Origin of the sequence: Acidovorax sp. Root70, assembly GCF_001428225.1 — a bacterium.
Lineage (GTDB): Bacteria > Pseudomonadota > Gammaproteobacteria > Burkholderiales > Burkholderiaceae_C > Acidovorax.
The window spans coordinates 169,033-280,954 of sequence record NZ_LMHQ01000029.1 but is presented as its reverse complement, the minus strand read 5'-3'; the positions used below and the strand labels follow the sequence as shown (position 1 = coordinate 280,954).

The 111,922-nt window shown below is 63.3% G+C and carries 110 protein-coding genes, 8 tRNA genes and 1 pseudogene (2 of these 119 running past the window's edge); 66 read left to right on the top strand and 53 right to left on the bottom strand.

The window, feature by feature from the left end:
• The 3 genes from typA to ASD94_RS17850 all read left to right on the top strand — a co-directional run.
• Positions 1-1,635 carry the 3' portion of a translational GTPase TypA gene (gene typA, locus ASD94_RS17860; RefSeq protein WP_056645675.1) on the top strand. The gene continues 189 nt to the left of window position 1, outside the view, so only the last 1,635 of its 1,824 coding nucleotides appear in the window; its start codon lies beyond the left edge, outside the window; the stop codon is at positions 1,633-1,635.
• Between the two features lie 68 nt (positions 1,636-1,703).
• On the top strand, positions 1,704-2,579 hold the full coding sequence (locus tag ASD94_RS17855) for a DMT family transporter (RefSeq protein WP_056645666.1): 876 nt from the start codon (positions 1,704-1,706) through the stop codon (positions 2,577-2,579).
• On the top strand, positions 2,576-3,670 hold the full coding sequence (locus tag ASD94_RS17850; protein WP_056645663.1) for an enoyl-CoA hydratase/isomerase family protein: 1,095 nt from the start codon (positions 2,576-2,578) through the stop codon (positions 3,668-3,670). Before ASD94_RS17855 ends, ASD94_RS17850 begins: the two co-directional genes overlap by 4 nt.
• Positions 3,671-3,710: 40 nt before the next feature.
• On the opposite strand, the gene ASD94_RS17845 is transcribed toward ASD94_RS17850, so the two are convergent.
• From ASD94_RS17845 to smpB, 4 genes are all read right to left on the bottom strand, one after another.
• Complete coding sequence (locus ASD94_RS17845; RefSeq protein WP_056645660.1) at positions 3,711-4,604, bottom strand: anti-sigma factor; 894 nt, start codon at positions 4,602-4,604, stop codon at positions 3,711-3,713.
• 26 nt (positions 4,605-4,630) lie between these two features.
• The gene (locus ASD94_RS17840) at positions 4,631-5,182 is read right to left on the bottom strand and encodes a sigma-70 family RNA polymerase sigma factor (RefSeq protein WP_056645657.1); all 552 of its coding nucleotides are present in this window, start codon (positions 5,180-5,182) and stop codon (positions 4,631-4,633) included.
• 34 nt (positions 5,183-5,216) lie between these two features.
• The gene (locus ASD94_RS17835) at positions 5,217-5,582 is read right to left on the bottom strand and encodes a hypothetical protein (protein ID WP_056645654.1); all 366 of its coding nucleotides are present in this window, start codon (positions 5,580-5,582) and stop codon (positions 5,217-5,219) included.
• Between the two features lie 200 nt (positions 5,583-5,782).
• Positions 5,783-6,256, bottom strand: a complete 474-nt coding sequence (gene smpB / locus ASD94_RS17830) for an SsrA-binding protein SmpB (RefSeq protein WP_056645651.1) — start codon at positions 6,254-6,256, stop codon at positions 5,783-5,785.
• Positions 6,257-6,386: 130 nt separating this feature from the next.
• Between smpB and ASD94_RS17825 the strand changes: the two genes are divergently transcribed.
• Positions 6,387-6,827, top strand: coding sequence for a type II toxin-antitoxin system RatA family toxin (locus ASD94_RS17825; RefSeq protein WP_056645647.1), 441 nt, complete (start codon positions 6,387-6,389; stop codon positions 6,825-6,827).
• Positions 6,820-7,185 carry an RnfH family protein gene (locus ASD94_RS17820; protein ID WP_056645645.1) on the top strand — a complete coding sequence of 122 codons (366 nt, stop codon included), beginning with the start codon at positions 6,820-6,822 and terminating at the stop codon, positions 7,183-7,185. The genes ASD94_RS17825 and ASD94_RS17820 overlap by 8 nt, the downstream gene beginning before the upstream one ends.
• Before the next feature lie 42 nt (positions 7,186-7,227).
• On the opposite strand, the gene ASD94_RS17815 is transcribed toward ASD94_RS17820, so the two are convergent.
• Positions 7,228-7,764, bottom strand: a complete 537-nt coding sequence (locus ASD94_RS17815) for a DUF4124 domain-containing protein (RefSeq protein WP_056645641.1) — start codon at positions 7,762-7,764, stop codon at positions 7,228-7,230.
• A 108-nt stretch (positions 7,765-7,872) separates the two neighbouring features.
• On the opposite strand from ASD94_RS17815, the gene guaB reads away from it, so the two are divergent.
• From guaB to ASD94_RS17785, 6 genes are all read left to right on the top strand, one after another.
• Positions 7,873-9,348: an IMP dehydrogenase gene (gene guaB, locus ASD94_RS17810; RefSeq protein WP_056645638.1), complete on the top strand. Its 1,476-nt coding sequence runs from the start codon at positions 7,873-7,875 to the stop codon at positions 9,346-9,348.
• Between the two features lie 109 nt (positions 9,349-9,457).
• Entirely contained in the window at positions 9,458-9,748 is a 291-nt protein-coding gene (locus tag ASD94_RS17805; RefSeq protein WP_056645636.1) for a type II toxin-antitoxin system Phd/YefM family antitoxin, read from the top strand.
• Positions 9,745-10,179: a type II toxin-antitoxin system VapC family toxin gene (locus tag ASD94_RS17800; protein WP_056645632.1), complete on the top strand. Its 435-nt coding sequence runs from the start codon at positions 9,745-9,747 to the stop codon at positions 10,177-10,179. The genes ASD94_RS17805 and ASD94_RS17800 overlap by 4 nt, the downstream gene beginning before the upstream one ends.
• A gap of 12 nt (positions 10,180-10,191) precedes the next feature.
• Entirely contained in the window at positions 10,192-11,811 is a 1,620-nt protein-coding gene (guaA, locus tag ASD94_RS17795) for a glutamine-hydrolyzing GMP synthase (protein ID WP_056645629.1), read from the top strand.
• A 195-nt stretch (positions 11,812-12,006) separates the two neighbouring features.
• The gene (locus ASD94_RS17790; protein WP_056645626.1) at positions 12,007-12,477 is read left to right on the top strand and encodes a 2'-5' RNA ligase family protein; all 471 of its coding nucleotides are present in this window, start codon (positions 12,007-12,009) and stop codon (positions 12,475-12,477) included.
• A 105-nt stretch (positions 12,478-12,582) separates the two neighbouring features.
• Complete coding sequence (locus tag ASD94_RS17785) at positions 12,583-13,653, top strand: DUF6352 family protein (RefSeq protein WP_056645623.1); 1,071 nt, start codon at positions 12,583-12,585, stop codon at positions 13,651-13,653.
• A gap of 106 nt (positions 13,654-13,759) precedes the next feature.
• Here ASD94_RS17785 and putA read toward each other — a convergent pair whose 3' ends face one another.
• The gene (putA, locus tag ASD94_RS17780; protein ID WP_056645620.1) at positions 13,760-17,506 is read right to left on the bottom strand and encodes a trifunctional transcriptional regulator/proline dehydrogenase/L-glutamate gamma-semialdehyde dehydrogenase; all 3,747 of its coding nucleotides are present in this window, start codon (positions 17,504-17,506) and stop codon (positions 13,760-13,762) included.
• 139 nt (positions 17,507-17,645) lie between these two features.
• Between putA and ASD94_RS17775 the strand changes: the two genes are divergently transcribed.
• The 3 genes from ASD94_RS17775 (at position 17,646) to rlmD (ending at position 20,025) form a co-directional block, all read left to right on the top strand.
• Positions 17,646-18,119, top strand: coding sequence for an Lrp/AsnC ligand binding domain-containing protein (locus ASD94_RS17775; RefSeq protein WP_056645619.1), 474 nt, complete (start codon positions 17,646-17,648; stop codon positions 18,117-18,119).
• An 89-nt stretch (positions 18,120-18,208) separates the two neighbouring features.
• Positions 18,209-18,502 carry a hypothetical protein gene (locus ASD94_RS17770; protein WP_199226337.1) on the top strand — a complete coding sequence of 98 codons (294 nt, stop codon included), beginning with the start codon at positions 18,209-18,211 and terminating at the stop codon, positions 18,500-18,502.
• A 59-nt stretch (positions 18,503-18,561) separates the two neighbouring features.
• Positions 18,562-20,025, top strand: a complete 1,464-nt coding sequence (gene rlmD, locus ASD94_RS17765; RefSeq protein WP_056645613.1) for a 23S rRNA (uracil(1939)-C(5))-methyltransferase RlmD — start codon at positions 18,562-18,564, stop codon at positions 20,023-20,025.
• A 58-nt stretch (positions 20,026-20,083) separates the two neighbouring features.
• On the opposite strand, the gene ASD94_RS17760 is transcribed toward rlmD, so the two are convergent.
• Both ASD94_RS17760 and ASD94_RS17755 read right to left on the bottom strand, forming a co-directional pair.
• Positions 20,084-20,458, bottom strand: a complete 375-nt coding sequence (locus ASD94_RS17760; protein WP_056645610.1) for a hypothetical protein — start codon at positions 20,456-20,458, stop codon at positions 20,084-20,086.
• A gap of 113 nt (positions 20,459-20,571) precedes the next feature.
• The gene (locus ASD94_RS17755; protein ID WP_015014565.1) at positions 20,572-21,267 is read right to left on the bottom strand and encodes a Bax inhibitor-1/YccA family protein; all 696 of its coding nucleotides are present in this window, start codon (positions 21,265-21,267) and stop codon (positions 20,572-20,574) included.
• A 222-nt stretch (positions 21,268-21,489) separates the two neighbouring features.
• Here ASD94_RS17755 and ASD94_RS17750 point away from each other — a divergent pair, with 222 nt between their 5' ends.
• Positions 21,490-21,897, top strand: a complete 408-nt coding sequence (locus ASD94_RS17750) for a heme-binding protein (protein WP_056645607.1) — start codon at positions 21,490-21,492, stop codon at positions 21,895-21,897.
• A gap of 251 nt (positions 21,898-22,148) precedes the next feature.
• Here the strand turns inward: ASD94_RS17750 and hemP are convergent, their stop codons facing one another.
• From hemP to ASD94_RS17705, 9 genes are all read right to left on the bottom strand, one after another.
• Positions 22,149-22,373, bottom strand: coding sequence for a hemin uptake protein HemP (gene hemP, locus ASD94_RS17745; RefSeq protein ID WP_056645986.1), 225 nt, complete (start codon positions 22,371-22,373; stop codon positions 22,149-22,151).
• Positions 22,374-22,632: 259 nt separating this feature from the next.
• A complete protein-coding gene (locus ASD94_RS17740) occupies positions 22,633-23,046 on the bottom strand; it encodes a biopolymer transporter ExbD (protein ID WP_015014562.1) in 414 nt (137 codons plus the stop codon).
• Positions 23,047-23,049: 3 nt separating this feature from the next.
• Entirely contained in the window at positions 23,050-23,766 is a 717-nt protein-coding gene (locus tag ASD94_RS17735) for a MotA/TolQ/ExbB proton channel family protein (protein WP_015014561.1), read from the bottom strand.
• Positions 23,767-23,791: 25 nt separating this feature from the next.
• Complete coding sequence (locus tag ASD94_RS17730; protein ID WP_056063828.1) at positions 23,792-24,481, bottom strand: energy transducer TonB; 690 nt, start codon at positions 24,479-24,481, stop codon at positions 23,792-23,794.
• A gap of 104 nt (positions 24,482-24,585) precedes the next feature.
• On the bottom strand, positions 24,586-24,858 hold the full coding sequence (locus ASD94_RS17725; RefSeq protein WP_015014559.1) for a bacterioferritin-associated ferredoxin: 273 nt from the start codon (positions 24,856-24,858) through the stop codon (positions 24,586-24,588).
• 136 nt (positions 24,859-24,994) lie between these two features.
• Positions 24,995-26,137 (bottom strand): alpha-hydroxy acid oxidase, encoded by a 1,143-nt coding sequence (locus ASD94_RS17720; protein WP_056645604.1) that lies wholly within the window; start codon positions 26,135-26,137, stop codon positions 24,995-24,997.
• A gap of 120 nt (positions 26,138-26,257) precedes the next feature.
• Positions 26,258-26,950 (bottom strand): Fe2+-dependent dioxygenase, encoded by a 693-nt coding sequence (locus ASD94_RS17715; protein ID WP_056645601.1) that lies wholly within the window; start codon positions 26,948-26,950, stop codon positions 26,258-26,260.
• Positions 26,951-27,016: 66 nt separating this feature from the next.
• Positions 27,017-29,239, bottom strand: a complete 2,223-nt coding sequence (locus tag ASD94_RS17710) for a TonB-dependent siderophore receptor (RefSeq protein WP_056645598.1) — start codon at positions 29,237-29,239, stop codon at positions 27,017-27,019.
• 270 nt (positions 29,240-29,509) lie between these two features.
• A complete protein-coding gene (locus ASD94_RS17705; RefSeq protein ID WP_015014555.1) occupies positions 29,510-29,830 on the bottom strand; it encodes an SWIB/MDM2 domain-containing protein in 321 nt (106 codons plus the stop codon).
• Positions 29,831-30,273: 443 nt separating this feature from the next.
• Here ASD94_RS17705 and rraA point away from each other — a divergent pair, with 443 nt between their 5' ends.
• Positions 30,274-30,795, top strand: a complete 522-nt coding sequence (rraA, locus tag ASD94_RS17700) for a ribonuclease E activity regulator RraA (protein WP_056645595.1) — start codon at positions 30,274-30,276, stop codon at positions 30,793-30,795.
• Between the two features lie 69 nt (positions 30,796-30,864).
• Here rraA and ASD94_RS17695 read toward each other — a convergent pair whose 3' ends face one another.
• On the bottom strand, positions 30,865-31,776 hold the full coding sequence (locus tag ASD94_RS17695; protein WP_233247317.1) for a DMT family transporter: 912 nt from the start codon (positions 31,774-31,776) through the stop codon (positions 30,865-30,867).
• A gap of 93 nt (positions 31,777-31,869) precedes the next feature.
• Here ASD94_RS17695 and ASD94_RS17690 point away from each other — a divergent pair, with 93 nt between their 5' ends.
• Positions 31,870-32,292 carry a gamma-glutamylcyclotransferase gene (locus tag ASD94_RS17690; RefSeq protein ID WP_056645984.1) on the top strand — a complete coding sequence of 141 codons (423 nt, stop codon included), beginning with the start codon at positions 31,870-31,872 and terminating at the stop codon, positions 32,290-32,292.
• Between the two features lie 252 nt (positions 32,293-32,544).
• Positions 32,545-33,876: an isocitrate lyase gene (aceA, locus tag ASD94_RS17685; protein ID WP_056645589.1), complete on the top strand. Its 1,332-nt coding sequence runs from the start codon at positions 32,545-32,547 to the stop codon at positions 33,874-33,876.
• A 167-nt stretch (positions 33,877-34,043) separates the two neighbouring features.
• Here the strand turns inward: aceA and ASD94_RS17680 are convergent, their stop codons facing one another.
• From ASD94_RS17680 to ASD94_RS17665, 4 genes are all read right to left on the bottom strand, one after another.
• Complete coding sequence (locus tag ASD94_RS17680; protein ID WP_369818073.1) at positions 34,044-35,084, bottom strand: DNA cytosine methyltransferase; 1,041 nt, start codon at positions 35,082-35,084, stop codon at positions 34,044-34,046.
• Between the two features lie 47 nt (positions 35,085-35,131).
• Positions 35,132-35,863 (bottom strand): MAE_28990/MAE_18760 family HEPN-like nuclease, encoded by a 732-nt coding sequence (locus ASD94_RS17675; protein WP_056645586.1) that lies wholly within the window; start codon positions 35,861-35,863, stop codon positions 35,132-35,134.
• A gap of 1 nt (position 35,864) precedes the next feature.
• Positions 35,865-36,947, bottom strand: coding sequence for a DUF262 domain-containing protein (locus ASD94_RS17670; RefSeq protein WP_056645582.1), 1,083 nt, complete (start codon positions 36,945-36,947; stop codon positions 35,865-35,867).
• A gap of 524 nt (positions 36,948-37,471) precedes the next feature.
• Positions 37,472-37,738 (bottom strand): helix-turn-helix domain-containing protein, encoded by a 267-nt coding sequence (locus ASD94_RS17665; RefSeq protein WP_056645578.1) that lies wholly within the window; start codon positions 37,736-37,738, stop codon positions 37,472-37,474.
• A 204-nt stretch (positions 37,739-37,942) separates the two neighbouring features.
• Between ASD94_RS17665 and ASD94_RS17660 the strand changes: the two genes are divergently transcribed.
• From ASD94_RS17660 to ASD94_RS23710, 7 genes are all read left to right on the top strand, one after another.
• Positions 37,943-38,260 carry a hypothetical protein gene (locus ASD94_RS17660; RefSeq protein WP_056645574.1) on the top strand — a complete coding sequence of 106 codons (318 nt, stop codon included), beginning with the start codon at positions 37,943-37,945 and terminating at the stop codon, positions 38,258-38,260.
• Positions 38,261-38,313: 53 nt separating this feature from the next.
• Entirely contained in the window at positions 38,314-38,694 is a 381-nt protein-coding gene (locus ASD94_RS17655) for a DUF4177 domain-containing protein (protein ID WP_056645571.1), read from the top strand.
• A 38-nt stretch (positions 38,695-38,732) separates the two neighbouring features.
• A complete protein-coding gene (locus ASD94_RS17650; protein WP_056645568.1) occupies positions 38,733-39,140 on the top strand; it encodes a hypothetical protein in 408 nt (135 codons plus the stop codon).
• A gap of 181 nt (positions 39,141-39,321) precedes the next feature.
• Positions 39,322-39,726 carry a hypothetical protein gene (locus ASD94_RS17645; RefSeq protein WP_056645565.1) on the top strand — a complete coding sequence of 135 codons (405 nt, stop codon included), beginning with the start codon at positions 39,322-39,324 and terminating at the stop codon, positions 39,724-39,726.
• 155 nt (positions 39,727-39,881) lie between these two features.
• Positions 39,882-40,391, top strand: a complete 510-nt coding sequence (locus ASD94_RS17640) for a hypothetical protein (protein WP_056645562.1) — start codon at positions 39,882-39,884, stop codon at positions 40,389-40,391.
• Positions 40,392-40,497: 106 nt separating this feature from the next.
• Positions 40,498-40,683 carry a hypothetical protein gene (locus ASD94_RS17635; RefSeq protein ID WP_056645559.1) on the top strand — a complete coding sequence of 62 codons (186 nt, stop codon included), beginning with the start codon at positions 40,498-40,500 and terminating at the stop codon, positions 40,681-40,683.
• Between the two features lie 3 nt (positions 40,684-40,686).
• Positions 40,687-40,836 carry a hypothetical protein gene (locus ASD94_RS23710; RefSeq protein ID WP_156391468.1) on the top strand — a complete coding sequence of 50 codons (150 nt, stop codon included), beginning with the start codon at positions 40,687-40,689 and terminating at the stop codon, positions 40,834-40,836.
• A gap of 416 nt (positions 40,837-41,252) precedes the next feature.
• On the opposite strand, the gene ASD94_RS23705 is transcribed toward ASD94_RS23710, so the two are convergent.
• Positions 41,253-41,408: a hypothetical protein gene (locus ASD94_RS23705; protein WP_156391467.1), complete on the bottom strand. Its 156-nt coding sequence runs from the start codon at positions 41,406-41,408 to the stop codon at positions 41,253-41,255.
• Positions 41,409-41,681: 273 nt separating this feature from the next.
• Between ASD94_RS23705 and ASD94_RS17625 the strand changes: the two genes are divergently transcribed.
• From ASD94_RS17625 to ASD94_RS17565, 13 genes and pseudogenes are all read left to right on the top strand, one after another.
• Positions 41,682-43,388, top strand: a complete 1,707-nt coding sequence (locus ASD94_RS17625) for a phage/plasmid primase, P4 family (RefSeq protein WP_162255832.1) — start codon at positions 41,682-41,684, stop codon at positions 43,386-43,388.
• Between the two features lie 424 nt (positions 43,389-43,812).
• Positions 43,813-45,000: a site-specific integrase gene (locus tag ASD94_RS17620; protein WP_056645550.1), complete on the top strand. Its 1,188-nt coding sequence runs from the start codon at positions 43,813-43,815 to the stop codon at positions 44,998-45,000.
• A gap of 212 nt (positions 45,001-45,212) precedes the next feature.
• Positions 45,213-45,455, top strand: a pseudogene (locus ASD94_RS17615) (isocitrate lyase); the annotation flags it as partial.
• A 317-nt stretch (positions 45,456-45,772) separates the two neighbouring features.
• The gene (thrS, locus tag ASD94_RS17610) at positions 45,773-47,692 is read left to right on the top strand and encodes a threonine--tRNA ligase (protein WP_056645545.1); all 1,920 of its coding nucleotides are present in this window, start codon (positions 45,773-45,775) and stop codon (positions 47,690-47,692) included.
• A gap of 81 nt (positions 47,693-47,773) precedes the next feature.
• Positions 47,774-48,382 carry a translation initiation factor IF-3 gene (infC, locus tag ASD94_RS17605; RefSeq protein WP_082576925.1) on the top strand — a complete coding sequence of 203 codons (609 nt, stop codon included), beginning with the start codon at positions 47,774-47,776 and terminating at the stop codon, positions 48,380-48,382.
• A 181-nt stretch (positions 48,383-48,563) separates the two neighbouring features.
• Complete coding sequence (gene rpmI / locus ASD94_RS17600; RefSeq protein ID WP_056645539.1) at positions 48,564-48,767, top strand: 50S ribosomal protein L35; 204 nt, start codon at positions 48,564-48,566, stop codon at positions 48,765-48,767.
• Between the two features lie 25 nt (positions 48,768-48,792).
• Positions 48,793-49,152, top strand: coding sequence for a 50S ribosomal protein L20 (gene rplT, locus ASD94_RS17595; RefSeq protein WP_005795139.1), 360 nt, complete (start codon positions 48,793-48,795; stop codon positions 49,150-49,152).
• Positions 49,153-49,253: 101 nt separating this feature from the next.
• A complete protein-coding gene (pheS, locus tag ASD94_RS17590) occupies positions 49,254-50,306 on the top strand; it encodes a phenylalanine--tRNA ligase subunit alpha (RefSeq protein WP_056645537.1) in 1,053 nt (350 codons plus the stop codon).
• 72 nt (positions 50,307-50,378) lie between these two features.
• Positions 50,379-52,826, top strand: coding sequence for a phenylalanine--tRNA ligase subunit beta (pheT, locus tag ASD94_RS17585; protein ID WP_056645534.1), 2,448 nt, complete (start codon positions 50,379-50,381; stop codon positions 52,824-52,826).
• A gap of 25 nt (positions 52,827-52,851) precedes the next feature.
• Positions 52,852-53,178, top strand: a complete 327-nt coding sequence (locus tag ASD94_RS17580) for an integration host factor subunit alpha (RefSeq protein ID WP_056063789.1) — start codon at positions 52,852-52,854, stop codon at positions 53,176-53,178.
• Between the two features lie 97 nt (positions 53,179-53,275).
• Positions 53,276-53,713 (top strand): MerR family transcriptional regulator, encoded by a 438-nt coding sequence (locus ASD94_RS17575; RefSeq protein WP_056645531.1) that lies wholly within the window; start codon positions 53,276-53,278, stop codon positions 53,711-53,713.
• Between the two features lie 30 nt (positions 53,714-53,743).
• Positions 53,744-53,820, top strand: a tRNA-Pro gene (locus ASD94_RS17570).
• Positions 53,821-54,058: 238 nt separating this feature from the next.
• Positions 54,059-54,364, top strand: a complete 306-nt coding sequence (locus ASD94_RS17565) for a single-stranded DNA-binding protein (RefSeq protein WP_056645529.1) — start codon at positions 54,059-54,061, stop codon at positions 54,362-54,364.
• 80 nt (positions 54,365-54,444) lie between these two features.
• Here the strand turns inward: ASD94_RS17565 and ASD94_RS23360 are convergent, their stop codons facing one another.
• From ASD94_RS23360 to ASD94_RS17535, 7 genes are all read right to left on the bottom strand, one after another.
• Complete coding sequence (locus ASD94_RS23360; RefSeq protein WP_082576924.1) at positions 54,445-54,651, bottom strand: hypothetical protein; 207 nt, start codon at positions 54,649-54,651, stop codon at positions 54,445-54,447.
• Positions 54,652-54,933: 282 nt separating this feature from the next.
• Positions 54,934-55,009: transfer RNA gene (locus ASD94_RS17560), tRNA-Thr, on the bottom strand.
• An 11-nt stretch (positions 55,010-55,020) separates the two neighbouring features.
• Complete coding sequence (locus tag ASD94_RS17555) at positions 55,021-56,028, bottom strand: class 1 fructose-bisphosphatase (protein WP_056063775.1); 1,008 nt, start codon at positions 56,026-56,028, stop codon at positions 55,021-55,023.
• Positions 56,029-56,051: 23 nt separating this feature from the next.
• Complete coding sequence (gene pepN, locus ASD94_RS17550) at positions 56,052-58,808, bottom strand: aminopeptidase N (RefSeq protein WP_056645526.1); 2,757 nt, start codon at positions 58,806-58,808, stop codon at positions 56,052-56,054.
• Complete coding sequence (locus tag ASD94_RS17545; protein WP_043565428.1) at positions 58,792-59,466, bottom strand: HAD family phosphatase; 675 nt, start codon at positions 59,464-59,466, stop codon at positions 58,792-58,794. The genes pepN and ASD94_RS17545 overlap by 17 nt, the downstream gene beginning before the upstream one ends.
• Positions 59,467-59,475: 9 nt before the next feature.
• A protein-coding gene (gene prfB / locus ASD94_RS17540; protein WP_099730502.1) for a peptide chain release factor 2 occupies positions 59,476-60,580 on the bottom strand; the annotation gives its coding sequence in 2 pieces (ribosomal slippage) (positions 59,476-60,498 and positions 60,500-60,580; 1,104 coding nt in all).
• A 201-nt stretch (positions 60,581-60,781) separates the two neighbouring features.
• A complete protein-coding gene (locus tag ASD94_RS17535; RefSeq protein WP_056645524.1) occupies positions 60,782-61,690 on the bottom strand; it encodes an alpha/beta fold hydrolase in 909 nt (302 codons plus the stop codon).
• Positions 61,691-61,847: 157 nt separating this feature from the next.
• Between ASD94_RS17535 and ASD94_RS17530 the strand changes: the two genes are divergently transcribed.
• Positions 61,848-62,909: an aldo/keto reductase gene (locus ASD94_RS17530; RefSeq protein ID WP_056645521.1), complete on the top strand. Its 1,062-nt coding sequence runs from the start codon at positions 61,848-61,850 to the stop codon at positions 62,907-62,909.
• A 90-nt stretch (positions 62,910-62,999) separates the two neighbouring features.
• Here the strand turns inward: ASD94_RS17530 and ASD94_RS17525 are convergent, their stop codons facing one another.
• On the bottom strand, positions 63,000-64,424 hold the full coding sequence (locus ASD94_RS17525) for a M20 family metallopeptidase (RefSeq protein ID WP_056645519.1): 1,425 nt from the start codon (positions 64,422-64,424) through the stop codon (positions 63,000-63,002).
• Positions 64,425-64,449: 25 nt separating this feature from the next.
• The gene (locus ASD94_RS17520; protein ID WP_056645517.1) at positions 64,450-65,448 is read right to left on the bottom strand and encodes a tripartite tricarboxylate transporter substrate binding protein; all 999 of its coding nucleotides are present in this window, start codon (positions 65,446-65,448) and stop codon (positions 64,450-64,452) included.
• A gap of 176 nt (positions 65,449-65,624) precedes the next feature.
• On the opposite strand from ASD94_RS17520, the gene ASD94_RS17515 reads away from it, so the two are divergent.
• The 3 genes from ASD94_RS17515 (at position 65,625) to plsY (ending at position 67,897) form a co-directional block, all read left to right on the top strand.
• Complete coding sequence (locus tag ASD94_RS17515) at positions 65,625-66,584, top strand: LysR family transcriptional regulator (protein WP_056645513.1); 960 nt, start codon at positions 65,625-65,627, stop codon at positions 66,582-66,584.
• A 71-nt stretch (positions 66,585-66,655) separates the two neighbouring features.
• Positions 66,656-67,147 (top strand): aminoacyl-tRNA deacylase, encoded by a 492-nt coding sequence (locus ASD94_RS17510; RefSeq protein ID WP_056063754.1) that lies wholly within the window; start codon positions 66,656-66,658, stop codon positions 67,145-67,147.
• A 57-nt stretch (positions 67,148-67,204) separates the two neighbouring features.
• Positions 67,205-67,897, top strand: coding sequence for a glycerol-3-phosphate 1-O-acyltransferase PlsY (gene plsY, locus ASD94_RS17505; protein WP_015014476.1), 693 nt, complete (start codon positions 67,205-67,207; stop codon positions 67,895-67,897).
• Between the two features lie 39 nt (positions 67,898-67,936).
• On the opposite strand, the gene ASD94_RS17500 is transcribed toward plsY, so the two are convergent.
• The 3 genes from ASD94_RS17500 to ASD94_RS17490 are packed head-to-tail and all read right to left on the bottom strand — an operon-like array spanning position 67,937 to position 70,222.
• Positions 67,937-68,956, bottom strand: a complete 1,020-nt coding sequence (locus ASD94_RS17500) for an HD-GYP domain-containing protein (protein ID WP_056645510.1) — start codon at positions 68,954-68,956, stop codon at positions 67,937-67,939.
• An 8-nt stretch (positions 68,957-68,964) separates the two neighbouring features.
• On the bottom strand, positions 68,965-69,735 hold the full coding sequence (locus ASD94_RS17495) for a TIGR02281 family clan AA aspartic protease (RefSeq protein WP_235510699.1): 771 nt from the start codon (positions 69,733-69,735) through the stop codon (positions 68,965-68,967).
• A 1-nt stretch (position 69,736) separates the two neighbouring features.
• On the bottom strand, positions 69,737-70,222 hold the full coding sequence (locus tag ASD94_RS17490) for a YajQ family cyclic di-GMP-binding protein (protein ID WP_056645506.1): 486 nt from the start codon (positions 70,220-70,222) through the stop codon (positions 69,737-69,739).
• Positions 70,223-70,307: 85 nt separating this feature from the next.
• Between ASD94_RS17490 and murB the strand changes: the two genes are divergently transcribed.
• A complete protein-coding gene (murB, locus tag ASD94_RS17485; protein WP_056645503.1) occupies positions 70,308-71,381 on the top strand; it encodes a UDP-N-acetylmuramate dehydrogenase in 1,074 nt (357 codons plus the stop codon).
• A 222-nt stretch (positions 71,382-71,603) separates the two neighbouring features.
• On the opposite strand, the gene argG is transcribed toward murB, so the two are convergent.
• The 4 genes from argG to ASD94_RS17465 all read right to left on the bottom strand — a co-directional run bounded on the left by argG (position 71,604) and on the right by ASD94_RS17465 (position 74,697).
• A complete protein-coding gene (argG, locus tag ASD94_RS17480; protein ID WP_056645500.1) occupies positions 71,604-72,941 on the bottom strand; it encodes an argininosuccinate synthase in 1,338 nt (445 codons plus the stop codon).
• Positions 72,942-73,026: 85 nt separating this feature from the next.
• Positions 73,027-73,344, bottom strand: coding sequence for a pyrimidine/purine nucleoside phosphorylase (locus tag ASD94_RS17475; protein ID WP_015014470.1), 318 nt, complete (start codon positions 73,342-73,344; stop codon positions 73,027-73,029).
• A 162-nt stretch (positions 73,345-73,506) separates the two neighbouring features.
• On the bottom strand, positions 73,507-74,169 hold the full coding sequence (locus ASD94_RS17470) for a glycine zipper 2TM domain-containing protein (RefSeq protein ID WP_056645497.1): 663 nt from the start codon (positions 74,167-74,169) through the stop codon (positions 73,507-73,509).
• A 135-nt stretch (positions 74,170-74,304) separates the two neighbouring features.
• Entirely contained in the window at positions 74,305-74,697 is a 393-nt protein-coding gene (locus ASD94_RS17465; protein WP_056645975.1) for an arsenate reductase, read from the bottom strand.
• 52 nt (positions 74,698-74,749) lie between these two features.
• Between ASD94_RS17465 and folC the strand changes: the two genes are divergently transcribed.
• From folC to ASD94_RS17405, 12 genes are all read left to right on the top strand, one after another.
• Complete coding sequence (folC, locus tag ASD94_RS17460) at positions 74,750-76,075, top strand: bifunctional tetrahydrofolate synthase/dihydrofolate synthase (RefSeq protein WP_056645494.1); 1,326 nt, start codon at positions 74,750-74,752, stop codon at positions 76,073-76,075.
• A gap of 22 nt (positions 76,076-76,097) precedes the next feature.
• Complete coding sequence (locus tag ASD94_RS17455) at positions 76,098-76,940, top strand: SPOR domain-containing protein (protein WP_056645491.1); 843 nt, start codon at positions 76,098-76,100, stop codon at positions 76,938-76,940.
• A 28-nt stretch (positions 76,941-76,968) separates the two neighbouring features.
• Entirely contained in the window at positions 76,969-77,457 is a 489-nt protein-coding gene (locus ASD94_RS17450; RefSeq protein WP_056645488.1) for a CvpA family protein, read from the top strand.
• A gap of 78 nt (positions 77,458-77,535) precedes the next feature.
• Positions 77,536-79,041, top strand: coding sequence for an amidophosphoribosyltransferase (gene purF / locus ASD94_RS17445; RefSeq protein ID WP_056645485.1), 1,506 nt, complete (start codon positions 77,536-77,538; stop codon positions 79,039-79,041).
• A gap of 146 nt (positions 79,042-79,187) precedes the next feature.
• On the top strand, positions 79,188-80,609 hold the full coding sequence (gene gltX / locus ASD94_RS17440) for a glutamate--tRNA ligase (RefSeq protein WP_056645482.1): 1,422 nt from the start codon (positions 79,188-79,190) through the stop codon (positions 80,607-80,609).
• Between the two features lie 65 nt (positions 80,610-80,674).
• Positions 80,675-80,750, top strand: a tRNA-Ala gene (locus ASD94_RS17435).
• A 32-nt stretch (positions 80,751-80,782) separates the two neighbouring features.
• A tRNA-Glu gene (locus tag ASD94_RS17430) sits at positions 80,783-80,855 on the top strand.
• A 19-nt stretch (positions 80,856-80,874) separates the two neighbouring features.
• A tRNA-Asp gene (locus tag ASD94_RS17425) sits at positions 80,875-80,951 on the top strand.
• A 65-nt stretch (positions 80,952-81,016) separates the two neighbouring features.
• Positions 81,017-81,092: transfer RNA gene (locus tag ASD94_RS17420), tRNA-Ala, on the top strand.
• A gap of 37 nt (positions 81,093-81,129) precedes the next feature.
• Positions 81,130-81,205 (top strand) — tRNA-Glu (locus tag ASD94_RS17415).
• A 26-nt stretch (positions 81,206-81,231) separates the two neighbouring features.
• A tRNA-Asp gene (locus tag ASD94_RS17410) sits at positions 81,232-81,308 on the top strand.
• A gap of 215 nt (positions 81,309-81,523) precedes the next feature.
• The gene (locus ASD94_RS17405) at positions 81,524-84,406 is read left to right on the top strand and encodes an EAL domain-containing protein (RefSeq protein ID WP_082576923.1); all 2,883 of its coding nucleotides are present in this window, start codon (positions 81,524-81,526) and stop codon (positions 84,404-84,406) included.
• A gap of 251 nt (positions 84,407-84,657) precedes the next feature.
• Here the strand turns inward: ASD94_RS17405 and ASD94_RS17400 are convergent, their stop codons facing one another.
• From ASD94_RS17400 to ASD94_RS17390, 3 genes are all read right to left on the bottom strand, one after another.
• Positions 84,658-85,416 carry a 3-hydroxyacyl-CoA dehydrogenase gene (locus ASD94_RS17400; RefSeq protein ID WP_015014461.1) on the bottom strand — a complete coding sequence of 253 codons (759 nt, stop codon included), beginning with the start codon at positions 85,414-85,416 and terminating at the stop codon, positions 84,658-84,660.
• Positions 85,417-85,534: 118 nt separating this feature from the next.
• On the bottom strand, positions 85,535-86,587 hold the full coding sequence (locus ASD94_RS17395) for an extracellular solute-binding protein (protein ID WP_056645480.1): 1,053 nt from the start codon (positions 86,585-86,587) through the stop codon (positions 85,535-85,537).
• 399 nt (positions 86,588-86,986) lie between these two features.
• Positions 86,987-87,535 (bottom strand): phasin family protein, encoded by a 549-nt coding sequence (locus ASD94_RS17390; RefSeq protein WP_056645474.1) that lies wholly within the window; start codon positions 87,533-87,535, stop codon positions 86,987-86,989.
• Positions 87,536-87,735: 200 nt separating this feature from the next.
• Here ASD94_RS17390 and ASD94_RS17385 point away from each other — a divergent pair, with 200 nt between their 5' ends.
• From ASD94_RS17385 to ASD94_RS17345, 9 genes are all read left to right on the top strand, one after another.
• Positions 87,736-88,668, top strand: coding sequence for a histone deacetylase (locus ASD94_RS17385; protein ID WP_056645470.1), 933 nt, complete (start codon positions 87,736-87,738; stop codon positions 88,666-88,668).
• Positions 88,665-89,147: a thioesterase family protein gene (locus ASD94_RS17380; RefSeq protein WP_056645466.1), complete on the top strand. Its 483-nt coding sequence runs from the start codon at positions 88,665-88,667 to the stop codon at positions 89,145-89,147. Before ASD94_RS17385 ends, ASD94_RS17380 begins: the two co-directional genes overlap by 4 nt.
• A gap of 230 nt (positions 89,148-89,377) precedes the next feature.
• On the top strand, positions 89,378-90,598 hold the full coding sequence (pncB, locus tag ASD94_RS17375) for a nicotinate phosphoribosyltransferase (RefSeq protein WP_056645463.1): 1,221 nt from the start codon (positions 89,378-89,380) through the stop codon (positions 90,596-90,598).
• A gap of 67 nt (positions 90,599-90,665) precedes the next feature.
• Positions 90,666-92,078 carry a sodium:proton antiporter gene (locus ASD94_RS17370; RefSeq protein WP_056645460.1) on the top strand — a complete coding sequence of 471 codons (1,413 nt, stop codon included), beginning with the start codon at positions 90,666-90,668 and terminating at the stop codon, positions 92,076-92,078.
• A gap of 17 nt (positions 92,079-92,095) precedes the next feature.
• Positions 92,096-93,079, top strand: coding sequence for a D-glycerate dehydrogenase (locus tag ASD94_RS17365; protein ID WP_056645458.1), 984 nt, complete (start codon positions 92,096-92,098; stop codon positions 93,077-93,079).
• Positions 93,080-93,154: 75 nt separating this feature from the next.
• Complete coding sequence (rmuC, locus tag ASD94_RS17360) at positions 93,155-94,702, top strand: DNA recombination protein RmuC (protein ID WP_056645455.1); 1,548 nt, start codon at positions 93,155-93,157, stop codon at positions 94,700-94,702.
• Positions 94,699-95,889, top strand: a complete 1,191-nt coding sequence (locus tag ASD94_RS17355; RefSeq protein ID WP_056645452.1) for an MFS transporter — start codon at positions 94,699-94,701, stop codon at positions 95,887-95,889. Before rmuC ends, ASD94_RS17355 begins: the two co-directional genes overlap by 4 nt.
• A 50-nt stretch (positions 95,890-95,939) precedes the next feature.
• The gene (locus ASD94_RS17350; RefSeq protein ID WP_056645448.1) at positions 95,940-97,277 is read left to right on the top strand and encodes a surface lipoprotein assembly modifier; all 1,338 of its coding nucleotides are present in this window, start codon (positions 95,940-95,942) and stop codon (positions 97,275-97,277) included.
• A gap of 47 nt (positions 97,278-97,324) precedes the next feature.
• Entirely contained in the window at positions 97,325-98,278 is a 954-nt protein-coding gene (locus ASD94_RS17345) for a FecR domain-containing protein (protein WP_056645446.1), read from the top strand.
• A gap of 49 nt (positions 98,279-98,327) precedes the next feature.
• Here the strand turns inward: ASD94_RS17345 and ASD94_RS17340 are convergent, their stop codons facing one another.
• From ASD94_RS17340 to ASD94_RS17320, 5 genes are all read right to left on the bottom strand, one after another.
• Positions 98,328-99,191, bottom strand: a complete 864-nt coding sequence (locus ASD94_RS17340; RefSeq protein WP_056645443.1) for a TIGR00730 family Rossman fold protein — start codon at positions 99,189-99,191, stop codon at positions 98,328-98,330.
• Between the two features lie 119 nt (positions 99,192-99,310).
• The gene (gene crcB, locus ASD94_RS17335) at positions 99,311-99,694 is read right to left on the bottom strand and encodes a fluoride efflux transporter CrcB (RefSeq protein WP_056645969.1); all 384 of its coding nucleotides are present in this window, start codon (positions 99,692-99,694) and stop codon (positions 99,311-99,313) included.
• Between the two features lie 122 nt (positions 99,695-99,816).
• A complete protein-coding gene (locus ASD94_RS17330) occupies positions 99,817-101,121 on the bottom strand; it encodes a TRAP transporter large permease (RefSeq protein ID WP_056645440.1) in 1,305 nt (434 codons plus the stop codon).
• Positions 101,122-101,141: 20 nt separating this feature from the next.
• The gene (locus ASD94_RS17325; RefSeq protein ID WP_015014448.1) at positions 101,142-101,651 is read right to left on the bottom strand and encodes a TRAP transporter small permease; all 510 of its coding nucleotides are present in this window, start codon (positions 101,649-101,651) and stop codon (positions 101,142-101,144) included.
• Between the two features lie 18 nt (positions 101,652-101,669).
• Complete coding sequence (locus ASD94_RS17320; RefSeq protein WP_056645437.1) at positions 101,670-102,653, bottom strand: TRAP transporter substrate-binding protein; 984 nt, start codon at positions 102,651-102,653, stop codon at positions 101,670-101,672.
• Positions 102,654-102,840: 187 nt separating this feature from the next.
• Here ASD94_RS17320 and ASD94_RS17315 point away from each other — a divergent pair, with 187 nt between their 5' ends.
• Both ASD94_RS17315 and ASD94_RS17310 read left to right on the top strand, forming a co-directional pair.
• Entirely contained in the window at positions 102,841-103,377 is a 537-nt protein-coding gene (locus ASD94_RS17315) for a winged helix DNA-binding protein (RefSeq protein ID WP_056063673.1), read from the top strand.
• Positions 103,378-103,469: 92 nt separating this feature from the next.
• Complete coding sequence (locus ASD94_RS17310) at positions 103,470-107,120, top strand: hydantoinase B/oxoprolinase family protein (protein WP_056645434.1); 3,651 nt, start codon at positions 103,470-103,472, stop codon at positions 107,118-107,120.
• A gap of 78 nt (positions 107,121-107,198) precedes the next feature.
• Here the strand turns inward: ASD94_RS17310 and mnhG are convergent, their stop codons facing one another.
• The 6 genes from mnhG to ASD94_RS17280 form a co-directional block, all read right to left on the bottom strand.
• Positions 107,199-107,597, bottom strand: coding sequence for a monovalent cation/H(+) antiporter subunit G (gene mnhG, locus ASD94_RS17305; RefSeq protein ID WP_056645432.1), 399 nt, complete (start codon positions 107,595-107,597; stop codon positions 107,199-107,201).
• A complete protein-coding gene (locus ASD94_RS17300; protein WP_015014443.1) occupies positions 107,594-107,872 on the bottom strand; it encodes a K+/H+ antiporter subunit F in 279 nt (92 codons plus the stop codon). The genes mnhG and ASD94_RS17300 overlap by 4 nt, the downstream gene beginning before the upstream one ends.
• Entirely contained in the window at positions 107,869-108,360 is a 492-nt protein-coding gene (locus tag ASD94_RS17295; protein ID WP_056645965.1) for a Na+/H+ antiporter subunit E, read from the bottom strand. The genes ASD94_RS17300 and ASD94_RS17295 overlap by 4 nt, the downstream gene beginning before the upstream one ends.
• A 56-nt stretch (positions 108,361-108,416) precedes the next feature.
• On the bottom strand, positions 108,417-110,138 hold the full coding sequence (locus ASD94_RS17290; RefSeq protein WP_056645429.1) for a monovalent cation/H+ antiporter subunit D: 1,722 nt from the start codon (positions 110,136-110,138) through the stop codon (positions 108,417-108,419).
• Between the two features lie 138 nt (positions 110,139-110,276).
• Positions 110,277-110,642 (bottom strand): Na+/H+ antiporter subunit C, encoded by a 366-nt coding sequence (locus tag ASD94_RS17285; RefSeq protein WP_056645428.1) that lies wholly within the window; start codon positions 110,640-110,642, stop codon positions 110,277-110,279.
• Positions 110,633-111,922, bottom strand: the 3' portion of a protein-coding gene (locus tag ASD94_RS17280) for a monovalent cation/H+ antiporter subunit A (RefSeq protein ID WP_056645425.1). The gene runs 1,656 nt beyond the window's last position; the window shows 1,290 of its 2,946 coding nt (coding positions 1,657-2,946); its start codon lies off the right edge, out of view; the stop codon is at positions 110,633-110,635. The genes ASD94_RS17285 and ASD94_RS17280 overlap by 10 nt, the downstream gene beginning before the upstream one ends.

Genomic DNA, 111,922 nt, shown 5'->3' with positions numbered 1-111,922 from the left:
AGCTGGAAGGGTACGCACATCAACATCGTGGACACCCCCGGCCACGCGGACTTCGGCGGCGAAGTGGAACGTGCCCTGTCCATGGTGGACAGCGTGGTGCTGCTGATCGATGCGCAAGAAGGCCCCATGCCCCAGACGCGTTTCGTGACCAAGAAGGCCCTGGCCCTGGGCCTGCGCCCCATCCTGGTGGTGAACAAGGTGGACAAGCCCGGTGCCAACCCCGACAAGGTTGTGAACGCTGCGTTCGACCTGTTCGACAAGCTGGGCGCCACCGACGAGCAACTCGACTTCCCCGTGGTGTACGCCTCGGGCATCAACGGCTGGTCGTCGCTGGAAGAAGGCGCGCCTGGCGAGCAGTGGGGCCCCGACATGTCGGCCCTGTTCGACACCATCCTCTCGCACGTGCCACCGAACACGGGTGACGCCAACGCCCCGCTGCAGCTGCAGATCTCGGCGCTGGATTTCTCCACCTTCGTGGGCCGCATCGGCGTGGGCCGTATCAGCCAAGGCACCCTCAAGCCCATGATGGACGTGGTCGTCATGGAAGGTCCTGATGGCAAGGCCGTCAAGGGCCGCGTGAATCAGGTGCTGACGTTCCAAGGTCTGGATCGCATGCAGACGCCCCTGGCAGGCCCTGGCGACATCGTGCTGATCAACGGCATTGAAGACATCGGCATCGGCGTGACTGTGACCGACCCTGCCAACCCCGCGCCGCTGCCCATGCTCAAGGTGGACGAGCCCACGCTGACCATGAACTTCTGCGTGAACACCTCGCCGCTGGCAGGTCGTGAAGGCAAGTTCGTGACCAGCCGCCAGATCTGGGACCGCCTGCAGAAGGAACTGCAGCACAACGTGGCCCTGCGCGTGAACGAGACCGACGAAGAAGGCATCTTCGAAGTGATGGGCCGTGGTGAACTGCACCTGACCATCCTCTTGGAAAACATGCGCCGCGAAGGCTACGAACTGGCTGTGTCCAAGCCCCGCGTGGTGTTCAAGGACATCGACGGCGTCAAGCACGAGCCTATCGAGCTGGTGACGGCCGACATCGAAGAAGGCCACCAAGGCGGCGTGATGCAGGCCCTGGGCGAGCGCAAGGGCGAGCTGGTGAACATGGAGTCCGACGGCCGTGGCCGCGTGCGCCTGGAATACCGCATCCCGGCCCGTGGCCTGATCGGTTTCACCAACGAGTTCCTGAACTTGACGCGTGGTTCGGGCCTGATCTCCAACATCTTCGACAGCTACGAGCCGCACAAGGGCGACATCGGTGGCCGCAAGAACGGTGTGCTGATCTCCATGGACGACGGTGAAATCTTCACCTACGCCCTGGGCAAGCTGGACGACCGCGGCCGCATGTTCGTGAAGGCGAACGACCCTGTGTACGAAGGCATGATCGTCGGCATCCACAGCCGCGACAACGACCTGGTGGTGAACGCCACGCGCACCAAGCAGCTGACCAACTTCCGCGTGTCCGGCAAGGAAGACGCGATCAAGATCACGCCCCCGATCGACCTCACGCTCGAATACGGCGTGGAATTCATCGAGGACGACGAACTGGTCGAGATCACGCCCAAGTCCGTGCGTCTGCGCAAGCGCCACCTGACCGAAAACGAGCGCAAGCGCGCTTCCCGGTCCTGATGGGCTGAGCGTTCCCGGAAGGGCCACTGCTGCGCAGTGGCCTTTTTTCCGTCTGCAACCCGAAATCAATGTTGAAACTCACGCATTCCCGCGCCGTGCTGCTGATGGTGGCGGTCACCCTGATGTGGTCGATCGCTGGCGTGGTCACGCGCCATCTGGAGCACGCATCGAGCTTTGAGGTGACCTTCTGGCGCAGTTTCTTCACGCTGCTGTCGCTGCTGGTCATCCTGCCCGTGCTGCAGGGCCGTGCGGTGTTTGCCTCCATGCGCCATGGCGGCCGAGCGCTGTGGATTTCCGGCGTGTGCTGGAGCGTGATGTTCACGGCGTTCATGGTGGCGCTGGTGCTCATGCCGGTGGCCAATGTGCTGGTCACCATGGCGGTGGGGCCGCTGCTCACCGCGCTGTTTGCGCGGGTGTTCATTGGCCATCACATTGCCCCGCGCACCTGGGCGGCGATTGGGGTGGCGGGCCTCGGCATTGCGTGGATGTATGGTTCGCAGATGGCAGGCCTGCCGCTGGCGGGCACGCTGGTGGCGCTGTGCGTGCCGGTGGCTGCAGCCGTGAACTGGACGGTGGTGCAGCATTCGCAGCGCCACGGGCATGCGGTGGACCTGGTGCCGGCGGTGCTGGTGGGCGCGGTGATTTCGGTGGTGGCCACACTGCCGTTGGCGCTGCCTTTTCAGGCGTCGGCCCATGACCTGGGTCTGCTGGCGCTGCTGGGCGTGGTGCAATTGGCCATCCCTTGTGTGCTGGCCGTGCGCTGCGGGCGTGTGCTGAAGGCGCCCGAGATGGCGCTGCTCGGTCTGCTGGAGGTGATTTTCGGCATCTTGCTGGCATGGCTGGGCGCGGGCGAAAAGCCCGGTACGGCGGTGCTGACGGGGGGCGCGCTGGTGATCGGTGCGCTGGTTTTCAATGAACTGTTGGGTTGGAAGGAACAAAAATGACGGAGACGGTCGTGTCGGAAGTGTTGAGCGAAGTGCGAGGCCAGGTGGGCTTCATTACCCTGAATCGCCCGCGTGCGCTCAATGCCCTGTCGCTGGGCATGGTGCGTGACCTGATGGGCATCCTGCTGGCCTGGCAGAACAATGCCCAGGTGCTGGCCGTGGCGATTCGCGGCAGCAACAAGGAAGGCCCGTTTGGCGCCTTTTGCGCAGGCGGTGATATCCGCTTTCTGCACCAGGCGGGCAGCCAGGGCAATCCGTTGATCGAGGATTTCTTCACCGAGGAGTACGCGCTCAATCACCTGATCCACAACTATCCCAAGCCCTACATCGCTTTCATGGACGGCATCGTGATGGGCGGCGGCATGGGCATCAGCCAGGGCGCAGCGCTGCGCGTGGTGACCGAACGCACGAAGATGGCCATGCCCGAGACAGCCATTGGCCTCTTCCCGGACGTGGGCGGTGGGTACTTTCTGAGCCGTTGCCCCGGCCGTGTGGGCGAGTGGCTGGCGCTGACGGGCGATACCATCGGCGCCGCCGACGCCATCGCCTACCAGCTGGCCGATGGCTGCCTGCCCTCAGACCGGCAGGGGGCTGTGTGGGAGGCTCTGGCTACACAAAGCTTTGCGGATGGCGCAGCCATCAAGACCTATATTGCTTCTCAATTTGTAGCGGCTCAGGCAAGCGGTTCTAGCGCGTTGGCAGATATTGACCAATATTTTGCGCTAACAACCGTCGGTGACATCGTGCAGGCACTCGAAGCCTCCGACAGCGACTGGGCACGCGCCACGGCGGCCACGCTGCGCAAGCGTTCGCCGCTGATGCTGCATGTGGTGCTGGAGCAGATCCGCCGTGCCCGTGCAATGGGCCTGGCCGACGACCTGCGCATGGAGCGCGACATGGTGCGCCATTGCTTCTTCCTGCGCCCTGGGCAGAGTGAGACGGTGGAGGGCATTCGCGCCCTGGCCGTGGACAAAGACCATGCACCCCAATGGAATCCTGGCCGCATTGAAGACGTGACGCCGGATATGGTCACGCCCTTCTTTGCCAGTCCCTGGCCTGCGCACGCGCACCCTCTGGCCAGCCTGGCCTGATCGGCGAACGTCATCACCGGGCGGAGCCCCTGGCGGCGCGTCAGGGGTTCAACTGTTGGTAGACGACGGTGGCCAGGGTCAGCAGCTCGGGGCGCGACAGCTGCCCGCTCAGCGCATAGCCAAAGCCTGCATCCGTCCAGTAAAAGCCAGGCACCGGGCCTTCCTGGGTGAACTGGAACGCGGTGGTGGGTGCTGCGATGGGTGCTACCGGCTTGGCCTTGTTATCGTTGGCCGGGTGGGTCGGTACGGGCGCCAGGGCGCCCAGGTACAGCGTGATGCGCTGGCCGGTGCTGTTCTGGTACATGAACTGTGCACGCACGCCGGTGTCGCCGGGCAACAACCGGCCGCCCACCAGCTCGTAGCCTTGCGCGCCCAGCGCGGGCACTTTGAGAGGGCGATCCAGCCGCTTGGACAGCCATTGCACTAGGTGGTCTTGCTGGGCGGCTGTGACCTCAACCGGGTGACGCACTTCGGGTTGGTACACCGCGTGGGCGACCGAGGCCTGTTGAGCGAAGCGCTGCGCTGGTCCGGCAACCGCCTGCATGGTGCCTTGGCCTGCCGCGATGGTTTTGCCGGACATCCCTGCGGGCCACTGGCTGCGTCCTGTCCAGCCTAGCACAAAGGCCAGCAGCACCGAAGCGGCCATCCCACCCCAACGCCACCACTGCGTGTGTTGCTCTCGCCGGTCTGTAGCACGCAACGCAGCGGCCAGCATGGCGTCGGGAACAGGGGCGTGGAGCATGTCCTGATGCAGGGCGTGCAGCCGTTGCCGCTGCGCCTGCCAGTGAGACATGGTGGTCTGAGCCGCCTCGTTGTCCCGCAGTTGCTCACGCAGCGCCTGGGCCTGCGCCGGCGGCAACTGGCCGTCCACAAGGGCATGCCAGGCGCTGGTTTCGTCAGCGCGTGGTGGGGGGGCAGGGCGGGTCGGGTCCATGGTGGAGGGGGATCGGGGTCTGGGGACTATTTGAGGCGGCGCAGTGCAGGCGCTGTGCCTGCTGCTGGGCCTGCCGGGGCGCCTTGTGCAGCCTGGGCGGGGCCCTGCGTGGGCTCACGGTCCATCAGTGCGCGCAGGCGCATGCGGGCCCGCGAGAGACGTGACATGACGGTGCCCACCGGAACGCCGAGGATGCGCGCAGTGTCTTCGTAGCTCATGTCCTCCATGGCGACCAGCAGCAGTACGGCCCGCTGGTCTGCTGGCAGGCGCTGCAGGCAGCGCTCAAGGTCCAGCGCATCGTCTGAGGGCTCGCGGGCCCCGGGCAGCTGGTCCTGAACGTCATCGATATCCACTGGCGCCAGCGCAGGCTGCGCGCGGCGCTGGTTGTGGTGCAGGTTGTGCATGAGCGTGAACAGCCATGCGCGCAGGTCAGTGCCGGTGCGCCATAGCAGCCATTTGCTGCAGGCCCGCTCCAGTGTGTCCTGCACCAGGTCGTCGGCGGCCCAGGCGTCCCCTGTCAACACCCGCGCGTAGCGGCGCAGGCCCGGCAGCTGTTCGATGACCTGGGTGCGGTTCATGCAGTGCGGAGCCTGTCCGGCTTTGAACGGGCTCTCAGGGCCGAGCGGTGTGCCAGACCTGGTTCACGCCATCACCCGTTTTGTCGCCTGGCTTGGTGTCCTTGATCCAGTAGTACAGGGGCTTGCCCTTGTAGGCCAGCTGGGTCTTGCCGTCGTCGCGGGTGATGACGCTGTAGTCGCCGCTGGGGGCCTTGCTGGCCATGAGCGGCGGCCAGTTGGTGGCGCAGGGGCCGTTGCACACCGATTTGCCGCTGCCCGTAGCGTCGCGGTCGAACGTGTAAAGCGTCATGCCGCCCGCGCCGACGAGTACGCCGTCCATGGTTTTCACGGGGCTGTCGGCCGCCATGGTGGAGCAGCCGGCAATGGCCAGGAACGCAGCAATGGACAGGATCTTTTTCATGGTTTCTCCAGGTAGAAGAGGGATTGCAGATAACGGCACATACCGCCTTGCACCTCCACAAACACAAGGGCGCGGAGGTTTATTCCACCACGCATGAAAAAAAGTCGCTTGCATCAAAACTGGCGCGGCTCCAACCAGCGCCCCCGCGAAAGGGCCGGAAGCGTCCCTTTTTGGGGGCAGGTGCGTAGCACCTCAGGGGGCTAACGATTCCTGCTCTTCATGGCGCGCTCCACTTCGCGCTTGCCTTCGCGGTCCTTGATGGTGTCGCGTTTGTCATGCTCTGCCTTGCCCTTGGCCAGTGCGATCTCGCATTTCACAAAGCCATTCTTCCAGTGCAGGTTGATGGGCACCAGGGTGTAGCCCTTTTGCTCGACCTTGCCAATCAGGCGCTTGATGTCATCCTTTTTGAGCAGCAGCTTCTTGGTGCGGGCCGATTCCGGGTTGACGTGGGTGGAGGCCGTCTTGAGCGGGAGGATCAGGCAGCCGAGCAGATACAGTTCGCCATCGCGGATCAGCACATAGCCGTCGGTAAGCTGGACTTTCCCCTCGCGCAGCGCCTTGACCTCCCAGCCGTGCAGCACCATGCCCGCCTCGTGGCGCTCTTCGAAGAAGTAGTTGTAGGCCGCCTTTTTGTTGTCGGCAATGCGGGAGGTGGGATCGGGTTTTTTGGCCATGTAGTTCAGATGCGGCGCCCTGCGGGAGATAAAAGATCTCCCTACATACAATTGTGGCCGTTCAGAGACCCGTGATTCTAGTTTCCCCGGCCCGCCTTTCTCGTCTGAAAGCCCCGCGCCTGCTGCCTGCATGAAAACCGTCCACAAGTCCGTCCTCATTTGGTACAGCCCCGAAGAGATGTTTGCCCTGGTCACTGGGGTGGAGCATTACCCCCAGTTCCTGCCCTGGTGCGACCGCGCTGCCGTGCTGGAGCAGACCAGTGACGGCATGACCGCTGAAGTGGGCATTGCGTTCAGCGGAATCCGCCAGACCTTTGTCACGCGCAACACCCATGAAGCGGGCAAGCGCGTACAGATGCATCTGGTGAACGGACCGTTTTCACGGCTGGATGGAGACTGGCACTTTCATGCCGTCGGGGACGGCACCCAGCGTGCGTGCAAGGTGGAGCTGCTGCTGAACTACGGGTTTGACAGTGCCGCATTGGCCACGCTGGTGGGGCCGGTGTTCGACCGCATTGCAGGCAGCATGGTGGACGCTTTCGTCAAGCGCGCGGAGCAGGTCTATGGCTGAGAGTGGGGCGGGTGCCTCAAAGACACTCACGATTACCGTCGTCGTCTGTCTGGGCCCGCGCGAGGTACGTGAGTGGACCCTGGATCTGCCGGTGGGCTCCACGGTGGCGGATGCCCTGCGCGCCAGCTGCGCCATTGCCGGGCCGCCCATGCCGGAGGCCGAGGGCACGCAAGCATTGGGTATTTGGGGTCGCCCCGCCCGGTTGGATGCAGTATTGCAACCGCTGGACCGCGTGGAAATCTACCGATCTTTGAAAGTGGACCCCAAGGTGGCACGCCGGGAGCGTTTTGCCCGCCAGGGGGCGCGCACCACGGGGCTTTTTGCGCGCCGCCGACCGGGGGGCAAGTCCGGCTATTGATGAGGCTGTGCTGATCCGCCCAAGGGCGGAGCGGCATGCCACTTAGCGCACGCAGTCGCTCGCAACGATGTCGTCGATGCGTTTGGCCTCGGCCGCGCGGGCGGGGCCGTCCAGGAAGATTTTTTCGCCTTGCGCATTGGCTTGCGTGATGGGCTTTCCGGCATCAAACGCTGCCTTGGCCGCGCGTGCACGTGTGCAGTTGTCGGCCTTGGCTTTGGCGATCTTTTCGTCCTCGGCCTTTTTCTTGGCGGCCTCGGCGGCCTCTGCCTGGGCCTTCTTCTCTTCCAGCTCCTTGTCCTTGCCGGCCCCCGGGGCGCTGGCTGCGGCCTTGGGGACTGCGGCTACTGCTGGCGTTGCACCCGCAGCCGCGTCGGAGGCAGCTGGCGCAGCAGGGGCTGCCGCACGTGCCGCGCGGTTGCCGCCCGGCTGCTTCAGGATGCTTTTTTCGGGAATATCGGGCGGTGGTGGGCGATCGCTGAAGACTTTGCGTCCGTCTTTGTCCGTCCACTGCCATTGCGCCGCCGCGCCCATGGCCCAGGTGCAGGCAACGGCCAGCAGGAGAAGCTTGTGCATTTTCATGCGGACAAGTTTATCCATGTGATTCCCCCCCCGCCAGTGCGTCGCATAGGGGTGGGCGCGTTTTTGCCACACGCGGCGCGGGTACAATCCGTTTTTTGGAGCTTTCTCATGCGCCTTCTTGGAAAAGCGCTCACCTTCGACGATGTGTTGCTGGTGCCAGCGTACTCCCAGGTCCTGCCCAAGGACACGTCCCTCGCGACGAAACTCTCCCGCAATATCCAGCTGAACCTGCCGCTCGTGTCCGCCGCCATGGACACTGTGACTGAAGCGCGTCTGGCCATCGCCATCGCCCAGGAGGGCGGCATCGGCATCGTGCACAAGAACCTCACCGCGCAAGAGCAGGCCGCCCATGTGGCCAAGGTCAAGCGCTATGAGTCCGGCGTGCTGCGCGACCCCGTGGTCATCACCCCTGAGCACACCGTGCTGCAGGTGTTGCAGCTGTCCGAGCAACTGGGCATTTCGGGCTTCCCCGTGTGCGACGGTGGCAAGGTGGTCGGCATCGTCACGGGCCGCGACCTGCGCTTTGAGACTCGCTACGACGTCAAGGTCCACCAGATCATGACCCCGCGCGAGAAGCTCATCACGGTCAATGAAAAAGAGGGCACGACGCCTGCTCAGGCCAAGGCGCTGCTCAACAAGCACAAGCTCGAACGCATCCTGGTCGTGAACGACGCCTTTGAGCTCAAGGGCCTGATCACGGTGAAGGACATCACCAAGCAAACCAGCTTCCCCAACGCTGCGCGCGATGCCGCAGGCCGCCTGCGCGTGGGTGCAGCGGTGGGTGTGGGCGAGGGGACTGAAGAACGTGTCGAAGCCCTCGTCAAGGCGGGTGTGGATGCCATCGTGGTGGATACGGCCCACGGCCACAGCAAGGGCGTGATCGACCGCGTGCGCTGGGTCAAGCAGAACTACCCGCAGATCGATGTGATCGGCGGCAACATCGCCACCGGCGCAGCCGCACTGGCGCTGGTCGAGGCTGGTGCTGATGCGGTCAAGGTTGGTATCGGCCCCGGCTCCATCTGCACCACCCGCATCGTGGCGGGCGTGGGCGTGCCCCAGATCATGGCGATCGACAGCGTGGCCACGGCCCTCAAGGGCACAGGCGTGCCGCTGATCGCTGACGGCGGCATCCGCTACAGCGGCGACATCGCCAAGGCCCTGGCTGCAGGTGCAGGCACGGTGATGATGGGCGGCATGTTTGCGGGCACCGAAGAAGCTCCCGGCGAGGTCATCCTGTTCCAGGGTCGCAGCTACAAGAGCTACCGCGGCATGGGCAGCATCGGCGCCATGCAACAGGGCAGCGCTGACCGCTACTTCCAGGAGTCCAGCACCGGCAACCCGAATGCCGACAAGCTCGTTCCAGAAGGTATCGAAGGCCGCGTGCCCTACAAGGGCTCGATGGTTTCCATCGTTTACCAGATGGCAGGCGGTGTGCGTGCCTCCATGGGTTATTGCGGCTGCGCCACCATCGAGGACATGAACAACAAGGCCGAGTTCGTCGAGATCACCACCGCCGGTATCCGCGAAAGCCATGTGCACGATGTGCAGATTACCAAGGAAGCGCCTAACTATCGCGCTGACTGATCGTTGTTGATCTAATCTGGCCTGATTGAAAAAATCTGGTCAGACTGATATAGTCTGGTCTGAATTCATTGTTCAGGCCAGACTTTTCTTTTTTGGGGTCCGCGTTTCCATGCAGTCCGTTGGTATCTACGAAGCCAAGAGCCGGTTCTCCGCCCTGATCGAGCTGGTCGAGCAGGGTGAAGAAGTGCGCATCACCCGCCACGGCAAAGAGGTGGTGCGCATGCTGCCCGTGCGTCGCCGGCCCGTGATCACCGACGAGCAGATCGCCCGCGAGCTGGGGCAGATTGACGCGCTGCATGCCACGGTTCGCCCCGCAGTCGGGGCGAACCCTACCGATACTTTGCGCTCCGCAGGCGAGGCCTTGGATGCCTTGCGCCGCAAGGGCCGGAGCACTGCATGACCGCCTTTGTCCTCGACGCCTCCGTCACCGCCGCCTGGCTGCTGCCCGACGCGGCCAGCGAACACACCCGCCGCCTGTACACCCTGATCCGCCGCGACGAGGTCGAACCCCAGGCCCCCAACCTGTGGCACTGGGAGTGCCACAACATCCTTGCCAGTGGCGTGCACAGTGGCCGTATCCCCGCAGCGTCCGTTGAAGGCTTGTGGGGCGTGCTCGAAGCCATCCGACATCGGGTGGAACTGCATGAGCTTGCACCTGCCCAGCACAAGGCCGTGCTGGACGTGGCATTGGAAACGGGCCTGCCTACTTTTGACGCCGCCTACCTGTGGCTCGCGCGCTCGCTGCGCCTTCCGCTGGCTACCTTCGACACTCAGCAGATCGCTGCCGCACGGCGCAGCGGTGTACCCCTTCTCGACCTTTCCAGCCTCTGACGGACCACCACCATGCAACACCAGAAAATCCTCATCCTCGATTTCGGCTCGCAAGTCACCCAGCTCATCGCGCGTCGCGTGCGTGAGGCCAACGTGTACTGCGAAGTGCACCCCTGTGACGTGACGGACGAGTGGGTGCGTGACTACGCCAAGGACGGTTCGCTCAAGGGCATCATTCTTTCGGGCAGCCACGCCAGTGTGTACGAGGACACCACCGACAAGGCCCCTCAGGCCGTGTTTGAACTGGGACTGCCCGTGCTGGGCATCTGCTATGGCATGCAGACCATGGCGCACCAGCTGGGCGGCAAGGTCGAAGGCGGCCACAAGCGCGAGTTCGGCTTTGCCGCCGTGCGCGCACGCGGTCACACAGCCTTGCTCAAGGACATTGCCGACTTCACCACCCCCGAAGGCCACGGCATGCTGAACGTGTGGATGAGCCACGGCGACAAGGTCACTGAGCTGCCCCCGGGCTTCAAGCTCATGGCCAGCACCGAGAGCTGCCCCATCGCCGGCATGGCCGACGAAGACCGCCGCTTCTATGCCGTGCAGTTCCACCCCGAAGTCACGCACACCGTGCAGGGCCGGGCGCTGCTGGATCGTTTTGTGCTCGGCATTTGTGGCACCTCGCCCGACTGGGTCATGCGCGACCACATCGCCGAGGCCGTCGAGCAGATCCGCCAGCAGGTGGGCGATGAGGAAGTGATCCTGGGTCTGTCGGGCGGTGTGGATTCGTCCGTTGCCGCAGCCCTGATCCACCGCGCCATCGGCGACCAGCTCACCTGCGTGTTTGTGGACCACGGCCTGCTGCGCCTGAACGAAGGCGACATGGTCATGGACATGTTCGTGGGCAAGCTGCACGCCAAGGTCATCCGCGTGGACGCCAGCGACCTGTTCTTGGGCAAGCTGGCAGGAGTCAGCGAGCCCGAACAAAAGCGCAAGATCATCGGTGGCCTGTTCGTGGATGTGTTCAAGGCCGAAGCCGCCAAGCTCAAGGCGGCAGGCAATGGCGCCAAGGGAGCCACGTTCCTGGCCCAGGGCACCATCTACCCCGACGTGATCGAATCCGGTGGCGCCAAGAGCAAGAAGGCCGTCACCATCAAGAGTCACCACAATGTGGGCGGCCTGCCCGAGCAGCTGGGCCTCAAGCTGCTGGAGCCGCTGCGCGACCTGTTCAAGGACGAAGTGCGCGAGCTTGGCGTGGCCCTGGGCTTGCCGCCCGAGATGGTCTACCGCCATCCCTTCCCCGGCCCCGGCTTGGGCGTGCGCATCTTGGGTGAAGTGAAGAAGGAATACGCCGACCTGTTGCGCCGCGCCGACGCGATCTTCATCGAAGAGTTGCGCAACTTTGTGGACGAGGCCAGCGGCAAGACTTGGTACGACCTCACCAGCCAGGCCTTCACCGTGTTCCTGCCCGTCAAGAGCGTGGGCGTGATGGGCGACGGCCGCACCTACGACTACGTGGTGGCCCTGCGCGCCGTGCAGACCAGCGATTTCATGACCGCCGACTGGGCCGAGCTGCCGTACGCGCTGCTTAAGAAGGTGTCGGGCCGCATCATCAACGAGGTGCGTGGCATCAACCGCGTGACCTACGACGTGAGCAGCAAGCCGCCAGCGACGATTGAGTGGGAGTGAGCAAGCGCTGATCGAAATACTGGTTATTTAGCCAGTATTGTTGCACAATGCGCCGGATCTTCCGGAGCTTTGTGTGCAATGTCCCAGCGTCACGATCTCTATTATTTTCTCTACCCTCCGCCGCTGGTTGCGGAGACGGCTAGGGAACTACTTCTGCGCGCCCAAGGGCCCCGTTGGCCGGGCAGAGCCGATCCAATGTCTTCGGATCGGCTGCACATCACCCTCCACGCCCTGGGGCGTTTTCTGAATGGCGTCCCTCGAGGGGTCATTGACTTGGCGCTGGCGGCGGGTAGCGCCATGGACTACGAACCGTTTGGGGTTCGCCTCAATGTGTTGCAGTCCCGGGGCGCCTTTGAAGCGGGGCCGATCCGTACCGTCGAGTTGGCGCCGCAAGCGGGCGCCGCGCGTGACTTGCGAGAGTTTCAACATGCGCTCGGCAACACAATGCGCCGCATGGGGTTTGCGGAAACCCAAATCCGCAGCCATTTCCAACCGCACATGACTTTGCACTACAAGCACAAACGCATCGACCGCATGGTTGTTGATCCTGTTGCGTGGACGGTGATGCAGTTTGCCTTGGTAGACAGCCTCTACGGCCTTAGCCGGCATGACGTGCTTGCGCGCTGGTCCTTGAAGGCGCGGCAGCAGGCGTTTCTTGACTGGTGATGTAGCGAAGCATGTGGATGCCCGTGCGCACTCGCTGTGCAGCAGCGTCGTGCGAAAGCTTCCGCGGCTACCATCCCCTTAAGGCATCTGCTTTCTCATTTCTTCATGACGACACCTCACGATTTCTGGCCCCGTAGTGGTTTCCAAACGCTGGACCACGACGCGCGTGGCTGGCTGATTCCCACCGATGAATACCTGCGTTGGCTCCTGGCCCGACCGGAGCTGGCGCTGGTGCCGGAGTCGTGCGCTGCTGAGATCGCGCTGCATGAGTCGCTGAAGGTGTCGCCCGCGCGGGTGGTCACCGCTACGGAGCTGGCTGCTTTGCAGGACGACGACGCCCGTGAGAACTACACCGTGTTCCTGCGCTTCCGTGATGGCCTGCTGGCGGCTGGCACGCTGGAGGCGTATTACCTGCAGCTCATGCGCGGTGGGGCGGTGAACGTGCCAGCCGTGTTCATCGACGCCGTGGTGCAGGCCCTGTTGCGCAATGTGCTGGATGACTGCAACGACGCCTTTGAGGCCCGCGCTGCCGAGATGCTGTTTCGGCCTCAGCGCATCACTTTGCAAGACGGGCAAATGCTGGCAGGCGACCGGGCGACGCTGGACATGCTCAATGAGACGGCGGGCCTGGGCGAGGTGGGGCGCTTGTTGCTGCAAAGCGGCGCACTGCAGCCCACGGCGCAGGTCAAGGTGCTATCGGCCGACAATCCGGCGCAATATTGGCAGGAGAGTGACCGCCACCACTTTCTGCTCGACCTGACCCACGAGCTGACGCAGGACCTGAGCTATGGCCTGACCTTCAAGATGACCCGTGCACGCTCAGGCCTGAAAGCCCTGGCCCGTGTGCTGGAGAGCTGGGTGGCGCATCTGCTGGGCGTGCAGGTGCAGATCGAGCCTGTGCACCAGGTCACCGACAGCGCGTGGCGCTGGCATGTGGGGCTGGATGTGGAGTCCACTGCCATCCTCAACGACCTGTACCAGGACCGCCCGGTGGAGGCCGAGCGCATGCAGCGCCTAGTGAGCCTGTTCACCCTGACCTTTGCCAACCCCGCCGAGATGCGTGCCGATGTGGTGGGCAAGCCGGTGTACCTGGGGCTCGCGACCAACGCGGAGGGCGTGGTGCGCATCAAACCACAGAACCTACTGCTCAATCTGCCGTTGGCATCTGTGTCCTGAATGCTATTGAATCAATAGCTGCTAGCGCTTTATCTGCAAGCGCTAGCGGCTGATTTGATTCAATTTTTCTGTGGTGAGGCCGGTGCTGAGCCCTTTGAACAGGTTCTTACCCAATCGTCATCAGGCTGGCGTTGCCCCCGGCTGCGGCGGTGTTCACGCTCAGGGCCCGTTCAATGAGCAGGCGCTCCAGCGGGATGTCCACCGCGCCGGGCGGCAGCGCTGTCACGCCCACGATAGGGCCGGGGCGCTGTGCCAGGGCGGTGCATACCGTCTGCAAGGCCGAGGCATCGCCGTGGTGCAGCACGGCGTCCAGTGCGACGGCAGCGTTGCCCAGAGCGTTGTCTTGTAGCGTGACCTGGGCCTGCACCTGCGTGGGCAGCTGGGCATGCAGGCTGGCCTGGGCGCTGGGCCACAGGGCGGTGCCCCCACTGGCGAGCACGGCGGCCGTCTGCACCAGCAGGTCGTCCGCGCTGGGGGCCAGGCACAGAACACGGGCGCGGGGGGCCAGGGTGTAGACATTGCGCTCGCCCGTGGGGCCGGGCAGGGTGCGGGCGGTGCCGCTCTGTGTTTCTCGCGCAAAACGCTGGCAGTGGCCCGCCAGGGCCAGGTTGCCCTGGTGGTGCGCCCATTGCTGCAAGGTGCCCAGCGAGGCCAGCTGGCGCTCGCGCCGCTCGGTGTCGGGCGGGCTGGTGCGGTCGGCCTCGGCCAAGCTGCGCGGCAGCGCATCGGCTGGACGCTGCGACAGCAGGCGCAGCAGGTACAGCGGCCCGCCGGCCTTGGGGCCCGTGCCCGACAGGCCTTCGCCACCAAAGGGCTGCACGCCCACCACGGCGCCGACCATGTTGCGGTTCACGTACACGTTGCCCGCATGGGCGCGGTGGACCACGCGGGCAATGGTTTCGTCGATGCGGGTGTGCACGCCTTGTGTGAGGCCGTAGCCGGTGGCATTGATCTGGTCCAGCAGCTGGTCCAGGTCGTTGCGCGCATAGCGCACCAAGTGCAGCACGGGGCCAAAGACTTCGCGCTGCAGCTCGCCGATGTGGTTCAGTTCGATCAGGGTAGGGGGCACAAAGGTGCCCGGTGCGCTGACTACGGAAACGTGATTCGGGTGCTGGAACACGCGATGGCCTTGGGCCTTGAATTTTTCGATGTGATGGGTGATGCCTGCCTGCGCCTCGGCGTCAATGACAGGGCCCACATCCACACGCAGCTCGGCAGGGTTGCCCACGCGCAGCTCACCCATGGCGCCTTGCAGCATCTCGACCACGCGGTCGGCGGCTTCTTCCTGCACGCACAGCACGCGCAGTGCCGAGCAGCGCTGGCCTGCGCTGTCAAAGGCGGACGACACCGCATCGCCCACCACCTGTTCCACCAGCGCGGACGAGTCCACGATCATCGCGTTCTGCCCACCCGTTTCGGCAATCAGCGGGATGGGGCGGCCTGCGGCATCCAGCCGCCCGGCCACCGTGCGCTGCAGGATGCGGGCGACTTCGGTGGAGCCCGTGAACATCACACCCATCACGCGCTCATCGCCAATCAGGCGCGCGCCCACGGTCTCGCCCTGGCCGGGCAGCAGTTGCACTGCTGCGCGGGGCACACCGGCCCGCCACAGCAGGCGCACAGCCTCGGCGGCGATCAGCGGGGTCTGCTCTGCCGGCTTGGCCAGCACGGGGTTGCCTGCGGCCAAAGCTGCGGCCACCTGGCCCATGAAGATGGCGAGAGGGAAGTTCCAGGGGCTGATGCAGGCCACGGGGCCCAGCGGGATGTGGGTGGCGTTGTCGAAGGTGCTTTGCACCTGTGCGGCGTAGTAGCGCAGGAAGTCCACGGCTTCGCGCACTTCCGCCACGGCGTTGCTGGCGCTCTTGCCGGCTTCGCGCATCAGCAGGCCCAGCAGGGGCTGCATGCGGGCTTCCAGCAGATTGGCTGTGCGTAGCAGCACGGCGGCGCGCTCTGCGGGCGGCGTGGCGGCCCAGGGGACTGCGGCGGCCTGGGCGTGGGCCAGGGCTTGGTCTACATCAGTGGTGGTGGCTTCTTGCACCTGGCCCACCACGTCGTTGTGGTTGGCGGGGTTGCGCACGGGTTGGGTGGGGCCTGCGGGCACCTCGGCGGCCAGCAGGGGCGCTGCCGTCCAGGCGTGGCTTGCCGTGGCTTGCAGGGTGGTGGCCAGCTCGGTCAGTGTGTTTTCGTTCGACAAGTCCAGCCCGCGTGAGTTGCTGCGGTAGGCGCCGTACAGCGCTGCTGGCAGCGGAATGCGCGGGTGGGGCAGGGCGGCAGTGCCTTCGGTGGCAGCTTGCTGGTCCACTACCTGCACGGGGCTTTTCACCAACTCATCCAGCGCAATGGTTTCGTCGGCAATGCGGTTCACGAACGAGGTGTTGGCGCCGTTCTCCAGCAGGCGACGAACTAGGTAGGCCAGCAGAGTTTCGTGCGTGCCCACTGGGGCGTAGATGCGGCACGGGCGGCCGAGTTTGCCCGCAGTGATAGCACCCACCACCTGCTCATACAGCGGCTCGCCCATGCCGTGCAGGCACTGAAACTCATACTGCCCCGCGAAGTAGTTGCTGCCTGCCAGTTGGTAGATGGTGGCTACTGTCTCGGCGTTGTGGGTGGCGAACTGGGGGTACACGGCCTCGGGTGCCGCCAGCAGCTTGCGTGCGCAGGCGATGTAAGAAATGTCGGTGTGCACCTTGCGGGTGTAGACGGGGTAGTCCTCCAGGCCATCGACCTGGGCGCGCTTGATTTCGCTGTCCCAGTACGCGCCTTTGACCAGGCGCACCATCAGGCGGCGCTGGGTGCGGCGGGCCAAGTCCACCACATAGTCGATGACGAAGGGGCAGCGCTTTTGGTAGGCCTGGATGACAAAGCCAATGCCGTTCCAGCCCGCCAGCGTGGGCTCGTGGCACAGGCGCTCCAGCAGGTCCAGCGACAGCTCCAACCGGTCGGTTTCTTCGGCGTCGATGTTCAGGCCGATGTCGTATTGCTTGGCCAGCGCCGTGAGGCGCAGCACCAGCGGGTACAGCTCGTCCATCACCCGACCAAACTGCGCGCGGCTGTAGCGCGGGTGCAGGGCCGAGAGCTTGATGGAGATGCCAGGCCCTTCGTAAATGCCGCGCCCGGCAGAGGCCTTGCCAATCGCGTGGATGGCCTGCTCGTAAGAGGCGTAGTAGTGCTTGGCATCTTCGCTGGTCAGCGCGGCCTCACCCAGCATGTCGTACGAATAGCGAAAGCCCTCGGTCTCCATGGTGCGGGCGTTGCGCAGGGCTTCGTCAATGGTTTCGCCGGTCACGAACTGCTCGCCCATCATGCGCATGGCCATGTCCACGCCCTTGCGGATCAGCGGCTCGCCGCCCTTGCCGATCAGGCGGCTGAGCGAGTTGCCCAGGCTGCTCTCGCTGTGGGTGGCCACCAGCTTGCCGGTAATCAGCAGGCCCCAGGTGGCGGCGTTGACGAACAGCGAAGGGCTCTTGCCCAGGTGGGCATCCCACTGGCCGTTGCTGATCTTGTCGCGGATGAGCGCGTCGCGTGTGGCCTTGTCGGGGATGCGCAGCAGGGCCTCGGCCAGGCACATCAGCGCCACGCCTTCTTGCGACGACAGCGAGAACTCCTGCAGCAGCCCCTGCACGATGCCCGCACGCCCAGCGCTGGCCTTTCGTTCGCGCAGTGCCTTGGCAATGCGCAGGGCCAGTTGCTCCGCCGCTGCGGCTTGATCGGCAGGCAGGCGGGCCTGGGCCAGCAGCGGGGCCAGGGCCTCGGGCTCGGGGCGGCGGGTGGCGGCGGTGATCGCGGCGCGCAGCGGGTTGGAGAGCGGTGTACGGGGCGCGAAGTCTGCAAACAGGGCGGAGGGCTGCGTCATGGCGGTGTCTTTCAGGTAGTGGGCGGGGCCCAACACAGGGGAAAGTGTTGGTTGGGCGCGTTATTGGCGATGATCCTTGGGTTGAAGATGAATAAATGGTCGAAAATTGGCATTGAAGCCGAATAAATATCTAAGCAACATGCAAACAGAACCCGATCTGGACCGGATTGACCGCAAGATCCTGTCAATCCTGCAGGAAGACGGCCGCATTGCCAACCTCAAGCTGGCCGAGGCGGTGGCCCTGTCGCCCACCGCCGTGCTGGCGCGCGTGCAGCGCCTCACGCGCGATGGCTTTATCCTGGGCTACGAGGCACGGCTCAATCCGCTCCAGCTGGGCGCGGGCATGCTGGTGTTTGTGGAGGTGCTGCTGGACCGCACCACCCCCAATGTGTTCGACCAGTTCAAGGCCGCTGTGCAGGTGCACCCCGAGATCATGGAATGCCACATGGTGGCGGGCGGGTTCGACTACCTGCTCAAAACCCGCTCGGCCGACATGAACGCCTACCGCGTGTTTGCGGGCAATGTGCTGTGGCAGCTGCCGGGCGTGCGCGAGACGCGCACCTATGCGGTGATGGAGGAGGTCAAGCACACCAACCATCTGTATCTGCGCTGACTGCACACCATGCACTACGCACCGGATTGGCGGTGTCTGCAGAAGCCCGCATAATTCCCAACAGATCTGCTTGCATGAGGAGCCACACCGTGACCGCTTTCCCCTATGCCGCTGCAGCCCTGGTGGCTGCCCTGTTCAACCAGACGGCCTCTGCGTCCTGCTACGTCGTCTATGGCCCCGACAAGGACATCGTGTACCGCGCCCCAGTGCCTCCGGTGGACATGTCGCGCGAGATCCATGAAACGCTGCCGCTGGTGGCGCCGGGCTCCACCCTGGTTTTTTCGCCGAGCAATTTTGGCTGCGAACTCACCATCAACAAGCTGCCGCTCACGGCGGTGTCCGCGCCCGGTGGCATGCGGCCTGCGCGCGCTGACCGGGGCTGAAACGGCCAGTACGCACGGGGCGCGGCCTGTGGGCATGCCGCGCCTGAGACAATCGGGAGATGAGCGAACCGAAAGAACTATCCCCCTCGTTTGAACCCACCGAGCAGAATTCCCAAAGTGACCTGCCCGAAGGCTGGCTGCATGTCCAGTCCATGGACCTTGACGCCCAGGGCGTGGCCCGCAAGCCCGATGGCAAGGTGGTCTTCATCGACGGTGCCCTGCCATTCGAGCTGGTCACCGCCAACACCCACCGCAAGAAGAACAACTGGGAGCAGGCCAGCCTGGTAGCGATCCACCGCGAATCGTCCCAGCGCGTGCGGCCGGACTGCCCCCACTTTGGCCTGCACGCAGGCGCCTGTGGCGGCTGCAAGATGCAGCACTTGCATGTAGGTGCCCAGGTCGCCGTCAAGCAGCGGGTGCTGGAGGACAACCTCTGGCACCTGGGCAAGGTCAAGGCCGAAACCATGCTGCGTCCCATCGAGGGGCCCGCTTGGGGCTACCGCTACCGTGCCCGCCTGGCCGTGCGCCACGTGATCAAGAAAGGCCAGGTGCTGGTGGGCTTTCATGAGCGCAAGAGCCGTTACATCGCCGACATGCAGACCTGCAAGATCCTGCCGCCGCATGTCGACGCGATGCTGATGCCGCTGCGTGCCCTGATTGCCAGCCTGGATGCGCGCGACACCTGCCCGCAGATCGAGCTGGCTTGCGGTGACACCGTGACCGCGCTGGTGCTGCGCCACCTGGAGCCGCTGAGCGCTGGCGACATCGCCCAGCTGCGCGCCTTTGCGGCGGAGCACCACGTGCAATGGTGGCTGCAGCCCAAGGGACCGGACACCGTGAAGCTGCTGGACGAGGGCGGCGAGCGGCTGTCGTACGCACTGCCGGACTTTGGCATCACCATGCCGTTCAAGCCCACGGACTTCACCCAGGTGAACCCGCACATCAACCGTGTGCTGGTGAGCCGGGCGCTGCGCCTGCTGGATGTGCAACCGCACGAGCGCGTGATCGACTGGTTCTGCGGCCTGGGTAACTTTACGCTGCCGCTGGCCACGCAGGCCCGTGAGGTACTGGGCATTGAGGGCAGCGAGGCCCTGGTGGCCCGCTCGCGTGAGAACTATGCATTGAATCAGGCCCAGGCGCCGGACCATAAAGCGCTGGCAGCTACTGATTTTGTAGCGCGCAACCTCTTCGAGATGACGCCCGAGATGCTGGTTGCCGACGGCGCCGCCGACAAGTGGCTGGTGGACCCGCCACGCGAAGGGGCGTTTGCGCTGGCCAAGGCGCTGGCCGACATCGAGCAGGCCCGCATTGGCGCCGAGGGCGCTGGCCCGTTGCCCGCAGGGGCCGAGGGCTGGACACCCCCGAAGCGCATTGTGTACGTGAGCTGCAACCCGGCCACCCTGGCGCGCGACGCGGGGCTGTTGGTCCATCTGGCCGGCTACCGGTGCACGGCGGCAGGCATGATCAACATGTTCCCGCACACGGCCCACGTGGAGAGCATGGCGGTGTTCGAGCGCGTCTGAGAGGCCGTTAGAAAGATGGTGCGCGGAGGGTTCAGTCCTCCGTCCCCCGGGCGTCACGTCAGCTGCGGTTGCGGCTGGCGGCGGGGTCGCGGGGTTCGGTTTCGATGTCGGGCGCGCGTTCACTGCGTTCGGGCTTTTCCACCTTGCCCAGCACCGAGGGCGTGCCCTCGATCTTGTTCTCACGCATGTAGGCGTCCATGTCCTTCCAGCCTGCAAACACCGACGCCTTGGAGGCCTTGGGGTTGAGGGTGTAGCAGTCTTCCAGTCCCCGCAGTGCGTGGCGGCAGGCACCGCCAATGGCCTTGGCCTCGGAGTCGCGTTGCGCCACGCGGGGGTCAGGGCCCAGGCCGGGGATCTTGTCGCAGCCCGCAAGCAGCAGCAGGCCCGCCAGAACCATCAGGCGCAATGCGGTGGAGGGACTTTGTGGATACATGTACTTGCATTATCGGCACACTGGCCGCGCTATTGAGGCCTGATCCAGGGGCGGGGCCCACAAAAAAGGCTCCCGAGGGAGCCTTTTGATGGAGGTCAAGGGACTGGCAGGGCTCAGTCGCGTTCGCCGCCCATGATGCCCAGCAGGGCCAGCAGGCTCTGGAACACGTTGAAGATGTCCAGGTACAGGGCCAGCGTGGCGCTGATGTAGTTGGTTTCGCCGCCGTCCAGGATCTGCTTCAGGTCGTACAGCATATAGGCGCTGAAGATACCGATGGCCAGCATCGAGATCACCATCATGCCCACGCCGGAGCCAACGAACACATTGATGATGCCGCCGACCATGAGCACCAGCGCGCCCACCATCAGCCACTTGCCCATGCCCGACAGGTCACGCTTGATGACGCTGGCCAGGCTGGCCATCACGAAGAACACACCGGCCGTGCCGGCGAAGGCCGTCATGATGAGATCGGTGCCGTTCTTGAAGCCCAGCACCATGCCGATCATGCGTGACAGCATCAGGCCCATGAAGAACGTGAAGGCCAGCAGCACGGGCACGCCAGCGGCCGAGCGCTTGGTCTTTTCGATGGCGAACATGAAGCCGAACGCGCCACCCAAGAACACGATCAGGCCCAGGCCGCCTGTCAGCGAGCGGGTGATGCCGGTGGCCACGCCGATCCAGGCGCCCAGCACCGTGGGGATCATGCTCAGGGCCAGCAGCCAATACGTATTGCGAAGCACCTTGTGGCGCTCTTCCTGCGAGATGCCATAGCCCGCAGAGTGGCCCAGGGTGGTGACTTGGTCATTCATCTTGTGTCTCTCCTTGTTGGCCTGCACGACGCAGACACGACAAATTCTAGATGGTGACGCTTTTTTGCTTTCCAATGACCGCATCCGGTCGCCTACTTTTGGTAAGGATACTTTCACCCTGGCTGGGGGCAACGGCGCGGGGGATGCCGGTATGCTCAGTCCTCTTTGTGTGCCGGGTCGGCCTGTTTGGCCCGGCTTCCTCCCCATCTTTCGGATCTCTCCATGAAAACCAAGCACGAACTCGAACTGGCCGACGTCAAGGCCGTGGCCGCCGCCGCTGAAGCCGAAGCGCTCAAGAATAACTGGGCCGTGACCATTGCCATCGTGGACGATGGCGGCCACCTGCTGTGGCTGCAGCGCCTGGACGGTGCAGCGGCGGTGTCGTCGCACATCGCGCCTTCCAAGGCCCGCACGGCCGCTCTGGGCCGCCGCGAAAGCAAGGTCTATGAGGACATCGTCAATGGTGGCCGCACGGCCTTCCTGAGCGCGCCCACCATTGACGGCCTGCTCGAAGGCGGCGTGCCGATCATGAAGGACGGCCAGTGCCTGGGTGCCGTGGGCGTGAGCGGCGTAAAGTCCACCGAAGATGCGCAGATCGCCCGCGCGGGCATTGCAGCCCTGGGCCTCTGATTCGGGTGCTCCCGGCAGGAATTACAGTTGCTCTCATTTTGATAGCTGTAAGCGCATATTCAACTAGCGCGTGAGGCTGAAAACGCTTCAAAACTCATTGAAAGCATAAAAAAACCGGCCTCTGTGCCGGTTTTTTGTTGGCGGGGTCGGGGGCAGCAAAAAAAGCCTGGCTACGCGGGCGCAAACCCTTTGGCTGGCAAAAACGACCCTTTCGAGCTTGTTGCAAGCCCGGGAGTCGCCCCACGATGAAACTATTTGGTCAGGATGAGCTTGCCCAGCTTGGTGGCCTGCAGGCGGTACACCGAGCCGTTGTGGCTGATGGCGACCGTCTTGTGGCCTTGCAGCAGCACGCTGCTGTCCAGCGCGGCGGAGGCGCCCTGCGCGCCGGACGACGATGCCTCGCCAGATACCGGGGCGCCCGTCGGGTCGGCGGACGCAGTGCGGCGGAGCGGGGCGGAGGTCAGGGAGGCTTGCATGGAGGTTTCCTGGGTCATTGCAGTGCGTTTTGTTAATGATAACGATTCGCAATTACAAGTCAAGCGAACGGTGTGTTTCTTTTTGTTCCTGGGTCTGGCCCGCATCAGGCCCAAGGGCGGGGCTCTGTGCGCTGCGGGCACCGGGTAAGCAGGCGATGAGCCCGCTGCAAAGTTCAACCTCTTTGCCGCCCGCCAGCGCGTCCCTCATGGGTAGGCTGGCAGGACGCGCAGGGGGCTGCAGGTAGCTGTCGCCGTGCCTTTACTGCCCTTGTGGGTCCGTCACAAACCCGATCTTGCGCACCCCCGCGCGCTGCGCGGCGGCCATGGCTTGAGCCACGAATTCGTAGCGCACGTTCTTATCGCCACGGATGTGCAGGTCCGGCTGGGGCTCCTTGGCGGCCTCGGCTTGCAGGCGGGGGAAGAGTTCTTCTTCGGACACCTGCGATTCGTTCCAGAAGAACTTGCCATCGGCCGACACCGACAGGCGCACGGTCTCGGGCTTGACGTTCTCGGGCTGGTTGGTGGCACGGGGCAGGTCCACGTTCACCGCGTGTTTCATCACCGGCACGGTGATGATGAAGATGATGAGCAGCACCAGCATGACGTCCACCAGGGGCGTCATGTTGATCTCGTTCATCACGTCATCGGTGTCGTCTTGGGTTCCAAAGGCCATGGCTTAGCTGCCTTTCTTCATGGGCAGTACCTTGCCCGGCTCGCCAGCGTTCACGCGGGCGCCGGTCACAAAGTAGGCGTGCAGGTCATGGGCAAAGCTGTTCAGGCCGTTCAGGATGGACTTGTTGCCGCGCACCAGCGCGTTGTAGCCCAGCACCGCCGGGATGGCCACGGCCAGGCCCAGGGCGGTCATGATCAGCGCCTCGCCGATGGGGCCGGCCACCTTGTCGATGGTGGATTGGCCCGATGTGCCGATGGCCAGCAGCGCATGGTAGATGCCCCACACGGTGCCAAACAGGCCGATGAACGGGGCGGTGGAGCCCACCGACGCCAGGATGGCCAGTCCCGAGGACAGGCGGGCGGTGAACTCGTCGATGCAGTTGCGCAGGCAGCGGGTCACCCAGTCGCTCACGTCCAGGCTGTCGTGCAGATGGGCCTTGGTATTGCGGTGGTGGGCGGTGGCTTCGCGGCCCTCCAGCGCCAGGTGGCGGAAGGGGTTGGTCGGGTCGGCGCCCAGCTTGGTCAGGCCAGCGGCAAAGTCTTCGCTGTGCCAGAAGTCCTGGGCGGCGCGGGCGTGTTTCTTGAACTTGATGATGTCCAGCGCCTTGATGAGGATGACGATCCACGAGGCCAGCGACATGGCCAGCAGCAGGATGGCGACGGCGCGGGTGACAAAGTCACCCTGGATCCAGACGTTGGCGATGCCGAATTGCGATTCCATGAAAACTCCCTGAGCGGTGATTGGTTTATTCGAGAACAAAGTTGACGGGGACGAGGTTCCACATGGCCTCGGGCACGCCGTTGCGTTTGCCGGGCACAAAGCGCCAGCGCATCACGGCGTCCTGGGCCTGGCGGTCCAGCCGGTCAAAGCCGCTGGACTTGTTGACCTCGACCTTCTGCGGCACGCCGTCGGTGCCGATGAGCACCCGCAGCACCACCTTGCCTTGCTCGCCCATGCGTTTGCTGATGGCGGGGTAGCTGGGCTTGGGGTTGTTGAGATAGGCCGCGTCGCTGGACGGCAGCTCGATCTTGGGCGGTGCAGGGGGTGCCGGTGGCGCAGGCGCGGGGGCCGGGGGCGCCACGGGCGCCTCAATGGGCGGCGCGGGCGGCTGGGGCGTGGTGATGCCCGTGGGGGCATTGGGCGCCGGCGTGGGGTCGGCAATGGCCACCGGCATCGGGGCCGGGCGGGGCGCGGCCTTGGGGGCGGGCTTGGGCGGTGGAGGAGGGGCCGGTGGCGGTGGGGTGACCTTGGGCGGGGCGGGTGGTGCGATGAATTCGCTGAGCAGCTCGGCCGGCACGATCACCTCTGCCGCCTTGCGCACCAGGCCGGATTGCAGGGCCCAGATGCCCGCCACATGCAGCGCCACCACGGAGCCGACGATCACGGCATTGCGGCTCACACCGCCTGGGGGGGCGAAACGATCAGGGTGAGACATAAAAAGAAAGGAAGGGCAACGCCGACCCAAAGCATAGGGCCGACGTTGCCGGGTAAACCCGGATTATTTGCGAAAGATCCACCAAGCCGATCCTGCGACCAGGATCAGGCTGCCTGCGAGGGTTGAGAGGAGTTCCATGACTTGCTTTCCAGGATGGAGCTGGCAAGCTGGATCGCCTGTGGCGCCGCGTCGTTGCGCAAGGCGGCTACCGGTTGCGAAGCACTGCACTGCGCCACCACGTCGCGGGCGCAGCTTTCGCAGCATCCGCATTGGGTGGCCACGCCCAGCTCGAACTGGATCTCATCGAAGCTCATGCCGGCACGGGCATGGCGGGCAATCTCACGGTCCGAAACCCGGCGGCAAACACAGACGATCATGGCGGCAGGCAGTGTGGCTGGCTGTTGAAAGGATGATTGAGATTATAAATACGAATCTATCGCATTTGCAATAAATCATTCCTGCCGACAGGGGGAAGGTGACACCTGCCTCTGGCGGGTTGCCGATACCCCGGGCTCACCCTCTGCCCGATGGGGCCCCGTCCTGCCCCTCCAGCAGCGCAGGTGCGGCCTCTGCCAGCGTGGCGCAGCCGGTCAGCGCCATGGCGACTTCCAGCTCGTCGCGCAGCAGGCGCAGCACGTGGGCCACGCCCGCCGCCCCTGCATTGGCCAGGCCCCACACGGCAGGGCGACCCACCAGCACGGCCGATGCGCCCAGCGCCATGGCCTTGAGCACGTCGGTGCCGCGCCGGATGCCGCCGTCCACCAGCACCGGTACCGCGCCGCCCACGGCCTGCACCACGCGAGGCAGGGCGGTGGCGGTGGCGGGGGCCGAGTCGAGCGTGCGCCCGCCGTGGTTGGACACGATGAGGCCCGCCGCGCCCACCGACACGGCCTGGCGCGCGTCGGCGGGGTGCAGCACGCCCTTGAGCAGCACTGGCAGCCGGGTGATGGACTGCAGCCACGCTATGTCGTCCCACGTGGGCGCATGGTGGAGCAGGCCGTCGAACAATGCGCTCTGGCCGGGGCTCAAGGGGGAAGAGACGGGTGCCTGCAGGCCCGCCAGGTTGACCGGGCCCACGCCGGGCGGCAGCCGAAAGCCCGCGCGCCGCTCCCGGTCGCGCACGCCGCTGGTGGGGGCGTCCACCGTGAGCACCAGGGCCTCGTAGCCGGCCGCTTCGGCGCGCTGCACCAGCGCCTGGGTGAAGCCCCGGTCCGGCTGCAGGTAGAGCTGAAACCACAGCGGGCCGCGCCCCGGGTCCGGCAGCACGGCCTGGGCCACGCTCTCCAGCGACACGCTGGCCTGGGTGCTAAGCACCACGCCCGCGCCCAGCGCCGCTGCGGCGTAGGCCATGGCCAGTTCGCCATCGGGGTGCGCCAGGCGCTGGAAGGCCACGGGGGCGAGCAGGATGGGGTGCGCCAGCGTGCGGCCCAGCAGCGGCACGCGGGTGTGCCCACCCGCCAGCGACCGCAGCACGCGGGGCCACAGGGGCAGGGCGTCCCAGGCGCTGCGGTTGGCGCGCAGGCTGATCTCGTCGGCTGCGCCGCCGCTGAAGTAGGCCCAGGCGTTGTCGTCCAGCTGCGTGCGCGCGTGCTGCTCGTGGTCGGCCAGGGTGACCAGGCCCGGGGGGATGGTGTGGCGTGCAGGAAGTTGGGGCATACAAACAAAAATAGCACCTAGCGCTAGTGGATCATGCGCTGGATGCTATAAAAATAATAGTATTGTGCCGGTCATCTCATACCCAAGGTCGCTGCCGTGGGAGAGGGGGCCTGCGGTGCCTCACACATCGGCCCACATGCGCAGCAGGTTGTGGTACGTGCCCGACAGCGCGATGGCCGACGGGTCGGTGTCGCCGTGCGTCTGGCGCAGCTTGAGCAGGGCCATGTCCATGTCGAACAGCAACTGCCGCTGCTCCAGTCCGCGCACCATGCTTTCCACCCAGAAGAAGCTGCTCACGCGGTGGCCGCGTGTGACCGGCGCGACTTGGTGCACGGTGCTGCTGGGGTACAGGATCATGTCGCCCGCTGGCAGCTTGATGCGCTTCTCGCCCAGGGCTTCCGCAATCACCAGTTCGCCGCCGTCGTAGTCGCCGGGTGGCGTGAGGAACAGCGTGCACGACAGGTCGCTGCGTACCCAGCAGTTGTCGGCGCGCGAGTGCATGACGGCGCTGTCCACATGGTTGCCATAGTAGTTGGCGCCATCACCGTACTTGTTGAACAGCGGGTTGTAGATGCGGCGCGGCAGCGCGGCCGAAAAGAAGAGGGCGTTGCGATTCAACGCGGCCTTGACCAAACCCTGGAGCTGCGCGGACAGCTCGCTGGACTGTGCCAGTTGCAGGTTGTTTTTCTGGTGCACCGCCTGGCCGCCCGCGCTGCGGGCGCCGTCCACCCAGAGGGCGTCGGCTGCCCAGAGCTTTTGCCGGAAGAACGCGACCTCGTCGGCGGTGAGAACGTCTTGGATGTGCAGGAACATGGAGCCATTGTGAACCGGCCCCGGGCAGTGCCGGGGCCGGTTCATTCGAGGGACTTCAGAGGTGCGTCAGAAGCGTGTCTTCAGCGTCAGCTGCACGGCGCGGGGCGCGCCGGGCGTGTAGAAGCCGCGGTACAGGCCTTCGGCATACGTGCGGTCGAACAGATTGCTCACGTTCAGCTTCAGCGAGGTCTTGTCGTCAAACGCGTACTCGGCCATGGCGTCCACCACCGCAAAGCCGCTGGCGTACACGGCGCGCGAGCCCTCGGGGTTCTGCTTGGCGCGGTACGTCAGGCCGGCGCCCACACGCAGCTTGGAGGTGACGGCGTAGGTGCTCCACACGCTGCCGCTGTGCTTGGGCGTGAGGCCGGGGCGGTCACCCTGCACCTGTGCGCCGCCGCCATTGGAGGCCAGCACCACGTTGCTCTTGTCGATCTTGGCTGACGGGATCCAGGTGTGGTTGAAGAACAGTTCCCACTTCGGTGTCAGGCGGCCCGCCAGGTTGAACTCCATGCCGGTGGCATGGCGCTTGCCCGAGAGCAGTTCCTGCGCAGCAGCGGTGTCGGGGTCGGTGTTGCGCTCGTTGTATTTCTGGCTGTAGAAGGCGGCCACACCCAGCAGGGCGCGGCGCTCGAACAGCTCAAACTTGCCACCGACTTCGATGTTGCGGCTCTTTTCTGGGTCGGTGTTGGCGGCGCGCGCCGTGGTGGTGCCAGGGTTGCCAAACTGGTAGGTGTCGCCCGAGGTGTTGTACGAAGTACCGTACGACACGTAGTACGAGGTCAGCTCGTCAGGCTGGAAGATCAGGCCCAGGCGGGGGCTGAACAGGCTGTCGGAGCGGGAGTTGCTCAGGCTGCCAGCGGCGTTGTGGTACGCGGCGCGGAAGTTGTCGTAGCGCAGGCCTCCGACGAGCTTGAGCGTCTCGGTCAGCGACACGGTGTCCTGGAAGTACAGGCCCAGGTTGCGCGATGTGAAGGTGTTCCACTGCACCGGCGCACGGCCGTCGGCCACCCAGGCGCCATCGTTGGGCGTGCCCACGGTGGTGGTGGGGCGTGTGGTGGTGTTGGCGTAGTTCTGGTTGCGCTTGGCGTCGTCGTCGTAATAGTCCACGCCGGTCAGCACGGCGTGCTTGCGGCCACCCCAAGTGTAGGTGTTGTTGTAATCGCTTTGCACCTGCAGCACGTTGCTTTCGCCCACACGGCCCTTGGAGCCACGGGTCAGCACAGTGTTGCTGTTGATCTGGTCCAGCGTGATGGCGCTGTTCTGGAAGCCTATGGTGCTGGCCAACAGGTCGCGTTCGTACTTGCCGTAGCGCAGGCGGGTGGTCAGCTCGCCGTTGTCGTCAAAGCGGTGGATGTGGCCCAGCGTGACGTATTGCGAGGTGGTGTCGTTGTGGTCGCTGGCCAGGCCGTAGTACTTGCCGGCTTCCAGCGGCATGTTGATCTTGCCGTCGGCCGAGAGGCGCCAGGGGTGGTTGTAGAGGGGGCGGCCCTTGGATTCGAGGTAGTACAGGCCGATGGAGAACTCATCGCGCGTGCCGATGCCCCAGGCAAACGTGGGCGCGATGCCGCGCTTGTCCTGCTTGGCGCCGTAGTTGTCGTACTCCTGCACCATCGCGTTCAGGCGGAAGGCCGCGTTTTCGCCCGTCACCCAGTTGAAGTCGCCGGTGGCGCGGTGGTACTTGCCGGTGCCCAGCGTGTAGGCTGCTTCGTGCTGGTCGATCAGCAGCGGGTACTTGTTGACCTGGTTGACCACGCCGCCGGTCGAGCCCTTGCCGAACAGCATGGAGGCCGAGCCCTTGAGCACTTCGATACGGTCGTTGTTGAAGGTGTCGCGCTCGATCAGCGGGGCGTCCTTCATGCCGTCCACATAGATGTCGCCCGCCAGGCCCAGTGAGAAGCCGCGCAGGCGCACATCTTCTTCACCGGTCTCGCCGGACTGGAAGGTCACGCCCGCCGTGGTGCGCAGCACTTCGCGGAAGTCGTCCTGGTTGCGGTCGTTCATCAGCTTTTCGGTGAACACCGTCACGGACTGGGGGATGTCCTTGATGTCCTGCTTGCCCTTGCCCACGGTGGTCTTCTTGATGAGCAGGGTGTCCTTGCCCTGGACTTCGGCGGTTTCCTTCACCGTCACGGTAGACAAGGTGGTTTCTGGCGTGCTGGTCTGTGCCATGGCGCCCATCGAGGCAGCCAGCATCAGCGCGCCCAGCGGCAGCAGGGCCCTGTCGGACTGTGCGGCTTGCGAGGGCACAGCAGTGGGAGAAACAACAAATGCGGGAGAAGAACGCAGCATGCCGCTGCGGCGCTGGGCGCGAGATTTAGCCAAGAGGGCCTCCGTCAATAGGGGTGTGCAGGTGGCGCGCAGGGGCACCAAGAGCAGGCGAGAGGCAGTGGCTAGATCAACATGGCTGTGCGTCGTCGTGCAGCTTTATGTTACATCAAATGCGGGTCATTCTCATTTGCATTGATGCGAGCGCGCCACACTTCGGCAGGGTAGGGGCGTAAAAAAACCGGCAGAGCCGGTTCTTTTAGGGGTGCGACGCGGGTCGCAAAGCGCCAGGGCTTACTTGACGTGCTTGCCGATCAGGCCAGCCAGTTCAAACATGGAGACCTGGGGCTTGCCGAACAGCTCCTTGAGCTTGGCATCGGCGTTGATGTTGCGCTTGTTGGTGGCGTCCTGCAGGTTGTTGGCCTTGATGTAGACCCACAGCTTGCTGATGATCTCCGTGCGCGGCAGAGGTGCCGAGCCCACCACAGCGGCCAGCGCGGGGCTGGGCGTGAGCGCCTTCATGAATGCGGCGTTGGGGGTCCGCTTCTTGGCGGGTGCAGCGGCCTTCTTGGCTGCTGGGGCTGTGGTTGCCGGAGCTTTTTTTGCAGTTGCCATGTTGGGTTGTCCTTGTTGGGAATGAATTTTTACCAGCGAAAACGACGCTTTCCCACTGGCAGGCTGATGCTAATGGGAAAAAAACGCGTTTCCAAGGGAGAAACGGCTTTTTTTGCCTCGATTTGTAGCGGTGGCGCCGCGCAGCGTGCAGCAATGGGCCGCCAAGGCGCGCCAGGCTTGACAAAGGCGCCGTCGATGGACGGGTTTCAGGTGCAATGCGTGGGAGAACGTTCGGGGGGCTGCGATAGCTTCGCGACGGGAGTGACCGTGGCTGCATGACAATCCTTCAAAACCGATTTGCCGCAGAACGAACGCGATGCGCCTGCTGTTGGGTGCACCCATGGGCCGGTCGTTAGGTGTCTGGCGTGCTTGTATGTGCACCTGCCACTGTGGCAGGCTGGACTATGGACCTGTCTGGTTGACTGAAATGAAAGGATCTTGGAATGGCTGCAGCTTCGCTTCCCTCCCTCTCGGCGTTTGCCACCTGCGACTTTTGTGACGTCCACAAGGGCGACATCAGCGGCGCGTTCCGCGTGCTGCCCCCGGTGTTCCAGCACTTCGGTGGCGTTGCCTCGTTCGCTGGCCCCGTCGCCACCGTCAAATGCCACGAGGACAACACCCAGGTGAAGGCGGCCGTCGAGTCTCCCGGCGAGGGTCGGGTGCTGGTGGTGGATGGCGGCGGTTCGCTGCGCCGGGCCCTGGTGGGCGGCAACCTCGCGGCGGCAGCGGCCCGCAATGGTTGGGCCGGTATTGTGGTGGACGGCTGCGTGCGCGACGTGGCCGAGCTGAACGCAGAAGCCGTGGGCATCCGCGCCCTGGCGCTGATGCCCTTGCCCACCGAGCGCCGTGGCGAGGGGCAGCGCGACGTGACTGTGTTGATTCAGGGCGTGCCTGTGCGCCCTGGCGACTGGCTGTATGCCGATGCCGATGGCATCGTGGTCAGTGCGCAGCCCCTGCACGGCTGAACCCGGCCTTCTCTCGCCCCATCGAGTCTCCATGGCGAGCCGCTGAGAGGTGGTTGGCGGGGCGGCAGGTCAGCCGGCGTTGCCACGCCGCCGCCCCACGCGCACTGCCGCGCGCGAGGGCAGGGTGGCCAGCAACACGCTGGCCAGGGCGATGGCAAAGGCAACCAGTTGCATGCCCGTCAATGCCTCGCCCAAAAACAGCACGCCCACCAGCGCTGCACTCACGGGCAGCATGACCGAGAAGACGCCGCCCTGCGCTGCGGGCACGGCCTTGAGTCCGGTCATCCACAACCACACGGTCCACATGCAGGCCGCTAGTGCATAGAACAGCAGCAGGAGCCAGGTGCCCCAGCCCACCGAGGCAAACGGAAAGTCCAGCGCCAGATACAGGCCGAACGGTGTCGTCAGCACAAAGCCCCACAGGTTGATGAGCGAGGTGATGCGCTTGGGCCCCAGGCTACCGGTGAGCTTCTTGCCGATCACCGTGTAGGCGGCCTCACAAATCACCGCCCCCAGCAGCAGAATTTGGCCCCACCAGGCCTGGTTTTCAGTGTTTTTGGCTCCCAGTGCCGGTTCCATATGCGCCGCGTGCTCTGGTTTTGATAGCGAAAACAGGGCGATGCCCACCACTGCGCAAAGCACTGCCATCCAGGTGCGGGGCGCCACCCGCTCCCCTAAAAATGCCCAGCCCATCAACGCCACAGCCGCGGGAATGGCCGCCATGGTGACGCCTGCTGAAACCGCATCGGTCAGGCTCACGCCATAGATCATGCAGATGGTGAACAGAAAGTTGCCCAGAAAGGACTCCAGGAACAGCAGCCGTCGGGTCTGCGGTGTCAGTGGCGGCTCGTTGTCGGGCTTCTTGAGCCAGTGCAGCATGGCGATGCCCCCGATGCCAAAGCGCATCCAGGCGAGCAAGAGAACGGGCAGCACGGCCGCCAGCGGTTTGGACAGCGCCACATAGCTGCCCACCAGCGACATGCTGAGGGCTAGGCACAGATAGGCGAAAGGGCGGCTGGGCGGGGGCGTATTCACTAGACTGGGACGCTGTTCAAACAAAAAAGACTGCGCATCATGCCCGAGCCTTCTTTGCCAGCGGCCGTCCCGCGCCATGTGTTTGTGTACGGCACCTTGCGCCGTGGTGGGTCGAACGACATCACGCGCTTGTTGCCTGCACCGCGCTGGGTGGGGTTTGCGCAAGTTGCAGGGATGCTGTTCCACCTGGGGGCTTACCCCGGCATGACCCTGGGTGGCGACCGGCCGGTGCATGGCGAGGTGTACGCCATCGAGCCTGCGCTGGAGGTGGTGCTGGATGTTATTGAAGGACTGGGCGGGGATCACCCGACCGATGAGTACTGCAAGCGCGAAATTGTGGTGACGGTGGAGGGCCAAGCGCTGTCTTGTCTGGTGTACGAGATCCATCCCCGATATGCGCAGGGCGCACGCCGGATCGAGCACGGTGACTGGCTCAGGGCAGTTGGCGCTACACCCGCCTGAATTCTCACAATACGAAAGTTAAATTTCTTTATGTGGAATGCGATAGATGTTGCATTGCCGCAATTTTTCTCGATATGAGAAATCAATTTCTGTATTGAGAAATCGCGTGCTTAAGTGGTTGTTTTGAAAGAAGAAAATTTATCTCTTCTATAAGACATAAGAGCTTGCGCAAGTCTTATAGAAGACTTAAAGTTGTCTTCAAGGGCGGCACACAGCAGCCCGGCGTTTTCAACCAACCCCTGGAGTGATCTCATGCCCCAATCTCTCAACGAACAACTGAGCCGCGAACAGCAAATTGCCGCCCTGGAAAAAGACTGGGCACAGAACCCCCGCTGGAAGGGTGTGAAGCGCGGCTACTCCGCTGCCGACGTGGTGCGCCTGCGCGGCTCGTTGCCCATCGAGCACACCCTGGCCAAACGCGGCGCTGAAAAGCTGTGGGACAAGATCAACGGCGGCGCCAAGAAGGGCTACGTCAACGCCTTCGGCGCCATCTCTGCCGGTCAGGCCATGCAGCAAGCCAAGGCTGGCCTCGAAGCCGTGTACCTGTCGGGCTGGCAAGTCGCCGCCGACGGCAACACCAGCGAAACCATGTACCCCGACCAGTCGCTGTACGCCTACGACTCGGTGCCCACCATGGTCCGCCGCATCAACAACACCTTCAAGCGCGCTGACGAAATCCAGTGGGGTCGTGGCATCAACCCCGGCGACAAGGAATTCATCGACTACTTTCTGCCTATCGTGGCTGACGCAGAAGCTGGTTTCGGCGGCGTGCTGAACGCGTTCGAGCTGATGAAGAACATGATCGCTTCGGGCGCTGCCGGTGTTCACTTCGAAGACCAACTGGCTGCCGTGAAGAAGTGCGGTCACATGGGTGGCAAGGTGCTGGTGCCTACGCAAGAAGCCTGCGAAAAACTGATCTCCGCACGTTTCGCTGCCGACGTGATGGGCGTGTCCACCATCGTGCTGGCCCGCACCGATGCCGAAGCCGCCAACCTGATCACGTCCGACCACGACGCCAACGACAAGCCTTTCCTGACCGGCGAGCGCACGCAAGAAGGCTTCTACCGCGTGAAGAACGGCCTGGAGCAAGCCATCAGCCGTGGCGTGGCCTACGCTCCTTACGCCGATCTGGTGTGGTGCGAAACCGGCGTGCCAGACATCGGATTTGCTCGTGAATTCGCTCAGGCCGTGCACGCTGCGTGCCCCGGCAAGCTGCTGTCCTACAACTGCTCGCCATCGTTTAACTGGAAGAAGAACCTGAACGACAAGCAGATCGCATCGTTCCAGGAAGACCTGTCCGCTCTGGGCTACAAGTACCAGTTCATCACGCTGGCCGGCATCCACATCAACTGGTTCAACACCTTCCAGTTCGCCCATGCATACGCTCAGGGCGAAGGCATGAAGCACTACACCGAAATGGTGCAAGAGCCAGAATTCGCAGCACGCGAAAAGGGCTACACCTTCGTGTCGCACCAGCAGGAAGTGGGCGCGGGCTACTTCGACGACGTGACCACGGTGATCCAGGGCGGCTCGTCTTCTGTGAAGGCCCTGACGGGTTCGACCGAAGAAGAGCAGTTCCACTGATCTGAGCGGGACCTTGGCGCTCAGTAGGGCGCTGAGGTTGGGTCAGTGAAAAACCACCTGATGCTTCGGTATCACGGTGGTTTTTTGTTTAATAGCTGGATTCCGCCAATTGCTGCTCCTAACAGGCTACTGACTAGTACTTCAGCATCCTGTCAAGCAATCTCGACTTAAAGTCGCCCGGCTCCTGATAAACCGCTACTCGCTTGAACATGGGTGATTAGCGATTTGGCTATTACCTCTCCCAGGCGCACGGGTACGGCATTGCCGATAAGTCGGCCCATGCTGCTGAATTTGATTTTCCCCCCCTCAGGCACGAACGAGTAGTCTGCTGGAAAAGTCTGCAGCATGGCTGCCTCCCTGAGCGAGATGGCACGATGCTGCTCGGGGTGTCCAAAACGGCCATTGCCATACCCGAAGCACTGGGTGGTCATAGTCGGCCCGGGCTGGTCCCATTCCATGCGTCCGTAGACACTGGGATAGGTAGCACCGCTTGCCTTGCGATGACATGCAGCTTGCAGTTGTTCGGGCCAGTCGCGCCATGTACCCCCGGGGCGCGAGGCCTTAATTCGAGCAAAGTTCAGTGAAGTAAGAGAAGCTGAGACGTGGAGCGGATCAGCCGGGTCTTGCTCACCGGCGGCAATCGGACGGAGACCCCCAATGGTCTCTCTCACGCTAACTTTCGCCAAGCCATCTGTGTGCAACCGCAACTCACTGTCTCCCAACCGAGAAGCCAGAAAAACCAGTCGCCTTCTGGTTTGGGGCACGCCGAGTGAAGAGCACTCCACGACGCTCCACCACTTTTTGTATCCACGCAAGCTGCCTACAAAGCGTTCAAAAACGTCGTGCTCGAGAAGTTGAGGAACGTTCTCCATCGTCACAAGCTCTGGCCGAACCTGATTGACAAGGCGACCGAACGCCAAAACCAGTGGCCATTGTTTGTCATAGTCTGCATTCCGACCACTTCGACTGTATTTCGAAAACGGCTGGCAAGGCGCACAGCCTGCGAGTAAACGCAAATCGGCATTCCCGAAAAGTGAACTCAAATCGACCGCCTTAAGACTTGCTACATCCCGTTCAATAAATTTTGCCGCATTATTTGCTTCATACGGGTAACTGCAGGTGTTGTCGATGTCCACCCCTGCCGCGACGTGCACACCGCCACGGACGAGTCCATGAGTGAGCCCACCAACGCCGCAAAACAGGTCCACGCCGACAATGCGAGGTTGGAACTCAGAGAGTTTTCTATACAAGCTAATCACCCTGGGCGCCGCTCGGGCACGAGAAACTCAAACCCGTCAATATAGGCCACGAATCGAGCAACCACTTCTCGCAAGTAGCTCACTGTTTTTTCCTTCAAATCAACTAACTGGTCTACTGAAACATCTTCAGCGCACTGCGCGAACGATATGGAGCCATGCGCAAGGCGGTTTCGCAGGTCTTTCACCAATGCAAGAGCGCCGAGATCGTCCTTAATGCGACGCTTGATACCGCGGTAGGCTTCAGGGCTCACAGTTAGCTGAAACCCGAGTCGAAGGCTGATCGCCTCAATGGCGTCATCATCCCAATTACCGCCACCACCCTTTTCGACAGAAAAACCCGCGAGTGGGAGTGCATTGACAAGACGCCCGCATAGATCCAACGCACTTGCGAGGCGATGGTCAGGCGTCAGTTCTACATGGGTCCGAGCTACAACTCGAACCCACTCTTTTCGCAGTGCATCACACAGATCGCCCGGAACCCAAATGCCAGCGTTCGTGGCAGCCTGTCCCACCGCGTCAATACACCGCGTCATAGTCGACTCGACCAAGTTGTAGAGCTGAAGATAGACACCCGAGTAAAGAATCTTTTGTTGCTGTGCGGTGATTGGATACTCCGCGCCTTCAAGTCGTGGTGGGCCTTCCCTCGCACGCTGTTCCACGACTTTCAGAAAGTCGAGATAGGCCTCAACTTCGGACAATCGCTCTTCAAATGTGTTGATCAACTCCATTTCACTGGCCTAGCAACCTTACTTTGACAAAGTTCATGCGATGCAGAAGTCGTGAGCGAGCATTAGCACCGTCTGACCCAATGACTTGACTGAATTCTTTGCTTGTCAACCAAGCGTTTACATCCGGTACGTCTTTAGCTGACAGAGCGGGAATTGCCTCTAGAGCCAACTTCGAACCAATAGCAATTGCTTCAAAGCGAGTGCGGGGTGTCGCGATTCCCTTCAAATTTCGCCTGAATCCATAGGGGAAAACGGACGCTACAAACGCCATCGTCTTGCTAAAAGACTCGCGGTACGTGGCCGCCAAGGTAGCATCAGCGTTGAATCGCTCGTTCATCGCTTTAACGTAGTTGAAAATAAATTCGGAAGGGCGGTCTTTATATCCTTCTAATCCATCGCCATACGCAAAAAAACGGGCAATCAACTCTTCACGCTCTCGTTCGTTTGCCTCCTTGCGAGATACGGGGGCAAGCTTGGAAAAATCATCATTCTGTGATAGCTCAATAATCAAGTCCATGAAGGCGCCCGCAAGTGCGCCCCTACGGACTTCTGCCTTGTTTGCAATCTTGCTTCCAGTATTTATTCGATCGAACATGTCGAATCTCGCCTGTTCATCGGCGTGTTCGTTCAAAACAATTCCACGTATGGAGCGATTGTTGATCTTGCGCCTACGTGCGTCCGACAAGTCTGAGAATTTGAACTGGGACAAGGCGGTGAGGCCATCGAGTTCGCCTAAGCGAAAGTCGCCAAGAACAAATTCTTCAATAGCCCTTAGTCGCTGAGATCCATCGACGATCTCAAGTTTTCCATCAGGCATCTCCCAAAAGAATAGGAATGGAACAGGAAGGCCGATAATCAAAGACTCAATAAATCGTGATTTTCGGTCGTCCTCCCATGTGTAAGCGCGCTGATAAGACGGCACTACAAACTCGTTCTCGCGCATCTTCTTCGCGAGCATCTCTACTGAGTATTCGGTCAGATAGAACTCAATGCGCTTGGATAGCTCGACAATCTGAGCTTCCGCCGCATCAATCTCCTCTGCAGTCTTGTCAGGAACATCAATTTGCTTGTGTTTGGTTGCCATGTCTCTCGCCGATCGCATTAGCTTTTTTGTCGCTGTGTTGAATGTTCCGCCATGCCAAGTCCCACCAGGCGGCGCACAGCCTCCGGTCTGGTTGGCAAATCTGGCTGCCGCTTCCTCCAGTGATCGACAGCGTCGAGCAAGTCGGCCTGAAACCGTGTACCTACCAGTGTTCCGGTGGTTGTTGCACGCCTTTTTGGCGGGCTTTTCTGCAGATCGGTTTGTGTTTTCACGTTAACACGATACCACGTCGCGAGAGGGCGATCGCTTTAGATGCCTAGACCTGATGTTTAGTTGGTTACGGGCGTTGCTGGCCCGAACTGGCTGTCGGCTTTTGACCCATGGGGCTCACTCGTTCCGGGTTGCCGTAGGTCAGCAACCTGCTCCTAGCTGATCCTAGGCGGACCTAGATGAGTTGCTGCTCTTGGTCGAGGACGGTTCTTCAGTGATCTATGTCAAACCCTACAGCCACCGGGCGGCCAAGTTAGCTTTTGCTGGTTTGCTGACTGAGTGGCGAGTTCCTTAAGCTACAGCGACGGCGATTCAGTACCGGTTGACATGCCGCTGATCTTCATGCGTCGCTCGACTTCCTTGATCAGGTCCGACGGCAATGTATCCAGTGCCTCGCAGAGCTTGAACACCATCCGGACACTGGGACTGTTCTTGCCCAGTTCGATCAACGAGATGTAGTTGCGATCGACATCCGCGCGCAGTGCCAAGTCAGTTTGACTCCACTTGCGTCGTGTTCGCAGGCTCCTGAGTGCCTGTCCAAATGCCTGATCTGGTTCCACCATCTGTGCTCAATAAGTTGAGCAAGGGTGGGGCAGCACGCCATCTGATTTGCTGCATATATACGGCAAAATTCATTGCAAACTTTTTCTCACCGTGCAGATTTCTTTCACTCCTCACTTCTAGGAGGACCCCCAGAGCATCCCAGTCCCTTCCCGCAAAGGCGGCCACAGATCCAACTCATCCCCTAAAACCATCGATTCACACCCATGCAATTCGTGAACCCCATCGTTTCCGTCACCCTCATTGCTGCCTTCTCCCTCACCGGCTGCTCCGGCCCCAGCAGCGAAGAACTCGCTCGCATCAAATCCGAATGCGCCAGCTTCCACAAACAAGAGCGCGCCAAGTTCGGTGCCGTCGTCAAACCCATCGACCACTGGACCAAGGATGGCCACATCGTCGTGGAACTGTCTGAAAAGGCCAGCGAAGACGCGAGCAAGTACACCAGCCACCTGTGCGTGTACGACAAGGACAAGGGAAGCATTGCGTTGCCCAGCGTGTTCGAGCGGTCTCGCTGGAGCAAGTAGTCACCAACCAGTATCCTCAACCAACATCCACCATCAATTTCAGGAGGGAGTCCATGGAATACGAATACAAGGTAATCGACGTGGCCGACGGTGCCATCAGCTCAGCCCTGCTGGGCGAAGGCCGCATCGAAACCGGCGTGCTGGAGGCCTACATCAACGCCATGGCCTCCGAAGGCTGGCGCATGGTGTTCATGACCAAGGTAATGCAGCGCCACCTGCTGGTGTCCGACCGAGAAACCCTCATGGTCACCTTCGAGCGCCGCGTCCCGGAATCCGAGAGAGCCGCCCGTGCCGCCCGCTGCATTGATGACGTCATAGCTGCCGAAGAGCAAGCCAAGCGGGTAGGGCGCAAGGCCGTCGCTGGTGCTGCAGGCGCAGTCCTGGGTGGCGCCGTCCTGCATGCCATCGCCGACCACCTGCAAGAGGGCGAGTAGTCGTCTGGATCGTCAACATCCCATTCATAAGGAGACCTATGGACTTGAACGAACGACTGGCAGCCCGCAGAAAAGAACTCGCCGACGAAGCATATAGAGCCCGCAGGGAGGCAGATAGGTTGCGCCAGGCTGAACTTGAAGCAGCCCGCCAGGCTGCGCAGGCCAAGGCTGCAGCGGAACCACCATTGCCCGACCCCATGACCTTGCAGACACCCGCAAAGAAAGCAGTGGACATAGATGAGGGGGTGGAGTTGCTCAAGGATGCCATCGAACGCACCACCAAGAAGCAAGTTGCCATCTTCTGTGCAATGGCTGTGCTCGCTCTGATCGGGCTGAGCAAAGACATCCTGATGGCGGTCTTCTGGGCTGTGTGTGCACTCGGGTACATCGCATTCACGCTCGGAGCCCACATCGAGGACATCAAAAAGTCCAGCATGCCGGAATAAACGCCAACCCCGCCACAGCTCCCCCTGCAACCGAAAGACCCGGGGACGCTAAAGCAGAGAAATACCCTCTAGGAAATCGACCAACTCAACTCGTGATGTATCGCACCCCACCGGGCGCCCCTGGAGCAATCCTCGGGCGCTTTTTCTTTGTCTGACCACTTCATCAAAAGGAAAGCTGCCTATGCAAACCTACCGAGACCACGATGCCTTGAACCGACTGGCAAGTACCGAGAATGCCCTGGGCCTTCACACCCTGGTGGCGGAACGGCTGGCAGAAGAAGCCTTCACTGAAATAGACGACTGGGCATCGCTGCTGCATGTCGTGGTGATGGACCCGGAAGACACCCTACAGGCTCTGGAGCAGCAACTGGGCTTCACCGTCCTTCACAACCGCTGGAATGGACTGGCGAACGATCACCCCGACTTCACGCCCTCTTGGGATGCCCTGGAGGTGTACGAACACTGGTATGTGCTGACCTTCATCCTGAGCGACGACGGTTTCGGCATTGTGGTGTTCATGCCCCGGGGCATCCCCCATGCACTGGCGGTGCTCTGTGATCGCTATGCCCACGAGGGCCACCCCTGATGACAAAGCAAGCCCCACCGCAACACCTGCTGGAGCCACCTCGCAGCGACCACCAAGCCACCTTCGGGTGGCATTTTTTTGCCCACCCAAAACTGAGAAAAACCGCGTATCTGAAATGAGGAATGTTCCTCGACAACCCATCAAAAGGATCACCAATGACAGATGCCAACCAACCCGATACCACTCCAGAAACCATCACCATCACTACCCTGCGCACCGACCAGTGCCCGTCCTTGTCCGGCCGCTCCACGCTCACCTACGAGCTGGGAAACGACCCCGAAGGCCGTCTGCACCTGCGTGTGACCCACAACACCGGCAAGGGCCACCACAACCCTTCCTGGGTCGCCTATGACGCTGTAGAGCCTTTGTTGATGGCGGCGACCACGCTGTCGGCATCGGCCCTGGCAAAGCTCTTTGCGGGCACCTCGGTGAACACCGCTGGTTTTGTGATGGCGGTTCTCAAGCACCTGGGGGTTCTGCAAGCAGTGACGGACAAGCGGCATGCCTACCAGTACGTGGAAGGAGTCGATTGGAAGGCCCGGCTGCAGGCGCCCAATCCACCCGCCGTTCAGTCCGCCAAAGAGCCCACCACTCAGCCCTCCACCCGTCCTGTGAAGGATGACAAGGCTCGCGGTAAGCGGGCAGGGGCCTCGGCCGCTTTCTAGGCAATCCCTGCGGTACCTGCAGACCCCCTCATTGCAAGCGGTAAGTCCACCGACCGGCGACACCTTCGCCCGGACCTATTACCTCTGCCTTGCTTTAGGAGTCTTCATGGCCGCTCTGCTCGCCGCTTCCCTGACCACCGTGCTCGTTCTTCACCTCATGGCTTCCGGCGCCCGCTGGTTGTGCCTGGTGGGGATGGGCCTGTTGATCTATGTGTTTCCGCTGCACTTCCTCGTGATCACTCTGATCGCTGCGGGGCTTGTGTACTACCTCGACACCTACCGAAAGAAGTAATCCATGACTTTCCATGACTGCGTTCTGACTGCCGCCACTGCCATCCTGGACCGCGACGTTCCGGTCGAACTCCTGCCTCTGACCATCACCAGCCATGCCGCAGGTCTGCTCGGGTGGGAGGCAGAGCGCCTGGGCGGCCCGGCCTGGGACTGATAGCGACCCCATCACCCCGGGGCAACCGGCCCGACTGCGGCCAACCTGGGCACCTCTTGCCTGCCTCTGGACCCGGCCCTCGCGTGCTGGCGCCGGACGTTGGGCAGTGGGTCTGAGAGCATTCGACAACCTCCCGGAGTGGTGCCGCTTGGTGCTACTCCGGGTGGAGCTCTCATTTTTTTGCTACGCCACATTCTGACAACTGGGTTGCAAATAGAACTCTCCGACGCGGACCCGTAATGCTCCCCTGACTCTTGGCGCAAGACCGCTTTTATTGCACCCCTTTTCAGTCCACAAAGCCATCTGCTTTTCAAAGAAATTATTATCCAAACCCACTTTTGGTTCCAAAGCTCACTCTTGCCTCAAAGCCCCACCTCGCTCCAAACCCACTTTTAGTTCCAAAGCCTATTCTCCCCTCAAAGCCTATTTTCTCCTCCAAGCCCACTCTCGTCTCCAAAGCCTACTCTCTCCTCAAAGCCTACTCTCTCCTCAAAGCCTACTCTCTCCTCAAAGCCTACTCTCTCCTCAAAGCCTACTCTCTCCTCAAAGCCCACTCTCTCCTCAAAGCCCACTCTCTCCTCAAAGCTCGTTTATTCATAAAGACATGCATTCCGCAAAGCCGATTTTCGGATTAACCAACCGACTTAGATAGCGAGCATGTTGTGATCGAAAAAAACTGGAAAAATAATACGTGATGGCATTGACTTTAAATTTTGGCAGCATTTAAAATTCATATTCCCGCAGCTGGTGGGAAAAACGTGATGCAGTGTATGTCACGACAACTGATAGGTGAGAGGTCGCGGCGGTCGGCCTCCCACCCGTTGATAACCATTCATAAGGAAATAATGCCGCAAAATTTGAAGTCCCAGTCGAACGAAAAAATCAGTCAACCAACCCTGACCAACTCAGGTGCGACTGACATGAGCGTTGAGGGAGAGGAGCTGCAGATCTGCGAAGGCGCAGATGCAGAGTGTGCTAACGATGACTCGCTGGATTGCAAGACAGTCCTGGCGCAAGTCATCGAGCGTGCAGCGGGGGGCGATTGCGGAGCCCCTTTTAGCCCAGAGGCTTTGACGGTCTTGTTGCATCTGCGCGATACGGACGCTGCTGAGTTCGTGCGCGTGAGGACACAACTCAAGGAAGCCAACAAAAAAATTCCATTGGCCCACCTGGATCGGGAACTTCGGCAGCACGCGAAGGCGGCTAAAGAGGTGTACCCGTCGCATCATGGCTATGCCAAGGATGCCTTGACCCGCCTTGCTGTGCATGGACACATGCCAGTATCGGTAGGGGGTTGTCTATTCGTGCCCAGCCCGTACTCTGCGCTGTGGAGTGACTGCCCAATGGGCACGCTCGCAAGGCTCACTGCCGAACGCCACGACGGCGGGGAGAACTGTTTTCGGCATGAGGACTACAGCAGCATCGTTTTGCATGCGGTATCCATCGCGTCGGATGAAGCGTTTTTTCAGAAAGCGCCGCTGGGCGTGGCTTGCAAGGACAGCTTTTTCAGCGTACAGGACAACCGGATCCACAAAGACACGCTCAGTCTTTCTCACCGTCAATGCGAAGCGCTCGAATACGAGCCAGCTGACGTGCCGACACCGCTGTTCAACGCGTTGCTGCACGACACATTCAAATCTTCTGTAGCGGGGGAGGAAGAAGAGCAGACGCGCGTCCTTCAAGAGGTGGCGGGGGCCATCATCCTTGGCCTCGGGGCTCGGTATCAAAAGGCGGTCTGCTTTTTTGATCGCTATGGCCGTGCTGGCAAAGGAACAATGCAGTCCATCTTCCAAAAGCTGCTGCCCCTGAATCTGGTATCAGCCGTACCACCCACTCACTGGAGTAGGGAGTACTACGCGGCCAAGCTGTGTGGCAAACGCCTGAACGTCGTGGGGGAGATGCCCGACGACATCACCATTCCAGCAGCGGAATTCAAGAGTGTCCTGGGTGGAGACCAGGTGATTGCGCGCAACCCTGCCGGGCAACCGTTCACGTTTCAGAACAGTGCAATGCATCTGTTCAGCACTAACCACCACATCCCCACGCGGGATCACACCGAGGCTTTTTATGCCCGCTGGCTGCTGATCGATTTTCCGAACAGCCTGCTGAAGTCTGGCCGCACGCCGGATCCGCAACTAGCCCAGCGAATCATCTCGCAGGAGATGTCGGGCATCGCTTACTGGGCGCTTGAGGGGGCCAAGAGACTCTTGGAGCAAGGCCGCTTCTCGTCATCCAAGGCCCACGATCGGCTGATGGCGGAGTGGCGGCGCAGTGCCAGTTCGATTGACGAGTTTCTTCACGAGTGCTGTGCTACGGGCTCCACATTGAAGGTTCGTCGGGCGGCGCTCTATGTGTCCTACAAAGAGTGGTGTCTGGAAAACGGCCGAAAGCCTTTCGCCAAGAGTAAGTTCGCGGACTTGCTTTCGCACAACCTGGCGGTAGATGTGCATCTGTCGGTCCTCGATGGCAATGAGATCTGGCGCGGGATCGACATGAAGTCGGCTACGCCAGCGGCAGCCGGTATCGGGCTGGATCCGCTTATTGACTTTTAACCCTCCCGGACGGGCGGGAGTGGGAAAAGTGGCTTTTTCCCCTGCGGACCTTGGGTAGAGCGGCGGGGCAGCGGGTATCTGCCTGTAACCCCTCTCTATCCCTGGTGTCTCGCTAAGCGGGCTTCACCTGAATGCTCCGGGGCGGGTTCGCAGACTCTGCTCTGTATTCGCAGTTCGCGCTGTCTGACTCTCTGGGATTCGTAGTCCCTGTACACACCACCATCCCATGCACCCGCCTCCATGCTGGGTGTGTGGCCTTCCTATTTCCTATGTATCCCAGAAAGGAATCAGCTTTTGAACCCCTGTGCGCATCCATCAAAGGAGTTCACATGCTCTTTGTCTTCCCGCCTTTATGGCTATCCGTCTTGCGGCGAGCTGGCTGCGGACTCCCACAAACCATCAACTATCAACCAAGGAGGGTCGCATGCCCATCGTTCAACTCAGTGCCCAGTTTGTGAAAGAAGCGGTGTGCCCGCCCGACAAAAAGAAGGTGGACTATTACGACAGCGCCATCAAAGGGTTCATCCTGGAGACCCGTCTCTCCGGGGGTAAGACTTTTCATCTTCGCTATCGGGACAACCACAGCAAGCTGCGCCAGTACAAGATTGGTGATGCTTCGGCCATCAGCTTTGACAAGGCCCGCCAGCAAGCTCAACGCTTGAGGTCGCAGACGGTGCTTGGCGAAAGTCCGATGGAAGGCCGCAAGGCGTTGCGTCAGGTGCCTACTGTTGCTGAATTCGTCACCGACATCTATATCCCGCATATCAAACTGCATCGAAGGAACATTCAGTCCACCCTCAGCTTCCTCAAGCATCACTTGCTGCCCCGCTTCGGTGCCAAACACATGGAGGAAATCACGGCAGACATGATCTCCAAGGCGCAGGAGGATTTGCGGGCTAAGGGCTACTCAGCGGCGCAGGCCGACAAGATGCCTGTCCTGTTCAAGATCATTTTCAATCTGGCCAAGAAGAAAAACACACCCGGCGTGCAATCCAATCCAGCAGCCGACGTGAAACTTTTCAACGCCGACAACGCCAGGGAGCGCTATCTATCCACAGAGGAGACCCTTCGTCTTCAGGAAGCCCTTGAGCGTGGTGAGAATGAGCAGATGAAGTACATCGTCAATCTGCTGCTGATGTTTGGTTGCCGTAAACGCGAGCTGCTGGAGGCCAAGTGGGAGGATTTCGATCTGGAGCGACGCAACTGGCACATTCCCATGTCCAAAAGTGGCAAGCCCCGCAACGTTCCTATTTCCATGAAAGCACTGGAGTTGCTGAAGACACTTCCGCGCTGGAAAGGGTGCCCCTATGTGGTGCCCAACCCGGCGACTAAGAAGCCGTTTGGAAATCTGTACTACCCATGGGAGAAGGTTCGCCAAGCAGCAGGTCTGCCGGATGTGCGCATGCATGATCTGAGGCACACGTTTGCGAGCAACTTAGTCAATTCGGGGCAGCCTATCTTCGTGGTCAGCAAGCTGTTGGGACACACCCAGATCAAAACCACGATGCGATATAGCCATCTTGGCGATGACACTTTGTTGTCGGCAGTCGATATGGCGGCACAGTTGGCCAACCCTGCAGAAAAAGCCCTGAAGAGCGCCCAGACTGTCTAAAATTTAAGCAGCGCTGAAACCACTCGTTGCCCGCCCACTCACGTGGGTTGGGTGGACGGTGGGGCGAAAAGGTGCGCAGTGGGCGGCGCAGAGGGTGTAGTTAGTGAGCCGACCGGGTAGGGCTCACTTTGACCGATTGGGTGGGGTGTGGGTGAGGGTGGAAAAACACCTGAAAAGCCCTAAAAAACTTTTTAAAAACAAAGACTTAGTTTATTGGCTGGAGTTTCAACACCTTCCAGTTCGCCCATGCATACGCGCAAGGCGAAGGCATGAAGCACTACACCGAGATGGTGCAAGAGCCAGAATTCGCAGCACGCGAAAAGGGCTACACCTTCGTGTCGCACCAGCAGGAAGTGGGCGCAGGCTACTTCGACGACGTGACCACGGTGATCCAGGGCGGTTCGTCCTCCGTGAAGGCCCTGACGGGTTCGACCGAAGAAGAGCAGTTCCACTGATCTGCGGGGCTCGGCGCCGCTTTGTTGTGGCGCCAAATGCACTCGACGAAAGCCCGAAGCATCTGCTTCGGGCTTTTTTTCTGGGTGCTGGGGTTAAAATCCATAGAAATTCACTGCACAAGAGCGAGAAAGGCAATCTGGTTATGACACCGCGAACTACATCGGAGATGTTGGCCGGCCTCTGAGGCTGGCTGTTCGCGCCTGCACGAGATTGCACACACCTCCAAAAAGCGCGGACCTGTTCCGCGCTTTTTTGTTTCCGGGGCCTGGCGCGTGCCCGTATCCAATGCACTGATTGCAAAGAAAGAGTTACTCCCATGATTCACATCACGCTTCCCGACGGTTCGCAACGCGAGTTTCCAGGCCCTGTCACGGTGGCCGAAGTAGCCGCCTCCATTGGCTCTGGTCTGGCCAAAGCTGCCTTGGCGGGCAAGATCAGTGACAAGGTGGTGGACACCAGCTACCAGATCACGGCCGACAGTCCGCTGTCCATCGTGACGGCCAAGGATGCAGATGGCCTGGACGTGATCCGGCACTCCACTGCCCACTTGCTGGCGTACGCGGTCAAGGAGCTGTTTCCTGACGCGCAGGTCACCATCGGTCCGGTGATCGAAAACGGCTTCTATTACGACTTTGCCTACAAGCGCCCCTTCACGCCTGAGGACCTGGTGGCCATCGAAAAGCGCATGGCCGAATTGGCGGCCAAGGATGAGCCTGTGGTGCGCCGTGTGTTGCCGCGTGATGAGGCGGTGGCGTACTTCAAGGGTCTGGGTGAGCACTACAAGGCAGAAATCATTGCGAGCATTCCCAGCAATGAAGACGTGAGCCTGTACCGCGAAGGCAATTTCGAAGACCTGTGCCGCGGCCCCCACGTGCCCAGCACGGGCAAGCTCAAGTTCTTCAAGCTGATGAAGGTGGCGGGCGCCTATTGGCGTGGCGACCACCGCAATGAGATGCTGCAGCGGGTGTACGGCACGGCCTGGGCGACCAAGGACGAGTTGCAGCAGTACCTCACGATGCTGGAGGAGGCAGAGAAGCGCGATCACCGCAAGCTGGGTCGCGAGCTGGATCTGTTCCATATCGACGAGCATTCGCCTGGCACGGTCTTCTGGCACCCTAAGGGCTGGACGGTGTGGCAGGAAGTGGAGCAGTACATGCGCCGTGTGTACCGCGACAACGGCTACCAAGAGGTCAAGGGGCCGCAAATCCTGGATCAGGGCCTGTGGGAGAAAACCGGCCACTGGGACAAATACCGCGAGAACATGTTTGTCACGGAATCGGAGAAGCGTGACTACGCGCTCAAGCCGATGAACTGCCCCGGGCACATCATCATCTTCAAGCAAGGCATCAAGAGCTATCGCGACCTGCCGCTGCGTTTTGGCGAATTCGGCCAGTGCCATCGCAATGAGCCCACCGGGGGGCTGCACGGCATCATGCGCGTGCGCGCGTTCACGCAGGACGATGGCCATATTTTCTGTACCGAAGACCAGATTCAGTCGGAAGTGGTGGCCTTCACCACGTTACTGCAGAAGGTCTACAAAGACTTTGGATTCACACACATCATCTACAAGCTGTCCACCCGGCCAGAGAAGCGTATTGGCAGTGAGGAAAGCTGGGACCGCGCCGAAAACGCCTTGGCTGAGGGCCTGCGGGCGTCCGGTTGCGAGTTTGAATACCTGCCTGGCGAAGGCGCGTTCTACGGCCCCAAGATCGAGTACACGCTCAAGGACGCGCTGGGTCGCCCATGGCAATGCGGAACGATCCAGGTCGACCCCAACATGCCAGAGCGCCTGGATGCAGAGTTTGTGGGCGAAGATGGCGACCGCCATCGACCCATCATGCTGCACCGTGCCATCGTGGGTAGCCTTGAGCGCTTCATCGGAATTCTGATCGAGCAGCATGCGGGCGCCTTGCCCACCTGGCTTGCTCCCGTACAGGTTTCTGTGCTCAACATCACGGATGCGCAGTCCGATTACTGTCGTGAAATCGCAGCAAAACTGCAAAAAGCGCTGCCCAATCAAGGCCTTAGGGTGGCCCTGGATCTGCGTAACGAGAAGATTACGTATAAAATACGGGAGCATTCGATGCAAAAGCTGCCCTACATCCTCGTCGCAGGCGATAAGGAAAAGGCGGCGGGAGCCGTTGCAGTACGAGCCCGAGGCAATCGTGACCTCGGCGTGATGTCGGTGGATGCGTTCATTGAATTGATCGCTAACGACATCGCTACCAAAGCCTGATTTTGAACACAAAAACTGCTTTGCCGCTCGCGGTCTGTGCGGATGTAGCTACTTTATTTGTAGCAATTTGATTCAAGGAAGATAGCCATCGCTACTGAATTTCGTGATCGTCGCCACCGGGAAGAGCGCAAGCACCGCCTGAACCGTGAAATCATGGCCCCGGAAGTCCGCCTGTCCGGGCCTGACAACGAGCCTCTGGGTGTTGTCAGCCTCATGGAGGCCTTGCGCATGGCTGGTGAGTTGGACGTGGATCTGGTGGAAATCGCCGCCACGGCAAACCCTCCGGTATGCCGTCTCATGGACTACGGCAAGTTCAAGTACCAAGAGCAAAAGCGTGCGGCAGAAGCCAAAGCCAAGCAGACGGTCATTGAGATCAAGGAAGTCAAGTTCCGTCCCGGTACGGACGATGGCGACTACAACATCAAGATGCGCAATATCCGCCGCTTTCTGGCGGATGGCGACAAGTGCAAGATCACGCTGCGGTTCCGCGGTCGCGAAATCACGCACCAGGAACTCGGCTTGGCTTTGCTGAACCGGATTCGCGACGAGTTGGCAGACAGCATCATCATCGAACAGTTTCCAAAGCTGGAAGGCCGCCAGATGATCATGATGATTGCGCCTGGCAAGAAGAAGCCGGCGGCCAAGCCCGCGGCTGAAGGCGCTGCGCCGGCAGCGGGCGCGGCGGCCTGATCTGTCAGGTAGTTGCAGAGTTTGAGCACTGCGCCCGCGAGGGGGGAGTGCTCGAAAAGGTAGTGCTTTCGAGCATTGCCGAGAGAAGGGCGCGAGCCCTTCGATAAAAGTGGCTCGGGGCCAACAAGTTTGCAGATCGGTTTGCAAACGCCTCACGAGCACAACGAAAAGGAGCATTCACATGCCCAAAATGAAGACCAAGAGCAGCGCGAAAAAACGTTTCCGCGTTCGTCCCGGTGGCACCGTCAAGCGCGGTCAAGCCTTCAAGCGTCACATCTTGACCAAGAAGACCACCAAGAACAAGCGCCACCTGCGTGGTGCAGTTGCTGTGCATGAGACCAACATGGGCTCGATCGCACAAATGCTGCCCGGTGCTGGCCTGTAATTAACGACGAACAAGGAGTACATACATGCCTCGCGTCAAACGTGGTGTAACGGCCCGTGCCCGTCACAAGAAAGTTCTCGCCCTTGCCAAGGGTTTCCGTGGTCGCCGCGGTAACGTCTTCCGTATCGCCAAACAGGCGGTAATGAAGGCTGGGCAGTATGCCTACCGTGACCGCCGCACCAAGAAGCGCGTGTTCCGCCAGTTGTGGATCGCCCGTATCAACGCCGCTGCCCGTGAACTGGGCCTGACCTACAGCCAGTTCGCCAACGGCCTGAAGAAGGCATCCATCGAGATCGACCGCAAGATGCTGGCCGACCTCGCAGTGCACGACAAGGCTGCCTTTGGCAGCATCGTGGAGCAAGTCAAGGCCAAGCTGGCTGCTTGAGTTCACGATGAGCGGCTATCGTTCTGATAGCTGCTTGCGCAATAACAGCAAGGGCTAGGGCTTGAAAAGGCACTAGCCCTTGTTCATTTTCAAGAGTCGATATGAACGAGTTGGATTCCCTGGTCGAGAGCGCGACGCAACTGTTTGCCCAAAGCGCAACCCCTGCTGACCTCGAAAACGCCAAGGCGCAGTTTCTGGGCAAGTCGGGTCGTGTGACCGAGCTGATGAAGGGCATGGCTCAGCTGTCCGTCGAGGAAAAGAAATCCCGCGGTGCAGCCATCAATGTGGCCAAGCAGGCCATTGAGGCCGCGCTGACTGCGCGCCGCCAGGCGCTGGCCGATGCCGAGCTGCAATTGCAACTCAAGGCCGAAGCGCTGGACGTGAGCCTGCCAGGTCGCCAGCGCGGGCAGGGGGGGCTGCACCCCGTGTCCCTCACGCTCGAACGCATCCAGGGGATTTTTGGCTCGATGGGTTTTGACGTCGCCGAAGGCCCGGAGATCGAAACCGACTGGTTCAACTTCACCGCATTGAATACGCCGGAAGACCACCCCGCGCGCTCGATGCATGACACGTTTTACGTGGAGGGCGGCACTGCCACCGCCCCCAACCTGCTTCGCACCCACACCAGCCCCATGCAAATCCGCCATGCGGTGCAGCACGTGAAGAAGCACCGCGCCGCACTGGATGCCGGTCAGTCGATGCCTGAGATCCGCGTGATCGCCCCCGGCCGCACCTACCGTGTGGACAGCGACGCTACACACTCGCCCATGTTCCACCAGTGCGAAGGCCTGTGGATCGGTGAGAACGTGAGCTTCAAGGACCTTAAGGTCATCTTCACGGATTTCTGCCGCACTTTCTTTGAAAGCGACGACCTCGTGTTGCGCTTTCGTCCCAGCTTTTTCCCGTTCACTGAGCCCAGCGCCGAGATCGATATCCAATTCCAGACGGGCCCGCTGGCTGGTCGTTGGCTGGAGGTGGCCGGCTCAGGCCAGGTGCACCCCAACGTGGTGCGCAACATGGGCCTCGACCCCGAGAAGTACATCGGCTTTGCGTTCGGCATGGGGCCAGACCGCCTGACCATGCTGCGTTATGGCGTCAACGACCTGCGCCTGTTCTTTGATGGCGACATCCGTTTCCTGTCGCAGTTCCAGTAAAGCCCACCGATTTCGCGCTGCGCGCGTGCCTGGTGGCCGCGCTCCGCCCCTTTCGAACAAGAGTGTCCGACTATGCAATTTCCTGAATCCTGGTTGCGTGAGTTCTGCAACCCCCCTTTGACGACGGCCGAGCTGGCTGAAACGCTGACCATGGCAGGCCTTGAGGTGGAAGAGCTGCGCCCTGTGGCCCCGCCGTTCACCAAGATCGTGGTGGGTGAGATCAAGGAGGCGGTGCAGCACCCCGACGCCGACCGCCTGCGCGTGTGCCAAGTGGACGTGGGACAGGGTGCCTTGCTCAACATCGTGTGCGGTGCGCCCAATGCACGTGTAGGCATCAAGGTGCCTTGCGCATTGGTGGGCGCCGAACTGCCTCCGGGTGACGATGGCAAGCCGTTTCTCATCAAGGTGGGCAAGCTGCGCGGGGTGGAGAGCCAGGGCATGTTGTGCTCGGCCCGTGAGCTCAAGCTGTCGGAAGACCATGGTGGGCTGCTGGAGCTCGACGCTGCCGCGCCCGTGGGCCAAGACATCCGCACCCACCTGAACCTCGACGACACGCTGTTCACGCTCAAGCTCACGCCCAATCTGGCGCATTGCCTGAGCGTCTATGGCATCGCGCGTGAAGTGTCCGCGCTGACCGGCGTGCCGCTGCAGCAGCCATCGTTTCCTGCAGTGGCCGCAAAGCTGTCCGACAAGCTGTCGGTCAAGGTGAGCGCGCCCGACCTGTGCGGGCGTTTCTCCGGCCGCATCGTGCGCCACGTGAATACGCGGGCCGCCACGCCCCAGTGGATGCTGGACCGCCTGGCCCGTTGCGGTCAGCGTGGCGTGTCGCCGCTGGTGGACATCTCCAATTACGTGATGTTCGAACTGGGTCGCCCTTCGCACATTTTCGATTTGGACAAGATCCATGGAGGCCTGGACGTGCGCTGGGGCAAGCCGGGCGAGCAACTCAAGCTGCTCAATGGCAACACCATCACCGTGGACGACAAGGTGGGTGTGATCGCAGATGACAGCCAGGTCGAATCGCTGGCGGGCATCATGGGCGGTGACGCTACGGCGGTGTCTGACGATACCCGGCACATCTACATCGAAGCCGCCTTCTGGTGGCCCAAGGCAGTGGCGGGCCGCTCGCGCCGGTTCAACTTTTCAACGGATGCCGGTCACCGCTTTGAGCGTGGCGTGGACCCGAGCCTCACGGTGGAGCACATCGAGCGCATCACCCAGCTTGTCATCGACATCTGCGGTACGCCCGACACAGCCTGTGGTCCCATGGATGATCAGGCCGTGAACCTGCCTGCATCGCAGTCCGTCACGCTGCGCGTGGCGCGCGCTGCCAAGGTCATCGGTATGCCGCTGACGCAGGTGCAGTGCGCAGACGCCTTGCAGCGCCTGGGTCTGCCGGTGGTGCAGGGCGATGGCACGCTCACGGTCACGCCGCCCTCGTTCCGTTTTGACATCACCATCGAGGAAGACCTGATTGAAGAGGTCGCCCGCATGGTCGGCTACAACAACCTGCCGACTACGCCGCCTTTGGCCCCCATCACGCCCAAGCTGGCGCTGGAGGCTACGCGCAGCCCGTTTGCGGTGCGCCGTTCGCTGGCAGCGCTGGGCTACCAGGAAACGATCAACTTCAGCTTTGTGGAAGAGCGGTGGGAGCATGGGCTGGCCGCCAATCCCCAGCCCATCAAGCTGCTGAACCCGATTGCCAGCCAGATGAGCGTAATGCGCTCGACTTTGTTGGGTTCTCTGCTACAAGTTTTGAAGTTCAACCTCGACCGCAAGGCCGAGCGGGTGCGTGTTTTTGAACTGGGCCGCGTGTTCCTGCGCGATGGCAGCGTGCGCAATACCGACACCACGGTGGACGGCTTTCACCAGCCCATGCGCGTGTCCGGCCTGGCCTACGGTCCGAACGACATGCTCCAGTGGGGGCGCAAGGACCAGGCCATCGATTTCTTCGATGTGAAGGGCGACGTGGAAGCCCTGCTGGCACCTTTGCGGGCGACGTTCGAGCCCGGCAGCCATCCCGCAATGCATCCCGGCCGCTGTGCACGCGTGCTGATCGGCGGGCGCGCCGTTGGTTTCGTGGGTGAACTGCATCCGCAGTGGCGCCAGTCGTGGGATCTGCCGCTCGCACCGGTGATGTTTGAGCTGGAGCTTGACGCGGTGCTGCAGCGTGTGGTGCCCCAGTTCAAGCCTGTGACCAAACACCAAGCTGTCGAGCGCGACCTGGCAGTGGTGGTGGCCGAGCGTGTAACGCATGCGGACATCGTGGGTGCGGTTGAGCAGGCGGTTCCAGGCGGCATGCTGCGCTCTGCGGTGCTGTTTGACGTATACCGGCCAAAGGCGCTGCGTGCGGGTGAAGAGGCTCCCGCAGGGGGCTTGGCACCCGGCGAGAAGAGTCTGGCCGTGCGCCTGACTCTGGGGCGCGACGAGGCCACGCTCACCGAGGCTGAAATCGACGCGGCAATGCAATCCGTGATCACGCAGCTGACGCAGCGCACGGGCGCCCGTCTGCGGGTTTGATGATGTCCACAGGGAGCGACCGACCATGATCGAATTCGCAGTCGAAAGCCTGGAAACACCGGCACTGACCAAGGCGCAATTGGCGGATCTGTTGTTCGATCAGATCGGCCTGAACAAGCGCGAGTCCAAGGACATGATCGACGCCTTCTTCGACCTGATTGCCCAGAGCCTGGTTGAAGGCAAGGATGTGAAGCTGTCGGGGTTTGGCAACTTTCAGATCCGCACTAAAGCACCTCGCCCCGGGCGCAATCCGCGTACCGGAGAGGCCATTCCCATCAAGGCGCGCCGCGTCGTGACTTTTCATGCCAGCAGCAAGCTCAAGGAGCAGATTCAGACGGCAGCCGTTGCGTGAATTTGTACCGTTTCTGTTGCCAAGATGTTCTTGGTGGCTGGCGGTGCAGGCTGGTCTGCAGTACCCTTGAAAGCTTTCCCGTTTGAATTCGCATCTCATGGGCACCACCCTCCCTTCCATCCCCGCCAAACGATACTTCACGATTGGTGAGGTCGCGGAGCTGTGCGGCGTCAAGCCGCACGTGTTGCGTTACTGGGAGCAGGAGTTCACGCAGCTGCGACCGATGAAGCGGCGTGGCAACCGGCGCTATTACCAGCACCATGAGGTGCTGATGATTCGCCGTATCCGTGACCTGCTGTACGACCAAGGCTTCACCATCAGCGGGGCGCGCAATCGTCTGCAAGAACTCGCGCATCCGTCGCGGGAGGGGGCAACGGGCTCTGATGAATCGGCGATGGCTCAGGACGCCGAGCTACCCAGCATGCTGGTGGACAACGCGCGTGACCTTTCTATCGTCGCAACGGGATTTTCCCTGGACTCCAATGCAGTGCGCCAAGAATTATTTGAAATTCGTGCACTACTTTCTCTGAACTGAGCTTTTTTCTGCATATAATCTAAGTCTTGTCGGCGTGTAGCGCAGCCTGGTAGCGCACTTGCATGGGGTGCAAGGGGTCGCGAGTTCGAATCCCGCCACGCCGACCATTGATAGCAAAAGCCCAGAGCCGAAAGGTTCTGGGCTTTTTTGCTTTTCCCTCCGCGCTGATTTTGCTGACCTCGGTATCGCTGGTTGGTGGCGGCGCCTGCTGCGCCATGGTCAGCTGCGTTTCCGCGCCGGCAACGCAGCGGTGTCAGGCGCCTTGGCAGGTGCGTCAGCTGGGCGCTGATGGCTGGCCCGCCGCGGTGGGGGGCGACAACAGCCCGCTATGGGCACGGAGACCTCATGATTGATGGATTGGTGGCTGGACGGCTATACGGTGAAGCGGAGCGCCGCACAGACAAAGCGGGCAAGGTCTACACCTTGGCAAAGGTGCGAGCCAGCACGGCAGAGGGCGAAGTGCTTTTCATCAACGTCATTGCCTTTGACGAGGACCTTTGCGCATCCCTTCACCAGCTGCGCGATGGTGATTCGGTGGCGTTGTCTGGCGGTCTCAACCCCCGTGTCTGGACTGACAAGCAAGGCAACGTCAGACCGGCGCTCGATATGGTGGCGCACCGCCTGATCGGCTTGCCGGCCTGCGGCCGGTAGGATTAGGCTCGAACCTTGCCCCGCTCACATTGTCCCGCCGTGTGCGGTGCAGAGGGCCTGCGTGCGGGGCGAGCGCAGGCTTAGCCGGTCTTTCGAGTGTTGTCTTTTGTAGGGGTTGTAAAACCCAGTGCCTTGAGCTCGTCCTCGCTCATGTGTAGTTCCGTCAATTCGGGCTGACGTGCCTCGATGGCCCGTCGCCGCTCGAAATTGGTGGGGGGGCCTTTTTCTTCCTGGCGGCGATCCTTGCCGGTACGGCGGTCCGGGCTGCCTCTGCGTTCGACGCTCATGATGGTGGGTGGTGGTGGAAGGGTTGAGGGGACTTTGGTGAGCTACTTGTCGGCGGTGGATGGAGCGTCCTGCGGCGGCAGGCAGAGGTAAATAGTCTGCCTCAGTTGCAGATGTTTGCAAACACGTAAGCTGCCATTCGCGCGCCCCTGGATGCGCGAGAGGTTGCCGCCGGTGGATGGAGTGGTGCCCTATTGGTTGCGGCACGACTACTGCAGACAGGCTTTAGCGTCGTGAAGGCCAACAAAAAAAGCCCTGACTCTTGCGAATCAGGGCTTTCTATTTGGTGCCGGAGAGATGAATCGAACACCCGACCTTCTCATTACGAATGAGCTGCTCTACCGACTGAGCTACACCGGCTTAGCCTCGAATTATAGCGTGGAATGGTAGCTGGTCACGCGCTCAACTTCATTTTTTGAGCCAAGGATCACGCTCACGCGTTCGTGCAACTGGGTGGGCTGGATGTCGAGGATGCGTTGCTTGCCGTTGGTGGCAGCACCACCCGCCTGCTCGACCAGCCAGCCCATGGGGTTGGCTTCGTACATCAGGCGCAGCTTGCCGGGCTTGTTGGGCTCGCGCTTGTCCCAGGGGTACATGAAGACGCCGCCACGGGTCAGGATGCGGTGCACGTCGGCCACCATGCTGGCAATCCAGCGCATGTTGAAGTCCTTGCCGCGCGGGCCTTCCTTGCCTTGCAGGCATTCGTCGATGTAGCGCTTCACGGGCTCGTCCCAGTGGCGCATGTTGCTCATGTTGATCGCGAATTCCTTGGTGTCCTCGGGGATGCGCACGTTCTCCTCGGTCAGCACGAAGGAGCCTTGTTCGCGGTCGAGCGTGAACATGGCCACGCCGTCGCCCACGGTGAGCACCAGGGTGGTCTGCGGGCCGTAGATGCAGTAGCCTGCGGCCACTTGCTGCGTGCCGGGCTGCAGGAAGTCGCCTTCCTCCACACCCCGGTCGCCATCGGGCTTCTTCAGCACGCTGAAGATGGTGCCGATGCTCACGTTCACATCGATGTTGCTGGAGCCATCGAGGGGATCGAACAGCAGCAGGTATTCGCCTTGCGGGTAGCGGTTGGGCACCAGGTAGATGCCGTCCATTTCTTCGGATGCCATGGCCGCCAGGTGGCCGCCCCATTCGTTGGCCTCGATCAGCACCTCGTTGGCGATGATGTCGAGCTTTTTCTGGATCTCGCCCTGCACGTTTTCGCTGCTGGCCGTGCCCAGTACGCCGCCCAGCGCACCTTTGTTCACGGCGTGGCTGATGCTTTTGCAGGCGCGCGCCACCACTTCGAGCAGCAGGCGCAGCTGCGAGGGGATGAGGCCGTCCACCCGTTGCTGCTCAACGAGGTAGCGGGTCAGGCTGATGCTTTTTGCCATGTCAGTCTCTTCTCGGTCGTGGTTTATTCGGCGAGTGCGCGGGTCACCACCTCGCGCACATCGTTGGACAGGTCGGGCTTGGCAGCGACGCGTGCGATGGCCTCGCGGGCGGCGCTGCGCCACGGGTCTGCCAGCTTCTTCCAGCGGTCGAGCGCGCGCGCGAGGCGGGCGGCGACCTGCGGGTTGATGGCGTCCAGCTCGATCACGCGATCGCTCCAGAACACGTAGCCCGCAGCGTCCTGCCGGTGGAAGGCGCCGGGGTTGGCACTGCAGTAGCTGAAGATCACGCTGCGCGCACGGTTGGGGTTCTTCAGGCTGAAGTCCGGGTGCGACATGAGCTGGCGCACAGAGGGCAGCACGTTACCGCCCCGATCTGGCGCACCGGCCTGCAGCGCAAACCACTTGTCGATGACCAGCGGCTCGTCCTTGAATATCGCATGGAAGCGCGCCAGGGCAGGTGCCGCCAGTTCGCTGCCACTGGCCACCAGGGCCGTCAGGGCGTTGAAGCGGTCCGTCATGTTGCCTGCCACCTTGAAGCGCTGGTAGGCCTTGCCAGGCCACACCACATCGCCTGTCTTCTGCGCGGCAATGCACAGCATGTGCAGCGCCAGGCCGCTGAGCGCGCGGCGGCCGGAGGAGACGGGGTCGGGGCGGTAGCCGCCGGTGTCCTGGTTCTGTTCCCAGACGGTTTCCCAGTCGGCCTGCAGTGCTAGCGCCAGCTCTTCGCGCATGGCTTCGCGTACCGCGTGGATGCGCTGAGGGTCCGCCACATCCAGCTGCTCGGCGATGTAGGTTTCGGAGGGCAGGGTGAGCACCAGCTCCTTGAACGCTGCATCCAGGGCTGGGTTGCGCAGCACGCTGCGCATGGCTTCCACAAACTCTGCAGACAGGATGGTTTGGTCAAATCGGCCGTTAGCGCCGGTTTTATATGCCTCATTAGCTATTGTATTAATAGCAATTCGCAGTGCCAGGCGCTGGCCTGCTTCCCAGCGGTTGAAGGCGTCGGCATCGTGCGCCAGCAGGGTGAGCAACTGCGCATCGGTGTAGTCGATGTCCAGCACCACGGGCGCGCTGAAGCCGCGCAGCAGCGAGGGCACGGGTTCGGCGTCCAGGTTGGTGAAGGTCAGGGTCTGCGACGCCTCGGTGAGCACCACCACGCGCGAGGTGGTGTGGGCTGCACCTTCTGCTGCGCCTTCGCCCGCAAGGTGCAAGGGCAGGGCGGCACCGGCGGTGGCGTCGATCAGGCCCAGCTCGACCGGGATGACGAAGGGCTGCTTCTCGCTCTGCCCAGGCGTAGGGGCGCAGCTTTGCGACAGGGTGAGGGCGTAGCAGCGCGTGGCGGCGTCGTAGCGGCCCGTGGCGCGCACGCGGGGCGTGCCGGCCTGGCTGTACCAGCGCTTGAACTGCGCAAGGTGCTGCGTGAGCGGGCTGCCCGGGTTGGCATCGGCGATGGCTTGCACAAAGTCGTCGCAGGTCACGGCCTGGCCGTCGTGGCGTTCAAAGTACAGCTTCATGCCCTTGGCAAAGCCTTCGCGGCCCACCAGGTTGTGCTGCATGCGCACGACCTCGGCACCCTTTTCGTAGATGGTGACGGTGTAGAAGTTGTTGATCTCGACGTAGCTGTCAGGTCGCACCGGGTGGGCCATGGGGCCGGCGTCTTCAGGGAACTGGGCGGTGCGCAGCACGCGCACGTCTTCGATGCGCTTGACGGCGCGGGCCGACGGGCTGCCGGCCAGGTCCATGCTGAATTCCTGGTCGCGAAAGACGGTGAGGCCTTCCTTCAGACTCAGCTGGAACCAGTCGCGGCAAGTCACGCGGTTGCCTGTCCAGTTGTGGAAGTACTCGTGGCCGACCACGCTTTCGATGTTGGCAAAGTCGGTGTCGGTGGCTGTGGATTCGCTGGCCAGAACGTACTTCGTGTTGAAGATGTTCAGGCCCTTGTTCTCCATGGCGCCCATGTTGAAGTCGCTGGTGGCGACGATCATGAAGCGCTCCAGGTCCAGCGGCAGGCCGAAGCGGGCTTCGTCCCAGGCCACGCTGTACATCAGCGAGTTCATGGCATGTTCGGTCTTGCCCAGGTCGCCCGGACGCACGTAAACCTGCAGCAGGTGGTCGGTGCCCGAGCGGCTCTTGATCTTCTGCTCGCGGGCCACCAGCTTGCCCGCCACCAGGGCGAACAGGTAGCAGGGCTTCTTGTGCGGGTCGACCCACTTCGCAAAGTGGCGGCCGTCTTCCAGGTCCCCGCTGTCCACCAGATTGCCGTTGCTCAGCAGCACCGGGTACTGGGCCTTGTCGGCGCGCAGCGTGACGGTGTAGCTGGCCATCACGTCCGGGCGGTCCAGGAAGTAGGTGATGCGGCGGAAGCCCTCGGCCTCGCACTGCGTGAAGAAGGTGCCCTGGCTCACGTACAGGCCCATGAGCTGCGTGTTCTTGGCGGGGCAGCAGGTGGTGAAGATCTCCAGCGCGAAAGGCTCGGAGCCTTCAGGCAGGTTCTCCAGCACCAAGCGGGTGCCTTCCATCTTGAACGAGGTGCCCTGGCCGTTGACGAGCACGCGCGCCAGGTTCAGGTCGTCACCGTCGAGCTTGAGCGGCTGCGCGGCCACGTCGGGGTTGCGGCGCAGCGTCATGCGGTTGAGCACGCGCGTCTTGGCCGGGTCCAGGTCGAAGGTCAGCTCGACGCTGTCGATCCAGTAGGCGGGGGAGGTGTAGTCCTCGCGGCGGATGGCGATGGCCGGGGCCGCGCCGTCTCCGCTTCCGTCGGCTTTATGCAGTTGCAACATGGATGCTCTCCAGAAAGTCGGTGTTCATGAGTTCGGTGTAGTCGCGCACGGCCGCCAGCACATGGGGCCCGGCCAGTTGCTCGGGCGTGTGGGTGCTGCAGATGGCCACGGCGCGCATGCCCGCGCGGCGCGCGGCCTCAATGCCAAAGGGTGCATCTTCAAAAACAATGCAGTGCGCCGGGTCGGCTGCAATGCGGCGCGCGGCTTCCAGAAAGATGGCGGGCTGTGGCTTGCCGGGCAGGCCCTCGTCGCCGCGCACGATCGCTTGTGGCGCGGGCTCCAGGCCGAGGTGGCCCAGGGCGAATTCCACGTTGCCGATGTCGCCCGCCGTGCCCACGGCCACCTTGAGGCCACGGGCACGCACCTGCGCCGCGAACTGGCGAAACCCGGCCACTTCGGAGAAGCGCGGTGCGAACAGCTCGCGGTAGATGGTTTCTTTTTCGTGCGTCAGCGCGTCGGCCTCGTCCTGCGATACAGGGCGGCCCAGCAGTTCCACGATGCACTCGGTGCCATTGCGGCCCGTGGTGCGGGCCATGAGATCAGGCACGTCGATGTCCATGCCCCGGCGGCGAGCAAACTCGACCCACGCCTGGGCGTGCCAGGGCATGGAGTCGATCATGGTGCCGTCCATGTCGAAGATGATGGCGTCGGTGCGCATCCGCATCGCTCAGACGCCTTGCTTCAACGAAGCTTCGATGAAAGCGTCCAGATCGCCGTCCAGCACCTTCTGCGTGGCCGAGATTTCGACGTTGGTGCGCAGGTCCTTGATGCGGCTGTTGTCCAGCACGTAGCTGCGGATCTGGTGGCCCCAGCCCACATCGGTCTTGGTGTCTTCCAGCTTCTGCTGCTCTTCCATGCGCTTGCGCATCTCGAAGTCATACAGGCGGCTGCGCAGGCGCTGCCATGCCACGTCGCGGTTGCTGTGCTGGCTGCGGCCGTCCTGACACTGCACCACGATGCCGGTGGGGATGTGCGTCAGGCGCACGGCCGAGTCGGTCTTGTTGATGTGCTGGCCGCCCGCGCCCGATGCGCGGAAGGTGTCGGTGCGCACGTCGGCCGGGTTGATGTTGATCTCGATGGAGTCGTCGATCTCGGGATACACGAACAGCGACGCAAACGAGGTGTGGCGGCCACCCGAGCTGTCGAACGGGCTCTTGCGCACCAAGCGGTGCACACCGGTTTCGGTGCGCAGCAGGCCGAAGGCGTATTCACCCTCGATCTTGATCGTGGCGCTCTTGATGCCGGCCACGTCGCCCGGGGTTTCTTCTTCGACCGTGGCCTTGAAGCCCTTGCGTTCGGCGTATTTGAGGTACTGGCGCAGCAGCATGCTGGCCCAGTCGCAGGCCTCGGTACCACCAGCGCCTGCCTGAATGTCCACAAAGCAGTTGAGCGGGTCCGCCTCGTTGCGGAACATGCGGCGGAACTCCAGCTCTTCCACCGCCGCGCGCATGGTGGCGGCTTCCGACTCGATGGTCAAAAGGCCGGCTTCATCGCCTTCCTCTTTGCTCATCTCATACAGCTCGGCGTTGTCGGCCAGATCGCGGGTGAGCTTGTCGAGCGTGACCACCACGCTGGAGAGCGATTTTTGTTCCTTGCCCAGCTCCTGGGCCTTCTTCGGATCGTTCCAGACCGAAGGGTCTTCCAGCGAAGCGTTTACCGTGCGCAGGCGTTCGAATTTGGCATCGAAGTCAAAGATACCTCCGTAACTCTTGCGTGCGCAGAGCCAGGTCGCTGAGGGTAGTGCCGATGAGGTTGATGCGTTCTGCGTCCATGATTCTTGTCCTGGGTGTTCTGTGGAATAACCCGCGATTTTCTCATGGGATGGGTAAGAGCCCCACCAATGCCCTTTGTGCCGGGCGGTCGCCGGACTGGAGCATGAAGTCCGGTGGGTAGTCCGCCTGGAGGATATCAAAAATGATAGCTACTCAGGCAAGATCCACTAGCGCTTTAAGGCGCCAGGGCTCTCAATTGCCTCAGGCAGCATCCAAAAACGATTCGATCAGCTGGGCCACCTGCTCCGGCTGGTCATGGTGCAGCATGTGCCCCGCGTCTTGCACGACGGCCGTGCTACAGGTGCGCACATGGGTGAGGCGCTGGTGGTATTCGTCCAAGGTGTAGCGGCCGTTCCACCACTGGCCCAGGCTGTCGCCACTGGCCTCGATGGCCAGCACGGGGGCGGTAATGCGCTCGTAGATGGCCAGCGCCTCGTCCGCGCGATACAGCTGCGCGCTGGTGATCTTGTGGGCGGGGTCGCCCAGGATTTCCCACTGCCCTTGCGCGTTGGGCCGTGCCCAGTGCTGGGCCAGCCATTGGGCCTTGTCCTCGGACAGGCGGGGGTTGGTCTTCATCAGGCGGCGGGCCACGCCGTCGGCGCTGTCATAGGTCTTGAGTTCCTTGGTGCCCTGGTGCAGCTGCTTGATTTCGTCGATCCACTGCGCGTAGCGCGTGGGCGCCTGTGCAGGGCGCGTGGCGGGCAGGCCAAAGCCTTCCAGGTTGACGAGCTTGCGCACCCGCTCGGGCCGCACGCCGCCGTACATCATGGCCACGTTGCCGCCCATGCTGTGGCCCACCAGGTCGATGGCCTCGCCGGGCGCGTAGTGGTCCAGCAGCAGGTCCAGGTCGGCCAGGTAGTCGGCAAACACATAGTGGTCCACCGGTGCACCGGTAGTCAGACCAAAGCCGCGCCAGTCCGGTGCGATGATGCGGCGCGATTGGCGCAGCGCATCCACCGTGAACTGGTAAGAGGCACTGACGTCCATCCAGCCGTGCAGGAGCACCAGCGTGGGCAGGTCGCTGTGCTCGGGGCCCCAGTGGCGGACGTGGTAGTTGAGATGCCGCAGCGCCAGTGTGCTGCTGCGCGAGGGGGTGTGAACTTGGTACATGCTGCGCCAATGTTACGTTGCCGTCGCGCTGGCGGGGCGCCCTGCGGTGTCACCAAGGAGTCCGGCGCCCGGCAGGTTTTGGCGATCGCTTGTACCATCGCCAGCCGGGGTCGCAGCAGGCCCTGTTTCCTTTTCCACCATCTGGAGCCTTCACCGCATGAATACCGTCCGCTTGGGTCAGAGTGACCTGCTTGTCACCCCCATTTGCCTGGGCACCATGACCTTCGGCGAGCAGGTCAACGAGGCCGACTCGCATGCCATCCTGAGCCAGTCGCTTGCGCGCGGCGTGAACTTCATCGACACGGCCGAGATGTATGCCGTGCCCGCCCGGGCCGAGACCTTTGGCGCCACCGAAACCATCATCGGCAACTGGTTTGCCAAGAACCCCGGCGCGCGCCAGAAACTGGTGGTGGCCACCAAGGTGGCGGGCCCATCGCGTGGCATGCCCTGGGTGCGCGAGGGCAAGGGCATGACCCCGGCCGACATCGTGGCGTCGTGCGACGCCAGCCTGCGCCGCCTGCAGACCGATGTGATTGACCTCTACCAGATCCACTGGCCCGAGCGTCATGTGCCTGCGTTTGGCAACCTGTATTACGACCCTGCCAAGGAAACGTCGCAAACCCCCATTCACGAGCAGCTGGAAGCGCTGGCCGGGCTGGTGAAGGCCGGCAAGGTGCGCTACATCGGTCTGTCGAACGAAACCCCCTACGGCGTGCACGAATTCGTGCGCCTAGCCGAGCAGCATGGCTTGCCGCGTGTCGCCACCGTGCAGAACCCGTACTGCCTCATCAACCGCACCTGGGAAAACGGGCTGGATGAAACCTGCCACCGCCTGGATGTGTCTCTGCTGGCCTATTCGCCTCTGGGCTTTGGCCTGCTGACGGGCAAGTATGACGAAAGCGGCATCACCGGCCCCCACGCTCCCCAGGGTGCGCGCATTGCATCGTATGAATCGGTCCGCAAACAGCGCTGGGGCCGCCCCGAGGCGCTGGAGGCATCGCGCCGCTACAACGCACTGGCCCGCGCCAACGGCATGACGCCCACGCAGATGGCGCTGGCGTTCTGCTACACCAAGTGGCAAGTGGCCAGCACCATCATCGGCGTGACGTCGGTGGCGCAGCTGGAGGAAGACCTGAATGCCTGGGGCACGACTCTCTCGCCCGAGGTGCTGAAGGCCATCGATGCGATCCGCTGGGAGCTGCGCGACCCTGCTTTGTGACCGGGGCAGGGCGTGGCCCTGCGCATCGGCGAGAACAAAAAAGGGGCCGTGCAGGCCCCTTTGTTTTTTGCGAGTTTGTGCGCGCTGCGGTCAGGCAGTGGCCTCCTGCCGAGTGGTGCGTCCTTCAGTCCACGGCGTCCCTTGGGGCTCACCCAGGTCCCAGAACAACCCGGCCATCACCGCCAGACCTTCTCGTGCCACGGGTGCCAGCAAATGCTCGTTGGGCGCATGCTGGGCGCAAGCGGGATACGAGTGGGGCACCCACAGTGTGGGCAGGCCCAACTGGTCGGCAAAGATGTCGTTGGGCAGCGATCCTGCCAGGTTGGGCAGCAGCGTGGCGGGCTGGCCGGCGCTGGCCTGCAACGAGGCCATCGTCCAGTCCACCCAGGGGTTGTGCAGATCGAGCCGCGTGGCGCCGCAGTGCATGCCCATAGTGATTTCGACCTGGCTGAAGCCATGTGCGTCCAGGTGCTCGCGCAGCGTGGCCTGTACGTTCTGCCAATCGGTGCCCACCACAAACCGCAGCTGGCAGTGCGCCACGGCCTGTGCAGGGATGGCATTGATGGGCCGCTGCGCGTTGCCCGCGCCCAGCGCCAGCACCTCCAGCGTGTTCCAGCCCACCAGCTGCTCGGCGGGGGTGAGGCCGGGCTCGCCCCAGCCGGGCGTGAGCGCGGGGTCATCGGCACCGGAGCCAATTACCACTTCCTGGAGGGCCGTGCGCAGCTTGTCGGGCACCGCAGGCGGCAGCAGGCCTTTGACGAGGATGCGGCCCTTCGAGTCCACCAGCGTGGCCAGCGCGTGGGTGAGCACCGTGGCCGGGTTGGCCAGCACGCCGCCCCAATTGCCCGAGTGGTAGGCCTTGTCGCGACTGCGCACGGCGAGCGAGAAATTGATCGCACCGCGCGATCCCAAAAACAGGGTGGGGTGGCCCGCATTCACACGGGGGCCGTCGCTGGCCACGAACAGGTCGGCCTTCAATGCATCGCGGTGTTGCTCGCAGAAGGCGCCCAGGCCGGGTGAGCCCGCTTCTTCGCCCATCTCCATGAGCAGCGTCACGTTGTAGCCCAGGCGGCCGCCCCGGGCCTCGATGGTGCGGGCCAGTGCGGCCAGGCTCACGGTGTGCTGGCCCTTGTTATCGGCCGTGCCCCGGCCGTACCAGCGCTCGCCTTCGATGGTCAGCTCCCAGGGCGAGAGGCCTTCGCGCCATTGCGCGTCCTGCCCGTTGACCACGTCGCCGTGGCCGTAGGTGAGCACGGTGGGCAGCGCAGGGTCTTCCACACGGCGGGCCACCAAAAAGGGGCCGCCTTGCGGTGAGGGGTTGTCGAGCACCTCACATGCAAAACCCAGGGGCGTGAGCCAGGGCACCATTTCGTCGGTGAGGTAGGCGCGCAGTTCGGGCGGCACCTTGCCGGTGTCGCTTTCGGTGCGCCAGGCCACACGGCGGCGCAGGTCGGTGGCAAAACGGCCCTCGTCAAAGTAGCGCTGGACGTCTTGAATGAGTTGTTGGCGGTTCATCGTGCAGGTCCTGTTCCGGTGTTCGTCAGTCCACCACGATCTTGGCGCGATGGGCCAGCGCGCGGTAGCGGCCGATCTCGTCATCGATCATGGCGCGCGTGGCCACGGGGCCCAGGTGCACGGGTTCCATGCCCTGGGTGCGCATTTGTTCCTGCAGGCCACTGTCGCGGGTGACAGCTTCCACCTCGGTCACCAGCTTGCGGATGACGGACGGTGGCGTCTTGGCGGGGGCGGCGATGGCGTACCACGCGTCGAACACGGCGTCGGGCAGCTTGAGTTCCTCCACCGTGGGCACCCCTGGCAGCATGCTGGAGCGCGACTTGCCTGCAATGGCCAGGGCGCGCAGCTTGCCGGCCTTCACCTGCGGCGCCGCAGCGGCCACGGTGTCGATGCCCAACTGGATTTCACCGCCCATGAGGGCGATCAGCGACTGGCTGCTGCCCCGGTAAGGCACGTCCTGCAACTGGATGCCCGCAGCCTGCTCCAGCAGCGCGCCTGCCAGGTGCGGGCCGGAGCCCGAGCCGAAGGTGGCGTAGTGGATGCTCTTGGGCTTGGCCTTGGCTGCTGCGATCAGCGCATTCAGGTCTTTGTAGGGCGCGCTGGCGCTGACGACCAGCACCAGCGGCGCCCGGGCCACGGTGGCCACGGGCACCAGGTCCTTGGCCGGGTCATAGGGCAGCTTGCTGCGCAGCGCCGGGTTGACCGTATAGCTGGTGGAGCCGGAAACCAGCAGTGTGTAACCGTCCGGGTCGGCGCGCACCACGGCTTCGGTGCCGATGATGGTGGAGGCGCCCGGCTTGTTGTCGACCACCACCCCCGTGCCCAGGCGGCCAGCCAGCTTCTGTGCCAGCGCGCGTGCCACCACGTCGGTGCCGCCGCCGGGCGGGAAGGGCACCACCATGCGCACCGGACGCTGCGGCCACGCGTCGGTAGGGGGCGTAGTCTGGGCCGAGGCCAGGCTGGCATGACCGGCAAACACTGCCAGGGCGGCAGACAGGAAAGTGGCTCGAACAAGGCGTTTCATGCGGACTCCGGTGGTAGGGCCCTGGCGGCGGGCGCGTGGCTCCATGAGGCCACGCGGCGCCCGTGCCAGGGCATGGGTGAATTGGAGCCTCAAGCCATGCAAGATGGATGCTGGTTTACCATTGCTTGGAATAGAGATTTGGCAATTCACCATTGCCTTTTTGCGATTTTTAGACCATGCCTGTTTCATTGCTCAGCCTGCCCTTGCGCTACTTTCTGGAGGTGGCGCGCACCGGTTCCGTCAACCAGGCGGCGCAGCGCCTGCATGTGGCCGCTTCGGCGGTGAGCCGCCAGCTGGGCAAGCTGGAAGACAGCCTGGGCGTGGTGCTGTTCGAGCGCCAGGCCCGGGGTATGACGCTGACCGAGGCAGGCACCCGGCTGCTGGCCCACGCCAGCGCGCACGACGCGCAGGCGCTGGAGCTGGTCGAACAATTGCAGGATCTGTCCGCCCAAGGTGCCCTTCGGGTGCGGCTGGCGTGTACCGAAGGGTTTGCGGCAGCCTTCATGCCGCTGGTCATGGCGGGGTTTCGGCAGGCACACCCCCAGGTGCAGCTGCAGTTGCAGGTGGCCGTGCCGCAAGAGGTGTCGGCCCTGGTGCTGCGCGGTGAGGCCGATCTGGCGCTGAAGTACAGCACGGCGCCCGAAAAGGGCTTGCAGGTACTGCACTCGGCCATCGCACCCATTTACGCCGTCATGCCCGCGCAGCACCCGCTGGCGCGCCAGCGCAGTGTGAGCGTGGCCGACGTGGTGCGCTACCCCCTGCTGCTGGGCGCCGCCAACACCACCGGGCGGCAGCTGTTTGACCTGAGCTGTGCGGTGCAGGGCCTGCGCTATGTGCCCGCCGTGGAGAGCAATTTCTCGTCGGCCCTGCTGCCGCTGCTGAGCGGGCAGGACGTGGTGCTGGCCAGCTACCTCACGGCGGCGCGCTGGGTGGAGGCGGGCCTGCTGGCAGCCCGGCCGTTTGACGAGGCACAGCTGCAGCAGCGCCGCCTTCAGGTGCTGGCGGCCGAGGGGCGCATTCAGTCCACGCTGGTGCAGCAGTTCACGCAGGCGCTGGTGGTCGCCATCGAGGAATACGGCAAACGCAAGGTAGGGCGGCGCCGCAAGGCCGCCGCGGCGCCTGCTCAGGTGTTCTGACACATCGCCGCAGGTTCCAGTGCGCTCACATTTCGATACGGATACCATCGGTGCCGTATCCGCACCACACCATGGCCAAGAAAGAACACGTTTCCGAGACCCAAGCCACCCAGCTGCTCAAGGCGAACAAGGTGGCTTTCACCGAACACCCGTATGAGTACCTGGAGCACGGAGGCGCCATGCACAGCGCTGAGGTACTGGGCCTGGACCCGTTCACCGTGGTCAAGACCCTCGTCATGCAGGACCAGGACGCCAAGCCACTGCTGGTGCTGATGCATGGCAATCGCAAGGTCTCTACCAAGAACCTCGCACGCCAGATCGGCGCCAAGTCGGTCGAGCCCTGCGCGCCCGAGGTGGCCAACCGGCACAGCGGCTACCTGGTGGGCGGCACGTCTCCGTTCGGCACGCGGCGCACCATGCCGGTCTATATCGAAGAAACCATCCTCGCGCTGCCCCGCATTGCCATCAATGGCGGGCGCCGGGGCTTTTTGGTGCAGTTGGACCCGCAGGTGTGCGTGCAGCTGCTGGGCGCCAAACCGGTGCAGTGCGCGCTGGCAGAATAGGCCGCCGCGCGATACAGCCCGTCAGAAGGCTGACCATTAGATTTCCAAGGAGTTGCTTTGACCGCCGTCTATCCCGTTCTTGCCACTGTGGCCGCCTACCTGTTGGGCTCGCTGTCGTTTGCCGTCATCGTGACGCGCGTCATGGGCCTGAGCGATCCGCGCACCTATGGCAGCAAGAATCCCGGCGCCACCAATGTGCTGCGCTCGGGCAGCAAGGCAGCTGCCATCGTGACCTTGCTGCTGGACGCGATGAAGGGCTGGCTGCCGGTGGCGCTGGTGATGTGGTTTGGTCATCCCTATGGGTTGGAGGACGGCACTGTTGCGCTGGTGGGGCTGGCTGCTTTCCTGGGGCACCTGTGGCCGGTGTTCTTCCGGTTTCAGGGTGGCAAGGGCGTGGCGACGGCGCTGGGCGTGCTGGTGGGCATCAGCGGCTGGCTGGGTCTGGCCACGGCGGCCACCTGGCTCATCATTGCGTTCTTCTTCCGCTACTCGTCGCTGGCCTCGCTGGTGGCCGCTGCGTTTGCCCCGGTGTACTACCTGATGGTGGATGGCGTGGTCTGGTATGCCGAGGGCACGATTGCAGCCTCGATCGTGGTCATGGCGCTGTTGCTGGCCTGGCGGCACCGCGAAAACATCCAGCGCCTGATTGCGGGCACGGAATCGCGCCTGGGCAGCAAAAAGGCGAAACCTGCCGAGGGTGAAGAGAGCGCCAAGGCAAAGCCGAAAGCAAAGCCCAAGGCCAAACACTGAATGTAGCCATGCGCCCGGTTGGGCGCTTGCCCTGCTGCGTCAGAGCGCTCCGGGCGCGGTCACCAGCCCGCGCAGCCCCGCGCCGTGCTGCGCGGCGTATAGCCCCAGACGCACCATGGTGCGGTGGTTCAACTCCAGGCTCACGGCGGACCGGGCCAGGGCCGACTGGATGCGCGGCTTGCCGCTCGCGGTCTGGTACAGGCTGGGCTGGCTGCGGTGGTTGCCGGTGTTGTCCAGCAGGCTGGCCACCAGCGGGTGGTTGGCCTTGTCGCTGCGGCGCAGCACGATGGCGGTCTCTCCGTTGTCCAGTTTGACAAAGGTACCTGGGGGGCACAGGCCGATGGACCGCACCAGGGTGTAGCTGACCTCATCGCGTTGGTCCACCTCTTGCCCCACGATGGCGCGCACCGAATCGGTGGCGCTGCGCCCGGCGCGGGATTTGCGCGGGCTGATCATGGCGGCATACCGGTCGATGGTGCCGAGGATGCGGGTGAGCCGGTCGATCGGCTCCTGGTTGGCCAGGGGTACGCGCTCTGCAATGCTGGCATGGTGTTGCCCCACCACGTCCAGCCAGAGAGGATCGTTGATGAACAGGCGCTCCAGCAGCAGCATGCTGTCTTCGGGGTGGCTCTTGATGGCCTCCTGCTGCTCGGTGGAGGGGCGCTCGCGTTGCACGGCGAGTTCGTCTTGCAGGGTTGTCATGCCAATGTTCATCGTGAGTGCGGCCCGCACCAGGCTGTCGCGCTCACGCTGCGGCAGTTTGAGCTCCAGCGCCATGATGTGGCACAGCGTGCCACACACCAGCGCGTGCGATGCGCTGTAGCCCACGGTGGATGTGGACGCATGCTGGAACATCAGGTACAGCGCCGCGTCGATGTCGTGCGCCACCAGATCTTGCAGCCAGGCATCAAACTGCCGTACCTTGCCCGGAAAATCCTGCACCTGCAGCGGCCGGCTCAGCAGGACCGACAGGGCCGACTCCAGGTCGGACCAGAGGCTGAGCAGGTCTTCGTACTCCCCTTCGGAGTGGGCGTGGGTGGAGGCTGGGTGTGCGGACATCGTCGGTGTCAGTGGCGCTTTTCCAGCACCATCTGGTCGTTGGTGCGGGTCATCTGGAACTCGTTCAGGAAGCTGTTACCCAGTAGCACGAAAGGCATGGGCTGCGAGGTGATGATGGCCTCCACCCCAAAGACTTCGACGTCGCCAATGCGGATGGAGTCGAGCTTCATGCGCCAGCCCTGGGCGACACCATTCGCAGTGTTCACGCGCACCGGCTGGCCGCTTTGGTAGTTGAGGCCCATGCGCTCCGCATCGGGCCGCCCGATGGCGACGGTGGAAGCCCCGGTGTCCACCATGTACTGCATGACCTGGCCGTTGATGGTGCCGCTGTTCACAAAATGCCCTCGGCCATCCGCCACCAGCAAAATGCGTTTGCCGCTGCCACTGCGTCCGCCCACGCTCACGGGCGCCTCGCCCATCCGCAGCGTGCGCCGTGCGCCCTGGATCTCGACGGTGGCCTCGTCCTTGGCGACGGCGATGACTTTCACACCCTGGAACTCATCCCCCGCGCCCACCGCCTTGGGCGGGCTGGCGTTCACCACGAGCAGTGCCTTGCTACCCAGCACACCCGCCAGCGCCACGGCCTGCGCATGTGCCCATGTGGGGCCAAGCAGCAAACCGATCCACAGGGCCACGAGGTGCAGATACCGGCGCGGTGCATGCAGGAGCCGCTGCGCAAGGGTCGCCCCGCTGCGCTGGTGGCATCCCCCTGCCCGCAGCGCTCCGCGCTGCGAGAGCGGGGGGCCGGCCCGCAGGGCTGCACGGGGGTGTTGCTTCATATCAGTCGCGGAAGTTGTCGAACGACAGCGGCACGTCTGTCACATCCTTGCGGATCAGGGCCATGGCGGCCTGCAAGTCGTCGCGCTTGGCGCCGGTCACGCGCACCTTGTCTTCCTGGATGGCACCTTGCACCTTGAGCTTGCTTTCCTTGAGCAGCTTCTGGATCTTCTTGGCCAGCTCGCTCTCGATGCCGTTGCGCACCTTGATGACTTGCTTGACCTTGTCGCCGCCCATTTTCTGCACGTCACCCATGTCCAGAAAACGCACGTCCACATTGCGTTTGGTGAGCTTGTTGCGCAGCACGTCTTCGATCTGGGTGAGCTGGAAGTCGGCGTCGCCGATCAGCGTGATCTCCTTGTCCTTGATCTCGATACTGGCGGAGGTGCCTTTGAAGTCGAAACGGGTAGTGATTTCCTTGGCGGTGTTCTCGACCGCGTTTTTCACTTCGACCAGGTTGGCTTCGCAGACGGTGTCAAAAGATGGCATGGTGGGTCTCTATCTCGGGGAAAACAGGTGCAGATAAGGGGGCTGATCGCAGGGGGCCAAAAGGCCGGGTGCGACAATCGGGCCAATGGTAGTCGAGAAAAACGCCCCTTTACAGCCCTGCAACACCTTCGGCATTGCCGCGCGCGCTCAAACCTTGGTGCGCGTGCGTTCGGTGGATGACGTGTACGCTGTGCTGGCTGACCCCCAGCTCGCGCCCGCACCGAAATTTGTGCTGGGGGGCGGTAGCAACATCATCCTGACCGGTGATGTGAAGTCCGTCGTGCTCAAGATGGAAATCAAGGGCCTGCGCCTGGTGGAGGAAACCCCCAAGGCCTGGATCGTGGAAGCGGGCGCTGGCGAGGTCTGGCACGACGCCGTGGCCTGGACACTGGCGCACGGCTATCCCGGGTTGGAGAACCTGGTCTTGATCCCGGGCACCGTGGGGGCGTCACCTGTTCAGAACATCGGCGCCTACGGGGTGGAGCTGCAGGACCGTTTCGAGTCGCTCGACGCCATCGATCTGGCCACGGGCCAGTCGTTCAGCCTGGATGCCGCGCAGTGCGGCTTTGGCTATCGCGATTCGGTCTTCAAGCATGCACCCTCCGAGGCGCAGGACGGCAGCGGGCTGCCGCGCGGCATGGGGCTGGCAGGCCGGGCGGTGATCACGCATGTGCGCTTTCGGCTGCCCAAGCCCTGGAAGCCGGTACTGGGCTATCTGGACCTGGAGCGCCGTCGCGCCGAGGCAGGGGTGGAGCACCCCAGTGCCGGGCAGATTTTTGACTGGATCTGCGACATTCGCCGCGCCAAACTGCCCGACCCTACTGTGGTGGGCAACGCAGGCAGCTTCTTCAAGAACCCCACCGTGTCGCCGGACCAGTGCGCCGACATCATCGCCCGCGAGCCCAAGATCGTGCATTACCCCATGCCGGACGGCAGCATCAAGCTGGCCGCGGGCTGGCTGATCGATGCCTGCGGCTGGAAGGGCAAATCCATCGGCAAGGCCGGGGTGTACGAAAAGCAGGCCCTGGTGCTGGTCAATCGGGGGCAGGGCGCTGACAGCGTGACGGGGGGCGAAGTGATGACCCTGGCCAAGGCCATCCAGACCAGTGTGTACGAGCGCTTTGGCATCCGGCTGGAGCCCGAGCCGGTGGTGGTGTAGCGCGCGAAGTGTTTTGCGGCCCCTGTGCCTAGGGCGTGCATGTGTAGCGCCTGCCCCGATACGGCAATGAAAAAGCCACCCCATGGGTGGATTTACTCATTTATTGATAGCTGCCAAGGCATATCGCACTAGCGCTATCAGCCATTTTCATCTCAGAAAAACTGTCAAGGCGCTCCCGGCGGCACCCGGGAGACTTCTGACAGCTGAGGGCTTCTTCAGGGCTTACTTGCGGTCGTTTTCCAGCTGGGCCAGGGCGGCATTGCCTCCCAGCGACAGCAGACCGGCGCGCGAGTACACGCCCAGTTTGCCGCGCGTGTCCACGATGTCCAGATTGCGCATGGTGAGTTGACCAATGCGGTCCAGCGGCGAGAACGGCGCGTCTTCGACCTTCTCCATCGACAGGCGCTCGGGGTGGTACGTCAGGTTGGGCGACTCGGTGTTCAGCAGCGAGTAGTCGTTGCCACGGCGCAGTTCCAGCGTCACGGTGCCGGTCACGGCGCGGGCCACCCAGCGCTGGGCGGTTTCGCGCAGCATGATGGCTTGCGGGTCGAACCAGCGGCCCTGGTACAGCAGGCGGCCCAGCTTTAGGCCGTTCATGCGGTACTGCTCGATGGTGTCCTCGTTGTGAATGCCGGTCACCAGGCGTTCGTAGGCAATGTGCAGCAGGGCGAGGCCGGGGGCTTCGTAGATGCCGCGGCTCTTGGCCTCGATGATGCGGTTCTCGATCTGGTCGCTCATGCCCAGGCCATGGCGGCCGCCGATGCGATTGGCTTCGAGGATCAGTTCGACCGGGTCGTTGAACTCCACGCCATTCAATGCGACGGGCTGGCCTTCTTCAAAGCGCACCGACACTTCCTCGGCCTTGACGGCGACTTCTTCCTTCCAGAACGCCACGCCCATGATGGGGTTGACGATGCGGATGCCGCTGGACAGGAACTCCAGGTCCTTGGCCTCGTGCGTGGCGCCCAGCATGTTGCTGTCGGTGCTGTAGGCCTTCTCGGCGCTCATCTTGTAGCCAAAGCCAGCCTGCGTCATGAACGCCGACATTTCCGCACGGCCGCCCAGCTCGTCGATGAACAGCTGGTCCAGCCAGGGCTTGTAGATCTTGAGCGAGGGGTTGGTGAGCAGGCCGTAGCGGTAGAAGCGCTCGATGTCGTTGCCCTTGAAGGTCGAACCGTCGCCCCAGATGTGGACGTCGTCTTCCTTCATTGCGGCCACCAGCATGGTGCCGGTGACGGCGCGGCCCAGGGGCGTGGTGTTGAAGTAGGTCAGGCCGCCGGTGCTGATGTGGAAGGCGCCAGCCTGCAGGGCGGCAATGCCTTCGTGGGCCAGCTGCGTGCGGCAGTCCACCAGGCGGGCCTTCTCGGCGCCGTATTCCATGGCCTTGCGCGGGATGGCGTCGTAGTCGGGCTCGTCAGGCTGGCCCAGGTTGGCGGTGTAGGCGTAGGGCACGGCGCCCTTGAGCTTCATCCAGTGCAGTGCGGCGCTGGTATCGAGGCCGCCGGAGAAGGCGATGCCGACCTTTTGGCCGAGGGGGAGGTTCTGGAGGATGGTTGCCATGGAATCTTCTTCAAAAATGATAGCTACCAGCGCATTTTGGACTAGCGCTAGAGGCCAAAATCAATCAAATTTCAGCCCGAACATCTCAGCCGAAATGGCAGATGTAGTGATAGGCCTCGGTCACGCGGATGTCGAACTTGGAGTTGCCGGGCACGCTGAACTTTTCGCCTGCGGACGATTTCACCCACGCATCCGTGCCTGCCAGCTTGTATTCGCACGAGCCTGCGACACATTCCATGATTTCAGGCGCGCCAGTGTTGAACGTGAGCGTCGCGGGCAGCACCACACCCACCGACTTCTTCGTGCCGTCCGGGAAGGTGATGCCGTGGCTCACGCACTTGCCGTCAAAGTACACATTGGCTTGGGTGGTGACGGACACGCCGTCGATTTTTTCGGTGGTCATGGAATGCGCGGGTAGGAATGGAGGAAACCCGCGATTTTAGGGCAGGGTGCTGACGCCTCGGACTGCGGGCGCCAACGAAATCCGTGCCTTCGACTGCTTGTGCCAAGAAAAAGAGCCCCGAAGGGCTCTTGGTCACTGGCTGGGCAGCTTGGCTGCCGGCGCTTAACGCCAGTAGGGGTTGCGGTGGTGCGGGTAGTAGGGGCGTCCGCCGTCGTAGCCATATTCAATCACCGTGACCGGGGGCGTCACGTAAGTGGGTGGTGCCTGGTACACCGGCTGCACGGGGTAGGTGGAGGTCACCACACCCGGCTGGCTGTAAACGCCTTGGGCCGCGTATGGGTCAGGCTGGGTCGAATAGGTCTGGCCAGCGGGCTGCACGTTCACCGCAATCCAGCGGCCTGGGTCGTTCTGGGTACGGGTGGTGTACTGGCGGCCTGCGTATTCATAGACCACGTCGTAGCCCACCGTGCGGTTCTCGTAATACGTCTCGGTGGTACAGCGCTGCACGTTCTGGTACTGCGGCTGGCCGTTGCCTTCGATCTGGTTGCCCACCACTGCGCCACCCAGCACCCCGATGGCTGTGGCTGCGGCGCGACCGCTGCCCCTGCCAATGGTATTGCCCACAGCGCCACCGGCAATCGCGCCAATCACAGCGCCTGCGCCCGTCGTGCGGTTGCCGTTGTAAACGGTTTCATTGCCACACACCTGCTGCGGAACGCCGACTTGCTGAATGATGGGCGTGGCAGACAGCACACGGCCTTGTTCCTGGGCGCTGGCCACGACGGCGACGGCGGCCAGGGCAGAAAAAATCACGATCTTTTTCATGGAGAAACTCCTTTCGGGTCGGTACATAACGCACCAGACTGCAGAAAAGTTTAGGGCCGCCTGGTCAACCCGGGGCCCGGACGCCGTAAATCTGCGTAAAGATTTGTGCGATTTTCCCGCGTTCCCCGTCCTAAGTCACCCCTTGGATGCGCCATCCGGTCCAGCGGGCCACTGGTCCGGCACAAATCCGATGGTGACATGCAGGCCTTTGGCGTCCTGCCACTGAACCACCGGCCTTTTGATCACGCTGGGTTGCTGCTGAACCAGTGCGCTGGCGCTCGCATCGTCCAGCACCGCTGCCTGCGTTGCCGCATCGAGCTTGCGCCAGGTGGTCCCCTGGCGATTGACCAGCTTTTGCCAGCCGACCGCCTTCAGCCAGACCGGGAGTTGGTCGGCCGGAACGCCCTGCTTTTTGAAGTCATGAAACTGGACTTCCAACCCTTGCTCTGCAAACCAGGTCCGGGATTTTTTGACGGTATCGCAATTGGGGATGCCGTAAACGGTGATGACGGTGTTCATGCCGCGCATCATCCTCGAAATCGAGGGGGTGAATGCGGGCTCGGCGACAATCCCGGGCTGTATGCAAACCAAACCCCACACCCTGGAAGGCTGGCTGCGCCACTGCGAGCAGCTGCACCCCCGCAACATTGACATGGGCCTGGACCGGGTCGCTGAAGTCGCGCGCCGCATGGCGCTGCGTTTCGAGTGCCCAGTAATCACGGTGGCGGGCACCAACGGCAAGGGATCGACCTGCGCAATGCTCGAAGCGGTGGCGCTGCAGGCGGGTTACCGCACGGGCGTGTACACCTCGCCGCACCTTGTGCACTTTGAAGAGCGCTGCCGCGTGCATGGCGAAATCGTCCCAGCGGCAGATCTGGTGCCCCATTTCGAGGCGGTGGAGGCTGCCAGAACACAGAACGGCAACGAGGTGTCGCTCACGTATTTTGAGTTCACCACCCTGGCCATCCTGCGGCTCATGAGCCATGCCTTGCTGGATGTGGCGATTCTTGAGGTCGGCCTGGGTGGGCGCCTGGACGCCACCAATGTGATCGACACCGACTGCGCCATCATCACCAGCATCGACATCGACCACACAGAGTTTCTGGGCCCGGACCGCGAGAGCATTGGCCGGGAAAAGGCCGGCATCATGCGTACCGGCAGGCCGGTCATCGTGAGTGACCCGATGGCGCCCCAGAGCGTGGTGGACCACGCGCGGGAGATCGGCGCAGATCTGTGGAGTTTTGGGCGCGATTTCAACTTTTCGGGCGACAAGCAGCAGTGGAGCTGGGCTGGCCGGGGGCGGCGTTATGCCGGGCTGGCTTATCCGTCCCTGCGCGGGGCCAACCAGCTGGTGAACGCATCGGGTGTGCTGGCCGCTTTTGAGGCATTGCGTGACCGCCTCCCCGTCACAGCGCAGGCAGTGCGCAACGGCATGGCCCTGGTGGAATTGCCGGGGCGGTTTCAGATCGTACCGGGGCAGCCAACGCTGGTGCTGGATGTGGCGCACAACCCCCACTCCGTGGCGGCGCTCACGGCCAATCTGGATGCGATGGGGTTCTTCCCTACCACCCACGCGGTGTTTGGTGCCATGGCGGACAAAGACCTGGCGCCGATGCTGGCCAAAGTGGGGCCGCTGGTGGACCGTTGGTATTTCACCGATCTGCCCACTCCCCGTGCAGAGTCGGCCGCCGTGTTGCAGCAAAAGTGGAATGCGGTGCACATGGTGGCGGGCGGTCGCCGGGACGTCAAGTCCAGCTTGCATGCCGACCCGCTGCAGGCCCTGCACGCGGCGGTGGCTGCTGCAGACCCCGCTGATAGAATCGTGGTCTTTGGCTCGTTCTTTACAGTGGGTGGGGTGTTGATCAACGGAACACCTCGCTTGCACGCCAAACATCTGGGCGCCTGAGCGCCTCACGAGTCCTTAGTCCATGGCATTTTTCAAGTTCCGGTGGCCCGGTCAGGGTGAGCAGCAACAGGCCGAAAAGCCGTCCAAGCGCTCGCGCACCCCACAGGCTGAGAGCATCGAAGTGATGCGCCGCCGCGCCCGGCATCGTTTGATTGGCGCAGCGGTGCTGGTGCTGGTGGGGGTCATTGGGTTTCCGCTGCTGTTTGATACCCAGCCACGGCCCATTCCCGTGGATATTCCCATCGAGATCCCGGACCGCAACAAGGTCGCGCCGCTGGTGGTGCCTGCGCCCGTGGTCGATGCCGCCACGGCCAAGCCTGCAGCACCCGCCGCCCCAGAGCAGGCTCCCGCAGCTGCAGCACAACGGCCTGCACCTTCGCGCACGGCTGCGGCCAATGGTCTGGCGGACGGGGAGGAGCTGGTGCCCAGCGCCCGTCCCGCAGCAGCCAAACCTGCGCCAGCCCCTGCAGCCGCACCCGCCAGGCCCGAGGTGAAACACGAGGCCAAGCCGCCCGTGGCCCCAGCGCCTGCTCCTGCGCCCGAGCCCAAGCCTGTGCGCGCGGACGACTCGGCGCGTGCCCGTGCTTTGTTGGAAGGCCGCAGCACTCCGGCGCCAGCGGCAGCGGGTGCCGAAGAGGCGCGTTTCATCGTGCAGGTTGGCGCCTTCGCAGATGCTGAAAAGGCCCGCGAAGCCCGTACCAAGGTGGAACGGGTGGGCCTCAAGACCTATACGCAAGTGGTGGACACCAAAGACGGCAAACGCACCCGGGTGCGTGTCGGCCCGTTCACTAATCGAGCAGAGGCGGACAAGGCGGCGGCACGCATCAAGGCGCTGGACCTGTCGGCCTCTGTGCTGACCCTGTAAGCGTTGCTGATCGGGCTACCGTTTGTCCATGGCTGCGCTGGATTGGGTGTTTGTGGCTGTGTTGCTGGCCTCCATGCTGATTGGTGCGTGGCGTGGCCTGGTGTTTGAAGTGCTGTCGGTTCTGGGCTGGGTGGTGTCGTTTTTTGTGGCGCAGTGGTTTGCAGCTGATGCCGCGGCCTTGTTGCCCATGGGCGGTTCGGGCGATTCACTGCGATATGCAGCCGGTTTTGTCGTGGTGTTTGTGGCTTCAGTTTTCGCTTGTGGTTTTCTGGCCTGGATCGCCAAAAAACTGGTGGAGGCGGTAGGGCTGCGCCCTGCCGATCGCACCTTGGGTGCTGTGTTTGGCGTGCTGCGCGGTTTGGTTTTGCTGCTGGCGGTGGCCGTGGTGGCGGGCATCACGCCTGTGCACGAGGCGCAGTGGTGGCAGGAGTCGCAGGGTGCACCGGTCTTGACCGAGGTGCTCAAGGGGTTGAAACCGGCGCTGCCGGACGAATTTGGAAGGCATCTGCCTTCGTGATATCGAAGCGGGAGCGGCCAGAAGCTGCTGCCGTTGGATGACCGCGGGGCTGTTCCCGCAAATGGATGGAATACAACTATGTGTGGAATCGTCGGCGTCGTCAGTCCTGCGCCTGTCAATCAGCTGATCTATGACGCTTTGCTGCTCTTGCAGCATCGTGGCCAGGATGCTGCTGGCATCGTGACCCAGCAGGGCCGCAAGTTCTTCATGCACAAGGCCAAGGGCATGGTGCGGGACGTCTTTCGCACGCGCAACATGCGCGCTCTGCCGGGCAATGTGGGCTTGGGCCAGGTGCGCTACCCCACCGCCGGCAATGCCTACAGCGAAGAAGAGGCGCAACCGTTTTACGTCAACGCCCCGTTCGGCATCGTGCTGGTGCACAACGGCAATCTGACGAACGCCCGCGAACTGCGCACGGAGCTGTTCCAGACAGACCATCGCCACACCAACACCGAAAGCGATTCAGAAGTTCTGCTGAACGTGTTTGCGCACGAGCTCGAACGCGCCACGCGCGGTGTGCCGTTGCAGCCCGAGGACGTCTTCACGGCCGTGCGTGCGGTGCACAAGCGCATCAAGGGTTCGTATGCCGTGATCGCGCTGATCGCAGGCCACGGCCTGCTGGCCTTCCGCGACCCGCATGGCATTCGCCCGTTGGCCATGGGCCGCAGCCAGGACGGCACCGTGATGGTGGGCAGCGAGTCGGTGGCGCTGGAAGGCACCTCCCATGTGTTCGACCGCAATATCAACCCAGGCGAAGCGATTTTCATCACGCTCGATGGCCAGGTTCACGCCAGCCAGTGCGCTGAGAACCCGCAGCTCAATCCATGCATCTTTGAGTTTGTGTACCTTGCGCGGCCTGATTCGGTGCTTGACGGCATCTCGGTTTATCAAGCCCGTCTGAACCTGGGTGAAGCCTTGGCCAAACGCGTGGTATCCACCGTGCCGCCCAACGAGATCGACGTGATCATCCCCATTCCCGAGTCCAGCCGCCCCAGCGCCACCCAACTGGCACATCTGTTGGGCGTCCCGTATCGGGAGGGCTTCGTCAAGAACCGCTATGTGGGCCGCACCTTCATCATGCCGGGGCAGGGCGTGCGCAAAAAGTCGGTGCGCCAAAAGCTTAACGTGATCGGCAGCGAGTTCAAGGGCCGCAACGTGCTGCTGGTGGATGACTCCATCGTACGCGGCACGACCAGCCGCGAGATCGTGCAGATGGCGCGCGATGCGGGAGCCCGCAAGGTGTACCTGGCCAGCGCGGCGCCGCCTGTGCGCTACCCCAACGTGTATGGCATCGATATGCCCACCAGCAGCGAACTGGTAGCCCACGGCCGCACGGTTGAAGAGATCCGCCAGGCCATTGGCTGCGACGCGCTTATCTACCAGGATGTGGATGGCATGAAGAAGGCGGTGGGCGCGCTCAATAGCGCCATCGTTGGTTTCGATGCGTCGTGTTTTGATGGCGTGTACGTGACGGGCGACATCACCGCAGAAGGGATTGCCAGCCTGAACGAAGGGCGTGTGGGCGCGGAGGAGGGCGAGGAAGACACCTCGCGCCTTGCTTTGCCCAATGCGCAGGAAGCGTAGCCAAGGACTGGCGCAGCCACCGCTGGCTATCGCACGGGATGCTGGGCCTCCAGTGGAACGGGCGAGGCTTTAGCAGGGCCGGCTGCGCCCGACGACGGATTGACCCATTTTGGAACTGGCCCCGTTGAGGGCCAGCATTGATTGTTATGACTGAAACCATTGCATCCAGCACGGGCCGCGTACGCACCCGTTTCGCACCCTCGCCCACGGGGTTCATCCACCTGGGCAACATCCGCTCGGCCCTGTACCCCTGGGCGTTTGCCCGCGCCACGGGCGGTGACTTCATTCTGCGCATTGAAGACACCGACCTGGAGCGCTCCAGCCAGGCGGCGGTGGACGTCATCATCGAGGGCATGGCTTGGCTCGGTTTGAACCACGACGAAGGCCCGTTCTATCAGATGCAGCGCATGGACCGTTACAAGTCCGTGCTCGCAGACCTGCAGGCCGCAGGGCACGTGTATCCGTGCTACATGAGCGTGGCAGAGCTGGATGCCCTGCGCGAGCGGCAGATGGCTGCCAAGGAGAAGCCCCGCTACGACGGCACGTGGCGCCCCGAATCGGGCAAGACCCTGCCAGCCATTCCCGAGGGCGTGCAGCCCGTGCTGCGCTTCAAGAACCCGCAAGGTGGCGTGGTGGCTTGGGACGACAAGGTCAAGGGCCGCATCGAGATCAGCAACGATGAGCTGGATGACCTGGTCATCGCGCGCCCGGATGGGACGCCCACCTACAACTTTTGCGTCGTTGTGGACGATATCGACATGGCGATCACACATGTGATCCGCGGTGACGATCATGTGAACAACACACCGCGCCAGATCAACATCTTCCGCGCCCTGGGCGAGGAACCTCCGGTGTATGCCCACTTGCCTACGGTGCTGAACGAGCAGGGCGAGAAGATGAGCAAGCGCAATGGCGCCAAGCCTGTCACGCAGTACCGTGATGAAGGCTATTTGCCAGATGCCATGGTGAACTACCTGGCCCGCTTGGGCTGGAGCCACGGCGATGATGAGATATTCAGCCGCGAGCAGTTCCTGCAGTGGTTCAACCTGGACCACCTGGGCCGCAGCGCGGCGCAGTTCGATGAAGCCAAGCTGCGCTGGGTGAATGCCCAGCACTTGAAAGCCATGGCCGATGATGCGCTGGCGGCGCTGGTTGCTCCGCAATTGCAGGCCCGCGGTGTCTCGGCCGAGGCACTGGCCGATGGCCGTCTGCCTCGCATCTGCGCGCTGTTCAAAGATCGGTGCGACACCACCGTCGTGCTCGCCAACTGGGCGCAAGTTTTTTATGGCGATGTGTCGCCCGTCGATGCAGAGCGCGCGCAGCATGTCACCGACGCCATTGCTCCTGCTCTGGACGCGCTGGCCGATGCGCTGTCTGGGTGTGAATGGGACAAGGCTTCCATCAGTGCGGCGTTCAAGCAGGTGCTGGCTGCCCAGGGCCTGAAGATGCCTCAGTTGGCGATGCCCGCGCGCGTGCTGACGGTCGGAACCGCACACACTCCGTCGGTCGATGCCGTGCTGGAATTGGTCGGACGTGAAAAAGTTGTAGCGCGTTTGCGAAACCGCTAAAAATCTGTCTATAATTCAAGGCTCAGGTGATGACAACAAATACTAAGTGTTTGAGGTCATTTAGTGGGGGTATAGCTCAGCTGGGAGAGCGCTTGCATGGCATGCAAGAGGTCATCGGTTCGATCCCGTTTACCTCCACCACACAGCTTGATAACGGTTAGTTCTAAGGTTTTGACCCTATCGTCTAGAGGCCTAGGACATCACCCTTTCACGGTGAGTACCGGGGTTCGAATCCCCGTAGGGTCAAGCGAAAAGCTGCCTGCCAGGAGTGGTAGTTCAGTTGGTTAGAATACCGGCCTGTCACGCCGGGGGTCGCGGGTTCGAGTCCCGTCCACTCCGCCAGTTATCAGCCGTTGCAAATCTTGAAGATGCAACGGTTCTCTTTGGTGCAAGCCAGAGAAGTTTTGGGGGGTATAGCTCAGCTGGGAGAGCGCTTGCATGGCATGCAAGAGGTCATCGGTTCGATCCCGTTTACCTCCACCAAATTTGTCAGTAGTAGTTCGGTTAGTTCCAAGGTTTTGACCCCATCGTCTAGAGGCCTAGGACATCACCCTTTCACGGTGAGTACCGGGGTTCGAATCCCCGTGGGGTCGCCAAGTTCGAAGCGAAAAGCTGCCTGCCAGGAGTGGTAGTTCAGTTGGTTAGAATACCGGCCTGTCACGCCGGGGGTCGCGGGTTCGAGTCCCGTCCACTCCGCCAGATGCAAACCGCTGCAGTCGCAAGGCTGCAGCGGTTTTTTTTATGCCCGGTATTCTTTGCTGCTTTCCCCTGCAGGCATTGAAGCCGGGCCTGCTGAATGACTGTCGCCCCGGATTGAGCCTGTTACAAGGGGTGGGCCTGTGCAAGAATTGCCGGTACCGGCCGCACCATCGTATCGCTCAGGCGGCCGGTCCTCACAGACCCATTTGGCGCCCATGAACCTTCTTCGGTTGCAGATCCACCCGCAGCACCAGGCCAGTTTCAAAGCTGTGGCACCGGTGCTTTACCTGCTGACCGGTGGATTGGTTGCTGCGTGGGTATATTTTTCGGTGACAACCTCCTTGCGGGTGGGGCACTACCTCACGCTGCACCAGGTGCTGGAGACCTTGTCCATTGCCGTGTCGGCGCTGGTGTTTGCCGTGGGGTGGAAGGCGCACAGCCTGAACCCCCAGCGTAATGTCCTCGTTCTGGCCTGCGGATTTCTGGGGGTCGCGGTCCTGGATTTTTCGCACATGCTGTCCTTTGCCGGCATGCCGGACTACATCACGCCCAACTCGGTGGCCAAGGGCATCAATTTCTGGCTGCCCGCGCGCTACCTGGGGGCGCTGACGCTCCTGGGCGCCGTAGTGCTGCACTGGCGCGCGCCCGGCGATGCGCCCGTTTCAAGCCCGGGCCGGTTGATGGTGCTGGCACTGGTGTTGGCTGTGGTGGCCGCCATCCACGCCGTTGTGTTCTGGTTTCCGCAGTGGTACCCGCAGACCTACGATGCTCAGGGGCTCACGCGGTTCAAGATCGCCGCCGAGTACGGTGTGGTCGCTTTGTATGCTGCGTCGTTGGTGCTGCTGCTGCGCAGTGCGCGCGAGCGCGCCGCCTTTGATGTGGCGAGGCTGTTCGCCGCAGTGTGGGTGATGGCTCTGAGCGAGGTCTTTTTCACGTTTTACGTCATCGCCACGGACGCCTTCAATCTGCTGGGCCATCTGTACAAGGTGGCGGGGTACTACTACCTCTACCGGGCCATTTTTGTGGGCACCATCGAGGCGCCTTACCGGGTGCTCAAGCAGTCCGACAAGGCCATGCGGGCCGTGCTGGATGCGGTCCCCGACTTGATGTTCGAGGTGACTCGCGATGGCCGCTATGTGCAGATCCATACGCGCCAGCCTGAGTTGCTGTTGATGCCGACCAGTGAGGTCATCGGCCGGTCGATCCACGACATCCTGCCGCCTGCGGCCGCAGCGGTGGCGCAGGCGGCAATCGATGCGGCGGCCGAACATGGCCTGGCCCGCGACTTTCAGTACGCGCTGATCTTGCCCGACGGCCAGCATTGGTTTGAGCTCTCTGTGGCACGCAAGGTAATGGACGATGAGGCGGATGATCACTTTGTGGTGCTGTCCCGCGACATCACGCTGCGGGTCCAGACGCTGGATACCTTGCGCAAGCTGCGCCACGCCGTGGAGCAAGCGCCCAACTCCATCTTCATTGCGGGCGCCGATGGCAACATCGAATACGTAAACCCCGCATTCACTGCCACGACGGGCTACAGCCCCGAGGAGGTCATTGGCCGCAACCCGCGCCTGCTGAGCGCGGGTTCCACGCCCGCCAGCGTGTATGCCGACCTGTGGCAGCACCTGGAGTCAGGTCGGCCGTGGCGCGGCGAGTTCGTGAACCGCCGCAAGGGGGGCGCCGAATACCATGAGTCCGCCATCATCTCGCCGCTGCACGACGAGCAGGGCCGCATCACCCACTATCTCGCGGTGCAGGAGGATGTGACGGAGCGCAAGCGCGACGAGGAGCGCATTCGCAAGCTGATCAACTTTGACGCATTGACTGGCTTGCCCAACCGCACGATGTTCGCCTCCCGGTTCAGCCAGGCGCTGGCACTCACCCAGCGCAGCGGCCACCAGCTGGCCCTGTTGTACCTGGACCTGGACCACTTCAAGAACGTGAACGACTCGCTGGGTCACCAAGTGGGCGACGGGCTGCTGATCGAAATTGCACACCGCTTGCAGTCGGTGGTGCGCGACGAAGACACGGTGTCCCGGCAGGGCGGGGACGAGTTCGTCATCGTGCTGCCCCTGACCGATGCGCAGCAGGCGGCCCACGTGGCCGACGAACTGCAGGCGCAGGTGCGCCGCATCTGCAAGCTGGAGCACCACGAGCTGGTGGTGACCTCATCGATCGGGATTGCGATGTACCCCGAAGACGGCGGTGACTTTGAAACCCTGGCGCAGCGTGCCGACGCAGCCATGTTCCGCGCCAAAGAGTCTGGACGCGATACCTACCGGTTCTTCTCCACAGACATGCAGGCGCGTTCGCTCAGGGTGCTGCAGATTGAGAATGCCCTGCGCAGCGCCCTGGTGCAAGGCCAGCTGGCGCTGCACTACCAGCCCCAAATCCGGCTGCGGGATCACCAGCTGGTGGGGGTAGAGGCGCTGCTGCGCTGGACTCACCCCGAGCTGGGCACCGTCGGCCCCGCCGAGTTCATTCCGGTGGCGGAAAGCAGCGGACAGATTCTGGGCATGGGTGAATGGGTGTTGCGCACCGCGCTGGCACAGGCCCGGCACTGGCGCGATGCCGGCCACACTGAGCTGGTGGTGGCGGTGAACCTGTCGATGGTGCAGTTTCGCCACCCAGGCCTGGTGGACACGGTGCGCCGGTCGCTGGCCGACAGTGGTGTACCGCCGCAGATGCTGGAACTGGAGCTGACGGAGAGCATCGCCATGGATGCGCCAGAACAGGTGATTGCCATCGTGCAGCAGCTGTGTGACCTGGGGGTGAAGCTGTCCATCGACGACTTTGGCACGGGGTATTCATCGTTCAGCTACATCCAGCGCCTCAAGGTCCACAAGCTCAAGATCGACCAGTCGTTCGTGCGCCACCTGGGTGATGACCCCAGCGCACCCCACATCGTGCGCGCCATCATTGGCCTGGCACAGAGTCTGGGTCTGGAAACCATTGCCGAAGGCGTGGAGACGGCCGTCCAGTGCGAGGTGCTTTTGGGACTGGGTTGCGACACGGGGCAGGGCTACCACTTCAGCCGTCCGGTGCCCGCCATGGACCTGGACGGTATGTTGACCCAGGGCCACGCGGTACCGGGTTGAAAGGTCGAGGAGAGGCCAGAGGGGATCGCATGGTCAACGCGGAACCGCCGCGTTGTCAGCGCGGCGAGTGGGCGGGCAGGCGGCAATTGGGGGGCGTGTTTGGCGCGCCTGAAACAGGAGCCACTCCAAGCCTTTGTGTGGCCAATTTTGTGCCAAACAAGCCCTATGCGCAGAGGAAATATGCCTGGATAGCTATCGAATAAATAGCATTCAGGCGGTCCTTAGAGCCCCTGCCCAAGCTCAGTCGAGGCTCAGCGAGGTGCCAGGCGAATGGCACCGTCCAGGCGAATCACCTCGCCATTGAGCATGTCGTTTTCAAGGATGTGGCGCACCAGCTTGGCATAGTCCTGGGGGGTGCCCAGGCGGCTGGGGAAGGGCACGCCAGCGGCCAACGCGTCCTGCACTTCTTGCGGCATGCCAAACAGCATGGGGGTACCAAAAATGCCAGGGGCAATGGTCATGTTGCGGATGCCGTTGCGGGCCAGGTCACGGGCAATCGGCAGGGTCATGCCTACCACGCCGCCCTTGGAGGCGGCGTAGGCGGCCTGGCCGATCTGTCCGTCATAGGCGGCCACGCTGGCCGTGGAGATCAGTACGCCGCGCTCGCCCGTGGACTCAGGCTCGTTCTTGCTCATGGCCTCGGCGGCCAGGCGGATCATGTTGAAGCTGCCGATCAGATTGACCGTGATGGTCTTGCTGAACAGGGCCAGCGCATGTGCGCCGTTCTTGCCAACGGTCTTTTCCGCAGGGGCGATGCCCGCGCAGTTCACGAGGCCCACCAGTTTCCCGAGCGACACCGCCTTGGCCACGACGGCCTGGCCATCGGCCTCGTTGCTCACATCGCATTTCACGAACGCGCCGCCGATTTCCTTGGCCACGGCCTCGCCTTTTTCTGCCTGCATGTCGGCAATGACCACGGTGCCGCCCTGGGCGGCCAGCATGCGTGCCGTGCCTTCGCCCAAGCCCGACGCGCCGCCGGTGACGATGAATACCTTGCCTTGGATGTCCATGGTTGTCTCCATTAAGTGACGTTAACGTAAACGTCAATTATGGCGCATCTCCCAGCCGTGCCGAAGGCGAAAAAAGCCCGGACGAGGCCGGGCTTGTGGTGGGTGAGGCAGGGGCGGCTTACTGGAAGCCCACGCGGTCCAGCATCTGCTGCACCTTGGTCGTGTTGGCGCCCACCGCGCTGATCGGGATGGTTTCGCTCTTGAAGGGCTTGCCGCCAGTCATGGCCTTGAGGGCGGGGTTGTCCAGTGTCACGCCCTTGGCGGCGGGCCACTCATTGTTGCCATTGGCAAAGTAGTTCTGTGCCTCGGGGCTGGCCAGGTATTCGAGGAACTTGACGGCATTGGCCTGGTTCTTGGAGTGCTTGGCCACAGCGCCACCAGCGATGTTCAGGTGCGTGCCCCAGGACTCCTGGTTGGGGAACACCACGCCCACCTTGTTGACCACTGCCACATCCTCGGGTGCGTTGGAGCGCATCATGCGAGCCAGGTAGTAGGTGTTGGTCACTGCAATGTCGCATTCGCCTGCGGCCACGGCCTTGATCTGGTCGGTGTCGCCGCCCTTGGGTGGGCGGGCCAGGTTGGCCACCATGCCCTTGAGCCAGGCCTCGGCTTTTTGTTCGCCCAAATGCTCGGTGACTGCGCCGAACAGGCTCAGGTTGTAAGGGTGCGAGCCGGAGCGGATGCACAGCTTGCCCTTGTTCTTGGGGTCACCCAATTCTTCATACGTGTCCACATCGGCCTTTTGCATTTTGACCTTGTTGTAGACGATCACGCGCGCGCGGGTGGACAGTCCAAACCACGAAATGCCGCCGTCCGCCGCAGGTTGGCTGCGCAGGTTGGCGGGGATGGCATCGTTCAGCACCTTGGACTGGATGGGCTGGAACAGGCCATCGACCTCACCCTTGTACAGGCGGGCGGCGTCCACCAGCAGGATCACGTCGGCAGGGGAGGCGGAGCCCTCGGCCTTCAGGCGGGCCAGGATGCCGGCGTCGTCGGCGTCCACGCGGTTGATCTTGATGCCCGTGGCCTTGGTGAAGCCCGTGTAAAGCGCTTCGTCGGTGGAGTAGTGGCGGGCCGAGTAGAGGTTGACCACTTGTTCCTGGGCATGCACGGCGCCTGCAGCGGCGGCCAGGGCACAAGCGCTCAGCAAGGCTTTCACAGTCTTCGACATGGGTTGCGTCTTTCGGGGTTGAAACTGCACCAATGATAAAGCAAACGCGAATTATTCTTAATAAATATCCGATTCGACGGCTGGATTTGGGGTCTGGATTTGACGTGGAGCAAGGGCCAGGCACTGGGTAACGGCATTGCGGCGCGTTGGGCGAGTGCGTCCAAAGTGCCGATCAACATCCGGCCTCGGGCCAGGTCGAATGGGCTTGTATTGCGCGCAGGCAAAAAAAAGCCCAGTCGTAAAACCGGGCTTTAAAAGGATCCTTGAAACGGGGGTTTCGAGAGGATCCAAGGAGACAACTGGGGCGCTGTTGACAAGGTCAGCAGCGCATGGATTGCATTATCAGGGTATTCCCTGAACGCGGCCTAGAGGTTGCACTCCAGACCGCCAACATGGCGATTAACGCTTGCGGGGAGCGGCCGTCTTGGCAGCGTTGGCAGCGGTGTTGGCCACAGCGTTGAAGTTGGCTTCTGCCACGTCAGACGCTTGCTTGACGGCCTTTTGCACCGACTCAAACGCGTTGTTGGCGGCCGACACGGCGCTCTTCATCACGGCGACGGCGGTTTCGGAGCCGGCAGGGGCGTTCTTGGCGGCGCTGTCCACCAGGTTGGTGAAAGCCTTTTGTGCGTCGGTGGCCTGGGTTTCGAAAGCCTTGCCGAATTCGGCACCGGTGCCCGAAGCGATGTCATACAGGTGACGGCTGTAGGCGGCGGTCTTTTCAGCCAGGGGCTGGAACAGGCCAGCTTGCAGGGCCAGCAGCTCTTGTGCGTCCTTCACGCCCAGCACGGCTTGGGTGTGGTTGGCGGCTTCGGACAGGGCAGCGCGCGAAGCGGTCACGTTCAGTTCGACCAGCTTTTCCACGCCTTCGAACGCCTTGGTGGTCAAGCCAAACAGGGTTTCGATGTTGGCCTTGTGGGATGCCAGGATTTGTTCTGCGGTCAGCGACATGTCATATCTCCTAAGAATGAGGGCCCGAAGGGCCGGGGTGGTTCACAGACATCTGCGCTGACCTTGACCGGGTGAGTCATGTTGCAGTGCAGCATGGGTTGAATTTTAGGGGCTTGCTGCGCTATTGCAAGGGGTTTTTGTTGCGGTGCAGCAAATTAGACACGATCACCCAGAAATCCCCGACTTGCCACAATTGCGTCATGCACGCCTACTATGCCGACCACTTCGTGTTGCCCTTGCCCGAAGGCCATCGCTTCCCCATGGCCAAGTACCGCATGCTGCGCGATCGGATCGCTGCGCACCTGCCTGACGCGCTGTTGAAGGAAGCTTTGCCAGCCTCGGATGAGGCGCTGGCGCGGGTGCATAGCCAGCAGTACATCGACGCCATCGCCCACGGAACGCTGGCGCCCCCGGCGCAGCGGGAGATCGGCTTTCCCTGGAGCCCGGCCATGGCCGAGCGCGCGCGCCGCTCGGTGGGCGCCACCCTGGCGGCCACCCGCGCCGCGTGGCGCGAGGGGGTGGCGGGCAACCTGGCGGGTGGCACGCACCACGCGTATGCCGACAAGGGCAGCGGCTTTTGTGTATTCAACGATGTGGCGGTGGCTGCCCGGCAGGTACAGGCCGATCACCTGAACGATGGATCGGGCTGGCCGTTGCAGGTGGCGGTGATCGACCTGGATGTGCACCAGGGCAATGGCACAGCCCATATCTTTCAGTGCGACGACAGTGTGTTCACCCTGTCGCTGCACGGCGCGCGCAACTTTCCGTTTCGCAAGGAGCCGAGCGACCTGGATGTGGAGCTGCCCGACGGGTGTGCTGATGATGAGTACCTGCACGCGCTGGACCAGGCCCTGGACGCGCTGGACCACCGCTGCAAGCCAGATCTGGTGTTTTATCTTGCGGGTGCGGACCCCCATGTGGGCGATCGGCTGGGGCGTCTTGCTGTCACCCACGATGGGCTGGAGGCACGCGACCGGCGGGTATTTGACTGGGCCTGGCAGCGGCGCATTCCCACGGTGTTCGTCATGGCGGGCGGCTACGGCGACGACCTGGAGGACACGCTGCAGGCGCAACTCACCACCTGGCGCGTGGCCTGGCAGTACCACCAGCGCTGGCAGAATGTGCGGCCATGACCTCTGCCGCCAGCACCCCGTCCACCACTCCATCCGTGCCCGCCCGCCCGGCTCCGCAGCCGCGCAGCGCCTACCGCGTGTTCCGCCCCATCACCACGCGCTGGGCCGACAACGACGTGTATGGCCACGTGAACAACGTCGTGTACTACAGCTGGTTCGATACGGCGGTGAATGCCCACCTGATCGACCAGGGCGTGCTCGACATCCACGCGGGTGGAACCATCGGCCTGGTCATCGAAACCCAGTGCAATTACTTCGCGCCGCTGGCGTTCCCGCAGACGGTGGAGGCTGGCATCCGCGTTGCGCGGCTGGGGGGCTCCAGCGTGCGCTACGAGGTGGGCCTGTTTGCGCAAGGCGAGCCGATGACGGCAGCGGCGGGCCACTTCATCCATGTGTATGTGGACCGCGAAACCCGTCGCCCGGTGGCCGTGCCAGACGCGTTGCGCGCCGTGCTGCAGGCGCTGGTCATGCCAGGTTGATGGGCGGCGGCACGCTGCTGCCATTGATTTGATAGCAAAGGGCGCAGGTGCGATGTGCGCCCTGGCCCGAAATGGCGCTAAATGCAGGTGGTGGCTGAACACTGGCTGACGCCGCTGTGTGCACCAAGCGCCGGGCGCTGTGATGGCCTACACTTTGCGGCTTTATTGCCCGGTTTGCGACCGGTGCGCTGCGTACTTTGCGTGCGCGGTTTCTAAGGCTTGCCCTGTCCATGATCATCACCAGCCTGCTCGACACCGACCTGTACAAGTTCACCATGATGCAGGTGGTGCTGCACCAGTTTCCGGGGGCGCAGGTTGAATACAAGTTCAAGTGCCGCAACCCTGGCGTGCAGCTGGCGCCCTTTGCCAACGAGATCCGCGATGAGATCCGTTCGCTGTGCAGCCTCCAGTTCCAGGACGCCGAGCTGACCTACCTGCGGTCGCTGCGTTTCATCAAGAGCGACTTTGTGGATTTTCTCGGGCTGTTCAAGCTCAACGAGAAATACATCACCGTCACGCCCCAGCACAACGGCGAGATAGACATCACCATCCGCGGGCCCTGGCTGCACACCATCCTGTTCGAGATCCCGGTGCTGGCCATCATCAACGAGGTGTACTTCCGCAACACGCAGAAGGTGCCCGACTTTCCTGAAGGCCGCCGCCGGCTCGACGCCAAGATTGCGCTGCTGCAGGGCGAGGGTCTGTCCGACCTCAAGATTGCCGACTACGGCACGCGCCGCCGCTTCTCGCGCGCCTGGCACGAAGAAGTGCTGCGCGTGCTGGTGGCCCGCCTGGGTACAGGCGACCGCCGCCCCGGCGCTCCCGCAGGTCCGGGGCAGTTTGCGGGCACCAGCAACGTGCTGTATGCGATGAAGCTGGGCGTGACCCCCTTGGGAACCATGGCACACGAGTATCTGCAGGCCTGCCAGGCGCTGGGGCCGCGCCTGCGTGACAGCCAGGTGTTCGGGTTTGAAGTGTGGGCCAAGGAATACCGGGGTGACCTGGGCATTGCGCTGTCGGATGTGTACGGCATGAGTGCCTTCCTGCGCGACTTCGATCTGTACTTCTGCAAGCTGTTCGACGGCGCACGGCACGACAGCGGCGACCCGTTTGCTTGGGGGGAGCGCCTGCTGGACCACTACCGCAAGAACCGCGTGGACCCGCTGACCAAGACGCTGATTTTCAGCGATGCGCTCACCATCCCACGCACGATCGAGCTGTACCAGCAGTTCCGTGGGCGCTGCCAACTGGCCTTTGGCATTGGCACCAACCTGACCAATGACCTGGGCAGTCCGCCTGCCCACGAGCCCTTGCAGGTGGTCATCAAGATGACGCGCTGCAACGACCAGCCCGTGGCCAAGCTGTCCGACACGCCGGGCAAAGGCATGTGCGATGACGAGAAATACCTGGCCTACCTGCGCCAGGTCTTCGATATCCCATCGCCGGCTTGACCGCGCAGCGCGGGTGTTACCACCCTGCGAGGCCCTGACTTTTGACAATGAGACGGAGACAAAAACCATGAAATTTTCGCGCGGGCTGGCGGTTGCCGGCTTCCTCGCAGTGCTGCCCGGCCTGGCGCTGGCGGCCGATATCGACGGCGGTACGCTGTCCGTGCTGTGGGGCGTGCCCTTTGCGGGCATCCTGCTGTCGATTGCGCTCATGCCGTTGCTGGCGCCCATCTTCTGGCACCACCACTTTGGCAAGGTGGCCGCGGGTTGGGCCTTGGCGTTTTTGCTGCCGTTCGCGGTGGTGTTTGGCCCCGGTGCAGCGGGGGCGAGCTTTGCGCACGCACTGGTGGCCGAATACATTCCCTTCGTCATCCTGCTCACGGCGCTGTTCACCGTGGCGGGGGGCATCTACATACGGGGCAACCTGCACGGCAGTCCGGCGCTCAACACCGCCATCCTGGCCATTGGCGCGGCGCTGGCCAGCGTCATGGGCACCACGGGCGCGTCGATGCTGCTGATCCGACCGTTGATTCGTGCCAACGACAACCGCAAGCACACGGCGCATGTGGTGGTGTTCTTCATCTTCATCGTCTCCAATGCCGGGGGCTCGCTCACCCCGCTGGGTGATCCGCCGCTGTTCCTGGGTTTCCTGAAGGGGGTGGACTTCTTCTGGACGGTGGGGCACATCTTCCCCGAGACCCTGTTCCTGGTGGGCGCGCTGCTGGCCATCTTCTTCATGATGGACTCCTGGTACTACCACCGGCGTGAAGAAGTGCTCAAGGCCGACCCGACCCCCGACACCAAGGCCATCGGCTTTGACGGCAAGGCCAACTTTGCGCTGCTGGGCGTGGTGGTGGCGCTGGTTCTGCTCAGTGGCTTGTGGAAGTCTCCCGTGTCGTTCACCATTGCCGGAGCCGATGTAGGCCTGCCCGGTATCGTGCGGGACGTGGGCCTGATCCTGGTGGCGCTGGTGTCCCTGCGCGTCACCCCCAAGCAGGTGCATGAGGACAACCAGTTCAGCTGGGGCCCCATGCAAGAGGTCGCCAAGCTGTTTGCAGGCATATTCCTCACCATCGTCCCGGTCATTGCCATGCTCAAGGCGGGCGTCAACGGCCCCTTCGGCGCCGTGGTGGCTGCCGTGACCCGGCCCGACGGCACGCCAGATCCGGCCATGTACTTCTGGGCCTCCGGGGCGCTCAGCTCCTTCCTCGACAACGCGCCCACTTACCTGGTTTTCTTCAACACCGCCGGTGGCGACCCCGCCGTGCTGATGACCACCCTGGCCCCCACGCTGGCGGCCATCTCGGCGGGCTCGGTCTTCATGGGAGCCAACAGCTACATCGGCAACGCGCCCAACATGATGGTCAAGGCCATTGCCGAAGACCGGGGTGTGAAGATGCCCAGCTTCTTTGGCTACATGCTGTGGTCGGGCGGCATTCTGGTGCCGCTGTTCATCGTGATGACGTTTATCTGGTTCCGTTGATTGGAGTTTTGAGCGCTATGAGCAAACCCCGCATCCTGGTCGCCCGCGCGATCTTTCCCGACATTGTGGACCGCCTGCGCCAACACTTCGATGTGGAAGACAACCCCAACGACGTGATCTGGTCGCCGCAAGAGCTGGCCGCCCGCTTGGCTGACAAGGACGGGGTGCTGACCACCGGTAGCCAGCGCATCGATGCCGCGCTGCTGGCCGCCGCACCACGCCTCAAGGTCTGCGCCAACATGGCCGTGGGCTACAACAACTTTGACGTGGACGCCATGACCACAGCCGGCGTACAGGGCACCAACACGCCCGACGTACTGACCGAGACCACGGCCGACTTTGGCTTTGCGCTCTTGATGGCCACGGCCCGCCGCATGACCGAGAGCGAGCATTACCTGCGTGCCGGTAAATGGACCAAGTGGAGCTACGACATGTTCGCGGGCAGCGACATCCACGGCAGCACGCTGGGCATCATCGGCATGGGCCGCATCGGGCAGGGCATTGCCAGGCGTGGTGCGCACGGCTTTGGCATGAAGGTGGTCTATCACAACCGCTCGCGCCTGTCGCCCGAGCTGGAAGCCGAATGCAAGGCCACCTATGTGGGCAAAGACGAGCTGCTGCGAACGGCCGACCACGTGGTGTTGGTAGTGCCGTACAGCGCGGCATCGCACCACACCATCGGCGCGGCCGAGCTGGCGCTGATGAAGCCCACGGCCACCCTCATCAACATTGCGCGCGGCGGCATCGTGGACGACGCCGCTTTGGCCGTGGTCCTGCGCGAAGGGCGCATTGCTGCGGCGGGGCTGGATGTGTTCGAGGGCGAGCCCAGCGTACACCCCGATCTGCTCACCGTGCCTAACGTAGTGCTCACCCCGCACATTGCCAGTGCCACCGTGCCCACACGCCGCGCCATGGCCAACCTGGCGGCCGACAATCTGATCGCGTTCTTTGACGGGCGCGGGCCACTCACACCAGTGAACCAGCCCTCCGCACTGCGCTGAGACGAAGATTGGGCCAAATCGCCTGCATGCGCTAGTCGAATATGCGCTGATAGCTATCAAAAATATAGTAAACCATTGACCACTGACACTCTCGTTCTATTGGCTGCGCTGGCATTGGCGCTGGTACTTTTGGTGGTGCTGTTGCTGCGCCGTCCCCGGATAGACCTGCCGCCCGAATGGCTGGCTCGCCAGCAGGCGCTGGAGCGCACCATGCAGGCCACCCAGATTGCGGTGGCCAAGAATGACGGCGCGCTGGACGGCATGGGCCAGCAGCTGCGCGGCTTCACGCAAACCACGCAGACCACGCTGGAGGGGCTGCGCCACGCGGTTGACGAGCGATTGACACAAGCGGTGGCCGAATCGCGCAACGGCCGCGCCGAGCTGCTGGCGGCCTTTGGCGTGTTTGAGGCGCGGCTGGAGCAGCGCCTCACGGCCCTGGACGCCGCCACACGCCTCACGCTCGACTCGCTCAAAGGCGACACCCAGTCGCAGCTGGGCGCCATGTCGCAGGCGCTCAAGGACCAGCTCGAAGCCAACAGCTTTCAGATCAAAAACCAGTTTGCCGTGCTGCAAGACGCGGTGTCGCAGCAGCTCACCGGGCTGGTGCAGGGCAGCCAGCACAACGCCGAACAACTGCGCACCGCGCTCAACGAGCGCTTGGCCGCCATCCAGGCCGACAACGCCACCAAGCTCGAAGAAATGCGCCGCACGGTGGACGAAAAGCTCCACGCCACGCTGGAGCAGCGCCTGGGCGAATCTTTCAAGCTCGTCAGCGACCGGCTGGAGCAAGTGCACAAGGGCCTGGGCGAGATGCAGACCCTGGCGGGCAGCGTTGGCGACCTGAAGCGCGTGATGACGAATGTGAAGTCGCGCGGCACCTGGGGCGAGATGCAGCTGGGCGCCATCATCGACAACGTGCTCACGCCCGACCAGTTTGCGCGCAACGTCAAGACCGTGCCGGGCAGCGATGAGCTGGTGGAGTTTGCCATCCGCCTGCCGGGCAAGAGTGACGATCACCCGGTGTGGCTACCCATCGACTCCAAGTACCCGGTGGAGCAATACCAGCGCCTGCTGGACGCGCAGGACGCCGCCGACAAGGTGGCCATCCTGTCCGCAGGCAACGCGTTCGAAGCCTCCATCAGGCTCGAAGCGAAGAAGATATTTGCCAAGTACGTCTCGCCCCCGCACACCACCGACTTTGCCGTGCTCTACCTGCCCACCGAAGGCTTGTTTGCTGAAGTGATGCGCCGCCCCGGCCTGGTCGAAGCCGTGCAGAACGACTGCCGCGTGATGATCACCGGCCCGGCCAATCTGGCCGCCATGCTCAACAGCCTGCAGATGGGTTTCAAGACGCTGGCCATCGAGAAGCGCTCGTCCGAGGTGTGGAGCCTCTTGGGCGTGGTCAAGACCGAGTTCGCCAAGTTTGGCGATGTGGTCGAGGCCACCAAGAAATCCATCGACGCCGCCGCCAAGAAGTTTGACGAGGTGGGCGTGCGCACCCGGGCCATCCAGCGCAAGCTGCGTGATGTGCAGGACCTGCCCGCGCCCGATACCGCCGTGCAGCAGGCGGGGGGCCGCACGGCGGCGCTGCCGGGGCTGGATGCGGAGGATGATTTGCTGTGAACTGGGCCCTTGCGCGGTTGATTGCGGGTCAGATCTGCGTGCACGCCTGCATGGCGGGCATGCGCATGGCTGCACCGCTGCTTGCGCTGCGCGAGGGCCACAGTGCAGCGGCCGTGGGGGTGCTGCTCGCGCTGTTCGCACTCACGCAGGTGTTTCTGGCCTTGCCCGCAGGGCGCTACGCGGACCGCCATGGCCTCAAGCGCCCCGTGGGCTATGCGGTGGCCGTGGCGTCGGCCGGGGCCGCGTTAGCGCTGGCTTTCCCGGTCTTCCCGGTGTTGTGTGCGGCCGCCTTGATGACCGGAGGGGCCAGCGGCGCCGCAATCATTGCGCTGCAGCGCCATGTGGGCCGCGCCGCGCACGACGCCACGCAGCTCAAGCAGGTGTTCAGCTGGCTGGCCATCGGGCCTGCGGTGTCCAACTTCATCGGGCCCTTCTGTGCGGGGCTCATGATCGACAACGCGGGCAGTGCGGCGGGCAGCACAGAAGGCTACCGCGCCGCCTTCGCCCTGATGGCGGTGCTGCCCCTGCTCACCTGGTTCTGGGTGCGCGACACGGTGGAACTTCCGCCTGTGATCGCCGCCGCAGGCGGTCCTCCGCAGCGCGCGTGGGACTTGATGAACGACCCTCCGTTTCGCCGCCTGCTGCTGGTCAACTGGATCTTGTCCTCGTGCTGGGACGTACACACCTTCGTGGTCCCGCTGCTGGGGCACGAGCGCGGCTTGTCGGCGTCGGTCATTGGCTCCATCCTGGGGGCATTCGCCATTGCCGCCGCCGTCATCCGGGTGCTGATGCCCATCGTTGCGGAGCGGCTGCGCGAGCGGGTGGTGGTAGCGGGCGCCATGCTGGCTACGGCGGTGCTGTTTGGTGCCTACCCGCTGCTGCACAGCGCGCTGGCCATGGGCGCATGTTCGGTGCTGCTGGGGTTTGCGCTGGGCTCGGTGCAGCCCATGGTGATGAGCCTGCTGCACCAGATCACGCCGCCCGCCCGCCATGGCGAGGCGCTGGGCCTGCGGCTCATGGCCATCAACGCATCGAGCGTGCTCATGCCCATGCTGTTTGGCTCTGCGGGTGCCGTGATTGGTGTGGGAGGGCTTTTCTGGGTGGTGGGAGGAGCCGTTGGCGGGGGGGCGCGAATCGCATGGCGCATGGGTGAAAAGCACTCCACAAAGCTCCCACAAAAAGAGTAAACAGGTGTAAATTGCCTCCACCCGGCAGCGGGTTTCGAGAGGGGGCGGTCATGTACCTGCGAATTTGGTCACGGCGCGTGCTGCCATGGTGCGTGGTACTGGCGTGGGGTGGTGGGCTGTCCTGCAGTGCGCGAGCTGATGGCGTGGTGGAGCAGGCGCTGGCGCTGGTCCGGCAAGGCCAGGCCCAGCAGGCGTTCCGTTTGCTGGACGCGGACGAGGCGCAGCGCGCTGGCGACCCTGCTTTTGATGCAGCCATGGGTGAAGCGGCGCACGCTGCAGGCCAGTACACGCGAGCGATCATGGCGCGCGAGCGATGGCTCGCCGCGCAGCCGGGCAGCCTGGAGGCCCAGGTGGCACTGGGGCAGTCCCTGCAGGCCGCAGGCGACCGCAGGGGTGTCATGGCCCTGCCTGCGCCGGTGCAGGCAGCACTCATCCCGGTGGATGCTGGGCACACCCTCGACCAGTTTTTGTATTCGTATGATCGCCTGGAGGCCGGTGGGCGCTCTTCGATCAAGGGCTATGTAGAGCTGGGCATGGGGCATGACTCCAACGCCAACGCTGGGCCCGTGGTGGGCGACCTGCTGTCGCCCGTGCCGGGCACCCCCGCGTGGGCTCTGCTGCCCGAAGCCCGGGCAACCTCGGGCAACTATGTGGTGGCCCAAGCGGGGCTGCGGGGGCGGGCGGTGCTCAATGCGCGGTGGTCCGTGGTGGGCACTGCGGTAGGCGCCGCGCGGCACTATGGAGGCGAGGCGGACCGGCTGGACCACACGGCGCTCGACGGCACCCTGGGACTGGCCTGGCGTGCCGAGCGCCATGAACTGATTGCGTCTGGCCAAGGGTCCTACTACGCGCTGGACGGCACGCGGCTGCGCACCATGGGCGGCGTGCTGGGTGAATGGATTTACCGTATTGACGGGTTTCGCCAGTGGGGCAGTTTTGTGCAGGTGCTCGACGTGCGGTACCCCGACCAGGCACTGCGCAACGTGCGCCGGAGCGTGGTGGGCACGTCGTATTCCCATCTGTTTCGCAACGGTTCGTCGGCCTATGGGGGCGTGTACGGTGGCCGGGAGCGGGCGCAGGCAAGCGGTGCCGACGCGCTGGGTCATCGACTGTGGGGCCTGCGGGCCGGAGGGCAGTGGCCCCTGGCGCCTCAGTGGTCTGTGTTTGCCAGTGCAGACTGGGAGCACCGGCGCTACGGCGGTCAGGACCCGTTTTTCGCGGTCACCCGTACCGACCGGCAGGCCCAGCTGGCCCTGGGACTGAACTGGACACCATCGCCCGGTTGGCGGGTCACGCCGCAATGGTCGTTCACACGCAACGCGTCCACGCTGCCCATCACCGACTATGAGCGCCGGGTGTTTTCCGTCACCGTGCGCCGGGAGTTCTGAATGCTTTGGCATAGCGGGTCCTGTGCCGACTCACCTTGGAGTTGTCTATGACGTCAGAACAAAAACGCTCGCGGCTGGCGCTGCTGATGGGCATGGTGGCGGCCTGGCCACTCACAGGGCTGGCCGCTGCCGGGCTGGTGCAGTTCACGGCCGGGGATGTGCAGCTGCGGCGGGGTGAAACTCTGTCGAGACTGTCCAAAGGGGCAGAACTGGATGGCGGGGATGTGGTGCTTACCGGCACCGAGGGCAGGGCGCAGATACGGTTTTCAGATGGTGGCCTGGTGGCCTTGTACCCGGACTCGCAGTTCACCGTCACCCGGTATGCCGACGGTGCGGGTACGGGTGAGGACCATTTTGTGGTCAATCTGTTACGGGGAGGAATGCGCGCGCTCACCGGGCTGATCGGCAAACGTAACCCGGCCAACTACAAGGTGGTCACACCGACGGCGGTGGTGGGGATCCGGGGCTCCGCCTTCTTGCTGGCCATCGATGCCAACGGCCAGGTGTTCGTGTCGGGTGAGCAGGATGAGATCGAGGTGTGCACCCAGGCGGGCTGCGTGGGCGTGACGGCGGGCGAAGCCGTGTTGGTGGTGTCGGATCAGGAGCTGCCGGTCTATACCCACACCCGCGCCCTGCTGCCGGTGCCCCAGGTACAGACTCCTTTGCTGGCGGGCGACCAGCTGGATGTGCAGGGCCGCCGTGCATTTGTGTACATCGTTCCTGCACCGGTGCCCGTACCCGTTCCACCCCCGCCGGAGGCTGCGCCGCCACCGGCACCCGTGCCGGTCTCGCCGCCGCCTCCCACGGGTGCGCCGCAGCCGGGGATTCCTGCGCCGCCTGCGCCCACGCCAACGACGCCGCCACCTCCGCCCACGCGGCCGACAGCGCCACCAGTGACTACGACGCCGCCGCCTCCAACGGTACGGCCACCGATTGTCTTCATCCCGGTGCTGCCTATCATCCGGCTACCGCCGCCACCGCCACCACCTGTGATTCGATAGCGAGGAGGGTTGCAGCCATCTGACGCGCGCGCAGGCGCGGTGCTGCCCCTCAGAGCTGGTAAAACGCCCGGATCAGGTCCCAGGCTTCCTGCGGGTTGTCGGTGTAGTGGAAGAGCTTCAGGTCTTGTGCCGAGATCGTGCCTTCTTCCACCAGTACATCGAAATTGATGAGGCGCTTCCAGTAATCGGTGCCGAACAGCACGATGGGCACAGGTTTGGCCTTTTTGGTCTGCACCAGGGTCAGCACTTCAAACAGCTCGTCCAACGTGCCAAAGCCGCCGGGGAAGGCCACCAGCGCCTTGGCGCGCATCATGAAATGCATCTTGCGCAGCGCGAAGTAGTGGAACTTGAACGACAGCGACGGCGAGATGAAGCGGTTGCCGCTTTGCTCGTGGGGCAGGGCGATGTTCAGGCCTACGTTCAGTGCACCAGCGTCGTGGGCGCCCCGGTTGGCGGCCTCCATGATGCCGGGGCCGCCGCCGGTGCAGATGTAGATGCGGTCGGCAGGGCGCTGGCGTTCGCTGTAGTCGGCCACCAGTTTGGCGAACTGGCGGGCCAGGTCGTAATAGCCCGCGTTGCGCACGGCCAGGCGCGCGCGGCGCACGCGTTCGGCGTCGCCACTGGCTTCGGCTTCGGTGAGCTGGGCAGCGGCCTCGTCGGGCGCCACGAAGCGCGCGCTGCCGTATACCACCACGGTGCTTTCAATGCCTTGTTCGGCCTGGCCCAGGTCGGGCTTGAGCATTTCGAGCTGAAAGCGTATGCCGCGGGTTTCGCGGCGGAACATGAATTCGGGGTCCGCAAAGGCCATGCGGTTGGCATCGGCCTGCAGCGGGTTGCCGTTGTGGGCGTGGTTGTGCAGTTCGGCCCAGGCATCGGCCAGGCGGCGTTCGTTGAGTTGGGTGTTGGCTTCCATGGCGGGCTCGCGTATCGATAGGTGAACAGAGAAGAGCGGGTCAGCACCGGCAGCAGCAGGTGAGGGCCCATGCAGTGTGGCGTGGATTGATGACGAAATGACGTGCTAGTGCTGGAATATCAAGCGCGAGATGCTATGAAATACGAAGCACTTTGCATGCCAAGCACTGTGAGGCCCAGGGAGCCCACCAGGTGCAAAGCCGTGGTGCCCAGTGCCAGGGCGTAGCGCTGCACCATCAGCATCTCAACGACTTCGGCCGAGAAGCTGGAGAAGGTGGTGAGTGCGCCCAGAAACCCGGTGACCAGCGCCAGCCGCCACACGGGGTCCAGCTGGGGCATGGCGTGGAACATGGCCACACACACGCCAATGAGGTAGCCGCCCACCAGATTGGCGGCAAGTGTGCCCCAAGGAATCAGCCCGCCAGGGCTGAGCCACAGGCCCAGGCGCCAGCGCGCCAGTGCGCCCACACAGGCGCCGATGCAGATGGCAAGAACGTTCAACATCGGGGCATTGTCGCTGGATTTTGAGGCGTCGGACGGGCGGCTCTCCATCCCTCAAAACGCCAAGCGGGGCGTCCCCGGTGGGGGGCGCCCCGCTTGGTAGTGCCTGCTGGTGGCAGGCGTGTTCAGCGCGCCGACATCTGCTGTGGCAGCCAGGTCACGATCCCAGGGAAGACATAGATCAACGCCACGGCGCCACACATCAGCAAGAACATGGGCATGGCCACCTTGGCAATCCAGGGCAGCTGGCGCCCGGTCATGCCCTGCAACACAAACAGGTTGAAGCCCACGGGCGGTGTGATCTGCGCCATCTCCACTACCAGCACGATGAAGATGCCGAACCAGATGGTGTCGATGCCCGCGGCCTGCACCGTGGGCATGAGCACGCCCATGGTCAGCACCACCATCGAGATGCCGTCAAGGAAGCAGCCCAGGATGATGTAGAAAATGGCCAGTGCCACGATGAGCTGGGCCTGGTTCAAGCCCAGCGACGCGATCCATTCGGCCAAGTGGCGAGGCAAGCCGATGTAGCCCATGGCCAGCGTGAGGAAGGCGGCGCCTGCCAGGATCAGCGCGATCATGCAGTACAAGCGCGTGGCGCCCATCAGCGAGTCCTTGAACGTGCCCCAGGTCATCGAGCCCTGCACGGCCGACAGCACCAGCGAGCCCACCACGCCCACGGCCGCCGCCTCGGTGGCGGTGGCAAAACCGGTGTAGATGCTGCCCAGCACGGCCGCAATCAGCAGCACCACGGGGATCAGGCTGCGCGATTCCGACAGCTTTTGCATGAAGCTCATGCGCACATCGGCCGCGGGCACCTGCTCGGGGTGGCGCAGCGCCCAGACCATGATGTAGCCCGAGAACAGCGCCGCCAGCAAGATGCCCGGCAGCACGCCCGCAATGAACAGCTGCGAGATCGACACCTCGGCCGACACGCCGTACACGATCATGATGATGGAGGGTGGGATCAACAGGCCCAGCGTGCTCGCGCCCGCCAGCGTGCCCACGACCATGTGCTCGGGGTAGCCGCGGCGCGTCAGTTCGGGCAGCGTCATCTTGCCGATGGTGGCGCAGGTGGCGGCGCTCGACCCCGACACGGCGGCAAAGATGGTGCAGCCCACCACGTTGGTGTGCAGCAGCCGGCCCGGCAGTGCCTGCACCCAGGGGGCCAGGCCCTTGAACATGTCTTGCGACAAGCGGGTGCGGAACAGGATTTCGCCCATCCAGATGAACAGGGGCAGGGCTGTGAGGGTCCAGCTGGAGGCGCTACCCCAGATCGTCACAGCCATCGCATCGCCCGCCGGGCGGGCGGAGAACAGCTGCATGGCGATCCAGGCGACGCCGGAGAGGGTGAGCCCGATCCATACGCCGCTGCCCAGAATCAGGAAAAGCGACAGTACGAGCAGGCCGGTTATGGCGAGATCACTCATGGTAGGTCGTGCAGCAGGGGTTATTCATTGCGCAATGCTTCGCCAGAGGAGGCATCCACACGCTTGCCCATCATCTCCAGCACCAGCTCGTCCAGGAACGCGATGGCCAGAATCACCGTGCCCACGGCCATGGCGATCTGTGGAATCCATAGAGGTGTGGCGTCACTGCTGGTGGAGATGTCGTGGAACTCGTGCGACTGCCAGGCCAGCTTGCAGCTGTATACCGCAAACAGCACGGCGAGCAGGGTGGCAATGGCCAAAGCCCAGATCTCGAACGCCTTCTTGGCGCCGCCCTTCAAGAAGTTGAGCAGCAGCGTGACGCGGATGTGCTCTCCGCGCTTCAAGGTGTGGGCGAGTGCCAGAAAGCCCGATGCAGCCATCAGATAGCCCGCATAGGCGTCCGTGCCCGGCACGTGAAAGTGGAACTGCCGGCTGGCGATGGACAGCAGCACCATCCCCAGCAGGCCGACCATGAAAAGCGCCGCCAGGGCGGCGGCGCTGTCGTACAGAAAGTCCAGCAGACGACGCATGTGCGTGGGCGCCTGGGCTTACTTGCGGTAGGCGTCGATGAGCGCCTTGCCTTCGGGGCCGGCCTTTTCGAGCCATTCCTTGAGCATGGTGTCACCCACCTTGGCCATGTCGGCCTTCAGCGCGGCGGGCGGCGCCTCTACGCTCATGCCATTGGCCTTGAGCTTCGCGATGGTGTCGGCGTTGACCTTGGCACTGTTGGCCCAGCCGCGCGCCTCGGCGTCAGCACCGGCCTTGAGCAGGGCGTCCTGGCTGGGCTTGTCCAGCGCATCAAACGCCTTCTTGTTCACCAGCAGGGCGTTTTTGGGCAACCAGGCCTGGGTGTCGTAATAGAACTTGAGGTGCTCGTACAGCTTGCTGTCCACGCCGGTGGCGCCCGAGGTCATGGTCGATTCGACCACGCCCGTGGCCAGGGCCTGCGAGAACTCCGCAGCCTGCACCGTCACGGGCTGGGCACCGACCAGCTCGGCAATGCGCGCGGTGGCAGGGCTGTAGGCGCGCCACTTGATGCCCTTGAGGTCAGCGGCAGAGGCCAGCGGCTTCTTGGTGTAGATGCCTTGTGGAGGCCAAGCCACGGCGTACAGCAGCATCATTCCCTGCTCAGCCAGCTTCTTTTCCAGGAAGGGCTTTTGGGCGGCATAGAGCTTCTTGGAGGCGTCGTAGCTGTCGGTCAGGAAGGGCAGGCCATCCACGCCAAACAGCTGCCATTCGTTCTGGAAGTTGGCCAGCAGGATCTCGCCCATCTGTGCCTGGCCGCCTTGCACAGCGCGCTTGATTTCAGGGGCCTTGAACAGCGCCGCGTTGGCGTGCACCGTGATCTTGAGCTTGCCGCCCGTGGCCTTGTCCACATCGCTGGCCAACTGCACCATGTTCTCGGTATGGAAGTTGGTGGCGGGGTAGGCGGCGGCCAGGTCCCACTTGGTCTGGGCAAATGCCGAGGTGGCAGACAGGCCCGCAGCCAGGGTCAGGGCGAGTGCGGTCACGGGGAAGATTCGACGCTTCATGGATATTGCTCCGCAGGGTTGTATGTACAAGGTTGGATGTAACAAATCACTGTATCGGAAGCCGATCCGATTGCGATAGGTGTTTTGCCTAAACGCTGACAAATTGCCAACAAATTACCATCGACTTGCCTACAATGCCCCATGCATATCCCGTGCCAATGACAGAACCCGCAGGCCCGAACCCGCCATGAAATCTGACGCCAAGCCCAAGGCCAAAACTGACTCCGGCCCCATCGTGTCGTCGGCGCATCTGGTGTCGGCGCAGAGCGCGGAGATGAGCGAGTTCGAGTTTGGCCTCATCGTGGCGGGCAATGCGTTCCACCGCTGGGTGGTGCACTGCATGGCAGCAGCGGGCCTCAAGGACCTGACGCCGCTCGACGTGGTGGTGCTGCACCATGTCACGCACCGCGCGCGCGACAAGCGCCTGGCCGACATCTGTTTCATCATGAACGTGGAAGACACGCACCTGGTCAACTACTCGCTCAAAAAGCTGCAGACCCTGGGCGTGGTGGCCTCGCAAAAGAATGGCAAAGAAGTGACCTACGCCGCCACCGACACCGGCCGCGCCTACGTGCAGCGCTACCGCGAGATCCGCGAGAGTTGCCTGATCGACGCCTTGAATGCCGATGACGCGCTCAACCGCGACATTGGCGAGCTGGCCCGTTTGCTGCGTGTGCTCTCGGGCATGTACGACCAGGCGGCGCGCTCGGCCGCGTCGTTGTGAACTCTGGCCTCCGATTTTTGAGTTTTTGAATGAAAAGCGGCTGTAGCGCAATTGCTAATTGCGCTGGCAGCTATTGATTAGATAGCATCACCATGTCCAACCAACCTTCCCCCATGTCCCGCTGGCAGTTCTGGATAGACCGTGGAGGCACCTTCACCGACGTGGTGGGCAAGCGGCCTGACGGCACCCTGGTCACGCACAAGCTGTTGTCCGAGAACCCCGAGCAGTACAAGGACGCGGCCGTGGCGGGCATTCGCCACCTGCTGGGTTTGAAGCCGGGCGAGCCGGTGACGCCTGAGCTGGTGGAGTGCGTGAAGATGGGCACCACCGTGGCCACCAACGCGCTGCTGGAGCGCAAGGGCGAGCCCACGCTGCTCATCACCACCAAAGGCTTCAAGGACGCGCTGCGCATTGCGTACCAGAACCGTCCGCGTTTGTTTGACCGCCACATCGTGCTGCCCGAGCTGCTGTACGAGCGTGTGGTCGAGGCCCAGGAGCGCATGGGCGCGCAGGGCGAAGTGATCGAGCCGCTGGAAGAAGCGCATTTGAGGGAACGCCTGTGGGCCGCCTACGACGCGGGCCTGCGCAGCGCGGCCATCGTGTTCATGCACGGCTATCGCTACACCGCACACGAAGAGGCTGCAGCCCGTATTGCGCGCGAGATCGGCTTTACGCAGGTGAGTGCATCGCACGCCACCAGCCCCATGATGAAGCTGGTGAGCCGGGGCGACACCACGGTGGTCGATGCCTACCTGTCACCCATCCTGCGCCGTTATGTGGACCAGGTAGCGAGCGAAATGCCGGGCGTGAAGTTGTTCTTCATGCAGTCGTCGGGTGGTCTGACGGACGCCCAGGTGTTTCAGGGCAAGGACGCGATCTTGAGTGGCCCGGCGGGCGGCATTGTGGGCATGGCACGCACTGCCGGTTTGGCAGGCCACGACAAGGTCATCGGCTTTGACATGGGTGGCACCAGCACCGACGTGAGCCACTACGCCGGCGAGTTCGAGCGCGAGTTCGAAACCCAGGTGGCGGGCGTGCGCATGCGCGCGCCGATGATGAGCATCCACACCGTCGCGGCCGGTGGCGGCTCCATCCTCGGCTTTGACGGCGCACGTTTCCGCGTCGGCCCCGAAAGCGCGGGCGCCAACCCCGGCCCTGCCAGCTACCGCCGGGGCGGCCCGCTGGCCGTGACGGATGCAAACGTGATGGTGGGCAAGATCCAGCCCGCGCATTTCCCCAAGGTGTTTGGCCATGCAGCCAACGAGGCGCTGGACGGTGATGCGGTGGCGCAGAAATTTGGCGACCTGGCCGCGCAAACGGGCCGCAGCGCCGAGGACGTGGCCCACGGCTTTATCCAGATCGCCGTGCAGCAGATGGCCAATGCCATCAAGAAGATCAGCGTAGCGCGTGGGTATGACGTGACACGCTACACCCTGCAGTGCTTTGGCGGCGCAGGCGGTCAGCATGCGTGCCTGGTAGCCGACGCTTTGGGCATGACGCGCGTGTTTGTGCACCCGCTGGCGGGCGTGCTCAGCGCCTATGGCATGGGCTTGGCGGACCAGAACGTGATCCGCGAACAGGCCGTAGAAACGAAGCTGGTGCCCGATGCACTCGCAAGCATCGAAGCCACGCTGGACCAACTGGCCACCACCGCACGCACCGAGCTGGAGCGCCAGCAGGTGGGCGCGGGCACAGCCGTGGTGCACCGCCGCGTGCATGTGCGCTACGAGGGCAGCGACACCGCGCTCATCGTGCCGTTTGGCTCGCTGGCCGAGATCACCGCAGCGTTCGAGAACGCTTACCGCCAGCGTTTTGCGTTCCTCATGCAAGGCAAGGGCTTGGTGGTCGAAGCGGTTTCCGTCGAGGCCGTGGTGCCCGGCGATGCCCCCGTGGAGCCGCGCCACGCGGTGCAGCCTGTGCGCGAGGTACCGCGCCGCAGCACCGTGCGCATGTACACGGGTGGCGTGGACGGTGTGCCCGCCTGGCACGACGCCGCGCTGGTGGTGCGCGAGGACCTGCGCCCCGGCGACGTGATCCCCGGCCCGGCCATCATTGCCGAGAAGAACGCCACCACCATCGTGGAGCCCGGCTGGGAGGCCGCGCTGACCGACCTGGACCACCTGCTGCTCAACCGCCGCGTGGCGCGCGCCGTGCAGCATGCCGTGGGCACCACGGTGGACCCGGTGCTGCTGGAGGTGTTCAACAACCTGTTCATGAACATCGCCGAGCAGATGGGGCTGCAGCTGCAGAACACGGCGTACTCGGTCAATATCAAGGAGCGCCTGGACTTCAGCTGCGCGCTGTTCGACACCGAGGGCAACCTCATTGCCAACGCGCCGCACATGCCCGTGCACCTGGGTTCGATGGGCGAGAGCATCAAGACGGTGATCCGCGAGAACGCTGGCAAGATGCAGCCGGGTGATGTGTTCGTGCTCAACGACCCGTACCACGGTGGCACGCACCTGCCTGACATCACCGTCATCACGCCGGTCTACATTGCCGACGAGGCCACGCCCACGTTCTACGTGGGCAGCCGCGGCCACCACGCCGATGTGGGTGGCACCACGCCGGGCTCCATGCCTCCGTTCTCCACGCGCATTGAAGAAGAGGGCGTGCAGATCAACAACGTGAAGCTGGTGGAGCGCGGCGTGCTGCGCGAGGCCGAGATGATCGCGCTGCTGGAAAGTGGCGAATACCCCAGCCGCAACCCGCAGCAGAACATGGCCGACCTGCGTGCGCAGATTGCAGCGAATGAGAAGGGTCAGCAGGAGCTGCGCCGCATGGTGGGCGAGTTTGGCCTCGATGTCGTGCAGGCCTACATGCGCCATGTGCAGGACAACGCGGAAGAATCCGTGCGCCGCGTCATCACGCGGTTGAAGGATGGCAGCTTCACGCTGCCGCTCGACAACGGCGCGCAGATCAGCGTGGCCGTGAAGGTGGATGCGCAAAGCCGCAGCGCCACCATCGACTTCACCGGCACCAGCCCGCAGCAGACGAACAACTTCAACGCGCCCACGGCGGTGTGCATGGCGGCGGTGCTGTATGTGTTCCGCACGCTGGTGGACGACGACATTCCGCTGAATGCCGGGTGTCTCAAGCCGCTCAACGTGATCATCCCGCCGGGCAGCATGCTCAACCCCAACCCACCGGCCTCGGTGGTGGCAGGCAACGTGGAGACCTCCACCTGCATCACCAACGCGCTGTACGGTGCGCTGGGCCTGATGGCGGCGGGGCAGTGCACCATGAACAACTTCACCTTTGGCAGCACGCGCTACCAGTACTACGAGACCATCTCCGGTGGCAGCGGCGCGGGTGGGGTGTGGGATGCGAATGGACAACTGGCGGGCGGGTTTGACGGCACCAGCGTCGTGCAGTGCCACATGACCAATTCGCGCCTGACGGACCCGGAGGTGCTGGAGTTCCGCTTTCCGGTGCGGCTGGAGGGCTACGAGATCCGCAAGGGCTCGGGCGGTGCGGGTCAGTACAAGGGCGGCGATGGCGGCATCCGCCGTGTGCGCTTCCTCGAACCGATGACGGCCAGCATCTTGTCCAACGGCCGCCACCATGGTGCGTTTGGCATGGCGGGCGGCCAGCCGGGCGCCGTGGGCATCAACAAGGTGGTGCGCAGCGATGGCCGGGTGGAACTGCTGGACCACATCGGCCAGGCCGAGATGGCGCCGGGCGATGTGTTCGAGATTCATACCCCCGGCGGCGGCGGGTTTGGCGTGCCAGGGGCGAAATAAGAGCAATAGTGCTGCAGGCGCATGTTTTATATGCGCCTGCAGCTATCAAATCGGGAGTAATTGATCAGGGGTAAGTGATCAGGAGTCTTTGGCTTCTGGGCTGCCATCCACCTTGGGCTGGCTCAGGCTGGGTGGCACATCGCGCCCGGCCTGCCGTGCGCGGAACAACGCCGCGCGCATCAGAAAAATCGACATGATGGGCACCGTGATCGCCACGAACACGGCAATTAGCAGCGCATGGAGGGCCAGGCTGCTATCGGCCACCGAGAAGTACAGCACGGTGCCATGCATGATCAGCCAGCAGCCCAGCGTGGCGATGATGGAGGGGGCGTGTACCCGTTCAAAAAACGTGGGCAGCCGCAGCAGTCCGATGGAGCCCAGCAGGGCCAGCGCAGCACCGGCCAGCACCAGCACGGCCACGATGATTTCCAGCCATAGCGGAAGAACCGCCGTGACGGTGGTGGCAGCGTCGGTCATTCGATCACCTCGCCGCGCAGCAAAAACTTGGCCATGGCCATGGAGCCGACAAAGCTGAACAGCGCCAGCAGCAGCGCGGCCTCGAAGTAGTTCTTGCTGCCGTAGAGCAGCCCCAGCACCAGCATCATCAGCATGCCGCTCAGGTACATGCAGTCCAGCGCCAGCACACGGTCTTGCGCAGACGGGCCTTTGAGCAGTCGGATCAACGCACAGCCCATGGCCAGCGCGAGCATGAGCAGGGCGGCCGGCAGGGCCCAGTCCAGCACGGGGGTCATTCAAAAATCTCCATCAAGGGGGCCTCGTAGCGCTGTTTCACGTCAGCGATCACCGTGGCGGGGTCGTCCAGCTCCAGCACGTGCAGCAGCAGCATGCTGCGGTCCAGCGAAATCTCGGCCCACGCGGTGCCGGGCGTGATGCACACGATCATCGCCAGCACGGCCAGTGCGTTGGGGTCCCGCACGTCCAGCGGGATGTGCACAAAGCCCGCAGGGTGGCGCCTGCGGCCGGGCGCCAGCAGCAGGCGGGCCACGGCCAGGTTGGACCGGGTAGTGTCTGCCACCACCGTGAGTGCCAGGCGCAAGACGGTGCCCGGCTTGCGAATGCGCACCGGCAGTGGGCGCAGCCCGGCCGTCAGCAGCGGGATGGCCAGTGCCAGCACAGAGCCCAGCACGAGGTGGCCTGCACTCAGGCTGCGGTTGAGCAGAAGCCACAGGCCCAGCAGCGCCAGCGAAAGCAGCGGGGCCGGGACCAGGCGCCGCAACAGACCGGGGCGCGGGGGAACGGCTGGGGCGTTGGATGCCGTCGATGGGCCTGGCTGGGTCATGGCTTGCTCCCCGGTGGCAGGGTTTCAGGCGCTGCCGCAGGCGAAGGCGCGACGGGCGCGGCGGTCATCACCGCACGCACATAGGTGCCTGGCGCATGCAGGGCATCGGCCGTGGCCTGGGTGTAGCGCATCACTGCGCCGGCTTGCCACACCAGCGCCACGCAGGCCAGCAGCAGCAGGGCAATGGGCAGCCCCTCCAGCACCAGCAGCTGCGGTGAAGCCCGGCCCTGGGCCGACCAGAAATGGCGAATGCCCGCGCGCGTGAGCGCCAGCAGTGCCAGCAGCCCCGAGCCCACCAGCAGCGCCACCAGCGTCCAGCCCGCAGCGCCCAGGCGGAAGCCCTGGGCCGCACCCAGCCCCAGTGGGTTGAGCAGTGCATGGACCATGGCGAACTTGCCCACAAAGCCGGGCAGGGGCGGCAGGCCCGCAATCACGAGCGTGCAGGCCATGAACGCCAGGCCCAAAAAGGCCGCAGCGGCGGGGATGACCTGGCCGATCAGCGCCTGTTCCTTGTCGTCCAGGTTCATGCCCTCCGTGGGCACCAGGTCGGCCGACAGAAAGGGCGCGTCGTCGGTCTGCTCGTACGGCGCGAGGTTGGCCCCGTCATTGCGCCAGCGGTCGATCAGGTCGGTGAGCAGGAACAGCGCGCTCACAGCCAGCGTGGAGCTGAGCAGGTAGTACAGCAGCCCGCTGGTGAGCAGGTTTTGCCCGAAGCCGACAGCGGCCAGCAGCGTGCCCGATGACAACACGGCGCTGAACCCGGCCAGATGCCCCAGGCGCTGCGATCCCAGCATGCCCATGGCGCCAAACGCCATGGTCAGCATGCCACCGCCGATGAGCCACTGGCTGCCAAACAGCGCGGATTCACCCGCCTCGGCGCCAAACAGCAGCGTCCACAGCCGCAGCACGCTGTACACGCCCACCTTGGTCATGAGCGCAAACAGGGCACCTACGGGCGCCGTGGCCGCGCTGTAGGCAGGCACCAGCCAGAAGTTGAGAGGCCACACGGCGGCCTTGATGAGGAACGCGACCGCCAGAATGGCGGCGGCTGCGTGCAGCAGACCCCGGTCCGCCACGGCCACACCCGCAATGCTTTGCGCCAGGTCGGCCATATTGAGCGTGCCGGTGATGCCGTAGAGCATCGACACGCCGATGAGGAACAGCGACGAGGCCGCGAGGTTGATCGCGATGTAGTGCAGCCCCGCCGACACGCGCGGGCGGCCCGAGCCGTGCAGCAGCAGCCCGTAGGACGCCGCCAGCATGATCTCGAAGAACACGAACAGGTTGAACAGGTCGGCCGTGAGAAAGGCCCCGGCCAGACCCATGAGCTGGAACTGGAACAGCGGGTGAAAGTGCACGCCCGCCCGGTGCCAGCGCGCGGCCGAGAAAAGCACGGTGGCCAGCGCCACCGTGTTGGTCAGCACCAGCATCATGGCCGACAGGCGGTCGATGACCAGCACGATGCCGAACGGCGCCGGCCAGTTGCCCGGCAGGTACACGCCCAGGCTGGTCTGCACGCTGGGCTCCTTGGCCTGCACCAGCAGCAGCACGGCCACCACCAGGCCCATCAGGGTCGAGGTGATGTTGAGCGTGACCTTGGTGCGCTGGCGCTCTTCGCGCAGCAGCAGCATGAGCCCGGCCGTGAGCAGGGGCAGTGCAATGGGCGCGAGGATCAGGTGCGGCATCAACCGCTCCAGTAGGAAGTGCACGGATGTCATGTCAGGACTCCATGGCGCTGCGCATGAAAAGGGCGCGCCTCAGGCCAGGGCAGCCGAGCCTGGGCCGCCCCGCCGCGAGGGCTGCGTTCCCCTGCCCGCAGCGCGCAGCGGCAAAGCCGCTCAGAGGAGTGTTCTTCATCACGGCATCTCCTGCTCATCTTTGGCGCGGGTGCCGTCCACATGGTCGGTGCCGGCCATGCCGCGCGATGCCAGGAGTACCACGAGGAAGAGGGCGGTCATAGCAAAGCCGATCACGATGGCCGTGAGGGTGAGCGCCTGGGGCATGGGGTCGGCATAGTGGGCCAAGTCTTGCGGCACCCCGGGCTGCAGCACGGGTTCCTTGTCAATCGCGAGGCCCAAGCGACCCATGCTGAAGATGAACAGGTTGACGGCATACGACAGCAGCGACAGGCCCATGATGACCTGGAAGGTACGCGGCCGCAGCAGCAGCCACACGCCGGAGCCGGTGAGCACACCGATGGCCAAGGCCAGTATCAGTTCCATGGACCTTCTCCCGGTGTGGCGGCGGCCTGGGCTTCTTCGGCCGCGCGTGCGTTGTTGTAGCGGTGGCTGCGCACCGACTGGTGGGCAATGCCGGTGAGGATGAGCATGGTGGAGCCCACCACCAAGGTGAACACGCCGATGTCAAAGAACAGGGCGCTGGCCACATGGATCTCACCCACCACAGGCAGCGAAAAATGCGCCGTGTGGCTGGTCAGGAACGGATAGCCCCAGGCCAGTGCGCCCAAGCCCGTGGCCAGCGCGGCGAGCAGGCCTACGCCAATCCAGCGGCGCGGGTACAGCGGCAGATGGGCCTCGACCCAGGACGTGCCCGAGACGATGTACTGCAGCAGCAGCGCTACCGAGAACACCAGCCCGGCCACAAAGCCGCCGCCAGGCTCGTTGTGTCCGCGCATGAACAGGTACACCGCGACCAGCGTGGCAAAGGGCAGCATCAGTCGCACCAGCACGGCGGGCACCATGAGATAGCCCACGGCGGTGTCGGCCGTCTGGCTGGGGTTGGCCAGATCGGTGTCCACGTCGGGGGGCAGCGCTCGCTGTTGGGGCGGCAGGTCCATCACCTCGCGTGCGGGCCGGAAGCGCCGCAGCAGCGCGTACACCGTGAGCGCCACGATGCCCAGCACCACGATCTCGCCAAAGGTGTCAAAGCCCCGGAAGTCCACCAGCATCACGTTGACGACGTTGGTGCCGCCGCCGCCCGTGAGTGCGTGCTCCAGGAAGAAGGTCGAGGTGCTGTCCGGGAACGGACGGCTCATCATGGCGAACGACAGCAGCGCCATGCCGCCACCTGCAGCCAGTGTCAACGCCAGGTCGCGCCAGCGGCGCAGCTGGGTGCGGCGTTCTTCGGCCAGCGTGGGCACGCGCAGGCTCTCGTCACGCCGGGGCAGCCAGCGCAGGCCCAGCAAAATGAGGATGGTGGTCACCACCTCCACCACGATCTGTGTGAGCGCCAGATCGGGCGCTGAGAACCACAGGAAGGTCAGGCATACGCACAGTCCGGAGCCGCCCAGTAGCGTCAGTGCCGCCAGCCGGTGGTATTTGGCCTGCCATGCTGCCGCCACGGCGCACACCGCGCCCAGCAGCCACAGCAGCGCAAAGGCAGGCGACAGCGGTAGCTGCACCCGGTCGCCAATGGGCAGGCCCCGCGCCCACAGGGGCAGGGTGCCCGCCACCAGCGCAGCGCACACCAGCCAAAGCATTTGCCACTGCAGGCGACCGGTGCCCAGCAGGCGGCGGCCGTTGCGGCCCATCAGGCTGAGCAC

Coding starts and splice junctions, on each gene's coding strand:
- ASD94_RS17855 (WP_056645666.1), top strand. CDS start 1,704: ATGTTGAAACTCACGCATTCCCGCGCCGTGCTGCTGATGGTGGCGGTC.
- ASD94_RS17850 (WP_056645663.1), top strand. CDS start 2,576: ATGACGGAGACGGTCGTGTCGGAAGTGTTGAGCGAAGTGCGAGGCCAG.
- ASD94_RS17845 (WP_056645660.1), bottom strand. CDS start 4,604: ATGGACCCGACCCGCCCTGCCCCCCCACCACGCGCTGACGAAACCAGC.
- ASD94_RS17840 (WP_056645657.1), bottom strand. CDS start 5,182: ATGAACCGCACCCAGGTCATCGAACAGCTGCCGGGCCTGCGCCGCTAC.
- ASD94_RS17835 (WP_056645654.1), bottom strand. CDS start 5,582: ATGAAAAAGATCCTGTCCATTGCTGCGTTCCTGGCCATTGCCGGCTGC.
- smpB (WP_056645651.1), bottom strand. CDS start 6,256: ATGGCCAAAAAACCCGATCCCACCTCCCGCATTGCCGACAACAAAAAG.
- ASD94_RS17825 (WP_056645647.1), top strand. CDS start 6,387: ATGAAAACCGTCCACAAGTCCGTCCTCATTTGGTACAGCCCCGAAGAG.
- ASD94_RS17820 (WP_056645645.1), top strand. CDS start 6,820: ATGGCTGAGAGTGGGGCGGGTGCCTCAAAGACACTCACGATTACCGTC.
- ASD94_RS17815 (WP_056645641.1), bottom strand. CDS start 7,764: ATGAAAATGCACAAGCTTCTCCTGCTGGCCGTTGCCTGCACCTGGGCC.
- guaB (WP_056645638.1), top strand. CDS start 7,873: ATGCGCCTTCTTGGAAAAGCGCTCACCTTCGACGATGTGTTGCTGGTG.
- ASD94_RS17805 (WP_056645636.1), top strand. CDS start 9,458: ATGCAGTCCGTTGGTATCTACGAAGCCAAGAGCCGGTTCTCCGCCCTG.
- ASD94_RS17800 (WP_056645632.1), top strand. CDS start 9,745: ATGACCGCCTTTGTCCTCGACGCCTCCGTCACCGCCGCCTGGCTGCTG.
- guaA (WP_056645629.1), top strand. CDS start 10,192: ATGCAACACCAGAAAATCCTCATCCTCGATTTCGGCTCGCAAGTCACC.
- ASD94_RS17790 (WP_056645626.1), top strand. CDS start 12,007: ATGTCTTCGGATCGGCTGCACATCACCCTCCACGCCCTGGGGCGTTTT.
- ASD94_RS17785 (WP_056645623.1), top strand. CDS start 12,583: ATGACGACACCTCACGATTTCTGGCCCCGTAGTGGTTTCCAAACGCTG.
- putA (WP_056645620.1), bottom strand. CDS start 17,506: ATGACGCAGCCCTCCGCCCTGTTTGCAGACTTCGCGCCCCGTACACCG.
- ASD94_RS17775 (WP_056645619.1), top strand. CDS start 17,646: ATGCAAACAGAACCCGATCTGGACCGGATTGACCGCAAGATCCTGTCA.
- rlmD (WP_056645613.1), top strand. CDS start 18,562: ATGAGCGAACCGAAAGAACTATCCCCCTCGTTTGAACCCACCGAGCAG.
- ASD94_RS17760 (WP_056645610.1), bottom strand. CDS start 20,458: ATGTATCCACAAAGTCCCTCCACCGCATTGCGCCTGATGGTTCTGGCG.
- ASD94_RS17755 (WP_015014565.1), bottom strand. CDS start 21,267: ATGAATGACCAAGTCACCACCCTGGGCCACTCTGCGGGCTATGGCATC.
- ASD94_RS17750 (WP_056645607.1), top strand. CDS start 21,490: ATGAAAACCAAGCACGAACTCGAACTGGCCGACGTCAAGGCCGTGGCC.
- hemP (WP_056645986.1), bottom strand. CDS start 22,373: ATGCAAGCCTCCCTGACCTCCGCCCCGCTCCGCCGCACTGCGTCCGCC.
- ASD94_RS17740 (WP_015014562.1), bottom strand. CDS start 23,046: ATGGCCTTTGGAACCCAAGACGACACCGATGACGTGATGAACGAGATC.
- ASD94_RS17735 (WP_015014561.1), bottom strand. CDS start 23,766: ATGGAATCGCAATTCGGCATCGCCAACGTCTGGATCCAGGGTGACTTT.
- ASD94_RS17730 (WP_056063828.1), bottom strand. CDS start 24,481: ATGTCTCACCCTGATCGTTTCGCCCCCCCAGGCGGTGTGAGCCGCAAT.
- ASD94_RS17725 (WP_015014559.1), bottom strand. CDS start 24,858: ATGATCGTCTGTGTTTGCCGCCGGGTTTCGGACCGTGAGATTGCCCGC.
- ASD94_RS17720 (WP_056645604.1), bottom strand. CDS start 26,137: ATGCCCCAACTTCCTGCACGCCACACCATCCCCCCGGGCCTGGTCACC.
- ASD94_RS17715 (WP_056645601.1), bottom strand. CDS start 26,950: ATGTTCCTGCACATCCAAGACGTTCTCACCGCCGACGAGGTCGCGTTC.
- ASD94_RS17710 (WP_056645598.1), bottom strand. CDS start 29,239: ATGCTGCGTTCTTCTCCCGCATTTGTTGTTTCTCCCACTGCTGTGCCC.
- ASD94_RS17705 (WP_015014555.1), bottom strand. CDS start 29,830: ATGGCAACTGCAAAAAAAGCTCCGGCAACCACAGCCCCAGCAGCCAAG.
- rraA (WP_056645595.1), top strand. CDS start 30,274: ATGGCTGCAGCTTCGCTTCCCTCCCTCTCGGCGTTTGCCACCTGCGAC.
- ASD94_RS17695 (WP_233247317.1), bottom strand. CDS start 31,776: ATGTCGCTGGTGGGCAGCTATGTGGCGCTGTCCAAACCGCTGGCGGCC.
- ASD94_RS17690 (WP_056645984.1), top strand. CDS start 31,870: ATGCCCGAGCCTTCTTTGCCAGCGGCCGTCCCGCGCCATGTGTTTGTG.
- aceA (WP_056645589.1), top strand. CDS start 32,545: ATGCCCCAATCTCTCAACGAACAACTGAGCCGCGAACAGCAAATTGCC.
- ASD94_RS17675 (WP_056645586.1), bottom strand. CDS start 35,863: ATGGAGTTGATCAACACATTTGAAGAGCGATTGTCCGAAGTTGAGGCC.
- ASD94_RS17670 (WP_056645582.1), bottom strand. CDS start 36,947: ATGGCAACCAAACACAAGCAAATTGATGTTCCTGACAAGACTGCAGAG.
- ASD94_RS17665 (WP_056645578.1), bottom strand. CDS start 37,738: ATGGTGGAACCAGATCAGGCATTTGGACAGGCACTCAGGAGCCTGCGA.
- ASD94_RS17660 (WP_056645574.1), top strand. CDS start 37,943: ATGCAATTCGTGAACCCCATCGTTTCCGTCACCCTCATTGCTGCCTTC.
- ASD94_RS17655 (WP_056645571.1), top strand. CDS start 38,314: ATGGAATACGAATACAAGGTAATCGACGTGGCCGACGGTGCCATCAGC.
- ASD94_RS17650 (WP_056645568.1), top strand. CDS start 38,733: ATGGACTTGAACGAACGACTGGCAGCCCGCAGAAAAGAACTCGCCGAC.
- ASD94_RS17645 (WP_056645565.1), top strand. CDS start 39,322: ATGCAAACCTACCGAGACCACGATGCCTTGAACCGACTGGCAAGTACC.
- ASD94_RS17640 (WP_056645562.1), top strand. CDS start 39,882: ATGACAGATGCCAACCAACCCGATACCACTCCAGAAACCATCACCATC.
- ASD94_RS17635 (WP_056645559.1), top strand. CDS start 40,498: ATGGCCGCTCTGCTCGCCGCTTCCCTGACCACCGTGCTCGTTCTTCAC.
- ASD94_RS23710 (WP_156391468.1), top strand. CDS start 40,687: ATGACTTTCCATGACTGCGTTCTGACTGCCGCCACTGCCATCCTGGAC.
- ASD94_RS17625 (WP_162255832.1), top strand. CDS start 41,682: ATGCCGCAAAATTTGAAGTCCCAGTCGAACGAAAAAATCAGTCAACCA.
- ASD94_RS17620 (WP_056645550.1), top strand. CDS start 43,813: ATGCCCATCGTTCAACTCAGTGCCCAGTTTGTGAAAGAAGCGGTGTGC.
- thrS (WP_056645545.1), top strand. CDS start 45,773: ATGATTCACATCACGCTTCCCGACGGTTCGCAACGCGAGTTTCCAGGC.
- rpmI (WP_056645539.1), top strand. CDS start 48,564: ATGCCCAAAATGAAGACCAAGAGCAGCGCGAAAAAACGTTTCCGCGTT.
- rplT (WP_005795139.1), top strand. CDS start 48,793: ATGCCTCGCGTCAAACGTGGTGTAACGGCCCGTGCCCGTCACAAGAAA.
- pheS (WP_056645537.1), top strand. CDS start 49,254: ATGAACGAGTTGGATTCCCTGGTCGAGAGCGCGACGCAACTGTTTGCC.
- pheT (WP_056645534.1), top strand. CDS start 50,379: ATGCAATTTCCTGAATCCTGGTTGCGTGAGTTCTGCAACCCCCCTTTG.
- ASD94_RS17580 (WP_056063789.1), top strand. CDS start 52,852: ATGATCGAATTCGCAGTCGAAAGCCTGGAAACACCGGCACTGACCAAG.
- ASD94_RS17575 (WP_056645531.1), top strand. CDS start 53,276: ATGGGCACCACCCTCCCTTCCATCCCCGCCAAACGATACTTCACGATT.
- ASD94_RS17565 (WP_056645529.1), top strand. CDS start 54,059: ATGATTGATGGATTGGTGGCTGGACGGCTATACGGTGAAGCGGAGCGC.
- ASD94_RS23360 (WP_082576924.1), bottom strand. CDS start 54,651: ATGAGCGTCGAACGCAGAGGCAGCCCGGACCGCCGTACCGGCAAGGAT.
- ASD94_RS17555 (WP_056063775.1), bottom strand. CDS start 56,028: ATGGCAAAAAGCATCAGCCTGACCCGCTACCTCGTTGAGCAGCAACGG.
- pepN (WP_056645526.1), bottom strand. CDS start 58,808: ATGTTGCAACTGCATAAAGCCGACGGAAGCGGAGACGGCGCGGCCCCG.
- ASD94_RS17545 (WP_043565428.1), bottom strand. CDS start 59,466: ATGCGCACCGACGCCATCATCTTCGACATGGACGGCACCATGATCGAC.
- ASD94_RS17535 (WP_056645524.1), bottom strand. CDS start 61,690: ATGTACCAAGTTCACACCCCCTCGCGCAGCAGCACACTGGCGCTGCGG.
- ASD94_RS17530 (WP_056645521.1), top strand. CDS start 61,848: ATGAATACCGTCCGCTTGGGTCAGAGTGACCTGCTTGTCACCCCCATT.
- ASD94_RS17525 (WP_056645519.1), bottom strand. CDS start 64,424: ATGAACCGCCAACAACTCATTCAAGACGTCCAGCGCTACTTTGACGAG.
- ASD94_RS17520 (WP_056645517.1), bottom strand. CDS start 65,448: ATGAAACGCCTTGTTCGAGCCACTTTCCTGTCTGCCGCCCTGGCAGTG.
- ASD94_RS17515 (WP_056645513.1), top strand. CDS start 65,625: ATGCCTGTTTCATTGCTCAGCCTGCCCTTGCGCTACTTTCTGGAGGTG.
- ASD94_RS17510 (WP_056063754.1), top strand. CDS start 66,656: ATGGCCAAGAAAGAACACGTTTCCGAGACCCAAGCCACCCAGCTGCTC.
- ASD94_RS17500 (WP_056645510.1), bottom strand. CDS start 68,956: ATGTCCGCACACCCAGCCTCCACCCACGCCCACTCCGAAGGGGAGTAC.
- ASD94_RS17495 (WP_235510699.1), bottom strand. CDS start 69,735: ATGAAGCAACACCCCCGTGCAGCCCTGCGGGCCGGCCCCCCGCTCTCG.
- ASD94_RS17490 (WP_056645506.1), bottom strand. CDS start 70,222: ATGCCATCTTTTGACACCGTCTGCGAAGCCAACCTGGTCGAAGTGAAA.
- murB (WP_056645503.1), top strand. CDS start 70,308: ATGGTAGTCGAGAAAAACGCCCCTTTACAGCCCTGCAACACCTTCGGC.
- argG (WP_056645500.1), bottom strand. CDS start 72,941: ATGGCAACCATCCTCCAGAACCTCCCCCTCGGCCAAAAGGTCGGCATC.
- ASD94_RS17475 (WP_015014470.1), bottom strand. CDS start 73,344: ATGACCACCGAAAAAATCGACGGCGTGTCCGTCACCACCCAAGCCAAT.
- ASD94_RS17470 (WP_056645497.1), bottom strand. CDS start 74,169: ATGAAAAAGATCGTGATTTTTTCTGCCCTGGCCGCCGTCGCCGTCGTG.
- ASD94_RS17465 (WP_056645975.1), bottom strand. CDS start 74,697: ATGCGCGGCATGAACACCGTCATCACCGTTTACGGCATCCCCAATTGC.
- folC (WP_056645494.1), top strand. CDS start 74,750: ATGCAAACCAAACCCCACACCCTGGAAGGCTGGCTGCGCCACTGCGAG.
- ASD94_RS17455 (WP_056645491.1), top strand. CDS start 76,098: ATGGCATTTTTCAAGTTCCGGTGGCCCGGTCAGGGTGAGCAGCAACAG.
- ASD94_RS17450 (WP_056645488.1), top strand. CDS start 76,969: ATGGCTGCGCTGGATTGGGTGTTTGTGGCTGTGTTGCTGGCCTCCATG.
- purF (WP_056645485.1), top strand. CDS start 77,536: ATGTGTGGAATCGTCGGCGTCGTCAGTCCTGCGCCTGTCAATCAGCTG.
- gltX (WP_056645482.1), top strand. CDS start 79,188: ATGACTGAAACCATTGCATCCAGCACGGGCCGCGTACGCACCCGTTTC.
- ASD94_RS17405 (WP_082576923.1), top strand. CDS start 81,524: ATGAACCTTCTTCGGTTGCAGATCCACCCGCAGCACCAGGCCAGTTTC.
- ASD94_RS17400 (WP_015014461.1), bottom strand. CDS start 85,416: ATGGACATCCAAGGCAAGGTATTCATCGTCACCGGCGGCGCGTCGGGC.
- ASD94_RS17395 (WP_056645480.1), bottom strand. CDS start 86,587: ATGTCGAAGACTGTGAAAGCCTTGCTGAGCGCTTGTGCCCTGGCCGCC.
- ASD94_RS17390 (WP_056645474.1), bottom strand. CDS start 87,535: ATGTCGCTGACCGCAGAACAAATCCTGGCATCCCACAAGGCCAACATC.
- ASD94_RS17385 (WP_056645470.1), top strand. CDS start 87,736: ATGCACGCCTACTATGCCGACCACTTCGTGTTGCCCTTGCCCGAAGGC.
- ASD94_RS17380 (WP_056645466.1), top strand. CDS start 88,665: ATGACCTCTGCCGCCAGCACCCCGTCCACCACTCCATCCGTGCCCGCC.
- pncB (WP_056645463.1), top strand. CDS start 89,378: ATGATCATCACCAGCCTGCTCGACACCGACCTGTACAAGTTCACCATG.
- ASD94_RS17370 (WP_056645460.1), top strand. CDS start 90,666: ATGAAATTTTCGCGCGGGCTGGCGGTTGCCGGCTTCCTCGCAGTGCTG.
- ASD94_RS17365 (WP_056645458.1), top strand. CDS start 92,096: ATGAGCAAACCCCGCATCCTGGTCGCCCGCGCGATCTTTCCCGACATT.
- ASD94_RS17350 (WP_056645448.1), top strand. CDS start 95,940: ATGTACCTGCGAATTTGGTCACGGCGCGTGCTGCCATGGTGCGTGGTA.
- ASD94_RS17345 (WP_056645446.1), top strand. CDS start 97,325: ATGACGTCAGAACAAAAACGCTCGCGGCTGGCGCTGCTGATGGGCATG.
- ASD94_RS17340 (WP_056645443.1), bottom strand. CDS start 99,191: ATGGAAGCCAACACCCAACTCAACGAACGCCGCCTGGCCGATGCCTGG.
- crcB (WP_056645969.1), bottom strand. CDS start 99,694: ATGTTGAACGTTCTTGCCATCTGCATCGGCGCCTGTGTGGGCGCACTG.
- ASD94_RS17330 (WP_056645440.1), bottom strand. CDS start 101,121: ATGAGTGATCTCGCCATAACCGGCCTGCTCGTACTGTCGCTTTTCCTG.
- ASD94_RS17325 (WP_015014448.1), bottom strand. CDS start 101,651: ATGCGTCGTCTGCTGGACTTTCTGTACGACAGCGCCGCCGCCCTGGCG.
- ASD94_RS17320 (WP_056645437.1), bottom strand. CDS start 102,653: ATGAAGCGTCGAATCTTCCCCGTGACCGCACTCGCCCTGACCCTGGCT.
- ASD94_RS17315 (WP_056063673.1), top strand. CDS start 102,841: ATGAAATCTGACGCCAAGCCCAAGGCCAAAACTGACTCCGGCCCCATC.
- ASD94_RS17310 (WP_056645434.1), top strand. CDS start 103,470: ATGTCCAACCAACCTTCCCCCATGTCCCGCTGGCAGTTCTGGATAGAC.
- mnhG (WP_056645432.1), bottom strand. CDS start 107,597: ATGACCGACGCTGCCACCACCGTCACGGCGGTTCTTCCGCTATGGCTG.
- ASD94_RS17300 (WP_015014443.1), bottom strand. CDS start 107,872: ATGACCCCCGTGCTGGACTGGGCCCTGCCGGCCGCCCTGCTCATGCTC.
- ASD94_RS17290 (WP_056645429.1), bottom strand. CDS start 110,138: ATGACATCCGTGCACTTCCTACTGGAGCGGTTGATGCCGCACCTGATC.
- ASD94_RS17285 (WP_056645428.1), bottom strand. CDS start 110,642: ATGGAACTGATACTGGCCTTGGCCATCGGTGTGCTCACCGGCTCCGGC.